The organism is Acidobacteriota bacterium (assembly GCA_028875725.1).
GTDB lineage: Bacteria > Acidobacteriota > Thermoanaerobaculia > Multivoradales > Multivoraceae > Multivorans.
In genome coordinates, this window is record JAPPCR010000023.1 from 629,180 (window position 1) to 728,485 (window position 99,306).

73 protein-coding genes (1 of these 73 running past the window's edge) are annotated in these 99,306 nt (G+C 67.3%); 26 read left to right on the forward strand and 47 right to left on the reverse strand.

Going from position 1 to position 99,306, the window contains the following annotated elements; translation table 11 throughout:
• The 9 genes from OXI49_18325 to OXI49_18365 form a co-directional block, all read right to left on the reverse strand.
• On the reverse strand, positions 1-854 hold the 5' end (the start) of the coding sequence (locus OXI49_18325; GenBank protein ID MDE2692454.1) for a right-handed parallel beta-helix repeat-containing protein. 1,834 nt of this gene lie to the left of the window's left edge; the window shows 854 of its 2,688 coding nt (coding positions 1-854); its start codon is at positions 852-854; its stop codon lies beyond the left edge, outside the window.
• A 4-nt stretch (positions 855-858) separates the two neighbouring features.
• A complete protein-coding gene (locus OXI49_18330; protein MDE2692455.1) occupies positions 859-3,336 on the reverse strand; it encodes a hypothetical protein in 2,478 nt (825 codons plus the stop codon).
• A 248-nt stretch (positions 3,337-3,584) separates the two neighbouring features.
• The gene (locus tag OXI49_18335; protein MDE2692456.1) at positions 3,585-5,165 is read right to left on the reverse strand and encodes an alkaline phosphatase D family protein; all 1,581 of its coding nucleotides are present in this window, start codon (positions 5,163-5,165) and stop codon (positions 3,585-3,587) included.
• Positions 5,166-5,514: 349 nt separating this feature from the next.
• Positions 5,515-6,834 carry a hypothetical protein gene (locus OXI49_18340; GenBank protein MDE2692457.1) on the reverse strand — a complete coding sequence of 440 codons (1,320 nt, stop codon included), beginning with the start codon at positions 6,832-6,834 and terminating at the stop codon, positions 5,515-5,517.
• A gap of 207 nt (positions 6,835-7,041) precedes the next feature.
• Positions 7,042-8,460, reverse strand: a complete 1,419-nt coding sequence (locus tag OXI49_18345) for a sulfatase (GenBank protein ID MDE2692458.1) — start codon at positions 8,458-8,460, stop codon at positions 7,042-7,044.
• A 191-nt stretch (positions 8,461-8,651) separates the two neighbouring features.
• Positions 8,652-10,217, reverse strand: a complete 1,566-nt coding sequence (locus OXI49_18350; GenBank protein ID MDE2692459.1) for a sodium:solute symporter — start codon at positions 10,215-10,217, stop codon at positions 8,652-8,654.
• A gap of 13 nt (positions 10,218-10,230) precedes the next feature.
• A complete protein-coding gene (locus tag OXI49_18355; GenBank protein ID MDE2692460.1) occupies positions 10,231-12,996 on the reverse strand; it encodes a TonB-dependent receptor in 2,766 nt (921 codons plus the stop codon).
• Between the two features lie 233 nt (positions 12,997-13,229).
• Positions 13,230-13,718 carry a formylglycine-generating enzyme family protein gene (locus OXI49_18360; GenBank protein MDE2692461.1) on the reverse strand — a complete coding sequence of 163 codons (489 nt, stop codon included), beginning with the start codon at positions 13,716-13,718 and terminating at the stop codon, positions 13,230-13,232.
• Positions 13,670-13,984, reverse strand: a complete 315-nt coding sequence (locus OXI49_18365) for an SUMF1/EgtB/PvdO family nonheme iron enzyme (protein ID MDE2692462.1) — start codon at positions 13,982-13,984, stop codon at positions 13,670-13,672. The genes OXI49_18360 and OXI49_18365 overlap by 49 nt, the downstream gene beginning before the upstream one ends.
• A gap of 292 nt (positions 13,985-14,276) precedes the next feature.
• Between OXI49_18365 and OXI49_18370 the strand changes: the two genes are divergently transcribed.
• Positions 14,277-15,593 (forward strand): DsbA family protein, encoded by a 1,317-nt coding sequence (locus OXI49_18370; GenBank protein ID MDE2692463.1) that lies wholly within the window; start codon positions 14,277-14,279, stop codon positions 15,591-15,593.
• A 39-nt stretch (positions 15,594-15,632) separates the two neighbouring features.
• Here OXI49_18370 and OXI49_18375 read toward each other — a convergent pair whose 3' ends face one another.
• From OXI49_18375 to OXI49_18395, 5 genes are all read right to left on the reverse strand, one after another.
• The gene (locus tag OXI49_18375; GenBank protein MDE2692464.1) at positions 15,633-18,215 is read right to left on the reverse strand and encodes a TonB-dependent receptor; all 2,583 of its coding nucleotides are present in this window, start codon (positions 18,213-18,215) and stop codon (positions 15,633-15,635) included.
• A 124-nt stretch (positions 18,216-18,339) separates the two neighbouring features.
• The gene (locus tag OXI49_18380) at positions 18,340-19,920 is read right to left on the reverse strand and encodes an ABC transporter ATP-binding protein (GenBank protein MDE2692465.1); all 1,581 of its coding nucleotides are present in this window, start codon (positions 19,918-19,920) and stop codon (positions 18,340-18,342) included.
• Positions 19,917-20,945, reverse strand: a complete 1,029-nt coding sequence (locus OXI49_18385) for an ABC transporter permease (protein ID MDE2692466.1) — start codon at positions 20,943-20,945, stop codon at positions 19,917-19,919. Before OXI49_18385 ends, OXI49_18380 begins: the two co-directional genes overlap by 4 nt.
• The gene (gene yejB / locus OXI49_18390) at positions 20,942-22,018 is read right to left on the reverse strand and encodes a microcin C ABC transporter permease YejB (GenBank protein MDE2692467.1); all 1,077 of its coding nucleotides are present in this window, start codon (positions 22,016-22,018) and stop codon (positions 20,942-20,944) included. The genes OXI49_18385 and yejB overlap by 4 nt, the downstream gene beginning before the upstream one ends.
• Before the next feature lie 3 nt (positions 22,019-22,021).
• Positions 22,022-23,902, reverse strand: coding sequence for an extracellular solute-binding protein (locus OXI49_18395; GenBank protein MDE2692468.1), 1,881 nt, complete (start codon positions 23,900-23,902; stop codon positions 22,022-22,024).
• 113 nt (positions 23,903-24,015) lie between these two features.
• On the opposite strand from OXI49_18395, the gene OXI49_18400 reads away from it, so the two are divergent.
• Positions 24,016-25,365, forward strand: coding sequence for an aspartate aminotransferase family protein (locus OXI49_18400; protein ID MDE2692469.1), 1,350 nt, complete (start codon positions 24,016-24,018; stop codon positions 25,363-25,365).
• Here OXI49_18400 and OXI49_18405 read toward each other — a convergent pair.
• The gene (locus OXI49_18405; protein MDE2692470.1) at positions 25,362-26,447 is read right to left on the reverse strand and encodes a serine hydrolase; all 1,086 of its coding nucleotides are present in this window, start codon (positions 26,445-26,447) and stop codon (positions 25,362-25,364) included. The genes OXI49_18400 and OXI49_18405 overlap by 4 nt on opposite strands.
• Positions 26,448-26,505: 58 nt before the next feature.
• Positions 26,506-27,741, reverse strand: a complete 1,236-nt coding sequence (locus OXI49_18410) for a serine hydrolase (GenBank protein ID MDE2692471.1) — start codon at positions 27,739-27,741, stop codon at positions 26,506-26,508.
• Positions 27,742-27,909: 168 nt separating this feature from the next.
• Between OXI49_18410 and OXI49_18415 the strand changes: the two genes are divergently transcribed.
• The 5 genes from OXI49_18415 (at position 27,910) to OXI49_18435 (ending at position 38,216) form a co-directional block, all read left to right on the forward strand.
• Entirely contained in the window at positions 27,910-30,828 is a 2,919-nt protein-coding gene (locus OXI49_18415) for a carboxypeptidase-like regulatory domain-containing protein (protein MDE2692472.1), read from the forward strand.
• Positions 30,829-30,988: 160 nt separating this feature from the next.
• The gene (locus OXI49_18420) at positions 30,989-32,029 is read left to right on the forward strand and encodes a hypothetical protein (protein ID MDE2692473.1); all 1,041 of its coding nucleotides are present in this window, start codon (positions 30,989-30,991) and stop codon (positions 32,027-32,029) included.
• Entirely contained in the window at positions 32,026-32,802 is a 777-nt protein-coding gene (locus OXI49_18425; protein MDE2692474.1) for an SDR family NAD(P)-dependent oxidoreductase, read from the forward strand. Before OXI49_18420 ends, OXI49_18425 begins: the two co-directional genes overlap by 4 nt.
• Positions 32,803-32,807: 5 nt before the next feature.
• Positions 32,808-35,627, forward strand: a complete 2,820-nt coding sequence (locus tag OXI49_18430; GenBank protein MDE2692475.1) for a PEP-utilizing enzyme — start codon at positions 32,808-32,810, stop codon at positions 35,625-35,627.
• A 33-nt stretch (positions 35,628-35,660) separates the two neighbouring features.
• On the forward strand, positions 35,661-38,216 hold the full coding sequence (locus OXI49_18435; GenBank protein MDE2692476.1) for a VWA domain-containing protein: 2,556 nt from the start codon (positions 35,661-35,663) through the stop codon (positions 38,214-38,216).
• Here the strand turns inward: OXI49_18435 and OXI49_18440 are convergent.
• Entirely contained in the window at positions 38,206-38,841 is a 636-nt protein-coding gene (locus OXI49_18440; GenBank protein MDE2692477.1) for a hypothetical protein, read from the reverse strand. The genes OXI49_18435 and OXI49_18440 overlap by 11 nt on opposite strands.
• 90 nt (positions 38,842-38,931) lie before the next feature.
• Here OXI49_18440 and OXI49_18445 point away from each other — a divergent pair, with 90 nt between their 5' ends.
• Genes OXI49_18445 through OXI49_18465 form a run of 5 tightly spaced genes read left to right on the forward strand, consistent with a single transcriptional unit; the run spans position 38,932 to position 43,337 of the window.
• Positions 38,932-39,660 (forward strand): TetR/AcrR family transcriptional regulator, encoded by a 729-nt coding sequence (locus tag OXI49_18445; GenBank protein ID MDE2692478.1) that lies wholly within the window; start codon positions 38,932-38,934, stop codon positions 39,658-39,660.
• A gap of 44 nt (positions 39,661-39,704) precedes the next feature.
• The gene (locus tag OXI49_18450) at positions 39,705-40,622 is read left to right on the forward strand and encodes a PfkB family carbohydrate kinase (GenBank protein ID MDE2692479.1); all 918 of its coding nucleotides are present in this window, start codon (positions 39,705-39,707) and stop codon (positions 40,620-40,622) included.
• Positions 40,623-40,640: 18 nt separating this feature from the next.
• Entirely contained in the window at positions 40,641-41,549 is a 909-nt protein-coding gene (locus tag OXI49_18455) for a sugar phosphate isomerase/epimerase (GenBank protein ID MDE2692480.1), read from the forward strand.
• Positions 41,546-42,574, forward strand: coding sequence for a fructose-bisphosphate aldolase class I (locus OXI49_18460; protein MDE2692481.1), 1,029 nt, complete (start codon positions 41,546-41,548; stop codon positions 42,572-42,574). The genes OXI49_18455 and OXI49_18460 overlap by 4 nt, the downstream gene beginning before the upstream one ends.
• Complete coding sequence (locus OXI49_18465; GenBank protein MDE2692482.1) at positions 42,567-43,337, forward strand: hypothetical protein; 771 nt, start codon at positions 42,567-42,569, stop codon at positions 43,335-43,337. Before OXI49_18460 ends, OXI49_18465 begins: the two co-directional genes overlap by 8 nt.
• Here the strand turns inward: OXI49_18465 and OXI49_18470 are convergent, their stop codons facing one another.
• From OXI49_18470 to OXI49_18480, 3 genes are read right to left on the reverse strand one after another with little or no spacing between them, the layout of a single operon-like run.
• Positions 43,338-44,087, reverse strand: coding sequence for a YfcE family phosphodiesterase (locus OXI49_18470; GenBank protein MDE2692483.1), 750 nt, complete (start codon positions 44,085-44,087; stop codon positions 43,338-43,340).
• A 7-nt stretch (positions 44,088-44,094) separates the two neighbouring features.
• Complete coding sequence (locus tag OXI49_18475) at positions 44,095-44,307, reverse strand: type II toxin-antitoxin system HicA family toxin (protein MDE2692484.1); 213 nt, start codon at positions 44,305-44,307, stop codon at positions 44,095-44,097.
• Between the two features lie 3 nt (positions 44,308-44,310).
• Positions 44,311-44,529, reverse strand: a complete 219-nt coding sequence (locus tag OXI49_18480; GenBank protein ID MDE2692485.1) for a type II toxin-antitoxin system HicB family antitoxin — start codon at positions 44,527-44,529, stop codon at positions 44,311-44,313.
• A 126-nt stretch (positions 44,530-44,655) separates the two neighbouring features.
• Between OXI49_18480 and OXI49_18485 the strand changes: the two genes are divergently transcribed.
• Positions 44,656-45,441, forward strand: a complete 786-nt coding sequence (locus tag OXI49_18485; GenBank protein ID MDE2692486.1) for a hypothetical protein — start codon at positions 44,656-44,658, stop codon at positions 45,439-45,441.
• Here OXI49_18485 and OXI49_18490 read toward each other — a convergent pair.
• Genes OXI49_18490 through OXI49_18510 form a run of 5 tightly spaced genes read right to left on the reverse strand, consistent with a single transcriptional unit; the run spans position 45,415 to position 53,797 of the window.
• Positions 45,415-47,364 carry a DUF3604 domain-containing protein gene (locus tag OXI49_18490; GenBank protein MDE2692487.1) on the reverse strand — a complete coding sequence of 650 codons (1,950 nt, stop codon included), beginning with the start codon at positions 47,362-47,364 and terminating at the stop codon, positions 45,415-45,417. The genes OXI49_18485 and OXI49_18490 overlap by 27 nt on opposite strands.
• Positions 47,365-47,381: 17 nt before the next feature.
• The gene (locus OXI49_18495) at positions 47,382-48,416 is read right to left on the reverse strand and encodes a D-2-hydroxyacid dehydrogenase (protein MDE2692488.1); all 1,035 of its coding nucleotides are present in this window, start codon (positions 48,414-48,416) and stop codon (positions 47,382-47,384) included.
• A gap of 32 nt (positions 48,417-48,448) precedes the next feature.
• Positions 48,449-50,191, reverse strand: coding sequence for a PQQ-binding-like beta-propeller repeat protein (locus OXI49_18500; GenBank protein ID MDE2692489.1), 1,743 nt, complete (start codon positions 50,189-50,191; stop codon positions 48,449-48,451).
• A 52-nt stretch (positions 50,192-50,243) separates the two neighbouring features.
• Positions 50,244-51,197, reverse strand: a complete 954-nt coding sequence (locus OXI49_18505) for a sugar phosphate isomerase/epimerase (GenBank protein MDE2692490.1) — start codon at positions 51,195-51,197, stop codon at positions 50,244-50,246.
• Positions 51,198-51,211: 14 nt separating this feature from the next.
• Positions 51,212-53,797, reverse strand: a complete 2,586-nt coding sequence (locus OXI49_18510) for a DUF3604 domain-containing protein (GenBank protein MDE2692491.1) — start codon at positions 53,795-53,797, stop codon at positions 51,212-51,214.
• Positions 53,798-53,865: 68 nt separating this feature from the next.
• Between OXI49_18510 and OXI49_18515 the strand changes: the two genes are divergently transcribed.
• Together OXI49_18515 and OXI49_18520 are read left to right on the forward strand one after the other, a co-directional pair.
• Positions 53,866-54,942, forward strand: a complete 1,077-nt coding sequence (locus OXI49_18515) for a hypothetical protein (protein ID MDE2692492.1) — start codon at positions 53,866-53,868, stop codon at positions 54,940-54,942.
• A gap of 161 nt (positions 54,943-55,103) precedes the next feature.
• Positions 55,104-57,797, forward strand: a complete 2,694-nt coding sequence (locus tag OXI49_18520) for a TonB-dependent receptor (GenBank protein MDE2692493.1) — start codon at positions 55,104-55,106, stop codon at positions 57,795-57,797.
• Positions 57,798-57,852: 55 nt separating this feature from the next.
• On the opposite strand, the gene OXI49_18525 is transcribed toward OXI49_18520, so the two are convergent.
• Complete coding sequence (locus OXI49_18525) at positions 57,853-58,701, reverse strand: formylglycine-generating enzyme family protein (GenBank protein ID MDE2692494.1); 849 nt, start codon at positions 58,699-58,701, stop codon at positions 57,853-57,855.
• Between the two features lie 127 nt (positions 58,702-58,828).
• Positions 58,829-60,268, reverse strand: a complete 1,440-nt coding sequence (locus OXI49_18530; GenBank protein MDE2692495.1) for a sulfatase-like hydrolase/transferase — start codon at positions 60,266-60,268, stop codon at positions 58,829-58,831.
• A gap of 37 nt (positions 60,269-60,305) precedes the next feature.
• Between OXI49_18530 and OXI49_18535 the strand changes: the two genes are divergently transcribed.
• Entirely contained in the window at positions 60,306-61,790 is a 1,485-nt protein-coding gene (locus tag OXI49_18535) for a sulfatase (protein ID MDE2692496.1), read from the forward strand.
• 4 nt (positions 61,791-61,794) lie between these two features.
• Here the strand turns inward: OXI49_18535 and OXI49_18540 are convergent, their stop codons facing one another.
• Positions 61,795-62,724 carry a phytanoyl-CoA dioxygenase family protein gene (locus tag OXI49_18540; protein MDE2692497.1) on the reverse strand — a complete coding sequence of 310 codons (930 nt, stop codon included), beginning with the start codon at positions 62,722-62,724 and terminating at the stop codon, positions 61,795-61,797.
• 77 nt (positions 62,725-62,801) lie between these two features.
• On the opposite strand from OXI49_18540, the gene OXI49_18545 reads away from it, so the two are divergent.
• Positions 62,802-64,247, forward strand: a complete 1,446-nt coding sequence (locus tag OXI49_18545) for a sulfatase (protein MDE2692498.1) — start codon at positions 62,802-62,804, stop codon at positions 64,245-64,247.
• A gap of 5 nt (positions 64,248-64,252) precedes the next feature.
• The gene (locus tag OXI49_18550; protein MDE2692499.1) at positions 64,253-65,731 is read left to right on the forward strand and encodes a sulfatase; all 1,479 of its coding nucleotides are present in this window, start codon (positions 64,253-64,255) and stop codon (positions 65,729-65,731) included.
• A 59-nt stretch (positions 65,732-65,790) separates the two neighbouring features.
• On the opposite strand, the gene OXI49_18555 is transcribed toward OXI49_18550, so the two are convergent.
• From OXI49_18555 to OXI49_18575, 5 genes are all read right to left on the reverse strand, one after another.
• Positions 65,791-66,540 (reverse strand): sulfite exporter TauE/SafE family protein, encoded by a 750-nt coding sequence (locus OXI49_18555; protein MDE2692500.1) that lies wholly within the window; start codon positions 66,538-66,540, stop codon positions 65,791-65,793.
• A gap of 71 nt (positions 66,541-66,611) precedes the next feature.
• Entirely contained in the window at positions 66,612-67,784 is a 1,173-nt protein-coding gene (locus OXI49_18560; protein MDE2692501.1) for an acyl-CoA dehydrogenase family protein, read from the reverse strand.
• A gap of 214 nt (positions 67,785-67,998) precedes the next feature.
• The gene (locus tag OXI49_18565; protein MDE2692502.1) at positions 67,999-69,801 is read right to left on the reverse strand and encodes a DUF3604 domain-containing protein; all 1,803 of its coding nucleotides are present in this window, start codon (positions 69,799-69,801) and stop codon (positions 67,999-68,001) included.
• Between the two features lie 14 nt (positions 69,802-69,815).
• Entirely contained in the window at positions 69,816-71,159 is a 1,344-nt protein-coding gene (locus tag OXI49_18570; GenBank protein ID MDE2692503.1) for a PQQ-binding-like beta-propeller repeat protein, read from the reverse strand.
• 10 nt (positions 71,160-71,169) lie between these two features.
• Positions 71,170-72,126, reverse strand: a complete 957-nt coding sequence (locus OXI49_18575) for an MBL fold metallo-hydrolase (protein ID MDE2692504.1) — start codon at positions 72,124-72,126, stop codon at positions 71,170-71,172.
• Between the two features lie 158 nt (positions 72,127-72,284).
• On the opposite strand from OXI49_18575, the gene OXI49_18580 reads away from it, so the two are divergent.
• The 4 genes from OXI49_18580 to OXI49_18595 are packed head-to-tail and all read left to right on the forward strand — an operon-like array spanning position 72,285 to position 77,246.
• Entirely contained in the window at positions 72,285-73,334 is a 1,050-nt protein-coding gene (locus tag OXI49_18580; protein ID MDE2692505.1) for a cyclase family protein, read from the forward strand.
• A 34-nt stretch (positions 73,335-73,368) separates the two neighbouring features.
• A complete protein-coding gene (locus OXI49_18585; protein ID MDE2692506.1) occupies positions 73,369-74,595 on the forward strand; it encodes an acyl-CoA dehydrogenase family protein in 1,227 nt (408 codons plus the stop codon).
• Positions 74,592-76,049, forward strand: a complete 1,458-nt coding sequence (locus OXI49_18590; GenBank protein MDE2692507.1) for a PQQ-binding-like beta-propeller repeat protein — start codon at positions 74,592-74,594, stop codon at positions 76,047-76,049. The genes OXI49_18585 and OXI49_18590 overlap by 4 nt, the downstream gene beginning before the upstream one ends.
• Before the next feature lie 15 nt (positions 76,050-76,064).
• Positions 76,065-77,246, forward strand: a complete 1,182-nt coding sequence (locus OXI49_18595) for a phytanoyl-CoA dioxygenase family protein (GenBank protein MDE2692508.1) — start codon at positions 76,065-76,067, stop codon at positions 77,244-77,246.
• Here OXI49_18595 and OXI49_18600 read toward each other — a convergent pair.
• Positions 77,243-78,442, reverse strand: a complete 1,200-nt coding sequence (locus OXI49_18600; protein ID MDE2692509.1) for a cytochrome c — start codon at positions 78,440-78,442, stop codon at positions 77,243-77,245. The genes OXI49_18595 and OXI49_18600 overlap by 4 nt on opposite strands.
• Before the next feature lie 98 nt (positions 78,443-78,540).
• On the reverse strand, positions 78,541-79,686 hold the full coding sequence (locus OXI49_18605; GenBank protein ID MDE2692510.1) for a fumarylacetoacetate hydrolase family protein: 1,146 nt from the start codon (positions 79,684-79,686) through the stop codon (positions 78,541-78,543).
• A 210-nt stretch (positions 79,687-79,896) separates the two neighbouring features.
• Between OXI49_18605 and OXI49_18610 the strand changes: the two genes are divergently transcribed.
• Entirely contained in the window at positions 79,897-82,584 is a 2,688-nt protein-coding gene (locus OXI49_18610; protein ID MDE2692511.1) for a carboxypeptidase regulatory-like domain-containing protein, read from the forward strand.
• Here OXI49_18610 and OXI49_18615 read toward each other — a convergent pair.
• Complete coding sequence (locus tag OXI49_18615) at positions 82,562-83,380, reverse strand: phytanoyl-CoA dioxygenase family protein (GenBank protein ID MDE2692512.1); 819 nt, start codon at positions 83,378-83,380, stop codon at positions 82,562-82,564. The two genes, OXI49_18610 and OXI49_18615, sit on opposite strands and share 23 nt — an antisense overlap.
• Positions 83,381-83,533: 153 nt before the next feature.
• On the opposite strand from OXI49_18615, the gene OXI49_18620 reads away from it, so the two are divergent.
• A complete protein-coding gene (locus tag OXI49_18620) occupies positions 83,534-84,799 on the forward strand; it encodes a DUF4143 domain-containing protein (GenBank protein MDE2692513.1) in 1,266 nt (421 codons plus the stop codon).
• A gap of 21 nt (positions 84,800-84,820) precedes the next feature.
• On the opposite strand, the gene OXI49_18625 is transcribed toward OXI49_18620, so the two are convergent.
• The 8 genes from OXI49_18625 to OXI49_18660 form a co-directional block, all read right to left on the reverse strand.
• Positions 84,821-86,311: a class I SAM-dependent DNA methyltransferase gene (locus OXI49_18625; protein MDE2692514.1), complete on the reverse strand. Its 1,491-nt coding sequence runs from the start codon at positions 86,309-86,311 to the stop codon at positions 84,821-84,823.
• Between the two features lie 57 nt (positions 86,312-86,368).
• Positions 86,369-86,827, reverse strand: coding sequence for a hypothetical protein (locus OXI49_18630; GenBank protein ID MDE2692515.1), 459 nt, complete (start codon positions 86,825-86,827; stop codon positions 86,369-86,371).
• Between the two features lie 31 nt (positions 86,828-86,858).
• A complete protein-coding gene (locus OXI49_18635) occupies positions 86,859-87,074 on the reverse strand; it encodes a DUF2283 domain-containing protein (protein MDE2692516.1) in 216 nt (71 codons plus the stop codon).
• On the reverse strand, positions 87,071-87,322 hold the full coding sequence (locus OXI49_18640; GenBank protein MDE2692517.1) for a hypothetical protein: 252 nt from the start codon (positions 87,320-87,322) through the stop codon (positions 87,071-87,073). Before OXI49_18640 ends, OXI49_18635 begins: the two co-directional genes overlap by 4 nt.
• A 105-nt stretch (positions 87,323-87,427) precedes the next feature.
• The gene (locus OXI49_18645) at positions 87,428-88,915 is read right to left on the reverse strand and encodes a hypothetical protein (GenBank protein ID MDE2692518.1); all 1,488 of its coding nucleotides are present in this window, start codon (positions 88,913-88,915) and stop codon (positions 87,428-87,430) included.
• Complete coding sequence (locus OXI49_18650; protein MDE2692519.1) at positions 88,912-91,710, reverse strand: DEAD/DEAH box helicase family protein; 2,799 nt, start codon at positions 91,708-91,710, stop codon at positions 88,912-88,914. The genes OXI49_18645 and OXI49_18650 overlap by 4 nt, the downstream gene beginning before the upstream one ends.
• Positions 91,711-92,048: 338 nt before the next feature.
• Complete coding sequence (locus OXI49_18655; GenBank protein ID MDE2692520.1) at positions 92,049-92,378, reverse strand: fibronectin type III domain-containing protein; 330 nt, start codon at positions 92,376-92,378, stop codon at positions 92,049-92,051.
• A 6-nt stretch (positions 92,379-92,384) separates the two neighbouring features.
• On the reverse strand, positions 92,385-92,630 hold the full coding sequence (locus tag OXI49_18660) for a DUF2188 domain-containing protein (GenBank protein MDE2692521.1): 246 nt from the start codon (positions 92,628-92,630) through the stop codon (positions 92,385-92,387).
• Positions 92,631-92,912: 282 nt separating this feature from the next.
• Between OXI49_18660 and OXI49_18665 the strand changes: the two genes are divergently transcribed.
• Positions 92,913-93,368 (forward strand): helix-turn-helix transcriptional regulator, encoded by a 456-nt coding sequence (locus tag OXI49_18665; protein ID MDE2692522.1) that lies wholly within the window; start codon positions 92,913-92,915, stop codon positions 93,366-93,368.
• A 5-nt stretch (positions 93,369-93,373) separates the two neighbouring features.
• Positions 93,374-93,943 (forward strand): ImmA/IrrE family metallo-endopeptidase, encoded by a 570-nt coding sequence (locus OXI49_18670; GenBank protein ID MDE2692523.1) that lies wholly within the window; start codon positions 93,374-93,376, stop codon positions 93,941-93,943.
• Positions 93,944-93,990: 47 nt separating this feature from the next.
• Here the strand turns inward: OXI49_18670 and OXI49_18675 are convergent, their stop codons facing one another.
• The 3 genes from OXI49_18675 to OXI49_18685 all read right to left on the reverse strand — a co-directional run.
• Entirely contained in the window at positions 93,991-95,760 is a 1,770-nt protein-coding gene (locus OXI49_18675; protein ID MDE2692524.1) for a DUF885 domain-containing protein, read from the reverse strand.
• Positions 95,757-98,843 carry an efflux RND transporter permease subunit gene (locus OXI49_18680; GenBank protein ID MDE2692525.1) on the reverse strand — a complete coding sequence of 1,029 codons (3,087 nt, stop codon included), beginning with the start codon at positions 98,841-98,843 and terminating at the stop codon, positions 95,757-95,759. Before OXI49_18680 ends, OXI49_18675 begins: the two co-directional genes overlap by 4 nt.
• Positions 98,844-98,853: 10 nt before the next feature.
• On the reverse strand, positions 98,854-99,306 hold a 453-nt coding region (locus OXI49_18685; GenBank protein ID MDE2692526.1), incomplete at its 5' end, for a hypothetical protein.

The window sequence follows — 99,306 nt, forward strand, 5'->3', positions numbered from 1 at the left end:
GCGATGCCGGCGCCGCGGCCGGTTTCGGTGCCGTTCTCGGCGATCAGGTTGTTGCGGATCTCCGGGGCGCCGCCGTTGCGGCAGTAGATGGCGCCGCCGTCGTGGGCTGTTTCGTGGAGGTACTTGGGGGCCCAAGCGGCGGGGGTGAGGGTGCTGTTGCCCGTGAAGACGTTGTTGGAGAGGACGGGTGAGGCGCCGTCGATGAGGATGCCGCCGCCGGGGGCGCGGACCTGGCCGCCCTGGATGTGGAGGCCGTCTAGGCGGTTGGTGTTGGCTTCTCCGGAGATGGTGAGGACGCGGTCTTGGCCCTGGGCGTCGAGGATGGTTGGGTGGGCCTGGATGTCGCGGTTGCTGGGCCAGTCGGTGGATGTGGGGTTGAAGCCGCCGTAGAGGTCGGTGTTGGGTGGCAGGGTGAGGTTGTGGGTTGGGTAGGTGCCGGCGGCTATGAGGATGGCTGTCCGGTTGGTGCCGGTTGCGTTGGCGGCGGCGAGGGCGGCGGTGAGGGTGGCGTAGGGGGCGGAGGTGGTGCCGGTGGCTGTGGCGTCGTCGCCGCTGGTGGTGGAGACGTGGAGGATCTGGGTGTAGGCGTCGAGGTTGACTTCGGTGGTTTGGGGGCCGGTTGTGGCGGTAGTGGGTGTGGTGAGGGTTAGGAGAAGGAGGGTGGCCAGGGCGACGATGGGTGCTCTGGGTGCGCGGGTCTTCTGACCCGCTCTCGGGCGAAGCCGCGAAGCGGCGCAGCCCGGACAATAGGGCCGCCGGCCAAAGGCCGGCGACGTTGCTGTCGGCCGCCTTCGGCGGCAGCGGGTCAGAAGACCCGCGCACCCAGAGGTACGGCGGTAGTAGTCGTGTGACATCTCCCTATCCTCCTTCCACGAACTGCATCGCGTAGAGCTTCGCACCGCGCATGCGGAACACCACCTGCACGGTCCGCCCGGCCAGCGGGGACACGTCGGCCCCGGTCTCCAGCCAGTCGACTTCCTTCGCGATGAAGTCGCCGTTGACGTAGACGCAGTCGTCGACCGTGTAGCCCTCGATCGGTCGGCCCCGCTCGTCCAGGAAGCCGACCTGCAGGTAGCCGACGGCGTCGGTGTCGACGTTGAGTTGCAGGCGGTCGCCCTCGAACGTGAGCGGCCGCGTGACGACGGTGGTCTCGTGGCCGTACGCACTGTCGAGCGAGATGAACCCGTCGAGGCGCTGGACGAGCCGGTAGACGCCGCGGCCGTCCGGGTCCTGGGTGTGGGGCGAGTGGTAGTGCGTCTCGCCGAAGTAGTACTGCCAGAGTTCCTCGCCGCGCCGGATCATGCCGTGGCCGATGTAGGCGGTGACCACGTCGCGGCCCTGGTGGCGGCCGATGCCCACGTAGGCCGGCTCGGGGTGGCGCTTCCAGTCGAGTCCATTGCGGCTGACAGCGATCTGGGATTCGAGCGGGCCGGAACCGAGGCCGCGCTCCTCCAGGCCCAGCACCGTGCGCGCCTCCGGGCCGTCGCCGTAGTAGTGGAAGTAGCCCACCGGGAAGGCGAGGTAGGTGTCCGGGGCGTAGGGGTACTTCATCGCCTTGGTGAGGTAGAAGTCGGTGCCCACCGGGTCCTCGGGGGTCGGGTCGAAGAGGTGCGGATACTCCATGCCGAACCCGCCCGGCGTCAGCGGGCCGTTGTCCACCCACCACGGCAGCGGGTCGCGGAGCGGGTACTCGGCGCGCAGGTCGAGGTACTCCTGCTGCGTCAGCGGCTCAAACGGCTGGGTCAAGCGCAGGTCCTCGTGTTCCGTGACCACCGAACTGCGCTGCGTCACGCCGCCGGGCGTGTGGAAGATGCCGGAGCGGTGGTAGGACATGTAGACCTGCCGCTGGTCGTCGTAGTAGGTGCTGCTCTGGGTGCCGGACCGGAACGGCAGGACGATGTTGCGCCGCCGCGTCCAGTCGTAGCCGTCGGCCGAGGTGTAGAGGTAGAGGCCGCGCCGCTGGTAGTCCGTGAGGTACTTCCAGCGCTCGTCGGGCGGCGCCTGCGGGTCCCAGAAGGGGTTGCCGAGGCCGCCCACCATGTCGGGGATGACGATGTTGCGATGGCCGTTGATCTCGCCGCGCCCCTGGTCGGGCCGATCGAAGTGGACGCCGTCGGTCGAGGTGTAGACGGCGAGGTGGTCCTCTTCCCGCGAGTTGTAGATGCGGATGACGCCGTCGTCGCCGGAGGCGACGGTGAGGTGCTTGCGGAACGTGCCCTTGATGTTGTCGATCACGCGCTCGGCGCGGCGTGGCGGGTTGACGGTGAAGGTGGCGTCGCCGGTGTCGGCGAGGAGGGCGGCGTCGATGAAGAGGTGTTTACGGGTGGCCAGGTGTAGGGGGGTGGGGGAAGCGGCGTCGGCGTCTGTGAGGTCGGAGGCGGCGGCGACGGAGGTGTCGGCGAAGTCCGCGAAGAGGAGCGGTGGGCCTTGGGTGAGTTCGACGGGTTCGGGGTGGGTGGCGAAGGTTGCGGGTGGGTCGAAGTCGGTTGTGTAGACGAGGCCGCGGCTGACGCGGAACTCGTCGAGGAGACCGGTGAGGCGGTTGTTCCAGAGGGCGTCGGTGCCGAGGGTGAAGTAGGCCTCTTCGCCTTCGGGGAGGGCTTGGAGGGGGGTTGGCGGTGGTTGCGGCTGGAGGGCGCCGTCGACGTAGTGGCTTAGCTGGTCGGTGGTGGCGTCGTAGGTGAAGGCGTAGTGGTGCCAGGTGGCGGTGGCAGCGGCGGGGGCAGTGGTTGGTATGTCGATGGAGGCGCCGGCGGGTTGGTTGACGAAGATGAAGTGGGCGCGGTCGGCGGACCAGGTGAGCTGCGTGACGATGTCGTTCTCGCCGCGGGGGCCGGTGCCGATCTCGAAGACGACGGCTTCGCCCGCAGTGGACGAGGCGTCGGCCGGCGTGTCGGTGCGCCGGCCCTCTGGCCGGCTCCCGCCGAAGGCGGCATCGCCCGGGGAGTGCCAGAACTCGACCGTCCAGTCGAAGTCGCCGAGGTTGATCGCCCTCGTAGTGGGGTTCTTGTGGCCGACCTGCTTGCGGAGGTGGTTCTCGCCGGAGGTCATGAGCGCCGCGAAGTGGGCGGTGAACCAGCTCAGCGGCTCAACGGTGCGGCCTTCGGGCGTCGGCAGGCGTGCGAGACCGAACTCACCGGGCTTCTCTTCCGCCGGGGGCACATCGAGCGGCGGATCGAGTGGCGCGAGGAGGAGCGCGTTGCCGTAGCGGCCAGGCGCGACCTGGGCGCCGAGGCCGAGGGTCAGGACCATGTCGTTGTCGGACATGTCGTCGAGGGTGTGGCTCGGGTAGAGGCCGGCGGGTTCGTCGAAGAGCCAGAGGGCTGTGGTTTCCACGCCACTGGTGACGTCGTCGGGAGGTGGACTGCAGGCGGCGAGGCCGAGGAGAAGAAGGAAGGCGGCTGCAACGGCCGCTCGCTGGGTGCGCGGGTCTTCTGACCCGCCGCCGCCGAAGGCGGCTTCGAGTCGCCGCCGGCGAAGCCGGCGACCACTTCTTCGCCGGCCTACGCCGCTCCGCGGCTCCGGCCAGCAGGCGGGTCGGAAGACCCGCGCACCCAGAGGGAAGCCAGTGCCCGCGGCGCGGCTCATGACTGTCCCCCGTCTTCGCTGCTGACGGCCAAGTCGGAGTGCGGAATCACCAGCGTCTCAATCAACTCATCATCAATCGAGTAGATCCGGTACGTCACCCGCGGCTCCTCCCCCGCAGTCTCAAACGTCAGCAGTCCAAACGAGTCCTTCAGGTTGTAGCTGAACAGCGCCCCCGGTTCCACCGGGTGCGTATGAATGTTCGTCAACTGCCCACTCAGGAGATCATGGAAGGCGTACCCGCTCTCACGCTCGATCGCCCACGCCTCGGACCGGTGCCGGTCCGACGAGAGCAGCACCACGCCGGTGACGCCGTTCTCCTCAACGAAGCGGAAGATCTCCTCCCGCTCCTCCGGGAAGCCCGACCAGGTGTCGCGGCTGCCGGGCTTGGCGCCGTCGGCCCACGCCACCGGGCTGGCGATCACCTTGAAGGTGGCCTCGGAAGCGCGTAGCCCGTCGAACAGCCAGGCCTTCTGCACCGGGCCCAACATGGTGCGCTCCTCGACGAACGGGTTCGTCCGGTAGGTGCGGCCGTCGAGCAGGAAGAAGTCGACGTCCCCGAGCGAGAACCGGAACCAGACGCCGGGGTGGGACTCCGACCCGGAAGCCGGGTTGTTCCAGTTGCGCTGGAAGTGCTCGACCATCGGCTGCTTCCAGGCCGGGCGGTCGACGTAGGGGCCGAGCCAGATGTCGTCGAAGGCTGCGTCGTGGTCGTCCCAGACGGCGTAGACCGGGGTCGCGCTCACCAGGCGCCGGAACTCGGGGCGGGACTGGCGCTGGTAGTAGGTGTAGTCGTGGAACGGGCCGGGCTGCTCCGGCAGGTCGATGTAGACGTTGTCGCCGAGGAGGAGCAGCGCCTGCGGGGAGTGGGCGGCGATCGTGTCCCACATGCGTTCGTTGGCGGGCGTGTAGCCGGCGCAGCCGCCGAAGGCGATGGTGACGGTGCCTTGGGGTCCGGGGGGAGGCGCGGTGCGGAGGGTGTAGCTGGGTGCCTGGGACGGCGGCTGCGAGTGCGGCTGGGGCCCTGGCGCCGTGCCGGCGCCGACGAGGATCCGGTAGCTGTAGGTGGTGTCCGGCGAGAGGCCGGCGAGGGTGGCCGTGCCGGTGTAGTCCTGATCGACGGTCGTGGTGCCGGAGGCGCTGTAGCGGTCGCCGCCGGCTGTGGCGACGACTTCGAAGCCGGTCGCGTCGGCGGTGCGGACCCAGACGCTGGCCGTCGTGCCGGTGACGGCGCCGAGCATCGGGCCGTGGACGATCTCGTTGTTCGGGCTCGCCGCGTGCAGCGCGAAGGTCGCAGTTGCGGCGAGCGGGGCGAGTAGATCCCGCGGGCCGGCCAGGAAACGGCCGAAGGGCATGCCGGCGTCGAGGGCCGCTTGCATGGCGGCTTCGGCTTCGTCGATCTGGTCGAGTCGGGTCAGAGCCACGGCGCGGATGAAGTGCGATTCAGCGTCGGCGGGGTCGGCGGCTACGCGGGCGTCGGCGAGTTCGAGCGCCCGGGTTGGGTTGCCGTCCAGGATCTCGAGGAGCTGCCGCTGGCCGCGGCGCTTGTAGTAGAGGTCGGCCGAGCGCTCGTCGAACATGCGGCGGCTCCACTCGTTCTCGGCGCCGTAGAACGGGTGCGGGGAGTCGCCTTCGTAGGCGTCCGGCGGACCGAACTCGCCGTAGTTCTCGCCGCCGGGGTTGCCGGCTTCGCGGGCGGCTAGTTCGGTGGTGCGGTCGTCCGCTGGCGCCGCGCAGCCGAGGGTAGTGGCGAGTAGCAGGGCCGTACACCAAGACGACGCCGTTGCTCTGGGTGCGCGGGTCTTCTGACCCGCCCACGGGCGAAGCCGCGGAGCGGCGCAGCCCGGACAACAGGGTCGCCGGCTTCGCCGGCGGCGATTCTCCCGCCGCCTTCGGCGGCAGCGGGTCAGAAGACCCGCGCACCCAGTGTTATCGATCCACAAACGCGCCATCTTCCGTCGACAAGGTGCTCCAGTTCTTCGGCTCGTACGGGAACTTCGCGGCGACTTCCTCGTCGAGGTCGATGCCGAGGCCGGGGCGGCTGGGGAGCTTGGCGAAGCCGCGTTCGTAGGAGAAGTGGCCGCCGTGGAAGAGGTCCTGCCAGAACGGGTCCTGGCCGCTGCCGATCTCGAGGATGGTGCAGTTCGGGGTGCACGCGCAGACGTGCATGGAGGCGAGCGTGCTGACCTCGCTCTGCGGGTTGTGCGGCGACACGTCGACGCGGAAGCCCTCGGCCATGATCGCGATCTTGCGCAGTTCGGAGATGCCGCCGACGTGGACGACGTCCGGCATGATCACGTCGACGAGCCGCTCCGAGCACAGCGGCGCGAAGTGGTAGCGCGAGGTGAGGCGCTCGCCGGTCGCCAGCGGCACGCGGGTCTGGGCGCGGATCTGGCGGACCTCCTCGATCACCTCGTTCTCGAGCTGGGTGACCTCCTCCACCCAGAACGGCCGGTACTCCTCCACCCGGTTGCAGAACTCGACGGCGGAGAGCGGCGTCGGCTTGCCGTGCGCCTCGACGATGATGTCGAAGTCCGGCCCGACGATCTCTCGCACCCGGGCGAGGTGCTCGACGCCGCGGCGGATCGACACGCGGTGGTTGATCGGCCGGCCGCCCGGGTAGAAGCCGCCCTTGACGCAGGTCCAGCCGGCTTCCTTCTTCTGGCGCCAGAGGTCGAGCTCCTCCTCGTAGTCGGCGGCGCGGCGCTTCTTGCGGTGGCTGATCCGTTCGAGGTAGCCCTCGTGGCAGTAGAGCCGCACCCTGTCGCGGGCCTTGCCGCCGAGGAGCTGCCAGATCGGCTGGCCGAGGGCCTGGCCGAGGATGTCCCACATGGCGATCTCGACCGCGGAGAGGGCCGACATGAGCACCGGGCCGCCGCGGTAGCGCGGGCCGATGAACATGCCGCGCCAGTGGCGCTCGATCTCGGTCGGGTCCTTGCCGACGAGGTAGCGCTTGTGGTTCTCGATGGCCGCGGCGACGACTTCGCCCTTGTTGGCGAGGGTGCCTTCGCCGAGGCCGGTGATCCCCTGGTTCGTGTAGAGCTTGACGAAGACGAAGTTCTCGTCGTTGCCGGCGTCGACGAGGAAGGTCTTGAGGTCCGTGATGCGGAGGTTGAGGGGTTTGGCGTCTTCGAAGGTCTTTTCCAGGGGGCCGGGTTGTTGTTGCTGGCCGCGGAGAGGGCGGGTGGCGGCGGTGGCGGCGAGGCCGAGGGCGGCTGCGAGCAGGGTTCTTCGGTCGAGGTCAGTCATGCGGGTTGGCCTTCGGGCTCGCCAACTGCGGCAGGGAAACCCGCCATGCCGGCGGCTGTTCTCTGGGTGCGCGGGTCTTCTGACCCGCCTGCGGGCGGAGCGGCGGAGCGGCGTAGCCCGGGGAAAGTGGTCGCCGGCTTCGCCGGCGGCGATTCTGTCGCCGCCTTCGGCGGCAGCGGGTCAGAAGACCCGCGCACCCAGCGGAGTTCATCTGGCGTCGCCTCCGTGTTCGTCGACGAAGCGCCAGTCGTGGCGGGCCTTCTCGTAGCCGGGGTTGATCGTCATCTCGCCGGCGCCGACTTCCTGGCGCCAGGTGGCGAGTTGCTGGAGGAGGCTGTCGGCGAGGTCGGGCTTGTCGGCGGCAATGTCGGTCGTCTCGCCGGGATCCTTCTTCAGGTTGAAGAGGCTGACCGCGGGGCCGATGCCGGCGATCGTGCCTTCGAACCACTCGATCAGCTTGTGGTCGCCCTGGCGAATCGCTCCGGCCGGCATGTAGCCGAGGTGGTGGTAGTGCGGGTAGTGGAAGTAGAGCGTGTCGCGGTCGAGCGAGCCGCTTCCGTCGAGCACGGGCAGGAGGCTCAGGCCGTCGATGTCGGCGGGCAGCTCGTCGACGTCGAGGATGTCGGCGATCGTCGGGAAGAAGTCGTCCGAGGTGATCAGGTCGTCGTTCGTGCTGCCGGGCTCCACGACCCCCGGCCACTTGACGGCCAGCGGCACGCGGATGCCGCCTTCCCAGATCATCGCCTTGCCGCCGCGGAAGGGGTCCTGGGCCTGGAGCTGCTCGAAGCCGCCGTTGTCGGAGTAGAAGATGACGATCGTCCGCTCGGTCAGCCCGTGCTCCTCGATGCGGTCGAGGATCTGGCCGAAGCCGGTGTCCATCGTCTCGATCATCGCGCCCATGATCGGGTTGTTCACGGGGTCGTCGGCGCCGGGCTTGGCCTCGTACTTGGCGATCAGCTTCGGGTCCTCGAGCAGCGGCCGGTGGACGACGTGGTGGGTGACGTAGAGGAAGAATGGGTTGTCCCGGTTCGCGTCGAGGAAGGCGAGCGACCGATCGGTGATCTCGCGGGCGTGATGGGCGTCACCCAGGGGGTCGTCTTCGTACTCGGGCTTGACGGTGGTCAGGATGTCGTCGAAGCCCTGGGAGGCGGGGTCCATCGGGCGGCCCGGCACGTACTCCTTGTCGACGTTCAGGTGCCACTTGCCGAAGTGGCCGGTCGCGTAGCCCTGGGACTTGAAGAGCTCGGCGAGGGTGACTTCTTCGAGCGGAAGGCCCGGCACTTCGGCGGGCCGGAGGAGGCGGGCGTAGGGGTAGGGACTGCCGGGGATGTAGTCGGTTATCTGGAGGCGTGCCGGGTTCTTGCCGGTCATCAGGCTGGCGCGAGTGGGCGAGCAGACGGGGTTGGCCGAGTAGGCATTGGAGAACGTCATGCCGGCGGCGGCGACGGCGTCGATCGTCGGAGTCTCGTAGAAGGTCGTGCCGTGGTAGCCGACCTGGTTCCAGGCGAGGTCGTCGGCGAGGAAGAGGACGACGTTCCATGGGGTTTGGGGGGTGGTGTCGGCTGCGGGTGTGGAGTCGTAGGTGGGGGCGCAGGCGGCGAGGAGGAGGAGGGAGAGAACTGCCACGCCGATGCCGTAGCTCTGGGTGCGCGGGTCTTCTGACCCGCCTGCGGGCGAAGCCGCGGAGCGGCGTAGCCCGGAGAACAAGGTCGCCGGCTTCGCCGGCGGCGATTCTGACGCCGCCTTCGGCGGCAAGCGGGTCAGAAGACCCGCGCACCCAGCGGACAAAGACGGGCACCCAGTGTGTGGCTTCTTCATCACGTTGGCACCCCCCTTCGCTTCCGGTCCTTCCAACCAGCATAGGTCAGGTTCCTGTCCACGTCCCGCGCGGGGAAGAAGTAACTCGCCGCCCAGGCGACGCCGAACAGGACGATGTGGCTGTAGACGCCGAGCATGTAGTTGTGCTGCGTGTAGTTGAGCGGGCCGAGGTCGAGCCAGATGCGCGGCTCGCCGCCGAGGCTGAACTCGGTCGACGTCAACAGGGCCGCGGCGGTGAACAGCACGCAGACGCCGATGCCGACGTAGAGCCCCTCCTTGTTCACGCGCGGGACGAAGATGCCGAGCAGGAACATCCCGGCGATGCCGCCCGAGAAGATCGCGTAGAGCGCGAACACGGTGGCCAGGACGCCGGCGTCGCCGGCGGCGACGTAGATCAGCGCGACGACGATCGAGCCGACTCCCGACAGCGTGACGACGAGCTTCCCCACGCGAACCCGCTGGAGTTCGCTGCTCCGGGGCCGGAGCTTCTTGTAGTAGTCGTCGACGGCGACCGCCGCCAGGCAGTTGAGGTCCGAGTCGAGCGACGAGATCGCGGCGGCCAGCAGCGCCGCGATGATCAGCCCGACGACGCCCACCGGCATCTCGTTCAGGATGAAGTGCGGGAACACGGCGTCGGCGCGCAGGCCGTCGGGCAGCGATGCCTGACCCTGGTAGAAGGCGTAGAGCGCGGTGCCGATGAACATGAACAGCACCCACACCGGCACGACCATCAGGACGCCGCCGATCGAGGCCCGGATCGCCTCCCTGTCCGACCTGGCCGTCAGGTAGCGCTGCACCATCGTCTGGTCGGTGCCGTACTTCTGGACGGCGTAGAAGATGCCGTTGATCGCCATCACCCAGAAGGTCAGCTCGACCAGGTTCCAGTCGAACGAGCCGAGGCTCACCTTGTTCTCGGCCGCCGCGACGGTGAACACCTGGCCCAGGCCGCCGTCGAGCTTGACCGCGATGACGAGCAGGGTGACGAGGCCGCCCAGGATGAGGAGCACGCCCTGGATCACGTCGAGCCAAATGACCGCCTCCATCCCGCCGAGGAGGGTCACGACGGTCACGACCAGGCCGAGGACCAGGACCACCGTCACGACGCCGATGCCGGTCATGCTGGAGACCGCCAGCGCCAGCAGGAAGAACACCGAGCCCATGCCGGCGAACTGCGCCAGCACGAACGCCAGCGAGGCGTAGAGCCGGGCGAGGTAGCCGAACCGCCGCTCGAAGTACTCGTAGGCGCTGAGGCCGATGACCTTGCGGTACATCGGCACGATGAAGCCGATGCCGAGCAGCACGACGATCGGCACCATCAGCCCCTGCACCAGGCGCACCCAGTTGCCGGCGAAACCGTCGCCCGGGTACGCCAGGAACGTGATGCTGCTGATCAGCGTCGCGAAGATCGACAGGCCGATCGCCCACACTGGCACGTTGCGGCCGGCGGCGAAGTACTTGGACGTCGTCGACTGGGCCTTCGCGAAGCGGACGCCGACCCCGACCGACAGGACGAGGCTCGCCCCGATGATCAGGTAGTCGACGAAGTGGAGGGACGGCGTGTCCACTCCCTAGCGCAACCTAGAAAGACCAGCGCATGCCGGCGTTGAAGGTCCGGCCGGTGATGTCGTACTGGGAAGCGCGGCTCGCGATGCCCCGGTAGAGGTAGACCACCTCTTCCGTCAGGTTGTTGGCCTGCAGGAACAGCTCGAGACCGCTGTCGAAGAGGTAGGTGAAGGAGTAGTCGAGGTACATCGCCGAGTCGTTCCACTCGTCCGAGCCGGCCTCGTCGCCGACCTCACTCAGCCACCTGCCGCTCGTGTTCAGGGCGAGCCGCGTGAGGATCCGGTTCTTCTCGTAGATGAGCGCGAGGTTGCCCATCGTCTCCCGCTGTTCCGGCAGCACGTTGATGTCGTCCCGGTCGGTCTGCTCGCCCAGGTCGATGCTCATCACGTCGGTGTACGTGAAGTTCGCGTAGATGCCGAAGCCGGAATCCCAGTGCTGCTGCCAGGCGACTTCGAAGCCCATCAGGTCCGCGTTGCCGCCGTTGACCGGCTGCTCCACGTCGAAGCCGTCGAACTCCCCGCCGCGCTGGGTCGTCGCGGTGATGAAGTTGAAGTCGTCGATGCTCTTGAAGAACACGCCGCCGGAGATGATGCCGACGTTGTCGAAGAAGCGCTCGACCAGGAAGTCGAGGTTGTTCGCGAGCGCCGGGTCGAGGTGCGGGTTGCCGCGGATGATCTCCTCGTCGTCCGTGTGGGTGTAGGAGAACGGCATGGAATCCCAGAAGTTGGGCCGGGCCATGCTGCGCGTGAAGGCGGCTCGCACGAGCGTCTCGTCCGACACGGCGTATCGGAACTGCAGGTTGGGATAGACGAAGTCGTAGGACCGCGACACGCTCTCCTGCGTGTTCCTGAGCACGTCGTCGTCGTTGACGACGAGGTTCGCCGCCGAGTAGTCGAGGTCGTTGAACTCGCCGCGGAGGCCGAAGAGCATCGTCAGCTTTCCGTACTGCTGAGTGGTCATCGCGTAGGCGCTGGTGATGTCTTCCTCGGCGTTGTACGGCTCGCCGAGGTTCACGTCGTTGCGGACCTCCTCGACGAACCCGCCCGGGCCCTGGTTGCCGTAGAAGAAGGAGCGGAAGCCCGCGCGGCTGTACTCCCTGCCGAGGTTGTAGCCGCCCTCGGTGATGTTGGCGCCGCCGGATTCGAACTGGTCCAGGAACAGGTTGTCGCCCTTCCACTTCCACTTCGAGCGCAGGTCGGCGCGCTCCTTGTGCAGCGCGCGGAGCTTCACGCCGACCTTGAACTCACCGGTGTCGCTGCCCCACTGCATCGGCCTGGTCAGGTCCAGCTTGGCGGTGTCGATCGTGCTGGTCGTGTTCTCGAACTTCTCGTCCACCGCGTCGAACTCGAAGACGCCGCTGTCGTGGATGTCCTGCCGGCTCGAATCCCAACCCGGCGCCTTGCCGCCGATGTCGGTGACGTTCAGGTCGAACCCGCGGGCCTGGAACTCCGGCTTGAGCTGTCCTTCCGGCTTCTTGGTGAAGGCGCCGCTCGTCGACAGCGAGAAGTCGAGCACGGACAGGCCCAGCCGGTGCTCCCCGCTGACGCTGTAGGCCGTGATCTCCTGCTCCTCGAGACGATCGTGCAGGGACTTCACGAGCCGCAGGCCTTCGACCTCCGTCGGGCTGACGTAGTTGCCCTTGTCCCAGCGAATCCGCGTGATCTGGCGGTCCTGGTCGTCTTCGCGGTAGTTCTGCACGACGCTGAAGTCGAGCTTGTGGTTGTCGTTGATCCGGACCTCGAGGCGCGCGTTGGCGCCGTAGCGGTCCCGGTCGTTGGCCGAGAACTGAGCCTCCGTGTTGGTCAGGGCCCAGGGAATCTCGACGCCGCCGACGGTGTCTTCGCTTCCCCACTTGTGCTCGTTGTTGTGGCGCTCGGCCGCGGTGCGGGCGAAGTTGACGCCGATCGAGAACCCGAGGTTGTCGTTCGCGCCCCCAACGGTCGAGTAGTTGAACGCCGAGCGGGAGTGCGTGCCGGTGGCGATCGAGTTGTCGCCCACGCCCAGCGTGAAGTTCGTCACGCCGTCCGGCTGGTCGAACGCGCTCCGCGTCTTCAGGTTGACCGCGCCGCCGACCGAGTCGGCATCCATGTCGGGCGTCAGGACCTTCGTCACCTCGATGCCGGTCAACTGCGCGGCCGAGATGACGTCGAGCTCGACCATGCGATTCGCGCTGTTCGAGTACGCCACCTGCTGGCCGTTGATCGTGATGTTCGTCATCGCCGAGGGCGTGCCGCGCATGGAGACGAAACGGCCTTCGCCGTTGTCGCGCGTGATCGCGACGCCGCTGACGCGCTGCAGCACCTCGGCGGTGTTCAGGTCGGGGAAGCTCTGGATCTGCTCCTCGGAGAGGACGCTCTTGATGTTGATCGCCTGCTTCTGGTCGTTCAGCGCCTTGCTCTGGCCGAAGCGGACGGCCTGCACGACGATCTCCTCGGCGAACTCGTAGCGGGCGTCGAGCTCGATCGGCATGGACGCCGTTTCGCCTGCCGTGACCGTCACCGCGGCTTCGAAGTCCTCGAATCCGACGTAGTTCACGACGAGCGTGTAGTCGCCCGCGGGCACGCCGTCGAGGCGGTAGCGGCCGTCGCTGCCTGATCGCGTGCGGTATGGCGTGCCGTCAAGCGACACCTCCGCGCCGGGGAGCAGGGCGCCCGATTCCTTCTCGCTGATCGTCCCCTGGACGGACGGTCCGTTCTGCGCCAGGGCGGTGCCGGCGCAGAGCAGGACAGCCAGGGCGACGATGCCGGCTGCCGTCAAACCGTTTCCGAGTCGCTTCTTCATGGCGCAGTCTCCCCAAGCAGTGGTTATGGGTTCACTCACCCCGCGCTCGACTGGAGCCGGGGTGTTTGATCGGCTCGGTGGGGAGCTATCGCGTGGATAGCGGACTTGAAACGCTGTTGGAAAAGCTAGCACAGTCGCCCGGCCCGGGGGCTCGAAACGCGCTCGGATCCAACGGGTTGGATAGTCCCGAGTGCCGGCCGCAGGCCGGCGACCTTGCGGCGCGGAGCGCCGGTCTAGGGCGCCAGCGACTGCGCCACCCGGAAGCCGATGAAGTAGCTCCGGAAGCGCGAGTAGATCTCGAGCCGCATCGCGGAGCGCAGGTAGGCGGGGCCGCCGTTGTAGGCGCCGCCGCGGGTCACGCGGCCGACGCAGTCGCCGTCGAGCCAGGCGCTGCCGTCGCTCGGAGCGTCTTCGTAGCTGTCGTTCCAGCAGTCGGCCGTCCACTCCCAGACGTTGCCGTGGGTGTCGTACAGCCCGAACGGGTTCGGCGTGAACGACCCGGTCGGCGCCGTGTAGCGGTGGCCGTCGTCGGGCCAGCCGTGGTCCTGCTCGCCGTTGGCGTGCGCGGCGCTCGGTTCGTCGCCCCAGCTATAGCGGGTCGAGGTGCCGCCGCGCGCGGCGTATTCCCACTCGGCCTCGCTCGGCAGACGGTAGGCCTCGCCGGTCACCGCGGTCAGCCAGAAGACGTAGGCGCGGGCGTTGTCCCAGTTCGCGTTGAGCACGGGATAGCTGCCGCGGCCGCGGCCCTCGTCTCCGGCTTCGTAGCCCTCGCAACCACCTCGCGGACGCCGATGGCGAAGGGCTCGGCGATCGTTACGTCGCGGGCCGGGCCTTCGTCGTCGTAGCGGCCCGGTTCGTCCGCCGGCGAGCCCATGACGAAGGAGCCGGCCGGCACGACGACCATCTCGGGACAGACGTCGCAGTCGCGGAAGGTAGTGCCGGGGGCGAGTTGGGCCTGGGTCGCTGCGGCGGCAATCGCGAGAGCCACGGCGGCGAGTAGGAGGCCTGGCGTTGGGTGCGAGGCTGGGGACCGCATCGTGCTTCCGAGTCTGCGAGGCGGGATCGAACTGCCTTGGATCGTAGCGCCCGGCAAGGCAGTGCTCTGGGTGCGCGGGTCTTCTGACCCGCCCATCGGCCAAAGCCGCGGAGCGGCGGAGGCCGGAGAATGCGGCCGCCGGCTTCGCCGGCGACGTTCTTCCTGGTCGCCTTCGGCGGCAGCGGGTCAGAAGACCCGCGCACCCAGCGATAGCCTCGCCGTCCCATCGCACCCGGGAGCACTCATGTCGATCAAGTCCTTCGCCTCGAAGCAGTTCTCCACCCATCTCCTCGACGAGCGCCGGCGTGATAAGGCCCGGGCCCGCGCGGAGCGGGAACGTCGGCGGAAGGGGGAGCCGCACCGGATCGAGTTCTTCCACCAGGTCGACGATCCGTATTCGCATCTCCTGGCGCAGGCGCTGGTGAAGCTCCAGGAGCGCTACGACGTCGAGGTGGTGACCTGGCTGGTCGAGCCGCCGGAGGACTGGGCGGCGCCGGCGCGGGCGCTGCTGGAGTCGTACTCGCTGGTCGATGCGCGGCGGCTGGCAGAGAAGGCGGGCTTCCATGTGACGTCGGCAGAGCGGCCGGACACGGAGCGGGTGGTCAGCGTACAGCGGCAACTGGTGGCGACGCTGGAGGAGCTGGAGAAACCGGGGTCGGTGGCGACTCTGGAGGCGGCGGTGGTTCTGGGGAAGGCGTTGTGGGGTGGCGAGTCCGTCGCAGCGGACGAGGGCACAGTGACGGACGCAACGCTCCAAGCCACGCTCACTGCCGGCACGGAACGGCGCGCCGATCTTGGCCACTATCTGGGCGGGACCTGCTTCTACGGCGGCGAGTGGACCTGGGGCATCGATCGACTCTCGTATCTGGAGGAGCGGCTTGCCGATCTGGGGGCGCGGCGGTCAGCAGGCGCGCCGATCTACTCGCAGCCGCGGCTGCTCGAGGAGCCGGTTCCGGCCGGCGCCCTCGAAGCGGCGAACCTTCCCGACCTCCACTTCTTCGCGTCGTTTCGGAGCCCGTACACCTGGATCTCGACCGAGCGGGTGATCCGTCTCGCCGAGGCCTTCGGCGTCAACCTGCGGATCCGCTTCGTCCTGCCGATGGTCATGCGCGGCCTGCCGGTGAAGCGGTCGAAGCGCGTGTACATCCTCCTCGACGCGGCGCGCGAGGCGCGGCGGAACGGCGTTCAGTTCGGCCCCATCTCCGATCCGGTCGGCAAGCCGGTGGAGCGCGGCTACTCGCTGCTGCCGTGGGCGATCGAGCAGGGCCGAGGCATCGAGTACTTCCGGTCGTTCATGACGCTCGTGTTCTCGCAGGCGGTCGATGCGGGTTCGGACCGGGGGTTGCGGCGGATCGTCGAGGAGGCCGGGCTGGACTGGACCGAGGGTCGTGGATACCTGGACGATCCGGCGTGGCGGAAGGAGGCGGAGCGGAACCGGGAGGAGTTGTTCGATCTCGGCCTGTGGGGCGTGCCGTCGTTTCGCGTGGGGTCGGTGGCTGCCTGGGGCCAGGATCGGTTGTGGGTGCTGGAGGATGAGTATCGGCGGTTGGCCGCCGAGTAGTCCTCCTGCATGGGACGCCGGCGCACCCAGTGTGTGACGTCACCAGCGGTAGTTGAGCCTCGCGTAGTAGTAGCCGCCACTCAAGCCCCAAGGCGTCACGGGGCTGTACCGCGAACCCAGCACGTCGACGAGGCCCGCGGGCGCGGACGCGAAGGTGTCGAACATGTTCTGGGCGCCGACGGAGAGCGTCGTGTCCGCGGCTATCGGGATCGTGGCCTCGAAGTCGAAGATGAAGGCCGCGTCCTGGACCGGCGGCGCGGGGTCCACCCATAGCCGCGTGTAGTAGTAGTCGATCCAGGAGCCGTAGTAGCTGAGGCGGCCGAGCAGGCCGACCGAGCCGACCTGCTGGCCCACCGCGAGGTTCCAGCGGAGGCGGGGCACGCCGCGCTCGATGGAGAGCACGTCGGCGGCGCTCAGCAGGTCGGACTCCTTCGTGACCTCGGTGTCGGTGTAGTTCAGGCTGAAGCTGAACTCGGTGTCGCCGCCGAGGGCGAGCGGAATCCAGGTCGAGACGACGTCGATGCCCTGGGTACGGGTCGAGAAGTCGTTGATGAAGAAGCGGAAGAAGGAGAGGTTCCGCGCCGAGGTGATGCCCTGCGAGAGCAGCAGCTCGCGCTCATCCTCGGTGAGCGTAATCACCTGCGACAGCGACAGCCGGTCGTCGATGTCGACGTTGAAGATGTCGGCGGTCAGCGTGAACGGCCCGTTGTCGATCACCAGACCGGCCGTCGCGTGGACCGACTCCTCGGGTTCGAGCGGCTTGCCTCCCCGCAGTTCCGCCGCGATGAAGGTGGAGGGCACGGTGGCGCTGTCGACGAGTTCCAGGGTCGTCGGGTCGATCGTCGTCTGCACGTTCAGCGCGTTCTGCTGCCCGGGCGTCGGCGCCCGGAACCCGGTGCTGACTCCGCCGCGCAGTGCAGCGGCGTCGCTCAGCTCCCGGCGGAACGACAACTTGCCGTTCGTCGTGTTGCCGAACACGTCGTAGTCCTCGACCCTCAGGGCGGCGCCCAGGCCCCAGCGGTCGTCCTCGCCGTGCAGCTCGACATCGCCGTAGACGGCGACGTTGTCGCGGCTCCACCTTCCGGCCGTGTAGTCGGGGAAGCCGGGGAAGCCGTTCGAGGCGGGAATGAAGCCCTGCTCCGCGTAGGGGCCGACTTCCCAGGACGGCCGCCCGCCGGCGCCGATCGTGAAGCTCTCGTCCCGCCACTCGGCGCCGGCTGCGACGCTCAGTCGGTCGGACACGGAGTAGGAGATGTCGAAGTTCAGGTTGACGTCTTCCTGCTCGTAGAGGCCGGGGTCGAAGTCGCGCGGCGTGTCCGGTCCGAGCGACGCGTTGACCGTGTTCATGAAGAAGAAGTCCGACTCGTGCGAACCGAGGCTGGCGGAGAGGTCCCAGGTGAAGCCGTTGTCCAGCTCCTTCCGGAACCCCGCGACGATCGAGCTGTCCGTCACGAAGCCGCCGAACTGCGGGGTGAAGCCGCCCGGAGCGATCTCCTGGAAGGAGAAGCAGTTCGGGTCGGCGAACACCTGGGCGAGGGCGTCCTGGTCGGGCACGTTGTTCGTCACCGTGACCACGGGACAGTTCGCCGAACCCATGCCCTGGGCCCGGAGGACGTCGCCGATCAGGAGCGTCTCGCCGCCGTCGAGGCTGTAGATGCTCTCCCGCGAGTTCGGGTTGCGGAAGAAGAAGCCCTCGGTCATCTTCTTCTCGGCGAAGTTGGCGAAGCCGTAGAACTCGAGGCCGCCGTCGGCGCGGTGACCGATGTTGGCGAAGAGCTTCACGTCATCGTCGACCGCCGGGTTGCCCCAGATCTGCGCAGGCTGGCGGACGTCGTGGTTGCCGGCGGCGATCAGCGCGGCGGCGTCCTGGCGCTGGACGCTGCGGCTGGTCGGGTCGGCCTCGCCGTACTCGAAGCTGAAGTTGGCGAAGCCGTTCTCGCCCATCGGCAGGCCGAAGTTGCCGGCGACGCTGTAGCCGGCGCCGTCCCCCGCGATGTAGCTGCCGCTACTCACCTCGATCGAGCCGCCCGAGGCGTCATCCCTGAGCAGGAAGTTGATGACGCCCGCGATCGCGTCCGAGCCGTACTGCGCCGACGCGCCGTCCCGCAGCACCTCGACCCGTTGCAGGGCGATGGCCGGGATCGTCGAGATGTCGGGCCCCTGCGCGCCGTCCGTCACCCCGCCGAACCAGGCGACGACCGACGACCGGTGCCGGCGCTTGCCGTTGACCAGGATCAGCGTGTGGTCGTGCGCCAGGTTGCGCAGGCTCGACGGCCTCACCAGCGTCGCCGCGTCGCTGATCGGGTGGGTCGCGACGTTGAAGGAGGGAATCAGGTTCCGCAACTGGTAGTCGATCGCGGAGGCGCCCTGGCGCGTGATGTCCTCGACCGGGATCGCGTCGATGGGGACCTGGGATTCGGTCACCGAGCGGGGGCGCGCGCGGCTGCCGAGGACGACGATCTGTTCGTCGAACTCGTGTTCAGGCGCTTGCTCGTCTGCCTCCGCGTCGGCCTGTTCGTCCTCGGCGAACTCCGCCTCCTGGGCCGCGGCGGCGGCGGGTGCGAGCATCAGTGAGGCGGTGATCGCTGCCGCCAGCAGCGAGTGTCTCGTCGTCCGGGTCATGGACGCGCTCCTTTCGTTTATCCGTGATGGCTGTGTTGCCGCGGACCCTGCAAACCGGGGGGCGTGCGAGCCGACCAGGCCATGCGGCTAGCCCATCAGTGCGTCGGGGATCATATGGGAACCGTCAGTGGAGCGCGGCCGCCATCAGCGCCTGCGTGTACGCCTCGCGCGGGGCCTCGAAGAGTTCCCCGGCCGGGCCGTGCTCGACGATGCGGCCGTCCTTCATGACGGCGATCTCGTCGCAGAGGGCGCGGACGACCTTCAGGTCGTGGCTGATGAAGAGGTAAGTGAGCCCGTGGCGTTGCTGGAGGTCGAGCAACAGCTCCACGATCTGCGCCTGGACCGTCATGTCGAGTGAGGACGTCGGCTCGTCGAGAACGACGAAGCGGGGGCGGAGGATCATCGCGCGGGCCACCGCGATCCGCTGGCGCTGGCCGCCGGAGAACTCGTGCGGGTAGCGGCGCCCGATCTCCGGGTCGAGGCCCACCTCGGTCAGGACCTCGGCGACCCGGTCGCGGCGCTCGCCCGCCGGGAGGCCGGGTTCGTGGATGCCCAGGCCCTCGGCGACGATCTCCTCGACGGTTAGCCGCGGCGACAGGCCGCCGTACGGGTCCTGGAAGACGATCTGCATGGACCGGCGCAGGGGCCGGAGCTGCCTGAAGCCCAGGCCGTCGATCGCGACGCCGTCGAAGGCGATCTCGCCGCGGCTCCTGAGCAGGCGGACGATCGCCATCGCGAGGGTCGTCTTGCCGCTTCCCGATTCGCCGACGACGCCGAGGCTATGTCCCTGGCGGACGCGGATCGAGACGTCGTCGACGGCGACGAGCGAGCGCTTCCGCGGCCAGCCTCGAAGCTGGAACTCCACGGTCACGTCCTTCGTCTCGACCAGCGGCGGCGCGTCGTCATCGGGGATCGGGCAGGCGCCGCGGGGCTCCGCGTCGATCAGCTTGCGCGTGTACGGGTGGTTCGGGCGCTGGAAGACCTCATCGGCGGCGCCCTCCTCGACGACGTGCCCCTGCTCCATCACGTAGACGCGGTCGGCCATCGCGCGGACGATCCCGAGATCGTGGGTAATCAGCAGCAACGCCATGCCGAGCCGCTCCTGCAGCTCCTTGATCAGCGCGAGGATCTGGGCCTGGACGGTGACGTCGAGCGCGGTCGTCGGCTCGTCGGCGATCAGCAGGTCCGGTTCGTTGGCGATCGCCATAGCGATCATCACCCGCTGGCGCTGGCCGCCCGAGAGCTGGTGCGGGTAGGAGTCGAGCCGCTCGCGCGCCTCCTGGAGGCCGACGAGTTCGAGCAGTTCCACGGTCCGTTCCCGGGCGGCGGCTCCGCTCAGACCGCCATGCACCGCGAGCACCTCCTCGACCTGCTTCCTGATCGTGTGAAGCGGATTCAGTGAGGTCATCGGCTCCTGGAAGACCATCGAGATCCGGCTGCCGCGGATGGCGCGCATCTCCTGCTCGCCGGCGCCGACGACCTCGTTTCCCTCGATGCGGATCGAGCCGCTCGGGTGCGACGCCCGCGGGTACGACAGCAACTGGAGGATCGAGAGCGCGGTGACCGACTTGCCCGAGCCGGACTCACCGACCAGGGCGACGGACTCGCCGCGGTCGAGCCGCAGGTCGAGCCCGTGGACGACCTCGACGCCGTCGAAGGCGACGGCGAGGTCGGCGATCTCGAGGAAGGGTGTCGTTGACGTCACGACTGCGTCCCCGTCCGCCGTGGGTCGAAGGCGTCGCGCAGCGCTTCGCCGATGAAGATGACCAGCGTCAAGAGCGTGGCCAGGGTGAAGAAGGACATGACGCCCAGCCACGGGGCGTGCAGGTTGGCGCGGCCCTGGGCGAGCAGCCTCCCCAGCGAAGGCGCGTCGGCGGGCAGGCCGAAGCCGAGGAAGTCGAGTGACGTCAGGAGCGTGATCGACCCGGTCAGGATGAAGGGCAGGAAGGTGAAGGTCGCGACCATCGCGTTGGGCAGGACATGCCGTCGGACGATCCGCCGGTCCCCCGCTCCCAGGGCCCGCGCGGCCGTCACGTACTGGAAGTTGCGCGCGCGCAGCACCTCGGCCCGCACCACGCCCACGAGCGCCATCCAACTGAACGCGACCAGGATGCCGAGCAGCCAGAAGACGTTCGACTCGACGATGCTGGAGAGGATGATCAGGACGAAGAGGATCGGCAGCCCGGCCCAGATCTCGATCAGGCGCTGGCCGAAGAGGTCGACCTTGCCTCCCAGGTAGCCCTGGACGGCGCCCGCCAGCACGCCGATGATCGAGCTCAGGGCCGTGAGCACGAGGCCGAACAGGAAGGACAGCCGGATGCCGTAGATGAGGCCGGCCAGGACGTCCTTGCCGACGTCGTCCGTGCCCAGCCAGTGCCGCCGCGACGGCGGGTAGGGCGCCGGCCCCGCAAGCTCGTAATCGATCGTGTCGTGCGCGTAGGGAATCGGCGGCCAGATCATCCAGCCGCCGCCGTCGCGGACTAGATCCTTGACGAACGGCTCCCGATAGTCGGCTTCCGTCTCGAACACGCCGCCGAACTCGGTCTCCGGGTACGTCGCGACGATCGGAAAGTAGAACCGTCCCTCGTGGCGAACCACCAGGGGCTTGTCGTTGGCGAGCACCTCGGCGAACAGGGTGGCGCCGAAGATGACGAGGAAGATCCCGAGCGACCAGTAGCCACGCCGGTTCGCCTTGAAGGCGGCCCATCTCCTCTGCGAGAGGCTGCTCACACGTCCCGGGTCTCGAAGTCGATCCGTGGATCGGTCAGCGTGTACGTGATGTCGGTCAGGAGCTGCAGCACCAACGCCAGCAGGGTCGAGATGTAGAGGGTGCCGAAGATGATCGGGTAGTCCCGGGTGACGATCGCCTCGAAGCCGAGCAGGCCCAGCCCGTCGAGCGAGAAGATGATCTCGGCCAGCAGCACGCCGGTGAACAGCGCGCCGACCAGAGCCCGCGGGAAGCCGGCGATGATGATCAGCATCGCGTTGCGGAAGACGTGGCCGTAGAGCACGCGTCGCGGCCTGAGGCCCTTGGCCTTGGCGGTCAGCACGTACTGCTTGTTGATCTCGTCGAGGAACGAGTTCTTCGTCAGCATGGTGAGGGTGGCGAAACTGCCCGCCACCAGGGCCGTGATCGGCAGCACCAGGTGCCACAGGTAGTCCTTGACGCGGGCCCACGTCCCCAGGTCGGCAAAGTCGTCGGACACCAGACCCCGTAGCGGGAAGTACTCGATCATCCCGCCGCGCGCGAAGAGCACGATGAGCAGGACGGCGAGGATGAAGGCCGGGATCGCGTAGCCGACGAGGATGACGACGCTGGTCCAGATGTCGAAGGGCGAACCGTCCTTGGTCGCCTTGCGGATGCCGAGCGGAATCGACACCGAGTAGACGATGAGCAGGGTCCAGAGCCCCAGGGACATCGACACCGGCAGCCGGTCCAGGACGAGGTCGATGACCGGGACGTCCTGGTAGAAGCTCTCGCCCAGGTCGAAGCGCAGGTAGTCGCGAAGCATGATCCCGAAGCGGACGTGGGCCGGCTTGTCGAAGCCGAACTGGCGCTCGAGTTCCTCGATGAGGGCCGGGTCGATGCCGCCGGTGGCGGTCAACTCCGTCTCCAGGGTGGCGTCGGCCACACCGCCGCCCAGAAGCCCGACTCCGGCGTCGAGGCCGGTGCCCTGAAGCCGGGCGATCGCCTGGTCGACCGGTCCGCCGGGCGCCGCCTGGATGATGACGAAGTTGATCAGCAGGATGCCGACCAGCGTCGGCACCATGAGGAGGATGCGGCGCAGGACGTAGAGGAGCACTCTCTAACGCGTCTCGCCCAAAACCGCGTCGACGCGGGCGCTCTTCTCCTCGTCGAACCACCAGAGCTGCGGGAAGCCGGTCCAGTTCAGGTGCTCGTGCCCCAGGGGCGGATGGCCGAAGCGGTCCCAGTACAGGAGATGGCGGCCCTTGGGGGCGCCTTCGGGAATGACGTAGAAGCCCCACAGCAGCACCCGGTCGAGCGCCCGGCCGGCGATGTTCATCTCCTCTTCGGTCTCGGCTCCGATCACCTTCTCCACCAGGAAGTCCACCGCCGGGTTCCTGATCCCCGCGTAGTTCCACAGGTTCGGGGAGTCGACGCTCCGGGAGTGCAGGTAGCTGCGCGTGCGGCCCGGCTGCGGGATGGGGTGGGTGTAGATCTTCTGCATCGTCATGTCGAAGTCGTACTGGCGCGCACGGTTCGTGAAGATGTTCGACTCCACCCGGCGGACGGTCGCGTCGATGCCGAGGCGGGTGAGGTTGTCGACGAACGGCACCATCATCCGTTCGTGTTCCCTGAGCATGACCATGATCTCGAACCGGAGCGGCTCTCCCGTCGCCTCGTCGACGCGCCTCATGTCACGGAGGACCCAGCCGGCCTCCTCGAGCAGCTCCCCAGCCCGCAGCAGCGCCTCCCGGTTGCGGCCGTAGCCGTCGGTTTCGGGAAGGGTGAACTCGTGCGTGAAGACGCGGTCGGGGACGTGCTGCCGCAGCGGCTCGAGCAGCGCCAGTTCCCCGGCCGACGGCAGGCCGCGCGCCGCCATCTCCGAGCCCAGGAAGAACGTCGTGTTCCGCCGCAGCGCGCCGTACTGGAGAGTGCGGTTGCCCCAGTCGAAGTTGTAGGCCAGGGTCAGCGCCTCGCGGACGCGTATGTCCTGGAAGATCGGCCGGCGGGTGTTGAAGACGACCGACCAGTGCATCCCGTAGGTCATCCTCATCCGGTAGGTCTCCTTGTTGAAGAGCCCCATGCCGACCTCGGGGAAGTCGTAGGCGGTGGCGACCTCCCGCTCGTCCTGGTCGCGCCAGTAGTCGACGACGCGGGCCTTGAGCGCCTGGATGCCGGCCTTCATGTCCCGGAAGTAGAGGACGGAGATCCGGTCGAAGTTGTGGTAGCCGCGCCTGACGTTGAGGTCCTTCGCCCAGTAGTCCGGAACGCGCTCGAAGACGAGACGGCGGCCGGGGTCGACCTCCTTGACGCGATAGGCGCCGTTGCCGAGCGGCCCCTCCAGGCTGGTCGCCGTGAAGTCGCGGTCCTGCCAGTAGTGCTTCGCCATCGGCAGGAAGGCGGACGCCTCCATCACCGCTCTGCGGCTTCTTCCCTCGGCGCCGAGAAGGAAGCGGAAGGAGCGCTCTCCGAGACGCTCGATGCCCTCGACGTGCCGCCAGGCCGCCTTGAAGCTGACCGGACCGTCCGTCTTGAGGGTGTCGAACGTCCACACCACGTCGTCGACCGTCACCGGCACACCGTCGTGCCATCGCGCCTCGGGTCGCAGCGTGTAGGCCACCCAACTGTAGTCCCCGGCGACCTCGACCGTCTCGCACAGCAGGCAGTAGAGGGTCGACAGCTCGTCCTCCGACCCCATCATCAGGCGATCGGAGGTGATCACCGTGACCCGCCAGTTGGCCCAGGCCGGCGTGCGCCCCATGTCGGCGTAGGGATGGATGTTGTTGAACGTCCCCGGCAGCCACGTGCGCATCTCGCCGCCCTTCGGCGCGTCGGGATTGACGTAGTCGAAGTGCGGAACGTCGGCGGCGTACTTCGGTTCGCCGAAGTAGGCGATCGCGTGCGTCGGGCCTTCCTGGGCCGGGATAGCCGTGGCGGCGCCCAGGCAGCACGTCACGCCGATGGCCGCTGCCGCGAGCGCATGCGGAGAAGCTGTGTTCACGGCTCGCCACGATAGCGGAGCCGGGTCTGCAGGCCGGCCGGGCCGCAGTACACTCGTCGCCCCCGTCGAACCTCGGAAGAGAGGGCTGGAGTGTGAACGACGTCTCGAGACCCGTGGCCGCCAGGACGGCGGCCCCCCGGAGCACCGATCGCTACCTCGGCGAGAACTCGGCCTCGCGGTCGCTTTACGAGCGCGCCCTCGACGTCATGCCCGGCGGCAACAGCCGCCACACGCTCGTCATGGACCCGTACCCGATCTACGCGGCGTCCGGGCACGGCTGCATCGTCACGGACGTCGAAGGCCAGGAGCGCATCGACTTCGTCAACAACTACACCTCGCTGATCCTCGGGCACTCGCACCCCGCGGTGACGGAAGCGGTCGCCCGGGTGATCGGGAGCGGCACGGCCTTCTCATTGCCGACCGAGACGGACATCCGCCTCGCCGAGCTGCTGGTGGAGCGCATCCCCTACATCGACCAGGTCCGGTTCGCGAACTCCGGCAGCGAAGGCGTGCTGCTGGCGATCCGGGCCGCGCGCGCGGCGACAGGCCGCAGCAAGATCGCGAAGTTCGAGGGCTGCTACCACGGCATCTACGACTACGCGCAGGCTTCCGACAGCTCCCGACCGAAGAACTGGGGCGAGTCGGAACGGCCGGCGACGACGCTCGAACCGAGTATGGCGAAGAGCCTCGAGACGGAGGTCGTCACCCTGCCGCTCAACGACATTGAAGTCTGCGGCGCCCTGATCGACGAGCATCGCGACGACCTGGCGGCGGTGCTCATGGATCCCCTGCCCGCCGCGCTCGGGCTGATCCCGCCACGGGCTGATTTCGTGGCGGCGATCCGGGCGAAGACGAGGGAGTGCGGCGCGCTCCTGATCGCGGACGAGGTGCTTTCCTTCCGCATCGACTACCGCGGCGCCTGCCACCGCTTCGGGATCGAGCCGGACCTCGTGTCGCTCGGCAAGATCATCGGCGGCGGCTTCCCGGTCGGCGCCGTGGCCGGCAAGGCGGACGTGATGAAGGTCTTCGACCATCGCGACGGCGAGCTGGTACACCACGGCGGCACCTACAACGGCAACCCGGTGACCATGGTCGCCGGCTACGAAACGATGAAGCGGCTGACGCCGGAGGTCTTCGCCGAGTTCGATCGGCTAGGCGACCGGGTCCGCGCCGGGCTGCAGCAGGTGCTCCAGCGGAACGGCATCGAGGCCGTCGCGACCGGCCGCGGCTCGCTCTTCGCCGTCGTGCCGGGGAACGAACCGCCGAAGGACTTCCGCGCGGTGTTCACCGCCCGTTCCGCGGCGCCGCAGATCCAGAAGATCGCCAGGGAGATGCTCAACCGGGGCATGCTGATGGGCGCCCGCGGTCTCTTCGGCGCGCTTTCGACGCCGATGGGCGACGCGGAGATCGACCGTTTCCTGGAAGCCGCCGACGGCGCCGCGGCGTACGTGCTGGCTACCTAGGGAAGCCGTTCCAGCAAGAGGGCCAGCAGGGCGTCGCGGACCTCGTTGCGGAAGTCGAGTTCGTTCTGGTTGAACTGGACCGCCACCGCGATGCCGGAGTCCCGGTGGTAGTACATCGTGGAACGCCAGCCGGGGAACCAGCCGCCGTGGCCGATGAGTTCGCCGTACGGGCTGTCGGCACGGTAGACGCCGAGGCCGTAGGTCGCGCCGGCGTCTTCGCCGCGGTAGCCGGAGTTCAGCATCTCCTCCAGGTACGGTCCGTCGAGGGCACGCTCCTCGTAGAGGATCTTGGCCCAGCGGGCCAGGTCGCGTGAGTTGGAGACGTAGCCGCCGCCGGTCCACTCGGTCTGCGGGCTGAACGCCATCACGTCGCCCTCGGCGGTCTTTGCCGGCAGCGAGAAGGGGTTGTCCTCGCCGACGTGACCGGGGGCGAGGTCGGGGAACGTGCGGCCGATCTGCTCCACCGTGCGGGGGAGGTCGTGACGGTCGAGGACGCGGCGCCTGGCCTCGTCGTAGTACGCGCCGCCGGAGGCCGCCTCCATGATCAGGCCCGCGACGAGGTAGCCGGTGTCGGTGTACGCGTACCCCTCGCCGGCCGGGAACAGGGGCTCCTTGTCGAGGACGTACTGGACCAGGTCCCGCGGCTCGAACCAGGCGTCGGGGTCGCCGGCCGGACCGCGCCGGGACCGAGCCTCGGCGCGCCAGCCTTCGTCGTAGACGTGGTCGGTGAGTCCGCTCGAGTGGCTGAGCAGGTGGCGGAGGGTCATCGTCTCGTGGTTGGGAAGGCGGGTCCACCACGGTTCGTCGCCGAGCCAGCGCGACGCCAGGTCGTCGAGGCCGAGCAGGCCCTCGTTCACCATGCTGAGCGCGGTGGTCGCGGCGATCGTCTTGCCGATGCTGCCGGCCGGCATGCGGTTCGCCGGATCCATCGGCAGATCGTTGTCCGGATCGGCGTAGCCGGTCGCGGCGACGCCTTCGCTGCCGTCCGGGAGGACGAAGGCGGCGGTAGCGCCGATGAAGCCGAGCTCGGCGCGGAGTTCGTCGAGGCGTGCCTGGAAGAGCTGCTCGGTTCCGGATGTCACGTCCGGGGCCGGCGGTGCGGCGCAAGCCGCGGCCAGGAGGACCGCGGCGACGAAGACGCTACTCCCACCCGTAGGCCGCCCGGATTCTGATCGGCAGCTCGACGAAGATGACCGGGTTGGCTTCGCTGCTGTTGGCCAGGATGACATAGCCGTTGCCTCCTTCGAGCGATCCGACGAAGTTGCCCCGGAAGCCCCAGTTGCCGCCGCTGTGTCCGAAGAAACGGTCCGCTTCTCCGGGTGGCGCGGGGCGGTGTGGCGTGTCGGCGCCGGTGGTGAAGCCGAGAGCGTAGTTGCCCACGCCTCCGGGTGTCACCATCTTGCGGGTGAACCCGGTCGTGAGGATGCGGTTCGAGCGCCCCTCCAGGGAAAGCTGGACCTCGATCAGGAACTTCGCCAGGTCCGTCGGGGTCGTCCAGAGGCCCGCGGCGTAGAGCTCCGGGTAAACGTGCCAGGGTGCGCGTGGCTCCCCACCGTCCTCGTCGGACCTGGTCGCCGACCCGCCGGCCCGCGCCGCGTTGCCGTGAAGTGCCGGCGGCAGGGGCTGGCAGAAGCAACTGCGGTTCATGCCGAGCGGGTCCAGGACCGCCTCCTGCAGGAGCTTCTCGAACGGCTTGGCCATGGCGTCGCTCAGAGCGAGTTGCAGGATGGTGGAACCACCCCCGGAGTACTGGTAGCGGGTGCCGGGCTGCCAGCCGACGACGACCGGGTCTGTGTTCGCGGGCGTCTCCTCGTCCTTCCGTCCCAGGACCTCGGGGACTGTCGGCAGCTCGGCGTCCGGCTTGTAGCCCGGGAATCCCGAAACCGTCGTGCCGGCCGTCATGCTCAGCAGCATCCGCGGCGTCACCGGAGTCTCGGCTAGCAGTTCGGCGTCGTCCCGGAGCTGCCAGGAGCGGAGCATGGAGTTGATGTCGTCGTCGAGGTCGAAGAGTCCGTCCTGCACGGCTCGGAGCACCGCCATCGCGGACACCGGCTTGCTGATCGAGGCGGCCTGGAAGAGGGTCTCCGTGTCGGCAAGAGTGCCGCTCGCCTCGTCGGCGACGCCCCAGGCCCTGGCCCAGTGCAGGCGATAGTCCTCAACGACGGCGACGCTTAGCGCCGCGATGCCGTGCGCCTCCATCAGCTCGGCCAGACTCTTGCCGGCATCGTCGCTAGCTCCCGCCTCCCGCGGTGCCTCGATCCTTGAAATCAGGTCCGCCGGGTCGTCCGCCGCAGCCTCAACCGGCTGGGCCTGGAGCGGTACGTTGAGAAGGCCCGCCAGCAGGAAACCGGTCGAACTCCAGGGGACCTGGCGCACGCCCAGCAGGCTAGCAGCGTCCGCAGCCGTCCGGCTGCGCTGCCGCGCATAACCCGGAAGCGCCGCCGAAGCAGGCAATGGCGTGTGTCGGGCCCAGCGAACTGGGCCGCAATACACTCGTCGTCTCCCGTGACGTCCGGTCGCGCCCAATCGTATGATTCCGTCCAGGTGAATGCTGTCCCGGCAGCACTGATCAGCGTCCTCCTCGCATCCGGTGGCGTCGGATTCGGGCAGCAGGCGGAGACGGCCGCGCAGCCGCCGGACCAGGCCACGTTCTCGACGATGCGGGATCTCGCCGGCGGTGTTAAATCAAAGCGTCGAATCCGTTTCGAAGGAGCTGTCGAAACGATGAGCGGGCAGGGGTGCTACGACCCTGCGGACATCGAGTGGCAGGGCCTTGTGGGCATGACGGCGGAGGGAGCAGCCGTCTACAGACTCCGCAGTCCCAGCCTCATGCGGATCATCGACAGGGATACGGGCCGCTCCAGGTACGGCCTGCGTCTTCCGAGCAGCCGGCTAGGGCTCGTTCAGGACGGCGACGACAGCTCGCGTGCGATGGGACGCGTCACCAGCGGCGTCACGGTGGTCGACGGTGCGACGGAGGAACCCGTACGCGGCGCGCGCGTGCTCCTGCTAGCCGATCAGGGCCGTCCCGAGCCCCTGCTGTGCCTCCTGGACACGGATTCGGAGGGAACGGCGGTTCTGCCTCAGGCTCAGTGGGTGTTCGGAACGGTCGTGGCCGCCGAGGGGTTCGTCGGCGGCGTGGTCACGCCCGATCCTTCGGGACCCGTGCGGCTGGCGCGTTCCCGGACGATCAGCGGCCGTGTTCAAGGCGCCGAGCCATGGGCCATTTATGACGCTCAAGGCGTCGAGCTATTGGGAGGCTACGGCCTTGTGGCAGCCATACCTCACAAGGAACCCGACGGGGAGAACGAGGACATCGTCGCCGCGGCGCTGGTGGACCCCGATGGGGGGTTCGTGCTGCACGGCATCCCCCCTTCGACTTCGAGGCTGCTGCTGGCCATGTTCCGTGCGGACGACCTAATCGCAATGAGTCTGCACGCATCGTCGGGTTCGCCCGCCTCCGTCCCGGTCGACGACGCTTCGGTCACCTTCATCTCAGCCGACCCCGACGCCCGGGTGGAACTCCGTTTCCTCAGGTTGCCGGATGGATCCGAGGTCCAGGACTACGCCCTGGGCCGGATGGCTCGACCGCAGCTCAGGCAGGAGGAATCCAGCTACTCTCGGCGGCGACTGCCCTCCGGCTGGTATGACATCCGCGCCTACGATCGGACTCTCGCCGAGTTCTTCCTGGAGCCGGACGAGGAGCTTGACCTCGGCGTGCTGGGGACGACCGAGGAGTTCACGCTTGAGGTCCGGGGTCTCGATGGCCGCCCCGGCGACGTCTGGTGGTCCAAGGAACTATGCTTCGACAACGAAGTCGGCAGCGAGAGCACACGCACCGCCGTTGGCCCGCAGCAACTCGCGACCCTGAGGATTCCAGAGGGCTGCAAGGCCATCTGGGGTCAGGTTTCGGCGCCTGGCATGATCGCGGATCACTTCGACTGGAGCCGCGGCGACCCGCTCGCAGCGGTCGTCACGCTGCGTCCCGGATTCCCGATACGCGGCACCGTGTGGGGCCCCAGCGGGCGGCCGCTTGAGAATGCCCGGGTGAGCGCATTTGACGAGTTCGAACTTTCGAGGAGCCGCGACGGGCGATATCCCAAGCCGGCTGCGACCAGCATCGTTGATGAGGTAGGCCGTTTCGAGCTCACCGTCGAACACAGGAGCGCCTTCTTCGTGAGGGCGGTGCACTCGGGTTACTTCGCCCCCCCGCACCGCGTCGACCTGTCTTCCGGCCCGGCACCGGCTCTCGCAATCACTGCACGGCGGGGCGCCGCGGTTACCGGCGTCGTCCGGAGCCCTAGCGGCCGGCCAGTGGAGGGGGCCACCGTTCATTGGTGCTACCTCGGCCGTGAGCCGGTCGTATCGCCCAGCACCTACGCCGCCGTCCATGGCTGCAAGAAGCAAAGGCCTGCGTGGCGCGACCGCGCCGAGTTGGCTCTATGGAACCTGGAAAGTGGTCAGATGATACGAACCGACGCTGCCGGCGCGTTCCGAGCCGAGCGGAAGAACGTTCGAAGCGCCGCTTTCTTCACCGCTCTGCCGCCAGGGGAGATCGAGTTCACCGTTCGCCCCTGGGCGGGACGCGCGGAGTCGAGCATTCACACGCTCAAGCCGGGCGACAACGAGATCGAGATTACGCTGCGGAACGGTCACAGGATCGAAGGACAGGTGCTCGGTCTACCGGAAGGCAGCCCCGCAGCGGAAGTTCACCTGACGGCGGGACGGGAGCCGGATGTCTGGACACGCTGGTCTACCAAGACTGCGGAGGCGGAACAGGGTGCCTTTCTGTTCGAGAACCTGTCGAGTGGCTCCAAGCCTTACCACCTGTACGCAACAGCACCCGGGTACAAGTCCCTGGAGAGCCACGTCGTCCTGCAAGCAGGGGACGACGGCCGCGCGGTTGTGCTGAAGCTGGTGCCGAACAGTTCAGAGATCGAGGGGGCGATCTACCCGCTCGAGCTCGGCTCCGAGCCGCGCCTAACAGCGATTTCGCGGACCGCAGAACAGCGAACCGTGGCGATAGGCACCGGAGGTTCGTTCGCGTTCACGAATCTCCCCGTCGGCGAATGGCGGTTGATCCTGAACCACGGAGTGCCGAGCGGTCGCGAGGAGATCACCGTCCGCCGCGGCATTGCTCTTGTGCGTGAAGATGCGCTTGAGCACATCGACATCGACCTGGGTTCGCTTCCCACAATCCACTTCGTCGGCCAGCAGCCCGGGGGCATGCTGCGAATTCACAGCGACAGCGAACTGGACTACGTATTCGGACCGGTGGCCAGCGTGCCCGTAGGCGAGACGGGTCGGGCCACGATTCACGCTCCCGCCCCTGGGACGTACAGAGTCAGCTATGTGACCCGGCCGGGGCCCAACCAGGGCACACTGTCGTTCTCGTTGTACCGCCAATGGCTCGAAGGCACCCAGACCTTCCACGTCGAGGATTTCGAGCCCGACGACTTCTGAACGCGGAACTCGCCGCTGCCCAACGGCGGTGCCTCGATCCTTGCGATCAAGCACGGCGTACTCAGCACGCTGTCAGCGCGTCAGCGCAGCACGCTGCGCTGACTCGAAGTTGAGACACTGTTACAGGTTTGGTACACTGACCGCCGGAACAGGGGGACGAATGAGGCTTCGAACGACCTCCGCGGGCGCTGCGCTGCTCGCGGTCATGGCGCAGCCCGCAGTGGTGGCCCAGGACGCCTGCATACCGGGAGGCAAGGTGCAGACGATGCCGGAGACGGCATCCGAGTACGCCGCGATGTGCCTCCCGCACGTCGGCGTGCCGCCGACGGTCGACTGCGGCGCGGGCGTGCGCATCCCGATCCACGTCGACGGCGTCGAAGTGTTCGAGAGTCCGGGCTACCGCCAGTGCGACACGCCCGACTTCAAGGGCAACTGCAACGTGGGCTCCCGGATCGGCAGGGTGCAGGGCAAGGCGGCGGACGGCAGCCCGCTGGACGACGTCATCTGGGCCTGGTTCTGCCGTTCAGCCGGCCGGGAGTTCTTCGAGAGGGGCATCTCCTCCGTCCAGATGATCGGACACAACAAGACGACGGGCGCCACCTGCTTCTTCGAGTCGCCGGACGGGAAGGGCGACCTGGTTCAGGCCAGGGAGTACCTTCACATGGACGAACGGGGCCTGCTGGCCGGGAAGCTCCCCGGTCCGGACTCCGCTGAGTTCGACAAGGCGTGGATTCCGCCGCCGACCGGAGTCCAGTGCGCCCAGTGCCACCAGAACAACGCCTTCCTGCACGACCCCTGGATCGACGGCGCCAAGCTGCCGTCCGATCCCAGCGAACCGGTCCTTCCGGGATGGGTGGATCCTGAAGCCCCCTACTGGGTGGTCGGCGGAACGCACTGGGACCTGCGGACGCCGTACATCGAAGGCAACGCCTGCCTCGACTGCCACCGGGCGCCGACCCGGACCGCCCGGCTGTTCGAAGCGGGCCAGGTCCACGTGGACGGGTTCATGCCGCCGCGGCGGCCGGGGAGCCTGAAGGCCGACTACGCGGCGCTGCTCGCCTGCCACGACGACGGCCCGGGAAACACGCCGGGCTGCGACTGGGTGATCCCGCCGGGCGGCGGCTGCGAAGGCCGAATCGTCCCCGGAGTACCCGGAGACGGCGCCGGCGGCGGCATCCCGACTGGGCGTGTGAAGGAATGACCAGGCTGGACCTGACGGATCGCGTCGCCGTCGTCACCGGCGGCGCCGGCGGCATCGGTACCTGCATCGCCAAGGCCTATGCCGAGGCCGGCGCCAGGGTCGTCGTCGCCTCGCGCAAGAAGGAGAACCTGGACAGCGTCGTCGGCGAGATCGAGTCCGGCGGCGGGACGGCGCTGGCCGTCGGTTGCGACATCACGGTCCCCGACCAGGTCGACGGGCTGATCGCCGAGACCGTCGGCGCCTTCGGGCGGCTCGACGTGATGGTCAACAACGCCGGCGGCGGCGCCACGCCGCGCATGCCCGAGGACACGCCCTACGAGGAGTGGCAGCGCATCGTCGACCTGAACCTGACCGGCACCTGGCTGTGCTGCATCGCCGCGGGCAAGCAGATGATCGAGCAGCAGAGCGGGAACATCATCAACATCTCGTCGGTGGCCGGCACCAAGGGCCACCCCGGCATGCTCCACTACTCGGCGGCCAAGGCGGGCGTCATCAGCCTGAGCAACAACCTCGCCTTCCAGTGGGCGAAGCACAACATCCGCGTCAACTGCGTGGCGCCGGGGCTGATCGCGACGCCCGCGATGGTGAAGTGGGGCGTCATCCAGCCGGCCGAGAAGGAGGACGGCACCCCCGTGCCGCGCCTGGAGCGGCCGCCCGATCCCGAAGACGTCGCCGACCTCTGCCTCTTCCTGGCCTCACCCGCCTCGGCGCTCCTCACCGGCGAAGTGATCCCGATCCGGTCCTGGACGCGGCTGGACCGCTTCTGGAACTGAGACCGATGGACCAGCTTTCCGCTACGGCCGCATCCTTCGTCCGGCCGCTCGACACCCGCGACGACGATCTCGACCTGCTGGGCGGCAAGGGCCGCTCGCTGGCGCGGGCCTCTAACGCGGGGTTCGCGGTGCCGGGCGGCTTCCACGTCACGACCGCCGCCTACCGGGCCTTCGTGGCGGAGCACGGACTGCAGCAGCGGATCGTGGCGCTGGCGAAGCCCGAACTCGTGAACGGCGCCGTCTCCTTCGACAGCGCGTCGGCGGCGATCCAGGAGCTCCTGGCCGCGCCGGCCCTCTCCGACCTCGCGGCCGCCGAGATCGCCGCCGCGTATCGGAGCCTGGAACCGGCGACCCCCCCGGTCGCGGTGCGCTCGTCCGCCAACGCCGAGGACCTGCCGGAGGCGTCATTCGCCGGCCAGCAGGACACCTACCTCAACGTCCGCGGCGACGACGCGGTCGTACAGGCGGTGCGCGATTGCTGGGCGTCGCTGTGGACCCCCCGCGCGATCGCCTACCGCCACCAGATGGGGATCGACCAGGGCAAGGTGGCGATGGCGGTCGTCGTCCAGATCATGGTGCCGTCCGAGGTCTCGGGCATCCTCTTCACCGCGAATCCGGCGACGGGCGAACGCTCCGAGGCGATCGTCAATGCCAGCTTCGGCCTCGGCGAGGCCGTCGTCGGCGGCCAGGTGACGCCCGACACCTACGTGGTCGACCGCGCGACCGGCGAGGCCACGGAAACGATCATCAGCACCAAGGAACAGCAGATCGTCCAGGAAGGCGACCAGGGCACGCGGCTCGAAGCGGTCGACGAGGCCGAACGGGAGAGTTCGTCGCTGTCGCCGGAGGCCCTCCGGGACCTCGTCGACCTGGGGATCGAGGTCGAAGCGCGGTTCGACGGGGTACCACAGGACATCGAGTGGGCGATCTCCGGCGGCAGGCTCCACCTGCTGCAGTCGCGGCCCATCACCAACCTGCCGCCGCAGCCGATCGAGGTCGAATGGGTGCCGACCCCTCCGGCCCGGATCCTGACGCGGCGCCAGATCGTCGAGAACATTCCCGACCCGATCTGCCCGCTGTTCGAGGAGCTGTACCTGACCGTGGGCCTCGAGAAGGCCCGCGGAGGTAAGAGCATGATGGTCGGCGGCGGCCCCGTCTTCGTCACGATGCACGGCTTCGCCTACCAGCGCGGGGACTGGCAAATGCTCTTCCCGGACGGCAACAACACGGAGATCAGGAAGCCGACCGAGGACGAGATGGAGGCCGCGGAACGCGCCATGGCCGAGCGGCGCAAGGACTCCCCCGCCGAGAACGTCGAGATGGCGGAGCACGACCTGAAGCTGTTTCGCGAAGCGCTCGGCGAAGACGATCGCCGCGCCTTCGACGCCTGGGTAGCCACCGCGGAACCCGGCGAGTCGCTGGCGCAGCGGGTGACCATGCCCGAAAGCAGGAACCCGACCTACATCGCCTTCAACCGCACCCAGTGGAACGAAGGCGTGCTCAGGAAGTGGCGGGAAGAGACGGTGCCGCGCCTGCTCCGGATCACCGGCGGGTGGCGCGACGTCGATCCGGCCACGGCGTCCGACGAGACGCTGCTCCAGGGCATCGTCGACCTGGGTGTGGCCGAGGGCGACTACTGGTCGAACGACACCGGGCACACATTCGGCGTCGCCAAATCGACGGACGACCAGCTTCAGTGCTTCCTGCGCGAGACGCTGCCCGACCACAACTTCACGAGCGGCCAGTTCCTGAGCGGCTTCAAGTCGAAGACGATGGAAGCGAACGACGCGATCTACGAGGTAGCGAAGCGCATCCGGGCCGACGATTCGCTGTGGGAACTGGTGATGGTCACCCCGGCCTCACGGCTGATGGACGCGCTCCAGGAGCACGCGGCGAGCGGCCCCGCACTGGAGGCAATCGACGACTATCTGCGGACCTTCGGGCACCAGGGCTACACGCTCGACTTCGTCGAGCCGCCGCAGAGCGAGGATCCGACGCCGTTCTTCGCCACGCTGAAGACGATGGTCGCCAACCGGGACTACAGCCCGGAGCAGCACGACATCGAGGCGCGGCGCAAGAAGGAAGAGGCGCTTGCCGAGATCGAAGGGCTGCTCGACGGCCTGGAGTACTGGCAGTTCCGCTTCCGCCTGTGGTTCACCTACCTCTTCTACCCGATCCGCGAGGAGACGATGTTCTACCTCGGCAGCTCCTGGCCCGTGCTGCGCTCGCTGGCGGCGGAGCTGGGGCGGCGCCTGGTGGAGGCCGGCACGTTCGGGCGGCCCAACGATGTCTACTTCTGCGTCACGGACGAGATCCGCGAGTCCATCGAGGCCCGCGCGCGAGGCGAGGCGAGGCCCGATCTCGGCCGGCTCGCCGCCGAACGCCGGGAACTCCGCGAGGCCCGCAAGCGCCTGCACCCGCCGGGCACCGTGCCAGAGGAGGCGAGCGAGCACCCGTCGATCGCGTTCAAGGAGACCCAGGCGCGTAACGACCCGAACAGCCCGACGCTGCGCGGCGTGCCGGTGAGCCCCGGCACCGTCACCGCGCCGGCGAGCCTGATCAAGTCGCCGCCCGAGTTCGACCGGATGCGGTCGGGCTCCATTCTCGTCTGCCCGATGACGAATCCGGCCTGGACGCCGCTGTTCGCGCATGCCTCGGGTCTGGTCACCGACATCGGCGGCATCCTGGGGCACGGCTCGATCGTCGCCCGCGAGTACGGCATCCCCGCGGTGGTCGGTACCGGCAACATCACCCAGCGGGTGGCGCCAGGGCAGGAGATCAGCGTCGATGGCGACGCGGGCGTCGTGACGCTTCACGACTCCTAAGGTCCGCGTAACCGGAGATACGCTTTGCCGAGGATGAAACGTCCTGCGGCCCTCGGCATCGCCTTCCTGCTGTGCGCGACCAGCGTCGCCGCGCAGCCCGCATCCGAGACCTTCGGCGAGACGATCGACGTCCGCGTCGTCAACGTCGACGTCTGGGTCACCGACCGCGACGGCAATCCGGTGACGGGCCTGACGGCCGACGACTTCGAAGTGCGGGAGGACGGCCGGCCGGTGGAGCTGTCGAACTTCTACGAGTTCACGGACGGCCTGGATGAGACCGCGCGGGAGCAGCAGGCAGTCGCTCTCCGGGACCGCCGGCCCCGGCAGAGCGACCTGGACCGGTTCGTCCCGGCCGAGCCGCCGCCGCCGGAGCACCGGCTGAGCCTGATGGTCTACGTCGACAACAACAACCTGACGCCCACGGACCGCAACCGCCTGCTGCCCTTCCTGCGCAACTTCCTGAGCGTTCAGCTCAGCCCGTACGACCGCGCGATGCTCGCCGTTTACGACCAGGGCAGATACGAGGTCGCGCTCCCCTTCACCACCGAGGCCTGGCGCGTCGCGGAGGCGACCCACGAAGTCACGAGCGCCGTCGGCAGCCGCGACCGCATCGAATCGCAGCGCCTGGACATCCTGCGCGAGCTCAACGGCGACTACGCCCAGCTGCGCTACAGCTCGACCGTGGAGCTGATCCGCGACTTCGCCGCGATGATCAGAAGCGAGGTCGACGCCTCGATCGTGAACCTCGAGAACGCGATCCGGACGATGGCGGGCCTGCCGGGGCGCAAGGCCATTCTGTACATCAGCAACGGGCTGCCCATGCGGCCGGCGGAGGATCTGTTCCGGGCGGTCGAGGAGCGGTTCAACGATACGCGCGGCCGGTGGCGCGGCACCCCCCGGTGGCCCATTCCCGACGCACAACCCAACGACGACGCAAGAAGCATCGACGCCGCCAACGCCTCCCTCGAGGCCTACCAGTACGACCTGTCGCGGCGATTCGACGAGCTCGCCTCCCTCGCCAACGCCAACGGCGTCACCTTCCACAGCGTCGCCGCCGCGGGAGCGCGCATTACCGGCATGAACACCGCGGACCTCCGCTTCTCCACCAGCATCGAGTTCACGCGCGCCAACAACCTCGAGGAGCCGCTGCTCCGCCTGGCCGACCGTACCGGCGGCCGGGCGATCGTCAACACCCGCAACTTCGCGGGCGGCTTCGACCGCATCGCGAGCGACCTCCAGAACCGCTACTCGCTCGGTTACTCGGCGACCCACATCGAGAGGGGCGGCACCCACCGGATCGAGGTCGAGCTGACCGACGAGGCGAAGCGGCGCTATCGCCGCCGCCTGACGCTTCGCCACCGCGACAGCTATGTCGACAAGTCGATCTCAAGCGAGATGGCGGACCTGACGCTGGCGGCCCTTGCGATGGAGGAGGCCGCCAACCCGATGGGAGTCCGGATCGCGCCGGTCCCCGGTGCGGGCAGCCAGGCCGAGCTGGAGAACGGCGACATCCAGTCGAGGATGCTGGTCACGATCCCTATCGGCCCGTTGACACTGGCTCCGGTTGCCGACGGCCACGAGGCCAGCGTCCGCCTGTGGGTTCAGGTGATGGACGAGGAGGCGCGCCTTTCCGAAGTGACAGAGCACCCCGTGCCGGTCCTGGTGCGGGCGGGAGAGATCGAGGGCGCACGAGAACTCTCGTGGCCGTTCGCGGTCGAAGTGGTCACCGCGCCCGGGCCGCATCGCGTCGCCGTCGGCGTGCGCGACGACCTCGCGGCCACGACCTCCGTCGTCACGCTCGACCTGAACGCCGGCGACGCCTCGGTGGCGCCCGACGCGGTCACCGAAGCGCCGCCTCCGCCGGACACCGCCGAACAGTGGCTCGCCGAGGCGGCGGCCCACTACCAACGCTCCGAGCTCGAAGCGATGGCCAACGCCGCGCGCCGGGCACTGGAGCTGACCAATCGCGGCCCCGGCGCGAGGTCCGGAGACGACATCCGCCTGCAGACGCAGGCCTGGAACGCGCTCGGCGTGGCCCTCTTCGACAAGCCCGGCCGCACCGAGCAGGACGTGGTGGAGGCCGAGGACGCCTTCCGCCGGGTGATCGCGGTCATGGACGACGAGGCGTCCGTGGCGCCGCGCTACAGCCTCGCGCGGCTGCTGGTGGACTCGGGCCGCCCGGAAGCAGGCGTCGTCGAGGCGAGAGGCATCCTGGCCATGTCGCCGGAAGGGCCGATCCCGGACCGGGCGCGGATCCTCGTCTGTCACTCGCGGGCTGCGGCCGGGGAGGCCGGCGCCGTCGCCGACTCAGACCGCAGGCCGGGCGAGATGATCTACCGGGTCGCCCACGAGTACACCGACGAGGCGATAGAAGCCGGCGTCGAGGGCATCGTCGGCCTCGGCGTCAGCATCGACGGGGAAGGTTGCGTCGTCGATGTCGAGGTGCTGGAGAGCTTGCCGCATGGACTGACCGAGAACGCCGTCGCGGCGATGCGGCGGGCCGTCTTTCGGCCGGTCGTGGAGGACGGCGAGCCGGTGGGGGCTACGTACCGGACGGCGGTGCGGTTCTCGCTGGACGCTAATCCCTGACGGCGAGGAGCGCGAGGAAGCGCCGCTTCTGCTCGTCCGTCATCGCCTCGAAGTCCGGGACGGCCATGTCGGTCGTGGGAAGGTCCGCGAACTCGGGCGAGGGCATCTGCAGGCTCGCGGCGATGTTGTGGAGACCGCCGCCTTCTTCCATGCCCTTGCCCAGCGCCATGCCGACTTCGCGGGGCCAGACGTGCTTGGGGCCGCCGCCCAGCCCGAGGGGATTCGGCCGCCCGACGTACTCCTCGATCAGCTGGAACATGACCTTCTCCTGGGCCGACCGCCGCATCTGGCCTTCGCGGCCGTACTTGGTGCGGGACTGGTTGCAGATCGAGGCCCAGGGGTACTCGACGTGGAAGCCCGGCAGGGCGCGGCACTCGTCCGGGGCGCCGTCGCCGCCGGTGATCCGGCCCTCCTTGACCATGATGAAGTACGCCGATAACTCGCGGCCGCCTTCCAGCAATCGCGCCGGCGGGTGCGTGTAGATCTCGGTGAAGCCCCAGGCCGTGTCCGCCGGCAGATCGCCGTCCTGGAGGAGTTGCACGCCGTACCCGGCGCAGACCTCGCACCACGCCAGGGAGCCGAACTCCCCCACCGGTTCGAGTTCGGCCACGTTGATTTGCGTCACTTCACGTTCTCCCCCGGTCAAACTTGAAACAATGTACCATCTTCGGGCTGGTCCCTGAGCCCGCGTATGATCCCTGCGGGTCGCCGAGCCATGAAGAGTCCCGAAGCCAAGAGTGAGGCAGCCACCAGGCCGGCAGGCAGGCGCGAAGCGAACGTCGCCGCGCGCAGGCAGCGGATTCTCGAGTCCGCTCGCACGCTGCTCAAGGAGTCCGGTCCCGAAGGCCTCTCGATGCGCAAGCTGGCCAAGGACGCCGGTCTGAGCGTCACCACGCTCTACAACCTGCTGGGCTCCCGCGAGGCGATCCTGCAAGCCCTGATCAGGGACTCCGACCAGCGGCTCGAGGCGGCGGCCCCCGACGCCGGCGCCGCCCGCACGCCCCTGCGCCGGGCCTCCAGGGCCATGGAGGGTGTCCTGCGATACATGATCGACAACGGCGACCTGCTGCGGCCGCTCATCGTGGCCCACTTCGGGAGCGGCTACGTGGCCACACTGGGAAAGGCGGACCAGGGCGAGCACTTCCGGTCCGCCAAGGAGGCGATTCGCGCGGCGATCGGCGAAGCCCAGGCCAGCGGACAACTGCGGAAGACCGTCGGGCAGGAGTTCCTCGAGGCGCAGCTCTACGCGGGCTGGGGACTGGCGCTCGACCAGTGGGCGTTCGGTCTCATCGACGACGAAACGCTCCGGCTCAGGAGTCTCTCCGGCTTCTACGTCGGCCTCCTCGCCATCGCCGAGCCCGAGGTTCGCCCTGGCTTCGAGAACGAGCTTCGCCGTCTCGAACGGCAGCTCGCCGCGGTTGATTCGCGCCGCGGCTCCAAGTAGGCAGCCTGGAGAGTCGCCTGGACGTCATCGGCCTCGGCCTCGCGATCGTGGATGTCGTGCTGCGGGTGGACCGCATGCCGGCGTGGGAGGATCCGCGGGGTCTTCTCGACTTCACGCTCGCCGACGGCGGCCCCGCCGGCACGGCCTGCTTCGTCGCCTCGACGTTCGGGCTCCGCACCGGCTTCGTCGACACCGTGGGCGACGACGATCTCGGCGAGCACCGGCGCCGGTCGCTGGAGAAAGCGGGCGTCGACACCAGCCGGCTGGTACCGCGGGAGGGGCCGGAGGATCACGTGGTCGTTGTCTACGTCGACGCCGCGAGCGGAGAACGGGTGTTCTCGTTCCGGCGCGGCTTCCTTTCCCGGCCCGTCGACGCTTCCGAACTCGACCGTGCTTACATCGAGTCGGCGCGGATTCTCCACCTGGACGGCAGTCACGGCAAAGCCGCACTCGCCGCGGCGCGCTGGATGAAGGAGGCGGGCGGCACGGTCGTGCTCGACGCGGCCGCCACCAGCCACAAGGTTCTCGAGCCGGCCCGGGCGCTCGTGGCCGAGACGGACGTCCTGATCTGCGGCTCCGGCTTCGCGCCGATGCTCACCGGCGAGGACGACGTGTGGCGGGCGGGCCGCGCCGCGCTCGATCTCGGGCCGCGAGTGGTCGTGCAGACGGAGGGAGCACGGGGAAGCTACACGCTGTCCCGCAACGCGGAGTTCCACACACCCGCGTTCGATGTCGACGTCGTCGACACGACAGGCGCCGGCGACACGTTTCACGGCGCCTACCTGGTGGGCCTCGCCAGGGGCTGGGATCTCGAGCGCTGTGCGTCGTTCTCGTCGGCGGTGGCGGCCCTGCACTGCACGGTGCTGGGCAACCGCAAGGGGATCCCGTCGATGGCCGAAGTGGAGGCGCTGATGGCCGCTCAGCCGGCCGGCAACGCAACGGCCGCGGCGACGGCGCCGTAAGGGTTCAGGGAGATCGGCATGGGAAGAATCGGCATCACCTTCAACTACTGGGGCAACGAGTGGATGGAGGACATCGAGGAGTACGAGCGCCGGATGGCCCGGGCCGCGGCGATCGGCTTCGACCTGATGTCCTTCTCCCAGGACGTGCTCTTCCTGTACACCGCGGAGCAGAAGAAGCGCTTTGTCGCCTCGGCGGCCGAGCACGGGATCAGGGTCAACTACATGGCGGGGCTCGGCCCCGAGCAGGACATCAACTCCGATTCGGAGGAGGACCGGCGGCGCGGCATCGCGCACCTTCGCGCCCTCGCCGAGACGGCGAGCGAGATGCAGCGGATGGCGGGGGGCGGCGGCGCCGATGTCGGCGGCGCGATCACCGGCGTCATGCGCCAGGGCCTCGACGGCCGCGACAAGGAGCGTTGCTGGGCGCACGCCGTCTCCGCCATGCGCGAGGCGATGAAGACCGCCGAGGACCTCGGCGTGACCTTCCACATCGAGGTGCTGAACCGCTTCGAGCACTTCCTGATCAACACCTGCGACGAAGCGCTGCGCTTCCTCGACGACGTGGGCAGCCCGAACCTGAAGATGATGCTCGACACGTACCACATGAACATCGAGGAGGACTCGCTAGGCGAGGCGATCGTCCGCGCCGGCGACCAGCTCGGCACCTTCCACATCGGCGAGAACAACCGAAGGCCGCCCGGCCGGGGACACATCCCCTGGGACGAGGTCGTCTCGGCGCTCCACCAGATCGGCTACGACAGTGACACCGTGATGGAGCCGATCGTCCACATGGGCGGCGGCGTCGGCAACCTGCTGGCGGTGTGGCGCGACATGACCGGCGACCGCGACCTCGACGAGGCGGCGCGCGAGGGGCTCGAGTTCTACCGAGCCAAGCTCGCGGCGGCCGCGAACGGGGGCGGCGCATGACCGCAGAATCGACCCTGGCCGCGACCGCGAGCCGCATGGTCGCCCCCGGCAAGGGCATCTTCGCCGCCGACGTGCCGCTCAAGGGCCTGGTCCGCGGCTGGTGGGGCGAGTCGACCCACGCCAGCACCGAGGACACGGCGGCCGACTTCCAGGAGATGATCTGCCGCACACCCGGACTCGGCGAGCACCTGTCGAGCATCATCGTCTTCCCCGACGTGCTCGACCGCCAGGCGGGCGACGGCACTCCGCTGGTCGAACTCATCGCCGAGCGCGGCGTGCTGCTCGGCATCACGCCGACAACCGGGTGGCAGTTCCTCGCTGGCTCCGAGCACGAGTACGTGCCCCGCGGTCTCGACGGACTGGCCAAGCGGCTCGAAGCCTGGCGCGAGCGCGGCGTCGCCTTCGTCAAGTGGCGCGTGGCGGCGCGCGTACGCCCGGGCCTTCCCACCGAGCGGGCGCTCGTCTCGAATGCCCGTAGCGTCGCCGAGGTCGCGGCGCTCGCGCACCAGTTCGACCTCGTCCCGATCGTCGAGCCCGAGGTCGAGATGAAGGGCGAGCACCCGATCGAGCGCCAGTTCGAGGTCACCGAGCGCTTCCTGCACCGCACGTTCGAGGCGCTGTACGAGCACGGGGTCCTGCCCGAGGAGATCGTGCTGAAGACGAACATGGTCGTCTCGGGCAGCGACTGTCCCGAGCAGGCCGGCGCCGACACAGTGGCGCGGGAGACGCTGCGCTGCCTGCGGCGGGTCGTGCCGCCCGCCCTGCCCGGGATCGGCTTCCTGTCCGGCGGCCAGTCGGACCTGGACGCGACGGCCCACCTCGACGCGATGAACCGGCTCGACCCGCAGCCCTGGTCGCTCAGCTTTTCGTTCGGCCGCGCGATAGGCCGCGCCCCGGTCGAGGCCTGGGACGGCAGGACCGACGAGTCGAGCGGGCAGGCGGCGCTCCGCCACCGCGCCCGCATGAACGGACTGGCCACTCTGGGTGAGTGGTCGGTCGAACTGGAGAACGGCAACGATGATTGACTTCGCAGGGCACCACGTCGTGGACCTCAGCCCAAGGATGGTCGGGCGCATCACCCGGCTCGACGGCAGCGTCGAGGAGGGGAACAAGGATGTCTTCGGACTGCCGTGGATCCTCGAAGAAGGCCGCGTCCCCTACGACGACACGCTCTACACGCTGATCGGCGGCAAGGAGGGCGATTCCTACTGGCCGCCGGGACGGGTCAGCGGTCACTGCGGCGGTTCCCACACCGAAGGCGGCAAGGGCCACATGGACCACTGGGAGGGTCTGCCGGACGGCATCCTCGGCCTGTGGGAGATGCCTCTCGACACCTTCTTCGGACCGGCGGCGGTCTGCTACCTCGACCAGCTCGAGCCGGTCGAGAAGGAGAACGACGAAGGCGAACTCGTCAAGGTGGGTCAACCGATCCGGCCCGAGCACCTCTCCAACGTCGGCAAGGGCGACATCGTCATCCTCGGCAGCCCGTTCCGCGACGACGGGCAACCGTCCCTGCCGGCGGAAACGAGCAAATGGCTCGCCGACACGGGCATCAAGCTGCTGGCGGTCGGCTACCCGGGCATTCGCTTCGAGTCGGACTTCCAGGCGCCGCAGCCTCGCAACTCGCCGACCCACCGCAACATGCTGGGCAACAACATCCCGGTCTGCTACCCGCTGGTGAACGTCGAGAAGCTGAAGAAGGACCGCGCCTTCTACATCGGCATGCCGCTCAACGTGGAGCGGCTGGAAGCCACCTGGGTCCGCGCGATCGCCGTCGAAGAGCTGTAGCTACACGTACCCCTCCCGGGCAAACCGCGTCCACGGCTCCCGCTCGCCGATGCCGTAGCCAGTAAGCAACGCCCTCTTCAGCCACTCCCGGAACTCCGGGAACCCGTCGAGCACCCTGATGCCATCAAGCGCCTCAAGCCACGGGCCCGGGTCGTACTCCACCTGGCGGTGGCGGAACACGCCGTCCTCGATCACCCCGTAGCAGGCGACGCGCCGGCCGCAGCGCGGCTGGCCGACACTGCCGGGGTTGATGAACTCCTGCCCGCCGATCGTGCGCCGGAACTGAATGTGGGAGTGGCCGAACAGCACCATCGGGCAGTCCGTACCCCCGGCCAACGCGGCCAGCCGATCGTCGGCCGTGTCCGGCAGCGCCTGGCGAGGCTCGTCGGGCAGCACGCCGTGGTGCAGGAAGAACCGCTGACCGCCGATCTCGTACTCGCCCTCCGGCTGAAGGCCGCGGAGCAGCCTCCAGCCCGGCGCATCCAGCGTGCCGAGGATCCAGCGCGTGTAGGCGCGCCAGGGCGGGGGCCAGGCATCGAACCGCTCCGGCTCGAACATCTCGACATCGTGGTTGCCCTCGATCAACACCCCGTCGAGGTCCGCGAGCAGCGCCATCGTCTCGTTCGGTTGCGGGCCCGAGAGCACCGTGTCGCCGAGGAAGAGCGTCGCGTCGGCGTCTGGCTCCTGCTCGAGCACGGCCGAGAGCGCCTCGGCGTTCCCGTGCACGTCGGCGATGACCAGGATCTTCACAAGGGCACTACAGCAGCTTCCGGAACTCATCTTCCGTCAGGCCGGCGTCCCGGACGATCCGCCCCATGGTGAACGCATTGACGGGGTTGTTCCGAGGCACCGTTACGATCCGGCGGTCGTCCGTTAGGACGACGTGCTTCCCTTGTCGCGCAACCCGGAAGCCGGCCTTCTCCAGCGCGCGAACCGCCCGAAGGTGATTGACCCCTGGAATCCTGGGCATCGCCTAGACGGCGACTTCGATTTCCCGGATCACCATGCCGGCCGCATTCTCGGCGGCCACGTCCAGGTACTCACGAACCGCCTCGGCGATGTTGGCCAGAGCTTCCTCTTCCGTCTCACCCTGCGATACGCACCCAGGCAAGCCAGGCACCCAAACGCAGAAGCCTTCGTCGGACTCCTGGACCGCCACCTGGTACTTCGTCTTTGTTCTCGCGGCTGACACTGCTTCTCCGTTCCTATCGCCGATGCACGGGACCGCCGGACAAACCTAACAAACGCTACCGGACTCCGGTGGCCGGTACGATACTCGTCAGTCCAACTCCACCAATCCGGCGTATGAGGCGACTAGATGGACACTCCCAGGTGGCAGCGACGCACCCTCCTCTTCGGCCTGCTCGGGGCCGCGGCCCGGAAGCTGACCGCGCTGCAGCCAGGACGGCAACAGCAGGAGTCACGTTTCACCACCGGCCTGAAGCGCCGGTTCATCGAGACGGACAACTCTGGCTTCGACCCGGTCAGCCACAGTTTCGAGGACTCGGGACAGTGCGTCGTGACGGCGGGGGCCATCGAGGGGCCCTTCTACGTCGACGACCCTGTCCTGATGCGGAGCGACATCCGGGAGGACCGGGAAGGACTGCCGCTCGAGGTCGTCCTCCGCATTGTCGAGGCGGACGGCTGCACGCCGATCGCCGGCGCCGCCGTCGACCTCTGGCACTGCGATTCGCTGGGCTTCTACAGCCACTACACCGCCTATGACCCCAACGTCTGGCCGAGCGGCCGCGCCAATCCCTCGGACAACGAGACCTTCCTTCGCGGCCGTCAGGTCTCGGACGAAGCCGGCATGGTGCGGTTCCAGACGATCTACCCCGGTTGGTACACGCCCCGCGTTCAGCACATTCACGCCCGGATCGTCCTCGAGCAGAAGGTCGCGGCCACCGTGCAGCTCTACTTCCCGGAGAAACTGAACCGGGCAGTCGCCCTGCGGAAGCCCTACAACCAGCGCCCGCCGTCGCCCTATAACAACCTGAACGACTTCGTGATCAGCCAGTCGAAGGGCGGCGACGGAAGCTGGCTCAAGATGACGGAGACCGACGGCGGCTATCGCGGCTCACTGACGGTCGGCGTCAAGGTCTGAGGGGCTGTACCAGATCGGCGAGGACCAGGCCCGCTCCTGGATGGTAACCGGCATGTCCCGGCGTGGCTCGACGCCCTCTCGCAGCGCATCCCAGGTCGACCAGCGGCAGGTCGGGTTCTCGAGCACCCGCACATAGTAGAGGGCCCGATGCGCCGGGTCGAAGTCCGGGTCGGTCCACACGGCCCTGAGTTCGTTGGCCCCGACGTCCGCACTGATGGCGCAGGTGGCGAGATCGACGCTCGCACCGTTGTCCGGGCAGCGATGGGTGGCGGGGTCGACGGCCGCACCGTCCGAACAGGCGATGTCGTACACGATCTCCTCGCTGTTCCCGTTCTCCGACCAGCCCTTGATGATCTGCAGCCGGTCGAGCGGCGCGGCGAGCGGGTCGCGCAGCGCCCAGGCCGCGAAGGTCGGTGCGGCCCCGTTTGAGATGGAGAGGTCGCCACCCATCGGTACGCCTTCCGCGTAGGCCTTGGCGAGGAAACCGGGATCCTCCAGATCGGCGCGGGTGGTCCGCGCCCGGGAGAAGAAGCGCACCCGAATGCGCGGACCCGACGTGGCGAAGGTCTCCTTGCGCCGCAGGGCCTGGAAGATCGCCTCGCGCGTGTTCTCCTCCGCCCATACGCCGGCGAGGCCCGACGCACCCCAGGTGTGGTAGTAGGTGTCGCGGTAGGTCCGGCCGGAGCCGTCGCTGGTGCGCGTGGAGGAGCCGGACTGCTCCGAGGGATCGCCGTAGGTGGCGATCACGCCCGTGCCCGGCACCGAACCGCGCAACTGCGGTGTGGCGTCGAGAATGCCCGTTTTCGACCAGTAGTCGTCTTCCTCAAAGGAGCCGCCCGCGACGTGGCTGTCGCTCGACCCGATCAGGCCGAATTCGTACGGGTTCCTGACGCCGCCGTCCGCGATTCTGAGGCCCCGTCGATAGGCGTCACGCACGTAGCTGCCTTCTCGAGGCAGGCTGAGGACCACGGACCCGATCCTGTACGGCATGATCTCGAACTCGGCCCACTCGTCATTGGGCGACAGCGCCGGATGAGTGTCGGAAGTCCCCTTGACTTGCGTGATCTCGACCACTGGCTCGTTGCGCGAGCGCAGCTCCGAGTAGGCATCGTCGATCGCACCACCGTCGAAGTACTCGAGCTCGAACATGCGACCCCCTGAGGCGTTCGAGTTGTGCGGAATGGCCAGCGAGTCGATGCCCTGGGCGCGCCACCCGTCCATCGCGGCCCAGAGATCTTCAGGGTTGGAGGAGTCGATGCGGGTGAAGGGAAGCGCGGGAGCCGCGGCGCCGCGGAAGATCACATTGCGGTGCAGGTTGTTTCCTCCTTCGCCGGCGGAGGTGTACTCGTAGCCGATGAAGGCGGTGAAGGTCCCAGGATCGTTGTGCCGGTTGGCGGCCGCCTGGACCTCCTCCCACGCGTCGCGCACGATCTCCATGTTCACGTGCTCTTCGGTTCCCGGTTCCGCGTTCCAGTAGGGGCCTACGGCCATGAAGTTGCCACGCCTCTCATCGGCCGAGCGTGCATTGCGCACCCCCTCGGCAATGGGGTGACCGTAGGCTGGTGAAGAGGGATCGGTCATCGCCGCGAGCATGCCGAGATACCAGCCGTGATCGGCCACCGCCTGGAAGTCGAGTGGCCGGTCGAGTTTCATCTCGAAGCCTGCCGGATGCAGGATCGCTCCGCCCTTGGCGAACTCGTAGGCCGCGTTGGGATCCGCCGTGGTGCCGAACACAAAGGCGTCGAGTGAGAAGCGTGTGTGGACATGGAGATCGCCGAAGTAGGCGTTCCGCGTCGGATTGGGTGTCGGGGCCGCGGCGTCGGGCAGGGAGTCCGCCGTCGGCGCCTCGGCTGCCGGCTCCTCGCCGGAGCCGCAGCCGATGAGTAGAAGGGCCGCCGTCAGCAGACCCAACATGCATCTCATGACCACCCCTGGATTCGTCAGTACCCCAGTTCCTTGTCGATCACGTTACGCAGCGGACGGCCGTTGACGAAACGCTCGATGTTGTCGCGGAAGAGAATGACCCGCCGCTCAATCGAGTGATCGGACACCGTCGCAATGTGTGGCGTGATGACCACGTTGGGCATCGACCAGAGGGGATGACCGTCAGGCAGGGGCTCGGGGGCGGTCACGTCGAGACCCGCCGCACGCACCTTGCCGGAGCGGAGCGCCGCCACGAGAGCGTCGGTGTCGATGATCGCGCCGCGTGACACGTTGACGACGTAGACCCCGTCCTTCATCAGCGCGAACTGCTCCTTGCCGAGCATGCCGTGGGAAGCCGGAGTGTGCGGAACGCTGCTGAAGACGACGTCGGCCTGCGGCAGGAGCTCGTCGAGCTCGTCCGGCGTGCCGACGTAGTCAACATCCCGGCTCATTGGAATGTCCTTCGGATCGACCGCGATGACGCTCATCTCGAAGGCCGCCGCGCGCTGGGCGATCTGGCTACCAATGCCCCCCAGGCCGATGATGAGAGCCGTCTTGCCTCGCAGCTCGATGATCGGAAGATGGTTTGCGCGGTTCCATGTCTCCTGCTTGTTGAAGAAGCGGATGTCGCGAGTGAGAGTCAACAGCAGGGCAAAGGCGTGATCGGCGATCTCAGGCCCTTGCAGGATCTTCGCGCTGGTCAACACGATGTCCGAAGCCACGAGTTCCTCGAATCGCACCAATCTCTCGACCCCGGCGCTCGCGGTTTGCAGCCAGCGCAGGCGCGGCCCGGCACGGAGTACCTCGTCGAGGCCGGTTGGCGCCATGGCGATGACGGCATCGCACTGCCCCACTCTCTCCAGCAGTTGCGCATGATCACCGAAACGAATCATGCGCGCGCCGTCCTGCTCCGCGACCACATCGGCCACCTGATCGGCGAATCGCTCGGAAATGCAGAGTCCGATGTCTTGCGCGAGGGCGGGCGTCTGCACACAGAACCCGAGTGCAACAAGGCAGAGGCCTACGGACCTCACCGTCGGAAACACGTTCATCGTTGCTCTCCTCCTCATTGTTGCTCTCCTCCTCATTGACCCCCTGCGCCTCGTTGGGCAGACACTCTGCGCTCAGGCAGAGCGAAGACGAAGAGGGTGTTGCTCGAGCTCGGGCGCAGTTCGGGGGTGAGCGGCGAGCCAAGCGCCGCCGACCCAGGGCCGGTCGAAGCGACGACATACTGCCGTCCGTCGACCCCGTAGCTGATCGGAAAGCCGGAGACCGCCGAGCCGAGATTGATCTCCCACAGGACGTCGCCGGTTTCCTGGTCCAGAGCCTTGAAACGCCCGTTCGCATCGCCCACGAAGACCAGTCCGCCGCCGCTCGCGAACAGCGCCTGGGTTCCGGCCCGCTGCTCGTGAGTCCAGACGATCTTTCCGGTCTTCACCGAAACGGCGTAGACGCTACCCAGTTGGTCGGTGCCGGGGGCGATCTGGTCATCCACGTTCAGAGCGTAGAGGGCGAGACGTTCCTCCAGGCTGGCCGTCATCTGCGCGCAGGTGTTGCGCAGGGGGAAGAACATGTTGCCGGTCAGCGGGCTGTAGGCGCCGGCCTGCCAATCCCTGCCGCCGAAATAGCTCGGACAGACGAGGATGGTCTGGCCGAGCTCGGTGAACACCGTCTCGACGTTCTCGGTCACCTCTCCGGTGGCGCCGTCGATGTCGCTGATCACGTTCTGCGTCACGGTGGGAGTGGCCCAGAGAAACTCTCCGGTCTCGCGGTCGAGGGTGTAGACCACGCCGGTCTTGCCTGGAATCCCGGTCGTCACCTTGCGCACTTCTCCCGGCTCGAGACGGGGGTTGATCCACGGCACCTCGCTCGGGTCGGGCGCGACCGCCGTGTCGACCAGGATGCGTTCGAAGGGATGGTCGAGATCCCAGTGGTCGATGAGATGCTGGTAGTACCAGGCGATCTCGCCGGTGGCCACCTCGAGCGCCAGGGTGGAGTTGTGGTAGAGGTGCCTGTTCTTCGCGCCGCCGAGGAGGAACTTCGGCGCCGGCGAGGTCACCGACGTTCCGATGTACAGGAGTTCGAGGGCGGGATCGTAGCTCGGCACCATCCAGGTGCCGACGTGCCTGCGATCCGCGAAGGGCACCTCACCCCAGCTCTCGTCTCCCGGCTCGCCTGGCGCGGGAATCGTGCGCCGGCGCCACAGTTCTCTGCCGGTGTGCGGATCGTGGGCGGTGACGACACACGCCTCCGGCCCGGCGAGGCGCCGGCAACTGCGCCCGGAGATCACCTTGCCGTCGGCGATGATGGGACCGGAACTCTGGATCGCCGGATGCGTCCGGTAGTCGAGGATCTCCGTGTCCCAGACCAGCTCGCCCGTCGTCGCGTCGAGGGCGAAGATGTGCTCGTCGTAACTGGTATCGATGATCAACCTGTCGTAGATGGCCAGATTGCGGTTGTTGGCGCCGAGGCTGCCGACGTAGCTGGCAACGTCGTCGGGAAGGTCGCGGCGATGCTCCCAGATCAGGTCGCCGGTCACCGCGTCGATCGCCTGAATGACGTCCTTCGGGTTGGGCAGGTACATCACTCCGTCGTAGATCAGGGGAGTCCCCTGCTGGCGACCCTCCCTCATGCCGCGTGACCAGACGAGGCGCAGCTCGTTCACGTTCTCGCGGTGGATCTGGTCGAGCGGGCTGTAGCCCCAGCCGTCGAGTGTGCGGCGCCACATGAGCCAGTCGTCATCGCTGGGGTTCTGCAGCATCTCGTCGGTGACGGCGATCAACTCGTCCGCCGCCCGAACCTGGGCGGTGACGGACAAGAGCCCCACCAGGACGATCGAAACTGTGGCTAACTTGCCGGCCTGTCCAGCACCGCGCTGACTACAGCCGGATGTCCAGGACATCATTAAGGTACTGGACGTTGTGGTCCACGTAGTCGGCCACGCTTCCTTCCTCTGGGCGTGGTCTGCCGTAGTCGAGGCTCACCCAGCCACTGAACTTCTTTTCTCGAAGGATCTTCGTGAACGCCACGAAATCCACACCGCCCGCGCCCATTCTCTTGTAGAGGCCGACCCGCCGGTGCTCGTCGCGAGAGGGTGAGGGACCGCGGTACCCGTGGTACTTCGCCGGTATGTCCTTGAAGTGGATGGCCGCTACGCGGTCGTAGTGCTCGCTGAGGAACTTGACCGGATCCATACCGGCAAGTGTCAGATGCGCTGTGTCCGCGGTCAGGTAGACGTAGCGCGGGTCGGTCAGCTCCAGGACGCGATCGACCTCCTCCTGCCGTTCGAAGGGTGACCAGAGGTGAGGGTGAGGGGCCAGCCTGACTCCAGCTTCGGCGGTGCGCTTGCCCAGCTCGTTCAGCGTCCTGGCCATGGTCCGCAGTTGCTCGTCGCCGATCGTCCCTCCCTCACGTTGGGGACCCACGTTGATCTTGAAATGCGAACAACCGAAGTGGGCAAGGAAATCACGCGCAAACGCGGCGTGTTGGGCGATCGTCTCCTTCACCCTGGAAGGATCGGTGAAGTTGTCGGCCATCGATGCGCCGCCATTGGAACATGTCGCCATGCGAATGCCGGCCGCATCCAGCAGCTCCGCGAGGGCCTGCGGCCGATCGACGTACTTGACGATGCTGCCCATGTAGGGCTCGATGCCCTCTAAGCCCAGGCGGCCGCACTCGCGTATGGCTTCCTCAACGCTGTCGGGCCAGATGTTTCCAACGTGGGCGATGCGGAACGTTCTCCCTGAGGCGGGGCGCGCAAACACCCTTCCCGGTGCGGAGTGGAGAACCGTCGCCGCCAGGCCCGAGGCCAGGAACTCTCTTCGGTTCATCATGCTGGCGCCTCCCCTCAGTTGGAATCGCCGGCGGGGCTCTCGCCCACCCAGAAGGGGCTCGACCAGGCCATCGCGCCGTCAACCTGGCGCACCCGCACATAGTAGTAGTCGCCGGCCTGCGGATTGTCAAGATCCGCGTATCGAAAGTCCTGATCGAAGTCGCCCTGGTCGCTGACCACCTGGACCGAGAGGGCATCGGTGTGATCCAGCACTCGAAGCTCCCGTCGGTCGACCTGACCGCCGAGGCTTCCGAGCCGAAAGGTCTCGACCCGGGCGGGAAGCCGCTGCGGCTCGCGCTGGTCGCTCCCCGTTCCGCGTGTCTCCTGCGTCGACTCCATGTCCACGATCACGCGCGTGTCGGCGTCGGCGGCGCGCAGCCGAAGCAGAATCGCCGCGCCGCGTCCTCGAGTGACCATTCTGAACCGGATCTCGTTCCCCGTCCGCTCCGTGGCGTAGGAACCCGGATGGCGGAACCAGGGGTCCCGGTGACCGATGACCTCCGCGCCCTCGACGCGAATGATGCCTGACCACGGCCGACCGCCCCGCGGGCCGCGGCGCTCGCCCACGACCTCGGTCGACGCCTCGAAGCTCACCTGCACGACCGCGTCGCTCGTCACGTCGGCTTCGAGGTACCGCCGCGAATACACGATGCGGCCGTTCTTGACCACATCGATGGCGTCGATCGGAGCCGTGCCGTACACCCGGCATTCCAACTCTCTCCGGTTCGTGGCGGGCTGTTCCCGTCCCATGGGGACTCCATTGAGCCACGCGTCGAGGACGATGCGTTCGCCGGTGGTCGCATACGTCGCCCGACTGCGCAGCGCGTTGAAGATCGCTTCGCCCGTGTTCTCCGCCGCCAGGACCGCGGCGAGTCCGCCAAGTTGCGTACCCGAAGACTGTCCGGGCCCGCCCATGAAGCCGTAGCCCGGATGCCCGGTGTGGTTGTCCGACGCGCCGACGAACCCGATCCGGAACCCGTTCTGCAGGTACCGGTTTCCGAACCAGTCGAATGTGCCGTGGCTGGACTGGATCTCGACCAGCTTCTGCATCTCGGCGTCGCTGCGGGTCCAGTCGCCCGGCTGGTGGGCGTGCGGAATGATCAGCACGTCGTCACTCCGGTTCGCCGCTCGCAGTTCCGCGTAGAGCTCGTCGAGCAGAGGCTTTTCCTGCGTGCCGACGCGTCGTCGTCCAGGCACGTCGCGGAAGAAGACGTTGTGGTGTCCGCCGTCGGCCATCTGATTCGTCCACTCGAACCCGAGAATCGGCGTGAATCGCCCTGGCGCCCGGTACTCCTCGGCAAGCTGTTGCAGCGTCCGCCATTCGCCGTCGTCGAGCCAGCGGTCGTGCTCGGACAATGTGAGAAAGTCGAGTCGCGCCGCGTCACGCCCGAAGCGGAAGTAGCCTTCGGCGGAACCCTGTCCCTCCGCCATCCCGGTGTGACCGTGCGTCTCTCCCCAGTAGATGCGCCGAGCCGGATTCCTCTCGACGAGGATGGGGTTGCTGGCCCCTTGCAAGGTCCCGTCGGCGGTGCGCACTGTGAACCGATGGACGCCGTCGGGGCCGATGGCGACGTTCTCGATCTGCACCAGCGCTTCCGACGCGGCCGAAAGCGTCCGGAAGGGCTCGCCGTCCAGCAGCACCTCCAGTTCGCCTGGACCGGCTGACGCGACGTTGCGAAAGCGGTCCTCGGCGCGAACCGTCAGGGTGAATTCCTCGCCCGGTTCGACCACCGACGGGGCAATCGCGTTGAGAAAGCTCGCTTTCTCCTCTCCGACGACCTCGAACGACGGCCAGTCGGGCCAGAGGAGCACGCCGTCTCCGTCCAGGTCCACCAGGAACGGAAGCGGGACTTCGTCGTTGGACCACTCCTGCAGCTTCATGCCCGGCCCGCCGCCGGATCGATCCCCGTACGTCACGATCACCGTGTCTCCCTCTTGCAGCGCGGCGCCGCTCAAACGGAATCCGATCGCGGTTCCGGTAAGTCCAACCGGATAGGGCGCCCAGGGCTCGACGGCAGAGAGCCGGGCGTTCGGATTCGAAGAGCGGACGGTGACGAAGTCGGCGTCAGCGGCGCGCGTGGAGAGGGCGCCGTTTCGCCGCCCCTTGCCAAGGATCAGCCCGCCGCCTTCGGCGATCGGCCGGGCGCCGACGGTGTAAGTCTGCGTGACCGTGACGTACCCTCCCGCCGGAAAGGGCCCCTCGGAAGAGATCGTCAGGCTGCCCAGGGCTCCAGGGGCCTCGTCCAGGACCTGGAGTTGCCGGACCATGTAGCCGATGAGATCCGAAATGCGGTCGACCGGGATCGGTTGACCGGCACGCCCACGCAAGGCCGGGTTCAGGTAGGACGCGTTCTGGGGGAAGTCATCAGGGATGCGGCCGCGCTCTCGCGCGTATGCGTTCCCCCATTCCCAAAGAGTCCGGAACCTCGAGGTCAGTTCGTCAACGTCGTCCGTCGGAACAGCGGCCTCTTCCACCAGCGCGTCGACCCGGGCGCGTAGCTCTTGCGACAGGTAGTCGCCCGAGCCGCGCCGATCCTGAGCCGCTACGACCCCGGCAAGAAGAGCCAGGACGGTGATGGACGCGACGTGAACGAATCTCATGAGCGCTGAGTGCTCCGATAGGGTACTAGCTCAAAGCCAGCCGACTCCGCCCATCTGGAGGATCTCAGATGAGCCACCAAGCCGAGACCCGGATCGCCTCGCTCCTCGTGGTCGTCGTGGCCGCGGTTGGGGTCGCCTCCGCGAGCGAGATCCCTCGAACCGCCAGCGGCAAGCCTGATCTTTCGGGGAACTACGACATCGGTACCCTGACGCCGCTGCAGAGGAGTCCCGAGTTCGGAAACCGCCTCTTCCTCACCCCCGCCGAGGCCGAAGAGATCAGACGGAGCGCGGCCGAGAGAACAGCTCAGGGCTCTCGCCCCAGCGATCCGAATCGCCCACCCCCGCCTTTCACCGGCCGGTTGGGCGGTTACAACGAGTTCTTTCATGATCGCGGCACGGAGGCGGTTGCGGTCGACGGCAAGTACCGCACATCGCTCCTTACCGATCCGCCCGACGGCCGCCTTCCGCCCCTCACCGAGAGGGGGCGCGAGCGTCGCAAGGGCCTCTACGTACGGCGGAATCTGGCGGACAGGAATGCGAGCCCCGCCTGGTGGCGCGATCTCCAGGCCGGCCCCTACGACGGGCCTGAATCGCTGTCGATCGCCGATCGCTGCATCTTCACGCTCGAGGCAACGATCCCGGTGCTGCCGAAGAACTACAACAACCTCAAGACGATCGTGCAGACCGAGAGTCACGTGATGATCCTCATCGAGTGGATGCACGAAGCGCGCGTCATTCGAATCAGCCCTTCGCGGGCCGAAGCCAGGCATCTGCCGCCGGAGATTCGCTCACGCAGTGGCGATTCGGTCGGCTGGTGGGAGGGAGACACGCTGGTCGTCGACACGACCAACTTCCTGGAGGAGAGCTGGGGGACGGTCACCCTCTTCGGCGAGCCCTCGCCCCCGCACGATCAGCACGTCGTCGAGCGCTTCTCTCTCACCGACGAGAACACCCTTCTCTACGAATTCACCGTCAAGAGCGGTGACTGGGAGACGCCCTACAGCGGCGAGTACACCTGGCCCGCCACGAACGACAAGCTGTACGAGTTCGCCTGCCACGAAGCCAACTACTCGATGGGCAACACTCTCCGCGGCGCCCGCTTCCAGGAGAGGGAGGTCGCGGCGGAGGCGGGAGCCGGTCCGTAGCGTCCGCAACCTCGCTGAGGCCCTCGCCGCGCGGGGTCTGGCCCGACTCTCCAACAAGGCTTGAAGATCAAACGGGATTGGCGCTACACTGCTAGTTGCGCGGGCTCTGACAGCGCCCGCGAAAGGACCAGGGAGGGAGACAGACAAAGGAGGGACCAGCCGTGACCACCAGCACCTCTCGAACCTGCATCTGGATTCTTGCCGTGAGCCTGTGTGCGTTGCCGCTATCGGCCGACGGCCCGCAGACGGGGACGATCGACGGCCGCATTCTCGACGCCGAGGGGGAGGGCTTGCCCGGAGCCACGGTGACCCTCGAGGGTCCTCAGAGAACGACGAGCACCATCTCCGATGCCGAGGGGCGCTATCGCTTCGCGCTGCTGCAGGCCGGTGAGTTCACCGTCACCGCGGTGCTAGAGGGGCTGGGATCGGCCGAGCTTGCGACGACGCTCAATCCGGGTGAACGCCGGGGTGTCGACCTGACCCTGCAAGGGGGCACTGTGGAAGAGATCACGGTCCTCGGCGAGGCGCCGCTGGTGTCGAAGTACGAGACCGGCTCCATCAGCGCGATGAAGTCGGAAGTGGTCGAGAACGCCGCCTTCGCCACCCGCAACTACACTGCCACCATCCGCGCGCTGCCGGGGGTGGTCAACATCGGTGAGTTCGACTACCTGCCCGCGATCAACGGCGGCATTCAGAACGAGACGCAGGTCCTGGTCGATGGCGTGGATACCTCGAACACCAGGCGGCTGGGGGAGGCGCGCCTGATCATGCCGGCGTCGGCGCTGTCGGAGACCAGTGTTGAATCGATGGGCTTCGGCGCCGAATACGGCCGGGCGACCGGCGGCATCATCAACTCGACCGTCAAGACCGGCACCAACGTGTTTCACGGCGATGCCCTCTACGTCGGCCAGAATCCGAAGTGGAGAGCCGAGGACCAGTTCGGGCTGGAGCGGCCTGACGAGCAGATCAACAGCTACGAGGCGTCGCTGGGCGGGCCCATTTACCGGGAGAGGGCGTGGTTCTTCGCCGCTCACGCCGAGTTGACCGACAACAGGGTCGACCGATTGGGGAGCGGCGAGATTACCGACACCAGTCGAAGCTCGCAGCCGCGCATCCTCAAGCTCAACTACCAGCCCAACGATCGGCACCAGTTGGCAGGCACGTGGGTCGATTCGCGCGGCGACGGCATCGCCAACCCCGCTGTCACCGGCAACCTTGCCGCCATCACGAACCGTCCGCTCTACGCCAACGTACTGACTGCGAGCTGGAGCTTCGCCGCCACGAACTCGACCTTCATCGAGGTCAAGGTGTCCGAGCGCAAGGATCTCTTTCCTCGCACTCTCAAACACCCCAAGGACCCGGACGACCTTTGCCCCGAGTGCTCCGACAATCCGGGCGACAACAATTTCCGCTACCGCGATACGGCGCAGAGGAACGTTCGCTTCAACGGCGTGGTGAGCGGGAACGGGATCGGCTTCAACGACTTTCCCCGCGACACGGCCCATGGCTCGGCGACCATCTTCAAGGGGCGCAACGAGATCAAGTTCGGCATCGACATCCAGGACATTGCCTTCACCAACTATGGCAACGTGGGCAAGGAGTATCGCGGCCGGAACTTCTGTCTTGAGTGCCCCGGAGGCTACGTGACACCGCAGCGGATGCGGGTCTTCCAGGAGTCCCTGCCGTCCCACAGCGAGGGTGTCGAGAGCTCGGCCTATGTGCAGGACCGGCTCGACATCGGTGATCGCTGGAGCCTCCACATGGGCGTGCGCTACGACGCCGAGACGATCGACAACGACGTCGGCACGCGGGTCCACGATGACAACAACCTGGCGCCGCGCCTGACGGCCGTCTACGACGTCAATGCCGACGGCAGGCTGCTGGTGCGCGGGAGCATCGGACGCTACTACCAGAACATCGGCCTGGATTTCGCCTTTCGCGAGTTCAGCGTGCTACCCACCGGGCAGCAGAGCTACGACGAGTTCAACTGGAACCCCGCCACCCTGCGCTACGACCGCTTCCGCGTGAGCAGGAGGCCGGCGGGCGAGACCCAGACGCTGCAGCCCGTAGATCATCCGTACAAGGATCAGGTTGCGTTGGGAGTGGAGTGGCAGATCTCTCGCGACTGGGTGTTCAAGTCGAACGTGGTGGTGCACGAGACCAAGGACCTCTTCTTCGGCAACGACCAGTTCACCGCTGACGGTCTGGGGATCGTTCGCGTGGTGCGCAACTGGCCCGGCGCTTTCCGCGAGTACGAGGCCCTCAGCGTCGAGCTCAATCGCAGATTCCGCGACGGTTGGGCGTTCCGCTCCAACCTGACCATCGGCGACGCCACAGGAAACACGGCAAACTCAAACACCAACTCCAACCTCTTCGAGGGCCTCGGCGGCATCGAGGTGGGCACCGGCGCGACCAACGTCACCACCAGATTCCAGGACGGGAGGCTGGGTCACGATATCGATCGGCTGAACATCGTCGCCATGAAGCGTCTGGATCTGGGCGAGCACGCCGTGACACTGGGCGGCTTCTTCGCGGCGAGCACCGGCCGGTACTTCGGCCCGACGAATGCCACCACCGTGGCGCATCCGGTGACCGGCCTCGAGATCGACACCGTGGCCTTCACGGCGCCTCGGGACGGCCAGCAGTTGGACGACATCTACACGCTCGACCTGTCGGCCATGTGGTCCTTCCCGATCAGGGGCCGGATGGAGGGGACTCTCGGTTTCGAGGCCGCCAACATCACCGACGAGCAGAATGTGCTCCAAGTCGACACGAACACCCTCGCGCCGATCAACTCGCTCGCGGCCTGGCAGCTGCCGCGCGAGTTCCGCCTCAAGGCCGGGTTCCGCTTCTAACTAGCCCGGGTCGTGACCCGGCCTCGTTCCCGCGGGGCCGGGCTCGAGGCGGGCGCTAGCCAACGTCGGCGGCGCAGCGAAAGCCCATGTGTCCGGCCGCGCTGTCGGGCGTGTTGTGCGTACGGGCCGACAGGCGGTAGCGACTGCAGTAGGAGACGTGGCAGAGATACGACCCGCCGCGGGTGACGCGTGCCGTGCCGCTGACGGGACCCCGCGGATTGCGAGTACTTGGCGCGGCGGGATGCGCGCTCCACCAGTCGGCGCACCAGTCCCAGACGTTGCCGCAGACGTTGTAGAGGCCGAAGCCGTTGGGCTCGAACGCGTCGACCGGGCAGGTGCCGCGATAGCCGTCGAGCCCGAGATCGCGATTGGGAAAGCTGCCCTGCCAGACGTTGCAGCGATGCTCGCCATCGGGCTCGAGCTCGTCGCCCCAGGGTTGCGCCGTCTGTTCCACTCCTCCGCGAGCCGCGAACTCCCACTCCGCCTCGGTCGGGAGCCGGCATCCCGCCCACGCGCAGTAGGCAACGGCGTCGTGATGCGACACCTGGACGACGGGATGGTCCTGGCGCCGGGCGATCGACGATCCCGGTCCCTCGGGATGACGCCAGTCGGCGCCGCTGATCTTGCACCACCAACCCGCGCCCGGCAGACGGTCCTCGATCGCCGTGCGCCGGAGCCTGCGCGACAGGCGACCCTCGAAGACGAAGGACCAGCCCAGCCGCTCGCTGTCGGTCTGGTAGCCGGTCGCGTCGACGAAGGCGGCGAAGTCGGCGTTGGAGACGGCGCAGGCGTCGATGCGAAACGGGTCGACGAAGATCTCGCGCACCGGGGTCTCGCCGTCGCCCGGTATGGCATCGTCCGAGTCGGTGCCCATGAGGAACCGGCCGCCGTCGAGACGGACCATGTCGCGGCCGTTCGGTCCCGGAGCAGAGGTCGGCGCCGCGGCGGCCGGGTCCGCGCCGCCGGCCGGCCGATCGGCATCACGCGAGGGAGCGCAGCAGGTCATGGCGCCCGCACGATTCGGAGCTCGTTCAACCAGCGTAGAGACGCTCGGCGACGGCGGTCAGCTCCCTGACGATGCCGGAGTTGCCGGTGTCGTCGATCACGTTGTTGAATTCTCCCGGATCGGCCTCGAGGTCGTACAACTCCGACCGCGCCCAGCTCAGGTAGTTGAGCTTCCACTTGCCGGTGCGCACCATCAGGATGGGCGGCTTGCCGACGTAGCGGTCGTCCACCGTGAAGCTGCGATGGCAGAAGTAGTACTCCGAGTAGGCGTGCTCGCGCGGCGTGTACGCCCCGCCCTGGACCAGGGGCGCGAAGCTCCGGCCGTCGATCCCGGAGGAGGGACTCCCCAGCCCGCACAGCTCGGTCAGGGTCGGGAGCAGATCGGTGTGTTCGATGAGTTGCGTGCGGGCGGTTCCGGCTTCCATCCGGTCCGGCATGCGCACGATAAGCGGCACGCTGACGCTCTGCTCGTACATATTGTGCTTGGTCCACGTGCGGTGCGCGCCGGCCATCTCACCGTGGTCCGAGGTGTAGACGACCACCGTGTTCTTGTCGAGCCCCAGTTCGCGCAACGTGTCGAACACCCGCCCGACGTTGGCGTCCGTCTGGGAGATGTTGCCGTAGTAGCCGCGGATCGCGTCACGCAGATCGTCGTCCTTCTGGTCGTACCAGCCGCGCTGCCTGGAGCGAATCAGGTGCCCCTCGAAGCCGTCCTGCAGCTCCCGATCCGAACGCTCGGGCAGACTGAGAGTCACTCCGTCGTACATGTCCCAGTACTGCTTCGCCGGCACCAGCGGCGTATGCGGCATGTAGAACGACGACCACAGGCAGAAGGGGCGGTCCTTGTTCTCGCGCAGAAAGGCGACCGACTCCTCGGCGTAGAAGGTGTCCTGGAAGTACCTCTCCGGCAGAGTCGAGGCGGAGCCGCTGAGCCCGGTCGCGTACCCGCCGTCCGCGGGGTAGGCCGCGTACTGATCGTCCCGGAACGCCTGCTGCTCCGCCTGGGTGAGCCGCTTGTCGTGATCGGCTCGATAGAGCCTGTGGTCGAAGCCGTGCCGCCGCGTCTCGTCGACGAAGTGCATCTTGCCGATCGCGCCGGTGACGTAGCCGTGATCCTTGAAGTAGTGGGCGACCGTCCGCGCCTCGTTGGGCAGCGGGTCGCGCAGGATCCTCGCCCCGTGCCTGCAGGGGTGGAGGCCGGTGATGATCGACCCGCGGGAGGGGACGCAGACGGGCGCGTTGCAGTAGGCGCGGTCGAAGCGGACGCCGTCGGCGGCGATCTCGTCGATGTGGGGTGTTACGGCCTCGCTGCTGCCGTAGCAGCCGGACGCGGCGGTCTGATGCTGATCGGAACACAGGAACAGCAGATTCGCGCGGTTCGTCTTCGCGAAGCTGAAGGCGGCCCCCACGGCGGACCCCACCGACGCTGCGGCGACGCTCTTGACTGCCTGTCGTCGTGTGATCATGATGGTCGGAATCCTAACGCAGGTGGAGGAATCGGCCATGACTACGCACCGCCTCGGGACCGCCGCTCTCGCTGTCGCGCTGGTAGCGCTGACGCCGCTTCCTGTCCAGGCAGCTGAGCAGCCGAACATCCTCTGGATCATCGTCGACGACATGTCGGCCAATCTCTCTTCCTACGGAGAAACCGTGATCGAGACGCCGCATCTCGATCGCCTGGCGAGCCGCGGAGTGCGCTTCACCAATGCGTACGTCACGGCGCCGGTCTGCTCGCCCAACCGCTCGGCGTTCATTACCGGGATGTACCAGACCTCCATCGGCGCCCATCACCACAACAGCAGCCAGGGAGAGCTGAAGATCCACCTGCCTCCCGGCATCCGGCCGATCCCCGAGCTGTTCCAGGAGGCCGGCTACTACACCGCGATCACCGGCTGGCCCAACACGGATCGAGCCACCATCGGGAAGACGCACTACAACTTCGAGTGGGACCCGGCCATCTACGACGGCCCCGACTGGAGTCAGCGTCGACCCGGGCAACCCTTCTTCGCCCAGGTCCACCTCCCCGGCGGAAAGCACCGCGGCCGATCGCTCGAGTCGTTCCGCCAGATCAGCGATCGCGTCGAGAGGCTGTTGGGGAGCAGGACAGAACCATCCAGCGTGAAGCTCCCTCCCTACTACCCGAACGATCCGGTCCTGCTGGCGGATTGGGCGGCCTACCTCGACTCGGTGCGGCTCACGGACAAGTTCGTCGGCGACGTCATCGAACGGCTCGAGGACGAGGGCGACCTCGAAGACACGGTCGTTCTCTTCATGACCGACCACGGAATCAGCCATGCCAGGGGGAAGCAGTTCCTCTACGACGAAGGCATGCACGTGCCCCTGGTCATCGCCGGACCGACGATCGAGCCCGGGCAGGTCCGCGACGACCTCGTGGAGCACATCGACATCGCGGCCCTTTCGCTCGCACTCGCCGGCATCGAGATTCCCGACCACATGCACGCGCGCGACATCCTCGCCCGGGACTACCAGAAGCGGACGGCGGTCTTCGCCGCTCGCGACCGCTGCGACGAGACGGTCGACTACATCAGGGCGCTACGGACGACGCGCTTCAAGTACATCCGCAACTTCCTGCCCAACCGCCCCCATCTGCAACCCAACCTCTACAAGGACGGAAAGAGCATTGTCATCGCGCTGCGGGAGGCTCATGCTGCCGGAACGTTGAACGAGACGCAGCAGCTTCTCTTCGCTCCCACTCGTCCCGCGGAGGAGCTCTATGACCTGTCGGACGACCCGTTCGAAGTCCGGAACCTGGCCGGCGATCCGAAGCACCAGGCGCAACTGAAGAAACTCAGGAAGCGCCTGGACGACTGGATCGAGCGCACGAACGACCATGGCGCGGAATCAGCAGCCATGTACGACAGCGAAATGGCCGCGTACTCCGCGCGCGTGAGCGCGAACCCCGAATCGGCTGCCATCCTCAGCCACAACATCGCCCTGATGAAGCGCTGGGCGGCCGAAGGCAGGTAGGAGTTCAGTCGAACAGGCCGGTGGGCGAAGTCTTCGCGCCCGTGAAGTCGGGCCCTTCTTCACGCCAGCCGTTGAAGATCTTCTCTCCCATCAGGCGGGCGAACCGGGGCTCGTCGGCATAGCGCTCGAACACCTCGGGATACCGGGTATCGCCGCGTCGCTCCTGTGTCGAGAGATGCGGCCGGCAGAAATAGGCTGCGAGATTGATCCGCGCGCCAGGCAACTCCCGTCGCCAACCGCCGTGCCACGAGTTGCCATGCCAAATCGCGGCATCTCCTGGATTGAGGTCCATGGTCACGGCGCCTCGCGGCACCGTCCACTCGAGGGCGTCCAGTTCTTCCCGATCGAGCTTCTTCGCCATGATCGCCGGAACGGTCTCGTGGCCCGCCATCCAGTTCTCGTGGGACGTGGGCTGGCGCTGCTTTCGATGGCTGCCCGGGAAGAGCACCAGCGCGCCCGCTTCCCGGCTGTAGGGCGTCAGCGCGTAGTTGCAGTTGGCGACCAGGGACGTCTCGGTCATGCCGACTCGAACCCCGTCGGCGTGCACCGACAGGGGCATGCCACCGGGCCCACGAAAGTGACTGCCCATGGAAGACAACACGCAACTCTCACCAAGCAGCCAGGTGATCATCGCGAGCGGCTTCGGCTCCAGCAGGATCTCGGGGAAGACCGGATCCTCGAAGATCAGGTAGTGCTGATACGCCATACCACTGAAGTCGTCTGACGTGGCCGTGTCGGGATCGACCTTCTTGCCCGTGGTCCTTTCAACGCGCCGCAGGATGGCCGCCTTGGCGCGCTCGACCCGGTCTTCGGACAGGACGCCCGGGAGCACCGTGTACCCCTTGGTCTCGAGCTCGAGCAGGTTCTCGTTGAGATCGAGCTCCGCGATGCTTGCCAGCACCCGCTCGCGCGCTTTGTCGTCCCTGCCGGCCATCCGGGCGACTCTACAACTGCTACGGTCTAAACGAGGCGATCCTCGCCCCTGGTCGGTCCGGTTCTCAGGAGGAGCCAATGAGAGAGAAGTTCGTAGCCCTTCTGCTCGCCACTGTCGTGTCCTCCCCGGCAGTCTCGGAATCCCCCAACATCGTCATCCTGCTCGCCGACGACCTCGGCTGGACGGGGACCTCGGTGCAAATGGACGAGCGCGTCCCCGGCTCGAAGAGCGACCTCTACCGCACACCCCACCTCGAGCGCCTGGCGTCGCAAGGCATGCGTTTCTCCAACGCCTACTCGCCAGCGCCGAACTGCTCACCGACCCGCATGTCGATTCAAACGGGGAAGACCGCTGCACGGCTCGGAGCCACCGACATCATCGACGTCGTGCCCGACGAGAACGGCCGTGCGGTGTACCAGTTCTTCTACGACGACTTCTACCGCAACAAGCCGATGCACGTGCCGCTCCCGATCTCCGATCTGGCCGATGAGGAGCTGACGATCGCAGAGTTTCTCAAGCAGCAGGATCCTCGTTACGTCGCGGGCCACATCGGCAAGTGGCACATGGGCGGCGGCTCGCCGGCTCGTCACGGCTACGACGAGCACGACGGCCTCACGACGAACGCGCCCGGAAGGCAGGGCATGCCCGATCCCAAGCGCACCGGTGAGATCACCGAGCGATCTCTCGCCTTTCTGGAGAAGCACGGGGCGTCTGAGCACCCCTTTCTACTGCAGATCTCCTACTACGCGGTCCATACGCCGGTCCTGGCGAAGCCGGAGACCGTTTCGCGCTATCACGGCTATTCGAGCGTCATTCACTCGAACAGTACGTACGGCGCAATGACCGACGAGCTGGACCAGAGCGTCGGCAAGATCCTCGACAGGATCGACGCTCTCGGCATCGCCGGCGACACCTACGTCATCTTCACCTCCGACAACGGCGGCGAATCCGACCGCCCAGTGACCAGCAACGTGCCACTGTCGATGGGCAAGACGCATGTGTGGGAAGGCGGCATTCGAGTACCGCTCATCGTGCGGGGTCCCGGTATCGCCGCGGGCACCCAGAGTCACGTGCCGGCCATCGGCTACGACTTCCTGCCGACGATCGCCGACTGGCTGGGTGCGGGAGATCGGCTTCCCGACCATCTCGACGGCGGCAGTCTGGCCGGCGTGCTGGCAAACGAAGGAGCTGGCGAGGTCGATCGAGGTACGGAGCCTCTCATCTGGTACTACGGCGCCTATCGCAACATGAAGCACGTCACGCCTCAGACAGCGATCCGTCTCGACCATCACAAGCTCATCCGCGAGCTGGAGTCCGGGCGCGAGGTCCTCTACGACCTCGATCTGGATCTCGCGGAGACCACCGACCTCAGCCGGTTTCGTCCCGAGGTCGCTCGCCGGCTCTCACGCATGCTCGACGACTATCTCGCCAGCGTGGATCTCGAGTTGCCAACGCCGAATCCCGAGTACGATCCAACCAGGGACTCGGGACTGATCTCGGTTGGCGGAAACGGCTCCCCTTGAGCGGAGTGCTCTCGCGACGCGAACTGCTCGGGGGCCTGGGGCTCGGCGCGCTGGCCGCGGGCTGCGCAGGCAGTCGAGAGCCGCGCGCGGCTGGCCCGAACGTCCTGATGATCTCGATCGACGATCTGAACGACTGGATCGGCGTCCTCGACGGTCACCCGCAGACGCTCACGCCGAACATCGACGCGCTCGCCGGGCGCGGGGTGACCTTCCGACGGGCCTACTGCCAGACGCCCGCCTGCAACCCCTCCCGGGCGAGTCTGATGACCGGCCGGCGCCCGACGACGTCCGGCTGCTACGCCAACGGCGACGTCTGGCGCGACGCCATGCCGCTGGCCGTCACTCTGCCGCAGCACTTCATGCAGCACGGCTATGAAGCCCTCGGCGGCGGCAAGACGTTTCACCAAAGCCAGAACGAGGCCGCTTCGTGGCACTACTACCACAGCTTCCGCGGCTTCCTGTGGCCCCCCGACTACCCCTTGAACCAGCTCGACCGCGGCGGCTTCGACTGGGGCGCCCTCGACATCGACGACGAAGACACGACCGACACACAGCTCGCGAACTGGGCGGCTGAGTACCTGTCGAGAGACCACTCGGGGCCGTTCTTCCTGGCCTGCGGCTTCTATCGCCCGCACGCGCCCTTCTACGCGCCGAAGAAGTACTTCGACAAGTTCCCCGAGGCCGAGATCGAGTTGCCGCCCTACCTCGCGAACGACCTCGACGACGTGCCGGAGTCCGCACCCACGGAGCGCGGTCTGGAAGACCACGAGCTGGTGACGGCGACGGGGCAGTGGCGGCGCGCCGTCGCGGCCTATCTGGCGTGCATCAACTTCACCGATGCGAACGTGGGGCGGGTGCTGAAAGCACTCGACGAAGGGCCGCACGCGGAGAACACGGTCATCGTCCTGTGGACCGACCACGGCTGGCAACTCGGCGAGAAGAACCAGTGGCGCAAGTACACGCTCTGGGAGCGCTCCTGCCGCGTGCCGATCATCTTCGCCGGCCCCGGGATCGAGGCGGAGGGAGCATTCTGCGACCGGACCGCCGAGCTGCTCGACATCTACCCCACCCTGGCGGACCTCGCCGGGCTCCCCGGGCGCGAGGACCTCGACGGCGAGAGCCTGCGGCCACTGCTCGAAAACCCCGAGGCAGAGTGGGATCACCCCGCGATCACCTCCGACGCGCCGGACAGAAGCTCGATCCGCACCGAGCGCTGGCGCTACACCACCTATCCCGACGGGGAAGAGCTCTACGACCACGACAGCGATCCGAACGAGTGGCGCAATCTGGCGAGCCTCCCCGAGCACGCTGAGACGAAGCAGCGGCTCCGGGCCATGCTGCCGCGGAACCCTTCGCGCAAGGAGGTGCTGCAGGTCTCCGATCAGCCCGAGGAAGAGCGTCGCCTCACCGAGCTCCTGCCGGGCCGCTCCCACCGGGCCGGCGCGGCGAACGACGTCGGGCTCGATCCGGCACCGCCCTACTAGCTTCCCGCTTCCTTGCCCGACGGCATCACCTGAGCCCCAGTCGGGCCGCGACTCGTCCCTCAATCAACCAGGAAGGCGCTCACCTCTCTGGCCAGCACCATCACGCTGGTGACGACGATCACCACGACAACCAGGTGTCGAAAAGTCCTCTCGTTCATCCGTCCGGCGAAGCGGACGGAGAGCCAGTATCCGAAGACCACGCCCGGAGTCACAGCGGCGATCAGGATGAGGCGCTCGACCGTAAAGAGCCCCTGGACGAAGTATCCGATGGCGGCAGTGCAGTACATGACGGTGAAGAAGAAGGCCATGCCCGCCTGGACCCCCCGGCGCTCCATGCCCAGACCGATGAGGAACAGGACGAACAGCGGACCGCCAATGCTGAGCCCCGTAACCATGGCGGCCACTCCAAAGCCCAGGATCGGACCTGAGATCCGTGGTTTCGGAATGAGCCACTCCGTCTTGACTATGACAACCACGGTGAGGACCAGCACGAGGGCACATATGCCGGATCGAAGCACTGACGGGTTGAGCGCGTCCAGGGCATGCACGCCGAAGGGCACACCCAACGCGCCTGCCGCCGCGGTCGGCGTGAGCTCGCGATAGCGGACGTGGTGACGTGTCTCTATGAACAGAAGTCCGAAGGCGACGATCGCCACTGCGTTGATCGTCACGACCACGGTCTGAGGATCCAGGAACAGCAGCAGCACCGGCGAAGTCACGAGGCCGAAGCCGAAGCCCACCACGCCGATCAGGAACCCGGCGGCCATGAGCAGCAAGGCCGTGACGGTGATCTCTAGAGGGCCTAGCAAGAGTGTCCTTCCCTCGAACCGAGGCAAGCGGGTCGAAGAGGTCTTCTGTCAACCGGGATGGGCCGTACTGATCAGCCGTAGAACCCCGGAGCCGGAAGAACCTCATTCAACGCCCAATTGCCCACGTCACGGACCTTGTAGTCAATGGGGTCGTGCAAGGTAAAGGTGCGCGCATTGCGCCAGAACCGATCGTTGCGCAAGGGGCCGAGAGTCGCCCTGGCGCCCATGACGTCGAACATGCGCGAGGAGATGTCCAGGCAGGCCTTCGTTGCCGCCACCTTGGACGCTGCAATAGCGACCGCGATCCTTCCTCGGTGATCTTCAGAAAGCTCCGTGCCGACGTCCCAACCGTCCTGCAGCACACCGTTTGCGCGGTCAACGAGAGCTTCGGCAGCTTGTAGCTGGACTGCCATCTCGCCGAAGTGGCCCAGCACGTACGGGTCCTCCGAAACCGGCGCTGCAGGGGGCGGACCCCAGCCTTGCGACTTTCGACGCACGTAGGCGACGGCCTGTGAGAGGGCGCCTCTGGCGATGCCGATATAGATGTTGGTGAAGACGAGTTGATTGATGCAGACCCGCAGTGTGGTCCGCACCCGGTGGTGCGGGTCCTTTGGAAGCCGGAGAATCTCCTGATCGGTGACGGCAACCCCGTCGAAGGTCACGGCGCCGCTGTCGGTTTGCCTCTGCCCCATGCAATCCCAGTCGCCTTTGACGTGGACTCCCTTTCGCCTGGTCGGGACCATGACGGCCAGGAGTTCTTCCGAACCGTCAAAGCGGGCCGTAACGGGAAGCATGTCCGAGTCGACCGATCCGCTGCAGAAGCTCTTGACGCCGTCCAGCCGGTAAGCACCATCCTCTAACCGTGTCAGTTCAGTGCGCCGGTCCCGGGGGTTCATCGCGTTGGCCCAGAACCAACCGTTGACAACCGTTTCTCGATAGTAGTAGTCGCGCTGGGCTTCCGACCCCAGAAGTGCTGGGATCAGTACACCCAGGAAGTGGTAGGAGAGCAGGTGGGCAATAGAACTGTCTGCGGCCGCGATTGACCTGGTTACGTCGAGGGCCGCGAGCCAGCTCTCCCCATCCCCGCCGAACCGTCGAGGAATGGTGAGGTTGAGCAGGCCGCTCTCGCGCAACATGCGGCGGGCCTCGAGGGGCGTCCCTGCAGCCAGATCTCTGGCGGCTGCGTCCTCCTGCAGCCGTGCAACGAGGTGGTCTACTGTGTCGGTGTATGTATGACGTGTCATGTGAATAGGCGCTGCACTTTTGAGGAAACGGGGGCTGTTGACGGCCTATTCCGCCCAGCATGGGAACCGCAAGGAGTCCGCCCGGCGGCTAATGCTTGCCTTACCTCCGGCGAGCCGTCTCGAGCCCAGTCGAGAGGTGTCTCGCCATCCGCGTTCTTCGCGTTGACGTTTGCTCCTGCACCGAGCAGTAGCTCGATGGCGTAGCTGGCAGCGTCTAGCTGCCGGGAGCGATCCAGATCGGCGACGACCAGGCGCGCTCCTGGATCGTCGCCGGCAGCGATACGCGCGGCGCAACTCCGGCTTTCACGGCATCCCACGTCGACCAGCGGCATGTCGGGTTCTCCAGGACGCGAACGTAGTAGAACGCGTGCTGCCCGGGGTCGAAGCCGGGATCGCTCCAGGTCGCTCCCAGTTCGGCGTCGCCGGCGTCCTGGCTGATGGCGCAGTTGGACAGGTCGACGGCGGCGCCGTTGTCCGGACAGCGGTGGGTCCCGGGATCCGGTTGCAGCCCGTCGGAGCAGGCGACGTCGAAGACCTGCTCGTGCTGATCGCCGTCCTTGACCCAGCCCTTGACGATCTGGAGACGCTGGAGCGGGGCGCCGGACGGATCGCGCAGTGCGCGGACCGCGAACGTCGGGTTGCCGTCTTGATCGGCATCGAGTTCGCCTCCCATGGCGACGCCACGCTCGTAGCCCACCGCCGCCATGTCGTCACGGAGGTGAAGGTCGTCGGGCAGGCCGTAGCCGGCGAACGTCCGCAACCGGATGCGAGTGCCCGAGGTGGCGAAGGTTTCCTTGCGACGCAGGGCCCCGTAGATGGCCTCCCGGCTGTTCTCCTCGGCCCAGACGCCGGTGAGGCCCGAGTTGCTGTAGAAGCGGCGGAAGACCTCGCGATACGTCGGTACGCCGTCGACGATGTCGACCGGGACCGAGCCCCTGCTGACCGGGTCGAAGTCATGCACGCCGACCTTGCCGGTGTGCTTCTCCTCGTCGAACACAAACCCCGAGTTGTGGGTGTCGCTGGCACCGACGAACCCCAGTCGATACGGGTTGAAGCCCTCCCGGCTCTGAAACGCGATGCCGTCCAGCAGCGCCTGGCGGACGTAGCTGCCCCTGGGTCGGCTCCTGGCCCACTGGCCGACGCGAAACGGGAAGATCTCGAAGTCGGCCCACTCGTCGTTGGGCGACAGAACGGGATGAGTCTCCGAGGTGCCCTTGACCTGCGTGATCTCGACGAGTGGCTCGTTGCGCATCCGCTTCGTCGCGTAGTCGGCGTCGAGCGGGCCGCCGGCGAACGTCTCGGTCTGGAACATCCAGCCGTCCGAGCCGTTCGAGTTGTGCGGGATCGCCAGCGCCTCGATGCCCTGGTCACGCAGCCGATCCATCCAGCTCCAGAGGTCCTCGGGATTCGGCGAATCGAGTCGGCTGAAGGGTTCCCGGGGTGCTGTGCCGCCCCTGAAGATCACGTTCCGGTGCAGGTTGCCGCCGTCCCGCGAGGGGGTGTACTCGTAGGCGATGAAGGTCGTCAGGGTGCCCGGCCGGTAGTGGCGTTCCGCGGCGGCGACGATCTCCTCCCAGGCCGTCCGCACCACTTCGGGATCCGCGTGCCCGGCCACGAAGTCCGAGGCGCCCGGCAGGTAGCCTCCCCGCGCCTTCACAGTGGTCGGGTCGACGTAGCGCTCGACGTCCGGGTCGTCCGCCAGCGGGTGGCCGGGGTCGGCGAGGGCGCGCAGGACCCCCAGGTACGCCGCGTGGTCCGTCACGGCGTAGAAGTCGAGGGGCCGGTCGAGCTGGATCTCGTTTCCCGAGGGATGCAGAATCGCCTCTCCGGCGGCGAAACTGTACGCGTCGTCGGCGGTCGTCCGCGTGGCGAACGAGAAGGCGTCGAACGAGTAGGCGGTGTGCACGTGGATGTCACCGAAGAACGCCGAGCGCTCCTCGCCTGCGGCAGGCGAGAGCGGCGCGACCGTTGGGAGAATCCCCAGGATCGCCGGGAGAAGGAGTCGAGGAGGTCGCATGGTGGCTCCGGGCGTCACTGGTAGTCCGTCGCGTTCAACGACACGGAGATCATCTCCTCGTCGTTTCTGATGTAGACGTGCTTGTTGGCGTAAGCCGGGTGAACCCAGCTCACGTAGCGCAGCTCCCGCCGGTTGCCAGGTCTCGACGTGGGGGTGATGAGGTGCGTCCGGCTGACTTCCTCGTAGCCGGAGGGACTCAGTCTGGCGATGATCAGGTCGCCGCGATCGTTGTTGATGAAGACTCGGTCGCCGTTCTGGACGAGGAACCCAGAGACCCAGCGCCGTCGTTCTCCGGTCGCTTCCTGCGTTTCCCAGAGGCGCTCGCCCGTCTCGGCGTTCAGGCCGCGTAGCTGGCCGTAGCTGCAGATGCCGTAGATGGTCCCGCCGTCGATGATCGGCGTCGCCAGCACGGCGTGCAGTCCGTCGGTCTGGATCTCGCTGTTGCTCGAGCCCTTCCAGGCTACGGTGGCGCCGGGCCTGTCCTGGTTGAGCGTCAGCATCAGGGGTCCGTCGTAGAACGTCGTGAAGAACAGTTGCGATCCGACCTGCACCGGCGTCGCGACGGTCATCGCGCCGCCAACCGTGTAGGGCTGCCGCCAGTAGAACTCGCCGTTGCTCGGATCGAGTGAGACGACCTCTTCCGGATTCCAGACGATGAGCTGCCGCGCGCCGCCGGCCTCGATGATGATCGGCTGCGCGACGCCGAGGTCCGCTTCGCTGTCGAGCGCCCGCCAGATCTCCTCGCCGGTCATCTTGTCGAAGGCGACGACCCGTGCGTTCTCCGGCCCGCCGACAAAGCCGATGAGCCGCGGGCCGTCGACCAGCGGTGCGCTGGCGAAGCCCCAGTCGAACCCCCACTGCAAGCGGTCGACGCCGTAGTCCACGGCGTAGTCCTTTCGCCAGAGGAGGGCGCCGGTCTCCACGTCGAACGCCGACAGGACGCCCGTGCGCCCCAGGGTGTAGACGCGGTCCCCATCGACCGTCGGGGTCGCGCCGGGACCTGTTTCCCACTGAATCCCGGCGTAGTCCGCCTCCCATTCCTGAGTCCAGAGGACACGACCGGTCGCCTCATCGAGCGCGAGCGCTCGCTCGGTTCCGCGCATTCCGTGCGTGGCTTCGAAGTCGGTGATGAAGACGCGGCCGTCGGCCACGGCGGGGCCCGCGAACCCCGCCTTGATCGGAGTCCGCCAGAGCGCCTTCAGGCCCTCGGCGGGGAACTCCTCCAGGATCCCGGTCTCGTGCCAGACGCCGAGGCGGCCCTCGCCTCGAAACTCCGGCCAGTCATCGGCACGCGCCTGGGTCGCACCCGCCAGGAGGAATGCGACACACGCCAGAAGCGCCATGAGTCGTCCGGTCATGCGCGGCCCGCTACCTGTTCGCCAGCTCGTCATAGATCGCCTCGATGTTCGCTCTCGCGTGTTCCATGCCGTAGTCCCCGTAGCGCTCAGGCAGATCGAGGGTCGCCGCCGCCTCGTCGACGCTCAGGCCGGCCCGGAAGGCCTCTTCCGTGGCCGCCAGAAAGTCGCGGTTGAAGTCGGCGTACTCCTTCAGATCTTCCCACGTCATGAACCCCGTCCAGGGGCGGTCCGCCCCGGTTTCCCGGCGACCCCTTCCGGCGTAGGTCACAGGAGCCTCACCGTGGCCCGTGATCACACGACTCACACCCGGGATCCCGGCAACCGCCTTCGCCAGCGTGTCGGGGAAGGCCACGCCGCTGCCGCCGTTCTGCCTGTCGATGACCGGCGTCGCCTTCGAAGGAAACAGGCCTCCCATGTACGCCACCCCCTTGGCGGGGAAGACAACGATGATGTCGCCATCGGTGTGGGCGGGTCCGAAGTAGTACAGCTCGACGCGGTCGATGTCCTCGAGCAGCGAGAAGCGGTCGACGAACGTCGTCGTGGTTAGCGAGGCGGCGTTCGCACCCGAGTAGAGGTCCATCCGGGCCATGTTCGCCTTCGTGTTCTCGTGCGCCACGATCAGGGCGGCGCTGCCGAATTCGCCGTTGCTGCCGGCATGATCCGGATGCGCGCTGGTGTTGATGATCGTCGTGACCGGAAGATCGGTCACCCCGTCGAGGGCGTCCCGCACCGCCTGGCCCCATCCCGGGCGCTTCGTGTCGATCAACACGACGCCGCCGTTGATCTCGTCTATCAGCGCCAGCGAGTTGGCCCCGCCGCCCGACAGGTGGTAGAGCGTGTCCATCACGCCCAGGGTGTCGATGCGGACCGTCTTCGGCTCCTGCGCGTGGCCGTTCGCTGGTAGAGCCGCGAGCGAAACCAGCGACAGAGCCACGAGCCTCACGTCCAGTCTCACGCACCGTTTCATGAACTTCCTCCCCGGCAACGTGTGGCAAGGTAGCAAATGATGTCCACAGGCCGCTCGATGAATCGGTGCAGCCTACGAAGAGATGCACCGTCGCGTCGAAGGACCACGCACGACCCCGCCGCCGCGCCCCCAAGAAGGCGTGCACTACTAGGAGCACTATGAAAGCCACACATCTGACGCTCGGTATTGCGTGCATCCTGCTGACTGGCGCCTGCGCGGCGACCCCGGAGGAGGCGACTGAGCCGGCATCCTCGCCGGAACCCGCCCCGAGCTACTCGCCCGAATCGCGCGATCTCGCCCAAGCGGACATCGAGCGCCTGATGGAGGAGCTATCCAACTGGGGTCGCTGGGGTGACGACGACCAGCTCGGGACGGCCAACCTGATCACCCGGGAGAAGCGCCTCGAGGCCCTGGCGCTGGCGACGGAGGGCATCTCCGTCTCGCTCGCCCATCCCCTGATCATCGAGCAGGCCGTCGACGTGCCGTTTCCGTTCGAGCGCGCGATCCTGCGACTGCCCGATCCCGACGAGGAGCCCGCCTTTCGCGGCGGCGTCAGCGACCGCTACGAGATCAGCTACCACGGTTACTCGCACAGCCACATCGACGCGCTGTGCCACATCCTCTACAAGGGGAAGATGTACAACGGCTACTCGCAGGACACGGTGACCGGGGAAGGCTGCACGCGGTCTTCGATCTTCAACCTCCGGGGCGGCATCGTCACGAGGGGCATCGTCTTCGATATCCCCCGCCTGAAGGGCGTGCCGTACCTCGAGCCGGGGACGCCGATCTACACCGAGGATCTCGAAGCCTTCGAGGAGATGGCCGGACTCCGCGTCCGTTCCGGCGACGCCGTCTTCATCCGCACCGGGCGCTGGGCGCGGCGCGCCGAACTCGGGCCCTGGAATGTGTCGCAGAACGCGGCCGGCCTCCATGCCTCGACGATGCCCTGGGTGCGCTCCCGCGACATCTCGTTCATCGGCTCGGATGCTGCGCTCGACGTGGTTCCGTCGCTGGTGGAGGGCGTGGACCTTCCGGTCCACACCCTGACGATCGTCGCCATGGGCCTCGACATCTTCGACAACCAGGACCTCGAGGCCGTCGCCGAAACGGCGGCCGAGCTGGGTCGCTGGGAGTTCCTGCTCGTGGCGGGGCCGCTGGCCGTCGAAACCGGAACCGGCTCGCCGATCAACGCACTGGCGATCTTCTGAGACCGACCTCAACAGAACTACTGAAGGAGAGACGATGATCGATTTCGAGATTCCACAAGAGACCAAGGCGGTCCGCGCCAAGGTGCGCGACTTCGTCCAGAACGAGTGCATCCCGGCCGAAGAGGGATGCACGCCGGAGAACTTCGACGAGGTGCTCGCGGAGCTCCGCAAAAAGGCGAGGTCGCAGGGGCTGTGGTGCCCCTTCATCCCGGAGGAGCACGGCGGCATGGGCCTGAAGCCGCTGGCCAATGCGCTGGTCCAGATGGAGCTCGGCGAGAGCTTCCTCGGCGCGCTCTCGCTCAACACGCAAGGCCCCGACGACGCGACCATGCTGACGCTGCTCGAGAACGGCACCGACGACCAGAAGGAGCGCTTCCTGAAGCCTCTGCTGGCGGGCGAGAAGCGCATCTGCTACTCGATGACCGAGCGAGCCGCCGGCGCGGACGCCACGGGCATGCAGACCTCCGCCGTACTCGACGGAGACAACTACGTGCTAAACGGCGAGAAGTGGTTCAGCTCCTCCGCGAGCGTCGCCGACGTCGCCCTCGTCATGGCGAAGACCGATCCCGACGTCGCCCGGCACCGGCAGTTCTCGACGTTTCTCGTCGAGCTGCCGAACCCCGGCTACAGGATCGTCCGCGACATCGAGACGATGCAGCCGCACACCGACCTCGGCCTGAAACTCGGAGGCTCGCACTCGGAGATTCGCATCGAGAACCTCATCGTCCCGAAGGAGAACCTCCTCGGTGGCCGCGGCCAGGGCTTCGCAATGGGCCAGCACCGCCTCGCCTACGGGCGATTGCGTCACGGCATGCACAATGTCGCAAGGGCACAGCGCGCCCTCGACCTCGCCGTCGGGCACGCCGTGAAACGGGTGACCTTCGGCAAGCGCCTCGCCGACCGCCAGGGGGTTCGCTGGATGCTCGCCGACTGCGCCGCCGAGCTCTACAAAGCCCGGCTCATGCTGCTCCACATCGCCTACAAGGCGGAGAATGGCATGGACCTGCGCAACGAGAACGGCATCGCCAAGGTCTTCCTCGCCAACATGGTGCACCAGGTGGTCGACACCGCGCTCCAGCTCCACGGCGCCCTGGGCTACAGCATGGACACGCCGCTGGCCGGCTGGTATCGCGCCGTCCGCGCGCAGCGTCTGGTCGACGGGCCGGACGAGGTCCATCGCTGGCGCACCGGCAAGAACGTCGTGCAGGCGTTCGAGGCGCACGGCACCTGCGCGTCGGCCTGCGGCGGCGATCTCCTTTGAAGCGACCAGCGCTCTCGGTCCTTAGCGCCGTTGCCTTCTCGTCGCTCGCCTGGGCCGAGACCGCCGAGTGGTCGCGGTTCCGGGGACCGAACGGCGGCGGCGCCATCGAGGCGGGCGCCCTGCCGGTCGAAGTGGGCCTCGACCGCAACCTCCTCTGGCGGACCGAGCTCCCGTCCGGCGACTCGTCGCCGATCCTGAGCGCCGAGCGGATCTTCCTGACCGCCTCGGAAGGCGAAGCGCTCTACACGATCGCCCTCGATCGCGAGACCGGATCGGAGCTCTGGCGGCGCGAGGCCCCGAGGCCGCGGACCGAGACGCTCGACAACCGCAACGGGCCGGCGTCGCCGTCTGCGGTCACGGACGGCGAGCGCGTCTGGGTCTTCTTCGGCGACTTCGGCCTTCTCTGCTACACCGTCGACGGCGAGGAAATCTGGCGCCACCCCCTCGGCCCCTTCGACAACATCTACGGCATGGGCGCCTCGCCGATCCTCGCCGCGGGCAACGTGGTTCTCGCGGTTGACCAGCAGCGGGACTCCTACGTCCTCGCCGTGGACGCCGGGTCGGGAGAACTTGTCTGGCGCACCGAACGGCCGGCCGCGAGAAGCGGCCACTCGACGCCGGTCCTACACCATCCCGAAGGCGGCGAGCTCCAGATCGTCCTGCCGGGCTCGTTCTTCCTCACCGGCTACTCGGCCGAAACCGGCGAGCGTCTCTGGTGGGTGAGCGGTCTCTCGTTCGAGATGAAGTCGACGCCGGCCGTCGAGGATGGCGTCCTCTTCATTAACGGCTACGCGATGCCGCTCAACGAGGAGGGGCGTCACGTCCGCCTCGATCCCTTCAGCGACGTCGTCGCCGAGCATGACGGCAACGGGGACGGGAAGATCTCGGAGGAGGAGGCGCCGGAGGGTCTGGTCCGCAACCTCCTGTCCTACTTCGATCTGGCGAGCGACGGCCACCTCGACGAAGGGGACTGGACGTACTTCCAGTCGGCGCTCGACAGCCGCAACGGCATTCTCGCCATCGAGCTGCCGGAAGCGGGCCTGCGAGGAGACCTGACGGCCACCCACACACGATGGACCTACCACCGCAAGATCCCGCAGCTCCCGTCGCCGATCGTCGACGACGGCGTTCTCCTCATGGTCGACGACAGCGGCATCACGACGACGCTCCGCTCCGCGACGGGAGAACTCATCGAGGAGGGCCGCCTCGAAGGAGCGGTCGACAGCTACTACGCCTCGCCAATCGTGGCGGACGGCAAGTTCTACCTGGTCTCGAGGTCAGGCAAGCTCGTTGTGCTCCCGAGCGACGGCTCTCTCGAGCCGCTAGCCGTCTCGGATCTTGACGACCTGGCCACGGCGACGCCGGCGATCGACGGAACGACGATGTACCTCCGGACACGAAGCGCGCTGTGGGCGTTTCAGCGTTCGGCGGACGACTCGCCGGCCGACCGCTAGACTCCCTCCACCCCCATGAACGACACGCTCAGCGCAGGCGACCCAGTAGCGACACCCACCCGGGCGGAGCACGCGGCCGGGATGGCGGCCTATCAGGAAGAGGGGCTGCGCATCGCCGCCGAGATCGGCAACCGGGGGCCGATTCGCCTGACCGACGGCGGCAGGCTCCATCCAGACATCCTGGAGGCGTACTGGCGGCACGGGTTCTACGTCTTCGAAGGGCTCATCGACGGCGACGAGGTGGCCGAGCTGCGCCGCGACGCCAGCGAGATGCTGGAGCGCGCGCCGGTTGGCCCGGACGCGGACGTTGACGCGCAGGGGCGGCCAGCGCTGGGTCTCGACTACGCCCGCCCGCCGTATCTCTTCGCCAAGCCGCTGGCAGACCCCTGGGGCGGCACGGAGCTTCTCAGCGGACGTCACCCGACGCAGATGACGCAGCCGCTACCCGAACGGGACGCGCCCGCCGATGTCGTCTTCATCATGAGTTCGATGTGCCAGGCGATGCCCTCCGGCCTGCGGCTCTACGGCCACCCACACCTGCTCGAGATCGCCGCCGCGATCAACGGCGACGACTTCGTGCCCTTCAACGACGCGATCTTCGTCAAGCAGCCGGGTCTCGGTGGTTCGGTGTCGTGGCACCAGGACGGCGTGACCCACTGGGGTTCTCCGGACTGGGACGAAGGCATCCACGGCTTCAACTTCCAGGTGCAGCTCTACCCGACGACTCCGGCGAGCTGTCTCTGGGTGGTGCCCGGCAGCCACAAGCTGGGGAAGATCGACATCAAGGCGCGGGTCCAGGCGAACGGAGGAAGCGAGAAGCTCCCCGGGGCCCTGCCGCTCGTCTGCGACGCCGGCGACGTCACGATCGTCAACCGCCAGATGCTCCACGCCTCGTTCGCCAACACCTCGTCCGACCTGCGCATCTCGCTCACCTTCGGCTTCCACCGCCGCAGATCGGTCGAGGGGCAGAAGGGCGCACTCGGCGTTGAAGCCGACGAGGTCGTCTACGACGCACGGCGGATCTTCGATCGCTCGTCCGTGATCGCCGTGGCGATCGACGCCCGCCGGCAGCACTGGCCCGGGGAAGCCTCGTTCGTCTACGAGCCCTTCGCCGGCCTGGAGGACGACTTCCGCTTCAACGACGAGACGTTCGAGCGCGTGATCCGGGACTACAATCTGAACGATCTGGCGATCTAGCCGTCCGCCGCGACGTAGTCGACGAGGCCGTTCAGCATCTCGTCGGTGGATTCCAGGCCCCACCTGACGTCGACCGTCGGATCGGGGTTGCTGGGGTTGCCGGCCGAGTTGTCGAAGACGGCCTTCACATGGATTCGCGTCCCGGCCGGCAGCCGGATCGGCTCGGCCAACTGGTAGGTCGTCTGCCAGTTGAAGTCGTAGCGGCTGACCCGGAGCAGGTCCCTGGTGGTGCCGTCCGGAAGCTCCGCGCTGAAGTGCATGGACTTTCCGCGGTAGTGCATGTGCGGCGTGAAGGCGCGAATCTCGACGTCTTCCTCGAAGACGCGGCTCGCCTCCGCCTCGTAGTTCGGGTCGCCCGCCGGGATGTGGATGCCCGCGTTCCAGATCGGCAGCGTGATCAGTTCCTTCTCGACTTCCTCGGGTTCGGCGAACCAGAGACCGATGCTGCTGCTGTCGGTCGCCGCCTCGCCGCTCGGATGGTAGTGGAAGTCGCCGATCAGCTTGCGGCCCTTCTGCAGCAGGCGGGCGGAGCCCGTCGGGAACTGGTAGGGCTTGCTGCCCGCGGTCCAGGCGGCCAACCAGCCTTCCTGGAAGGTTGCGCCCTCGGCTGCCCGCCAGAGAATGAAGTGATGGAGCACGTTGCGGTCTCCCGGCTTGATCTCGACCGCGCGGATCCAGCGGTCCTCGTCGAATCCGGTCGTGATGGGCACGTCGCGGAACTCATCCGGTCCCTCCGCGGCCACTTCGTGGGGATCGAACTCGAACACCCAGTCCGGTTCTCCGAAGGTCCACCCGTCCGCGGTCTCCGACCGCTCATGGACGGGTTCGTCGCCTTCGCCGCGGGGCGCGCCGTTCGCAGCCCAGCGGACGATCGCCGCGATCTCGTCGTCGCTCAGGCTGGTGTCGTTGGACCAGGGCCCGTAGCCCGGGTCGGCGTCCCAGGGCGGCATGTCCCGGTTCTCGACCGCGCGGGCGATGGACCGGGCCCACGGCCGCACCTCGCGGTAGGTGCGCAGCGCCATCGGTCCGATCTCGCCGGGCTCGTGGCAGGAGACGCAGTTGGCGTGGAGGATCGGCGCCACGTCGTCGACGAACGTGGGCCGATCGAGATTGGGGCCGGCAGCAATGGCCGGCACCAGGATGAGAATGGTTGCCGTGGCGCCCGCAACGCGGGCCACGCGCGTGGCTAGGTTCATCGGGGGCTCTCCGAAGATTCTTGGAGGAGGGCGGGTCCAAGGCCCCAAGCCACTCTACCCGAGACGCCCCGAGGCGCCGTTGCCGGCGGTGCTACGGGTCAGCGATACGACTTGACCGGCGGCAGCCGCGCCCCCGTCTCGCCCGGCGGCTTCTCGCCGGCGACGACCGGGAGCCGGAGCGTGCCGATACCGTCGATGGACGCCTCGACGACCTCGCCCGGCTTGAGGAAACGATCCTCCGGGCCGCGGGTCGCGGCCGCGCCGGCGGCCGTGCCGCCCGAGGTGCCGTTGTTGATCACGTCACCCGGGTAGAGGGTGATGATCGACGAGCCGTACTCGATGAGCTCCCACAGCGAGTGGATCATGTCGCCGGCGCGCGCCTCCTGAAGCAGGGTGCCGTCGACGCTGAGAGTCTGGCGGAGGTTCTCCATCGGATCGCCGTAGAACTCGCGCGGCACGATCCACGGGCCCTGCGGCGCGAAGGTGTCGTGCCCCTTGCCGACGAACCAGTCGCTGCCGATGGGGTTGCCTCCCGGAGGCCGCCCGCCACGGTCGGAGACGTCGATGGAGACCATGTAGCCGAAGACGTGGTCCTGGGCCTCGGCGGCGGAGACGTACCTCGCCGTCCGTCCGATGACGGCGCCCAGCTCGACTTCCCAGTCTGTGCGATCGCGGCCGTAGGGGATCACGATCTCGTCGCCGCTGCCAACGACGGCGCCTCGGGACGGCTTGAGAAAGAGGTACGGAAAGCCCCGGTTCTCGCGGCGCTGGCGCCGGGCCGCGGCTCGCTCTTCCTCGGTTCCCGACTCGTTGACGTGACTGTAGAAGTTGACGGCGGCGTTCAGGATCTTCCCCGGATACATGATCGGCGGCCGGATCCGGAGCTCGTCGACCGCGTGGACGTACTCGGGCACCTCGTTCCCGAGCAGATCGTTGCCCACGAGATGGTTCACGATCTCGTACAGCCGGTACTTCAGGCCGTACTCGTAGCGACCGACCAGCTCGAGCATGTCCGCCGGCATCGGCAGCGTCGGGTAGGCGGGATCGGCCTCGAGTCCCCGGTTCGCCTCCGCGATGTCGACCACCAGGCTGTCCCGCAGGACGAGGCCGACCCGCGGCACGCCGTCGATGTCGAAGGTGCCGACCTTGAAGGGCTCGGCCGATTTCGTGGCCTGGCCGAAGGCGGACGCGCCTGACAGGACGACCAGGAGACCGGCGAGCGGACACCAACGAAGTTCACGCATGGTTCTCTTCCTCATGGAACACGATTCGACGACGGGCCTGTGCGATGGGCTACGAGTCTAGCTTTCGAGCGGGCGCAACGACTAAATCGGTTTAGCCGATATGCCTAAATCGATTTACAAAAACGCACATGACACAACCCCCATCCGGTGCGCCGACGTTCCTTGTGGTACGGTGTTTGAGATTCGAACAGCGTTATGGAGGGAGAAATCGTGACAACCACCGCCATCAGGTCCTCTATCTGGATCTTCGCCATCGCCCTCTGCGCGTCGCCGCTGCTGGCCGACGGCCCGCAGACATCGACCATCGACGGCACGATAAGTGACGCTCAGGGAGACGGCCTGCCCGGCGTCACCGTGACGCTGACCGGCCCTCAGAACACGAGGACCGAGATCACCGACGCCAACGGCGACTATCGCTTCGCCCTGCTCCAGTCGGGTGACTACACCGTCACCGCCGACCTCGAAGGCCTGGGCTCGGCAGAGCGCGCGGTCGTCCTCGAACTGGGGAAGCGCGAGGACGTCGACCTCACGCTCGGCGCAACGGAGGAGGAGATCACCGTCACCTCCGAGGCGGCGCTGATCACGAAGTACGACACCGGTGCCGTTAGCGCGCTCGGGGCAGAGGAGCTCCAGCACGTACCCCAGGCCACGCGGAACTACTGGTCGAACATGAAACTGATGGCCGGCGTGGTGTCGTACAAACAGGAGTTCGATCAGGCACCCGGGGTCAACGGCGGCATCGGCCAGGAGAACGTCCTCTTCATCGACGGCGTCGACATCTCCCACAACCGCCGCGGCGGCGAAATGACCTTCTACATGCCGTCGACCGTGGTCTCCGAGAACCGCATGGAATCCGCCGGGTTCAGCGCCGAGTACGGCCGGGGGGTCAGCGGCGTGATGAACACGACGATCAAGACCGGCACGAACGAGTTCCACGGCGACTTCCTCTACATCGGCCAGAACCCGGCGTGGCGCTCCGAGAACTGGCTTGAGATGGAGCGGCCGGATTCCATGATCAACAGCTACGAGACCGGTCTCGGCGGGCCGCTCTTCCGCAACAAGGCCTGGTTCTATGCCTCCCTGAGCGAAATGAACGACAACCGGCTCGACCTGACCCGCGACGGCAACACGATCAATTCGAACCGCACCGCCGAGCCACTCGTCGGCAAGGTCAACACCCAGCCCAACGACCGTCACCAGCTCGCGTTGACCTGGATCGACTCCCCGTCAGGCCGCCTCAATCCACCCGGGTCGGCCGGCGACATCTACTCGGTCACGAGGAACAGTTGGAACAACAGAATCCAGACCCTGACCTGGAGCTTCGCCCTGACCAACTCGGCGTTTCTCGAAGCCAAGGCCGCCAACCGCGAGCTCCAGACGGCCCGTATTGGTTCCCCGCCCGCGGAGATCCTTCCCGGCGCGTCTCCCGACACGCCCGACGGCAACAACTTCCGCTATCGGGATCTCGCCGACGGTCGGCGCTACAACGCTCCCGTGAATCGCCTCGGCGCGGGTGGGAACGACTTTCCGCGCGATCAGGCGAATGCCTCGCTGACCTTCTTCAGGGGCAAGCACGAGTTCAAGGGCGGCATCGACGTCCAGGACGTCACCTTTGCCACGATCACGAGTATCGGCACCGAGTATCGCGGCCGCGGCTACGGCCGTTCGCTGCCCGGCGGCTACGCGACCCCTACCAACAAGCGGGTCTTCGACTGCCCCGTCCCTTGCAACACCGCCTTCACCAGCGACATAGGTGCTGCCTATGTCCAGGACCGCATCACGGTCGGTGACCACCTCACCGTCAGCCTCGGCCTGCGCCAGGACACCCAGGACATCAAGAACAACCTCGGCCAGGAAGTCATGGACTACCAGAAGGTGGCGCCGCGCTTGTCGGCGGTCTACGACCTCAACGCCGACGGCAGGATGCTCCTGCGGGCATCCGCCGGGCGCTACTACGACTACATCGGCCTCGGTGTCGTCTTCACGGAGTTCACGGCCGGCGCCAACGGCGAGAACGCCTACACGCAGTACGGCTGGAATTCCGAGACGGAACTCTACGACGTCTTCCAGCGCCGCGTCGAGCCCCGTGACCCCCTGGCCTCCTCCGTCGAGCCCTACTACAAGGACGAGATCTCGGTGGGCTTCGACTGGCAGTTCTCGAGCAACTGGGCCTTCAAGTCGCGCGTGACGTCGTGGGACATGGAGAACATGTTCCACAGCACCCTGCAGTTCGACGAGCAGGGCGCGGTCGTTCGCGACCTGAGAAACTGGCCGCAGAACCGACGCGAGTACGAGGGCATCCTGCTCCAGCTCAACCGGGCGTTTCGCAACGACTGGTCGCTGCAGATGAACTACGCGAGGGACTGGAACGAAGGCAACAACGAGTCGCGCAACGACAACGACGACCACCTGGAAGGCTTCGGGGGCATCGAGGTTTCGACCGGGATTCTCAATCCCACGAGTGGCCCCAACTGGTTCGGACCGATCAGCTACCAGCGGGACCACATCGTCAACGTAGTCGGCATGAAGCGGTGGAGGTTCGGCAGCCATGACCTGATGACCAGTGTCAGCGCGCACCTGGCAGACGGCGAGCCCTGGGGATTGCAGCCCGCCACTCAGGTCAGGCACCCGGTGTCCGGCCAGACGATCACCACGACGACCCTCAGGGACAAGAGAGGAACGAACCGGCTCGACGACTTCTTCACGCTCAACCTGAACGCCACCTACCAGTTCCCGATCAGGGGCGGCGTGCAAGGCATCATCGGCGGCGAGGTTGCCAACGTCACGAACGAGCAGGCTCTGATTCTGATCAACACGAGAAACGGCAATCCTTCCGGCTCCCTCGACACCTACCAGTACACGCGGGAGTTCCGCCTCAAGGTCGGCGTCCGGTTCTGAGGATTGGGAACTGCCGATCCGGATCGTTCTGGAGAACGGGCCGGTAGCCGCCGCTCCCGTCGGGTTCCATGCGGTGAGCCCCGTCGGGAGCGAGCTGAACGATGTAGGCCTTGCGGACCTCCGAGGTGAGGTTCGGCCCGGTGGCATGCGGAGTGAGTGAGGAGAAGACGACAATGCTGCCGGCTCTCGCCGGCGCGGCGAGCCCTTCGGCGTCTTCGTCCGCGCAGCAGTAGCCGAGGTCGGTGGTCCAGTGCTCCAGGGTGCCGTGGCGATGCAGTCCCGGGAGTACCCGCGGGCAGCCGTTGCTGGTTGTGGCGTCGGTCAGGGCGATCCAGCAGGTGAGATAGGCCTGCGGCTCGAGGAAGCCGTAGCCGTTGTCCTGGTGCCACGGAAAGGGGGCCGGAACGCTCGGCTTCTTGTAGACCGCCTGGTCCCAGTAGAGGCGGACGTCGGGGCCCACGAGATCCCAGGCGAGATCCCGAAAGAGAGGCCCGGCACAGAAGTCCCGCAGGAAAGCCGAGCGCAGCACCAGGTGGACGGTGAAGGTGATCTCGTCAGCGCGGGCGATGAAGCGACGGCCCTGCGGCAGCTCGCGCAGCGCCGCTTCGGCTTTGGCCTCCCATGGGTCGATCTCGGCGATCAGGCGCTCGAGCGTGGAGGGCTCGACCGCGTCCTCCAGCACGAAGAAGCCCTGCTCGCTCCACTGGTGGGCCTGCGCGGCAGAGATGCGCCGGTAGGGGCCGCCTCTGGGCTCCCAGCGAAAGTCCCGGTTGAGCGGATGGAGCTTCGGCGTCATGTGACGGCGCACAGCAGGCCGAAGAGGAGCGCTCTCATTGCCACCCGAAGGCTACTCGGAGGCTCAGGAACTGCGCAGGGGCCACGCGATCCCGGAGTGTACTCCGAGATAGTTCAACTATTTCGGAGTACACTCCGAGATCGGAGACCCACCATGTACGCCCGCGAACTCAAGATCGAATTGCCGCGCGGCCAGTCGGTTTTCCTCTGGGGAGCCAGGAAGACCGGAAAGTCCACGCTGCTCCAGCGGCAGTTCCCGGAGTCGATTTGCTTCGACCTGCTCGACACGCGCCTGATGCTCGAGTTCACCCGCGCGCCCTGGACCCTCGGTGAACGCATAGCGGCGGCAGAGGGCGCGAGACGCGAACTGCCGATCCTGATCGACGAGGTCCAGAAGGCGCCCGCTCTCCTCGACGAAGTGCACCGCCTCATCGAGGCGGAGCGCCTCAGCTTCGTGCTCTGCGGCTCCAGCGCCCGCAAGCTGAAGCGCGGGAGCGCGAACCTGCTCGGCGGTCGCGCCTGGCGCTTCGCGCTTCACCCGTTGACCTGGTGCGAGATCCCCGGCTTCGACCTGCTGGCGGCCCTGAACCGCGGGCTCGTTCCCGAGCACTACGACTCGGCGCACCATCGCCGGGCGCTGGCCGGGTACGTGGACGACTACCTCAAGGAGGAAGTCTTCGACGAAGGACTGACCCGCAACGCCCCCGCGTTTTCGCGGTTCTTCGAGGCACTCGCGTTCTGCAACGGCGAGATGCTGAACTACAGCAACGTCGCCAGGGACTGCGGCGTCAGTTCCAAGACCGTCAAGGAGTACTTCCAGATCCTGGTCGACACGCTGCTCGGCGTGCTGGTCGAGCCCTTCAGCCGCCGCCCTTCGCGTTCGGTGATCGTCGCCGCGCCGAAGTTCTACCTGTTCGATGTGGGCGTGGCGAACCACATCGCCGGCCGGCGAATCGAGAGGGCCTCGGGACCCGACTTCGGGCGCGCCCTGGAGCACTTCGTCCTGATGGAGCTGCTGGCCTACCGCTCCTACCGCGAGCGCGACTTCCCCATCCGGTTCTGGCGCACGAGGTCCGGCCGCGAGTGCGACTTCGTCCTGGGCCGCGATGGAAGCACGGCGATCGAAGTCAAGGGCGGCAGCCGAGTGCGGCGAGCGGACCTCAAGGGCCTGCGGGCGTTCGTCGAGGAGCACCGTCCGCGGACCGCCATCGTCGTCTGCAACGAGGACGCGGTCAGACGAACGGACGACGGGATCTGGATTCTGCCGTGGGAGCGTTTCCTGGAGCGCCTTTGGGAGGACGAAGTGGTAGGCGGAGATGACTTCGCCGCCGGCGCCGCGGCGATGCGCCGACGGCTTCGCTCAAGCGTGGACAGCACCGACACCGTTCGCGAAGATCGCGACCGAGACGGCGGCGCGTGAAGCCGCCCAACGCTGCCTCGCTCAGTCCGACAGTTCCGCGGCGATCTCCTCGAACGCCTCCAAGGCCGATCGCAGGTCCTCGGCGATCTCGGCCGCAAGCGTCTCCGGCTCCGGGAGGTTCTCGCTGTCCTCCAGCGAACGGTCCCTCAGCCAGGACAGGTCCAGGTTGAGCTTGTCGCGCTCGACCAGCTCCTCGTAGTCGTATGCCCGCCATCTCCCGTCGGGGTTGTCCTCACTCCACGTCGGTTGCCGCGTGTGGCGCTCGCCCGGGCGATAGCACTCAACGAACTCGTCCAGGTCAGAACGCCGGAGCGGCTTCATCTTGAGCGTGAAGTGCTTGTTGGTGCGGAGGTCGTAGACCCAGAGGCGCTCGGTCCACGGCTTCTCACGCGCTGGCTTCGCATCGAAGAACAGGACGTTCGCCTTGACGCCCTGGGCGTAGAAGATCCCCGTCGGCAGCCGGAGCAGCGTGTGCACATCGAACTGTTGGAGCAGGTTCGTGCGCACGACCTCACCGGCGCCGCCCTCGAAGAGCACGTTGTCGGGTACAACGATCGCGCACGAACCGTTGATCGTGAGAAGCGTCTTCACGTGCTGGAGGAAGTTGAGCTGCTTGTTCTTCGTGCTGGCCCAGAAGTCCTGACGTTCGTAGGAGTCGGACTCCGTCTCCAACTCGCCTTCCTGGCTGACGATCCGGACCGTGCTCTTCTTGCCGAACGGCGGATTCGTCAGAACCATCGAGAACCGTTGGCCGGGATCGCTCGCCAAGCTGTCCACACCTGATCGAACGGGGCACGGGTCCGCGTCGATGCCGTGCAGGTACAGGTTCATGATGCAGAGCCGGGCCGTCTCAGGGACGATGTCCATCCCCTGGACGAAGTTCCGGCGAAGATGACGCTTCCGGTCCGGGTCCAGCGTGTTGCCGTGCTCCCGAAGGACATGGTCGTGCGCAGCGAGCAGGAAGCCGCCCGTTCCACAGGCGGGATCGCAGACCGTGTCGTCCGGGCCAGGTTGCATCACGTCGACGATCGCGCGGATCACCTCACGCGGGGTGAAGTACTGCCCAGCGCCCTTGGGTGACTCCTGGGCAGACTTCGCGAGCAGGCCTTCGTAGATGTCGCCCTTCACGTCCGCCGCGAGCGAACTCCAATCCTCGGGATCGATCAGATCGACGATGAGCCGCTTGAGGGTCGCGGGGTTCTGGATCTGCTGCCGGGCTCGCCGGAAGATCTCGCCGAGCATGCCGTCCTCCCGCGAGAGCTCGGTCAGGATGTGGCGATAGTGCGATTCGAGGTCGGCGCCGTCTTCCGCCAGCAAGCTTGGCCAGTCCAAGCCGTCGGGGACCATCGAAGGCTGGCTCCACGGCTGCAGGGTCCGCTCATGCGCCATCTTGAGGAAGAGCAGGAACGTGATCTGCTCCGTGTACTGCATGTAGGACAGGCCGTCGTCGCGCAGCAGGTGCGCGAAGCTCCACGCCTTGTTGACGATGCGCTGTGTGTGGTTGTCGGACATGGTGCGTGGTGCATGGTGCGCCGGGACAGAGCGCAACAGCGCCTCCCGGCGCTGAGATCAGGAGAAGACGCGGGGTTTGAAGTCCGACCCGTTGACGATGCTAGCGCTGCTACCGGTCGCCCGAATGACGAACAGACCGCGGCGTTCCGCCTGTGCCCTCACCGCCCTGGTGCTTCGGGAGCAAGCCACGGCGCCGTAGACGCGCCTGCCCCGGCACACGCCAGACGAGGCGCAGAGACGTGAGACCTTGTACAGGAACCGTTTGATGTCGCTCGACCTGAGCCTCGTCCTGACCTCGACGAGAACCAGCTCCGAGGCGTTCCCGGCCATGATCTCTATCTCGTAGGGCCTTCCGTCCAGCCGCCCCTTCATTCGCCGGGCCGTCGATTTCACCTCGATGCCCCGCTGCTTCAGCACGGGAATGAGGTCGCCTTCGACCAAGCTGTTGCCCAGCCTCTCGCGGTCCGTCAGGAAGAGCCTCTCCACCTCCTCGTGCCAACGGTCCGTCTCCTCCATGCGCCTCCTGAACTCGTAGATTGACCGGCAGTCAGCCAGCCTTGTAAGCCCTTACGGGCAGCTCTTGAGTCTCCAGGGTCGCCAGCTCAAGGCGTTCGGCGGCATGGTCGATGTCAAAGCCGACGACGTTGCCGCTCGCGTCGAAATCCACGTTGAGACCGTCAGCGATCTCCCGGGTTTCCACGCTCGGTTCGCGCCTGAACTCCACGTAGAGGCTGTCCGTGTCGGGGTAGTAGTGCAACTTCATTGCCTGTCCTCACGGTAGCTGCGATCGAGAAACGCGTTGTGGATGGTCTCACCGTCCTCCAAGGTCACGACGCGGAGAATTCGATCAGCGACCTCGCCGGACAGCCTGATTCTGCCCCAGAAGCGTATGCGGCCGTCCTCCTGGCGTTCGCGCCGGAGCGGTGAGGCGACCACGGCACGGCACAAGTCCACGTCGACGTAGGGGCGCTTGCGCGACACCTGTTCGTCGAAGTAGCGAGTCGTCTTCATCGAAGCTAGCGGGGCTCATAGCGCTTCCGTGTCGGGTGGCTGTCCAGTTCGCCGCTCACCCCCTCGCCGGCGGCGGGGCCCACGACCGGACGCGGCCAGCGTAACCTACGCTTCCCGCGCGGCGCGGATGCGTTCCAGGAGAACAGCCGCAGGCTCGTCGTCCGGATCCTGGGGGACGAGGCGGCCCTCGAACGCGCGTTTGAGGATCGACTGGCGAAGGGCGGCGGACTGAACATCGATGCCCGCCTGCACTCTTCTCCGGGCAAGTCTCCCGGTTTCCCGTAGCAAATCGGCCAGTTTCACCGCCTCAACCTGCTCCCGATAGGGCGCAAGAGGAAGGGGAAGCGCGCGCACTTTCGAGAGACTGAGGGTGTACAGCCCCGACGTGGAACTAGCCTTGTCCAGGACCGTCCGACGGCCGATCGGCGACAGGAGCCATGACAACAGCCAACGCGGAAGACACGCGCGACCGCGGTCGCAGCGCACCTTGATCAAGTGGTTCTGATGGCAGCAGGTGGTCAGTTCGCCGTTCCACTCAGCGACCCGGCCAATCTGGCTCGGACTTCCGTTGCCCTCCACAACCATGAGGTCGCCCGCGCGGAGAAGGACGCGTTCGAGTTCCGACTCCGAGACGCCGATTGTCTTTACGTCTTCCAATCGCAGCTCATCCGCGTAGACATTGGCCACGCGCAGATAGGGGTAACTGGCCGGTAACTCGGCGCGGGCTTGGTTCTTCGTCAGGCCACCAATGACTTGGCCGACTTGGTCGACCGTCGCCCAGCACCACCCCTCCGGCAACGCGGGAAGGTCGCTCGTGTCCGGTGCGAGCGGCTCCCTGTACCTCGACTTCCAGTTCCGCGGCGGCTGACGGCCCTTGGCGGCAAAGGCAGCGAGTTGCGCCTCCTCCCACCGTTTACGGCGCTCGCCCAGGATGCGCCGGAGAAGCTCCTCGCCTGTTTGGTTCGGCGGATTGTCGCTGCGCCACTGCTCCGTCAACCGGCCCTCGACCGCAGCCTTGAGGACGGATGCCCGATAGCGTTCTAGGTTGGCCTCGGCGCGCTTGAGGGCAGTCACGCCGTCATCCAACTCAGAAAAGAGCGCTTCGATTCTGGCGACGATTCGGTGCTGTTCACGAGTCGGGGCGAGGACGAGCGGAGTTCGCCAGAACGCAGCCACACGTACACGCATAAGCGAGCCGCCAACCCCCGAGACATTCGAGGTCAGAAAGGCCCGCACCTCGGGAGCCTGGAGTGCGTACCTGACATAGCGAGGCAACAGGCCCTCTACCGGCGGGAGAGCAAACCACTCGGAAGAGGCGATCTGCGGGTCGCCGGTAGCCGGTCTCACCAGCCACACGCGGTTGATTCGCGGGTTTATCCTGCAAGCCAAGACCGTGCCGGGCACAACCGCCTGCTTCGAGGAACCGATCTCGTCGCCGGCAAGCCGCTCGGGGGATCCCTCAGCGAACGACGGAACACTGTACAGCTCGAAACGGGTCTCGGGTTGTCGAGACGGAATGACCGTCCGCCCGCGCCCCGGGTCGAACATCTTGCCCAGCGCAACCTCCGCCCAACTCTCCGGCACCTCGCTCACGCTGCCAACCTCTCATTCAACTCGGCCAGCACGGCGTCGAGCTCGTCGCCGAACGCCCCGTACACCGCGCCGAGCCCACCCATCTGGCTGAAGGGCGCGTACTCGAAGTCGTTCCGTTCGATCACCAGGCTCGTGGCGATGTGGTCCTTGATCGCGTCCAGCCACCGTAGCTGGTCCGCGTTGAACGCCTGTCCGCTTCGCGCCTTCTCGGCCAGCCATTCGCGGTAGTGCTCCTCGACCTGATCGGCGACGGGGACCAACTGCCCGTCCGCGTTGATTGCGCGCTTCACGATCGCGACCAAGTCGACTAGTGCGCCGCCGCCTCTCCCCTGCACCCTCTCGGGCTCGACCAACTCGTAGAGCCGCCACAACCCGTTGGCGGGGTCGGGCAGCCCCACAGGCGGGTTGCGCAGCGCATCTCGCAGCTCCTTGACGTGCCGGTAGCGAAGACCCGCTCGATAGGGCCGGCTGTACAGAATCCGCAACGCCTCGATGTGCTCGCGGTTTTCTTCCAGGAACTGTCTGAAATCCTCCAGCTTGGAACGGGCCCTCTCGACGGCCGTCCCGTCGTAGCCGGAACCCAGCAGTTGGTCGAGGGCAGCCTCGTCGATGATCTGGTAGAGGCTCTGGTTGATCTCGGTGATCACCCGGCGCAACCCCGGCCGGGTGAACGGCTTGAGGGCGGCGGTCATGCGCTCGCGCTCCATCCGCTCAAGCTGCTCGCTGGTCGGCTCTACGTCATCGGCCAACCCGTGCTCGGCTATCGCCGCCTCGCGGGTTGCGTCGGGGTCGATGCTGTGCAGAAGCGCGCCGGTCAGCCCCTCCAGCGTCGCCCCGTCCGCTTCCTGCGCGATTCGCGATCGCTGCTGCTCGTCGACCCGCCGGCCGAGGCGCGCCATACGCGCCGCCAGACTCGAAACGAGATCGGGGTGCACCATCCCCTGAGCCGCCATCTGCAGCAGTTTCTCGGTGCTGACGGAAGGCTGGCGTTCCAGCGGCTTGGAGTCCGTCTTATCGCGTTCACAGACGCCGACCGCATCGACGATCACGAAGTGCGTCTTCGCATCGGCGTCCGGCGTCACGCCCTGCAGGTCGTCGCGTTCGATGACCCGCACGCCCCGACCCTTCATCTGCTCGAAGTACGAAGCGGAGTTCACGTTGCGCATGAAGAGCAGGCACTCGAGGGGCCTCACGTCCGTCCCGGTCGCGATCATGTCCACCGTGACCGCGATGCGCGGGTTGTAGGAGTTGCGGAAGCTGCTCAGCAGATCCTCCGGCTTGGCGCCGGTCGTCTTGGACGTGATCTTCTGGCAGAAGTCGTTGCCCTTGCCGAACTCCTCCTTGACGATCTTGACGACGTCGTCGGCGTGGCTGTCCTGCTTGGCGAAGATGAGCGTCTTCGGGACCTCGGTGCGTCCTGGGAAGATCTCGCTGAAGAGTCGGTCCCGGAACGTGCGCACGACGAGCCGGATCTGGTCAGGCGCCACGACGTCGCGGTCGAGCTGGTTGGCCGTGTAGGTGAGGTCGTCTTCCATCTCGGCCAAGGTCACCTTGCGGGTGCGACGGTCGCGCCGGGGGACGCGGCGCCCCGCCTCTACGGTGCTTCCTTTCTCGGAGATCTTCGTCTTGATGCGGTAGACCTCGTAGCCGACGTTGATCCCGTCTGCGACCGCCTTGGTGTGCGAGTAGTCCTGGACGATGTTGTTGTTGAAGAAGCCGATCGTTTGCGGGCTCGGTGTGGCGGTCAGCCCGATCAGGAACGCGTCGAAGTACTCGACGACCTGGCGCCACACGTTGTAGATCGACCGGTGGCATTCGTCGATGACGATGAAATCGAACGTCTCGATGGGAAGGTCGGGCGCATACTCCACCGGCACGGGTTCCTCGCCGCGCAGCCGGCCCGACTCAAACAGGGACTGTTCCTCGTTCTCCGGTTCGTACTCCGCCTCGCCCTTCAAAATCGAGTAGAGCCGCTGGATGGTCGTGATCACGACCTTGCTCGCCGGGTCGATCGCGTTACCCCGCAAGCGTTGAACCACGAACTCCTCGGCGAACGCATAGCCCGACGACGGATCGCGGAACTGCTGGAACTCGTTCAGCGTCTGACGCCCGAGGTTGTTGCGGTCGACGAGAAACAGGATGCGCTTCGCCTTCGCGTGCTTGACCAGCCGATAGCACGCAGACACGGCCGTGAACGTCTTGCCGCTGCCGGTCGCCATCTGAATGAGGGAACGAGGCCGGCCGTGCGCGAGCGACCGCTCCAGGTTCCGGATCGCCTTGAACTGCACGCGCCAAAGTCGGCCTTGGTCGAGTTCCGGCAACCGCCGGAGCATCCCTCGCAGTTGTTCGGGCTCCATGCCCTGGAGGCGAAGCAACTCCTCCGGACGGTGGAACGTGAAGATCTCACGGCTCCGCGGGTCCGGGTCGAGACCGTTGGTGAACTGGGTCACTTCGCCGGTCGATTCGTAGGCGAACGGAAGCGGACGTCGCCAGGCAGGGACCCACTGGTGCAGTCCTTCGGTGTACTTCTTGGACTGAAGGATGACGCCTTGCAGGGTGTGACCCGCGGGCTTTGCCTCGATGACGCCGATGGCCCGCCCGTCAACGTAGAGAAGGTAGTCGGCGAAGCCGCTCTTCTTCTTGCCACCCTCCTTCCATTTGAGCGGGTACTCCCGCACCGCGACGCCGAAGCTCGCATGAATGTCCATGTCGCGGTGGTCCTGGACGCCCCAGCCCGCGGCGGCGAGTTGGCGATCGATCTTCTTCCGGGCGCGCTGTTCGGGGGTGAGGGGCATGCGGCAGAACCCGGCTGAGGAAATGCCGAATACCCAGCCACTCCAAGAGGAAGAGCCCTCTGTTGCCGGGCAAGCGGACCACAGCGTCAATGGGATGGGACGGAATCGTACAACCCCAGAATCCCCGAGGCTCTACCACCCAAGCTAAGTCATCCGCAGTCCTTTCGGGGAGACCGATCGCTCGCTGCCTCGCTCGACTGCCTCGCGTTGCCGCAGGCCGTCGCCGCTGAGAGAACTGGCCGTCGCTCGCGAGCCTCTCCCGAGACGTTCCCGCAAGGTGGCCGCCTCCTCCGCAGGGCTGCGGGGAATCGGCCGGCACCGGCCACTGGGAGCCCAACCTAGAAGCCAGGAGGCCTCTTGGGGAACGGGACGACGTTGCCAGCGCCTTCCGGGCTCGTTCTGATCCGCTTGGTGACCGCCGGTCCTTCGCCGACAGCGTTCTTGTGTGTTAGCTGCATCTCGTACTCAGTGTCGGGCTTGAGTCCGACGAAACTGCAGCCGTTCAACGGTGTCTCGAAGCCGGGACTCCATGAATCCTCACCGACCTCTCGGATCCGAACGACAGACGTCACGTTGGGGCTCCACTTCGCCTCGAGGATCTCCTTCCCTAACGGAAGGGATACGAAGAACTCCCCATCCTTCCACTGGATTCTCGGAACAGCTTCCATGGGCCTCTAGTGCTCCCGGTCGCGGGGAGGTAGCGGGTCGTTGCCCGGAGCAATCGTGTCCTTGCTCCGAATGCGCCCATCGCGCCCATGGGTGCTGAGCTCGCCGCCACCCTGCTTCCTGAGCATCTCCCGCGCGGCGTTCTCTGCCTCGCGCTGCGTCCCGTGGCGGCTCGAGGCCCTGGCGGCATCGTGGCGCTTGTTGACCCAAGCACCGTCCTTTTTGAATACGGAACGATCTCGTCCTTTACTCACTTCTGCTTCTCCTCGACTACCGGAGACGACTCCGGAGGTAGTTCGCCCCTTCCCGGGCGAGTTGGTCGATCTGGGCCTTCGTCAAGGGGCGCGTGCCGTTGCACGTCATGGTGCGGACACGCTGCTCCATCCGTCGCTGGGCGTCACGGGCTACTTGTTCGGCTCGCGATTGCAGTCTTCTCGCCTCGGAGCGAGCACGAGCCTGGATGGCGGCGAGTGATGGTCGATGCATGGCTAGCTTACCTTTCGGTGTAGTGGAGCGACCTCGGCAAGAGATCGAGAATGGCCTCTGTCCTCATTCGTGAAACACACTATACTCCCAGCACCGTCAGCGACGCAACCCCCAAGAACAGCAGCAGGAGCCGGCCGATGCCCGATTCGTTCGATCGCGACGCCCTAGCCACGGAAGTCCGAGAGAAGATGGCGCTGCGCGAGCTCTCGATTCGCGATGCGGCGAAGCAGATCGGCTGCAGCCCGGCGACCCTTTCCCGGATGCTCCAAGGATCCAGATCGGCTTCACATCCAGAAGGAGAAACGCTCGTGAAGGCGGCAAGCTGGGCGGGAAGATCGCTCTTCGAGCTGAGCCGGCCCGGCTCTTCGCCGCTCCGCCCAAACTCGACGATCGCAGACGTCGAACTCCACCTGCGGGCACTGCCGGATCTTCCGAAGGACGCTGCAGATGGGCTGATAGCGATGGTCAAGGCCGTCTACGATACGAGGCGTCTGAAGGAGTCCTGAGCACCGTGCCGCACGAGTATCCGCCGAACCCAACCCAGTGGCCCTACGAACGCAATGCGTTGGACCTCCGCCGCGACCTCCAGCTAGCAGCCGAGGACCGGCTTTCTGTACGTGCCAGCTACTCCCTGCTTAGGGGCGCAACGGTCCAGCCGCATGGTGATTGCGGTTGTGCGCAGGTGTACATCGACAGCTTCCGCGGGCCACTCCGGGAGACCTGGTCGGCTTGCGCGCTGGAAGTAGGTGACGACGTCGTGGTGCTCTACAACGACTCACACAGCCCGGAACGGACGCGAGCCAGCCTGATGGAGGAGTACTTCCATCTGCGGCTGGGGCACCGTCCCACGACGATCCGTGTCCATGACGGCCGCCCAAAGCGCAACTTCTCCGGCAACGCCGAGACGGCTGCCTACCATAGCGGGGCCGCCGCGCTCGTTCCCTACGGCGGCCTCCGACTTGCGATCGATCAAGGTCTCACCGTACCCGCCATCGCCATTCGTTACCAAGTCTCGCGGGCCTTAGTGGTGTTTCGGGCGAAAGTCACGAAGCAGTACAGGCGCCTCCAGCGAGCCAGCTGAGTCCGGTGTGATGGCCAACGCCCTGCGGGAAGGCGGACGACACGGCTCTACCCCTGCTGCTCGATCCACCAGTCGATGTGCTCTTCCAGCACCACCATCGGCATGGCGCCGCTGCCGATCACGGCGGCGTGGAAGGCCTTGATGTCGAAGCGGTCGCCGAGCGCGTCCTCGGCCTTCCGGCGCAGGCGGAGGATCTCCAGGTTGCCGATCCGGTAGGCCAGCGCCTGGCCGTGGATGTCGGCTGAGTAGCGCAGGAGTTCCGTGGCGACCTCCACGTCGGAGTAGACGACCCGCGCGCTCATGTACTCGCGGCCGCGCTCCAGGTCCCACCCGAAGTAGTTCATGCCGGTGTCCAGCACCAGGCGGCAGGAGATGAACATCTCCATGACGAGGCGGCCATAGAGGTCGTACGCGTTCTCGTAGACGTCCATCTCCTTGCCGAGGTTGGCGGCGTACTCGGCCCAGCCCTCGGTGAAGGCGCCGTAGCCGATCGTCTCGCGGCGGAAGCGGGGCAGGTCCTCGCGCTCGTTGGCCAGCGCGAGCTGGAAGTGATGGCCGGGGATCAGCTCGTGGTAGATCAGCCCCTGGGCCGAGAACAGGGAGCGGTTCTCGAGGTCGGAGCCGTTGTAGCGGTACTCGCCCCGCGGGTTGACGGAGGTCGGAAGCTGGTAGACGCCGAAGGTCATCGTCGCCTCGGACGTCGGGTCGAGGCGGCGGACGCCGTAGGGCGCCTCTGGCAACACGTCGAAGTAGTCCGCGATGTGGGGCTCGATCTTCTCGATGTAGCCCATGTAGCGTTCCTCGACCTCCTCGGGCGATGAGGCGATGAAACGCGGGTCGGCGCGGACCTGGTCCAGGAACTCCTTCATCGCGGTCTCTTCGGACGTGGCCTCGAACCCGATCTCCTCCCGCAGCGCCGCCAGTTCCGCTTCGATCTGCGCGACCTGCTCCAGGCCGAGCTGGTGGATCTCTTCGGGCGTGAGGTCCGTCGTCGTGTGCATCCGCACCCGGTGGACGTAGAGCTCGCGGCCGCCCGGCACCGTGCCGAGCCCGACCTGCTCCGGCGCCGCCTCCAGGTAGTCGTCGCCGAGCTCGGCGATCAGGCGGCTGAACTGTGCGTCGATTCCCGTCTCGACCGCTTCGCGCACCTGGTTCAGGAAGTCGGCGGCCCCGTCGCCGGCGCGGCCGGCGGCCGGCACGAACAGCTCGTCGAGACGACCCCGGTAGCCCTCGAACATCCCGACCACGGCCGGGACCTGGGCCTTCGGCAGGTAGATGCCGCGTTCCTTCTGCCCGGCGACCTTGTCGGCGAGCTGCCCGATCCCCTGGGCGTACTCGTCGAGCAGATGGAGGTAGTGGGCGCTGTCCTCGTCGGTTCCGACCGCAGCAGCGCCGAGCACCTGGTGCAGGATGTTCAGGCTGAAGCCGCCGGCCGCGTAGGGCGTGATGTTGAAGTCCGCCCAGTAGTGCTTCGGCGCCTCGACCAGCATGCCGAGGTTCCAGCGCAGCAGCCTGAGCGAGATCCAGTCCTCGTGGTCGACGGCCTCCTCATCGACTCCGGCCAGCCGGTCGAGCAGGTCCCGGGCGAAGGCCGCGTCCGCTTCGGCGGCCTCGAGCGTCCAGTCCGGGAAGTCCTCCACCTTCTCCCCTCGCCGAAACTTGAGGTAGGGATCGCGGGCGGCGACGAAGTCCAGGTACTCGTCGCCGGCGGTGGCGATGATGTCCGCGTCGGCGGCGCCGTCGAGGGAGATCTCGACGTTGCAGGCGGCGAGCAGGGGAAGGACGAGGACGGCGGCGAAGCGGGTCAAGTGCCTCATGACCGTCTAGCGTAGAGCACCGGTACCACGACCAGGTTCAGGAACGTCGACGTCAGCAGCCCGCCGAGGATGACCTGGGCCATCGGACTCAGGATCTCGTTGCCCGGCTCGCCCGCGCCCAGCACCAGCGGCACGAGGGCCAGCCCGGCCGTCAGCGCGGTCATCAGAATGGGCGGCATCCGCTCTTCGGAGCCCTGCCGGACGGCTTCCTGAAGCGGCAGCCCCTCGCCGAGCAGCCGTCGATAGTTGCTGACCAGCAGCACGCCGTTGCGGGTCGCGATCCCGAACAGGGTGACGAAACCGACCACGGTCGCCAGCGACAGGACGCCGCCTCCCAGCGCCACCGCGACGACGCCGCCGACCAGGGCCAGCGGCACGTTGACGAGCATCGCCAGGGTGTCGCGGTGGCTGCCGAACTCGAGGTAGAGCAGGCCGTACATCCCGACCAGGATGAGCACGACCAGCAGACCCATCGTGTAGACGCGCCGGCCCGCTTCCTCGAACTGCCCGCCAAAGGTCACCAGGTAGCCGGCAGGCAGGTCGACCTCGGCCTCGACCGCGGCCTGGGCGCGCTCGACCGTGCCGACGAGATCGGCGCCGGCGACGTTGGCGGTCACCATCGCCACCCGCTGGGCGTTCTCGCGCCGGATCAGGGACGGGCCGAGCGCGTGCCGCACCTCGGCGACCGCGCCCAGGCGGATCAGGTCGCCGGCCGGCGTCGAGACCGGCAGGGCCGCGACCCGGTCCGGTTCGGCCCGCAGGCCCGGCGGCAACCGGACGGCGATGTCGGACGCCAGGCCCTCCTCCACGATCTCGCCGACAACGACGCCCTGAAACAGCGCCTCCACGGCCTCGCCGAGGTCCGCGAGGCTCAACCCGTACCGGGCCATCGCCGTGCGGTCGAAGTCGACGACCATCTGGGGCACCGGCGACTGCTCCTGGTTCGACAGGTCGACGATGCCAGGCACGGTCGCCAGGACCTGTTCGATCCGCGCAGCCAGCGTGCGCAGCACCGCCAGATCCGATCCCTCGACCTTCACCGCCAGGTTGGTCCGGGAACCCGAGATCATGTGGTCGATCCGGTGGCTGATCGGCTGCCCGAAAGAGACGGTCACCGCCGGTATCCCGGCCACCGCGCGGCGCATCCCGGCAACCAGTTCGTCCTTCGAGCGGCCGTCCTCGAGCGGCGCCAGCACGACCTCCATCTCGGAGGCGTTGACCCCCTGGACGTGCTCGTCCTTCTCGGCGCGGCCCGTCCGCCGGCTGGTCGAGACGACCTCCGGGAAGGCGAGCAGCGCCTCCTCGACCCGGCTGCCCAGCCGATCGCTCTCGGCGAGCGGGATGCCGGGCGGGCTGACCACCGACACGGTGAGCGAGCCCTCGTTGAAGGCCGGCAGGAAGCTGCGGCCCAGTCCCGGCAGGAGCGCCGCCGCGACGACCACCAGGAGGGCCGCCGAAAACAGCACCGCCCAGCGATGCGAGAAGCACCAGTCGAGAGTCGGCGAGTAGGCCCACTGGAAGGCGCGCAGCAGCCACGGCGGGCGCGACCTGAGCGCCCGCGCCCGTCCCAGGAACAGCACGGCGAGCACCGGCGTAACCGTCAGCGCCACGACCAGGGAGGCGGCGAGCGCGGCGATGAACGCCATGCCGAGCGGCCGCAGCAGCCGGCCCTCCAGCCCGGGCAGGAAGAAGATGGGCACGAAGACCAGGACGACGATCAGCGTGGCGAGGAGGATCGGGCTCAGGACCTCCCGGGTCGCGGCCGCGACGACCTCCTCGGCCGGGCGGCGCTCGCCCTCCGGCAGGCGGCTCTCGTCCCTCATCCGGCGGAAGATGTTCTCGATCGCGATGATCGCGTCGTCCACCAGCAGCCCGATCGCGATCGACAGGCCACCGAGCGTCATCGTGTCGATCTGCAGCCCGAAGGCCGCGATCACCAGGACCCCGGCGACCAGGGAGAGCGGGATGGCGAACGCCGAGATGAACGTCGTACGGACGCTGCCGAGGAACAGCGCAAGGATGACGATGACGAGGATCGCCCCGTCGCGCAGCGCCTCGGCGACGTTGCCGATCGCCACCTCGATGAAGTCCGCCTGGCGGAAGTTCTCGCTTTCGAGCACGACGCCCTCAGGCAGAACCGGCTGCAGCCGGGCGAGCGTGTCATCGATGGCGCGGGTCAGATCCAGCGTGTTCGCGCCCGGCTGCTTCTGCACGGACAGGATGACCGCCGGACGGTTGCGATAGGAGCCGGTGCCGCGGACAGGCGCCGGTCCCCATTCGACGCTTGCCACGTCACCGACCCGTAGCGGGATCCCGCCGTCGACCCGCACGACGGCCGCGGCAACCTCGTCCGGAGTGCGTGCCCGGCTGCGCACGCGGACGATGTGCTCCTCGCCGGCCTCCACATGAAAGCCCGCGGCCAAGCTGCGGCTGGACTTCGCGACGGCGTCCACGACGTCGGCGAGCGGGAGACCGTTCTGAGCCAGGGCGGTCGGCCGCACCGTGACCTGAAGCTGCCGCTGTTCGCCGCCGATGGGAACGACCTGTGAGACGCCCGGGATCGACAGGAGGTTGCGGCGAACGACCGTTTCGGCGACGCGGCGCAACTCCATCGCGCTGACGCCGCCCTCCGCCACCGGCGCCGAGGTCATCGCGATGAACGTGATCTCGCCCATGATCGAGGAGATCGGCCCGAGCTCCGGTCTCTCGGCCTGGGCCGGAAGGTCGACGCGCTGCAGCCGCTCGCTGACGACCTGGCGGGCGCGGTAGATGTCGGTGCCCCAGTCGAACTCGACCCAGGCCACCGAGATCCCGTCGGCGGAGATCGAACGCAGCCGCCGCACGCCCGGGGATCCGTTGATCGCGGACTCCACCGCGTAGGTCACCAGCAGCTCGACCTCCTCCGCGGCCATCCCTGGGGCCTCCGTGATCACGGTCACGGTGGGGGCCGAGAGGTCGGGAAAGATGTCAACCGGCAGGTTCAGGATCCAGGCCGCACCGACCACCGTGAGGAGAGCTGCCCCCGCGACCACCAGCAGACGGTGGCGCAGGGAGAACCGAAGCAGTCGCTCGAGGGGTCCCACTCCGGCGCCTTCAGTGGACGTGGCCGTGAGCTTCGCCGCTCGCCATGAGGGACGAACGACGGATGGCGTCCCCGCCGCGGGTCACCAGGCGCTGACCGGGCGCCAGGCCGGCCACCAGCACCTGGTCCCCCTGCCGGCCGAGCACTGTCACCGTCTGCCGCTGGAAGTCCTCGCCGGACAGTTGCAGGAAGACGACCGGCACGCCGCCGTCGTCGACCAGGGCCGAAGCGGGCACGACGATGCCGCTCTCCTCACCGGCCATCAGCACCTGCGCCGCGACGGTCGATCCAAGGGCGAAGCCGGTGCCGGCGATGCCCGGGGCCTCGAGCAGGACGGTGACGGTGCCGGTGCGCGGCGAGAGTTCCGGCGAGATCGAGACGAGGGAGAGGTCGCCTTCGACCCGCACCGGCCCGCTCTCCGGGTCGTCGAGCACCAGACCGCGCAGGCCCGCGTCCATGAGCCG

Excerpts from the sequence above, each read along its gene's own strand:
- OXI49_18445 (MDE2692478.1), top strand. The coding sequence starts at position 38,932 with ATGAAGAGTCCCGAAGCCAAGAGTGAGGCAGCCACCAGGCCGGCAGGC.
- OXI49_18605 (MDE2692510.1), bottom strand. The coding sequence starts at position 79,686 with ATGCGTGAACTTCGTTGGTGTCCGCTCGCCGGTCTCCTGGTCGTCCTG.
- OXI49_18375 (MDE2692464.1), bottom strand. The coding sequence starts at position 18,215 with ATGACCCGGACGACGAGACACTCGCTGCTGGCGGCAGCGATCACCGCC.
- OXI49_18530 (MDE2692495.1), bottom strand. The coding sequence starts at position 60,268 with ATGATCACACGACGACAGGCAGTCAAGAGCGTCGCCGCAGCGTCGGTG.
- OXI49_18625 (MDE2692514.1), bottom strand. The coding sequence starts at position 86,311 with ATGTCCGACAACCACACACAGCGCATCGTCAACAAGGCGTGGAGCTTC.
- OXI49_18485 (MDE2692486.1), top strand. The coding sequence starts at position 44,656 with ATGGACACTCCCAGGTGGCAGCGACGCACCCTCCTCTTCGGCCTGCTC.
- OXI49_18665 (MDE2692522.1), top strand. The coding sequence starts at position 92,913 with ATGGCCTCTGTCCTCATTCGTGAAACACACTATACTCCCAGCACCGTC.
- OXI49_18420 (MDE2692473.1), top strand. The coding sequence starts at position 30,989 with ATGAGGCTTCGAACGACCTCCGCGGGCGCTGCGCTGCTCGCGGTCATG.
- OXI49_18640 (MDE2692517.1), bottom strand. The coding sequence starts at position 87,322 with ATGAAGACGACTCGCTACTTCGACGAACAGGTGTCGCGCAAGCGCCCC.
- OXI49_18535 (MDE2692496.1), top strand. The coding sequence starts at position 60,306 with ATGACTACGCACCGCCTCGGGACCGCCGCTCTCGCTGTCGCGCTGGTA.
- OXI49_18580 (MDE2692505.1), top strand. The coding sequence starts at position 72,285 with ATGAAAGCCACACATCTGACGCTCGGTATTGCGTGCATCCTGCTGACT.
- OXI49_18495 (MDE2692488.1), bottom strand. The coding sequence starts at position 48,416 with ATGAACGTGTTTCCGACGGTGAGGTCCGTAGGCCTCTGCCTTGTTGCA.
- OXI49_18655 (MDE2692520.1), bottom strand. The coding sequence starts at position 92,378 with ATGGAAGCTGTTCCGAGAATCCAGTGGAAGGATGGGGAGTTCTTCGTA.
- OXI49_18425 (MDE2692474.1), top strand. The coding sequence starts at position 32,026 with ATGACCAGGCTGGACCTGACGGATCGCGTCGCCGTCGTCACCGGCGGC.
- OXI49_18510 (MDE2692491.1), bottom strand. The coding sequence starts at position 53,797 with ATGAGATTCGTTCACGTCGCGTCCATCACCGTCCTGGCTCTTCTTGCC.
- OXI49_18540 (MDE2692497.1), bottom strand. The coding sequence starts at position 62,724 with ATGGCCGGCAGGGACGACAAAGCGCGCGAGCGGGTGCTGGCAAGCATC.
- OXI49_18620 (MDE2692513.1), top strand. The coding sequence starts at position 83,534 with ATGTACGCCCGCGAACTCAAGATCGAATTGCCGCGCGGCCAGTCGGTT.
- OXI49_18515 (MDE2692492.1), top strand. The coding sequence starts at position 53,866 with ATGAGCCACCAAGCCGAGACCCGGATCGCCTCGCTCCTCGTGGTCGTC.
- OXI49_18335 (MDE2692456.1), bottom strand. The coding sequence starts at position 5,165 with ATGTTCGACGAGCGCTCGGCCGACCTCTACTACAAGCGCCGCGGCCAG.
- OXI49_18630 (MDE2692515.1), bottom strand. The coding sequence starts at position 86,827 with ATGGAGGAGACGGACCGTTGGCACGAGGAGGTGGAGAGGCTCTTCCTG.
- OXI49_18615 (MDE2692512.1), bottom strand. The coding sequence starts at position 83,380 with ATGACGCCGAAGCTCCATCCGCTCAACCGGGACTTTCGCTGGGAGCCC.
- OXI49_18585 (MDE2692506.1), top strand. The coding sequence starts at position 73,369 with ATGATCGATTTCGAGATTCCACAAGAGACCAAGGCGGTCCGCGCCAAG.
- OXI49_18430 (MDE2692475.1), top strand. The coding sequence starts at position 32,808 with ATGGACCAGCTTTCCGCTACGGCCGCATCCTTCGTCCGGCCGCTCGAC.
- OXI49_18465 (MDE2692482.1), top strand. The coding sequence starts at position 42,567 with ATGATTGACTTCGCAGGGCACCACGTCGTGGACCTCAGCCCAAGGATG.
- OXI49_18600 (MDE2692509.1), bottom strand. The coding sequence starts at position 78,442 with ATGAACCTAGCCACGCGCGTGGCCCGCGTTGCGGGCGCCACGGCAACC.
- OXI49_18635 (MDE2692516.1), bottom strand. The coding sequence starts at position 87,074 with ATGAAGTTGCACTACTACCCCGACACGGACAGCCTCTACGTGGAGTTC.
- OXI49_18650 (MDE2692519.1), bottom strand. The coding sequence starts at position 91,710 with ATGCCCCTCACCCCCGAACAGCGCGCCCGGAAGAAGATCGATCGCCAA.
- OXI49_18435 (MDE2692476.1), top strand. The coding sequence starts at position 35,661 with ATGAAACGTCCTGCGGCCCTCGGCATCGCCTTCCTGCTGTGCGCGACC.
- OXI49_18525 (MDE2692494.1), bottom strand. The coding sequence starts at position 58,701 with ATGGTCCGTCTCGACGGCGGCCGGTTCCTCATGGGCACCGACTCGGAC.
- OXI49_18560 (MDE2692501.1), bottom strand. The coding sequence starts at position 67,784 with ATGACACGTCATACATACACCGACACAGTAGACCACCTCGTTGCACGG.
- OXI49_18675 (MDE2692524.1), bottom strand. The coding sequence starts at position 95,760 with ATGAGGCACTTGACCCGCTTCGCCGCCGTCCTCGTCCTTCCCCTGCTC.
- OXI49_18505 (MDE2692490.1), bottom strand. The coding sequence starts at position 51,197 with ATGATGAACCGAAGAGAGTTCCTGGCCTCGGGCCTGGCGGCGACGGTT.
- OXI49_18545 (MDE2692498.1), top strand. The coding sequence starts at position 62,802 with ATGAGAGAGAAGTTCGTAGCCCTTCTGCTCGCCACTGTCGTGTCCTCC.
- OXI49_18565 (MDE2692502.1), bottom strand. The coding sequence starts at position 69,801 with ATGCGACCTCCTCGACTCCTTCTCCCGGCGATCCTGGGGATTCTCCCA.
- OXI49_18575 (MDE2692504.1), bottom strand. The coding sequence starts at position 72,126 with ATGAAACGGTGCGTGAGACTGGACGTGAGGCTCGTGGCTCTGTCGCTG.
- OXI49_18340 (MDE2692457.1), bottom strand. The coding sequence starts at position 6,834 with ATGACTGACCTCGACCGAAGAACCCTGCTCGCAGCCGCCCTCGGCCTC.
- OXI49_18355 (MDE2692460.1), bottom strand. The coding sequence starts at position 12,996 with ATGAAGAAGCGACTCGGAAACGGTTTGACGGCAGCCGGCATCGTCGCC.
- OXI49_18490 (MDE2692487.1), bottom strand. The coding sequence starts at position 47,364 with ATGAGATGCATGTTGGGTCTGCTGACGGCGGCCCTTCTACTCATCGGC.
- OXI49_18475 (MDE2692484.1), bottom strand. The coding sequence starts at position 44,307 with ATGCCCAGGATTCCAGGGGTCAATCACCTTCGGGCGGTTCGCGCGCTG.
- OXI49_18570 (MDE2692503.1), bottom strand. The coding sequence starts at position 71,159 with ATGACCGGACGACTCATGGCGCTTCTGGCGTGTGTCGCATTCCTCCTG.
- OXI49_18595 (MDE2692508.1), top strand. The coding sequence starts at position 76,065 with ATGAACGACACGCTCAGCGCAGGCGACCCAGTAGCGACACCCACCCGG.
- OXI49_18370 (MDE2692463.1), top strand. The coding sequence starts at position 14,277 with ATGTCGATCAAGTCCTTCGCCTCGAAGCAGTTCTCCACCCATCTCCTC.
- OXI49_18455 (MDE2692480.1), top strand. The coding sequence starts at position 40,641 with ATGGGAAGAATCGGCATCACCTTCAACTACTGGGGCAACGAGTGGATG.
- OXI49_18460 (MDE2692481.1), top strand. The coding sequence starts at position 41,546 with ATGACCGCAGAATCGACCCTGGCCGCGACCGCGAGCCGCATGGTCGCC.